Origin of the sequence: Microbacterium sp. NPDC080005 (assembly GCF_040702445.1) — a bacterium.
Taxonomy (GTDB): domain Bacteria; phylum Actinomycetota; class Actinomycetes; order Actinomycetales; family Microbacteriaceae; genus Microbacterium; species Microbacterium oleivorans_D.
In genome coordinates, this window is sequence record NZ_JBFBLD010000002.1 from 396744 (window position 1) to 512086 (window position 115343).

102 protein-coding genes and 3 tRNA genes (2 of these 105 cut by a window edge) are annotated in these 115343 nt (G+C 70.1%); 43 read left to right on the top strand and 62 right to left on the bottom strand.

The window, feature by feature from the left end:
* Window positions 1-371, top strand: partial view of a DNA repair protein RadA gene (radA, locus tag AB0259_RS08745; protein ID WP_366222250.1) — the final stretch only. Its footprint begins 988 nt before the window's first position; 371 of the gene's 1359 nt are visible here — the last part of the coding sequence; the start codon falls outside the window, past its left edge; the stop codon is at window positions 369-371.
* Window positions 372-376: 5 nt separating this feature from the next.
* Here radA and AB0259_RS08750 read toward each other — a convergent pair whose 3' ends face one another.
* The 3 genes from AB0259_RS08750 to AB0259_RS08760 all read right to left on the bottom strand — a co-directional run bounded on the left by AB0259_RS08750 (window position 377) and on the right by AB0259_RS08760 (window position 2333).
* Window positions 377-778, bottom strand: a complete 402-nt coding sequence (locus tag AB0259_RS08750) for a dehydrogenase (protein ID WP_251577941.1) — start codon at window positions 776-778, stop codon at window positions 377-379.
* Window positions 779-1070: 292 nt separating this feature from the next.
* Window positions 1071-1775, bottom strand: a complete 705-nt coding sequence (locus AB0259_RS08755; RefSeq protein ID WP_251577939.1) for a hypothetical protein — start codon at window positions 1773-1775, stop codon at window positions 1071-1073.
* A gap of 45 nt (window positions 1776-1820) precedes the next feature.
* Window positions 1821-2333, bottom strand: coding sequence for an amino-acid N-acetyltransferase (locus tag AB0259_RS08760; protein ID WP_366222247.1), 513 nt, complete (start codon window positions 2331-2333; stop codon window positions 1821-1823).
* Between the two features lie 87 nt (window positions 2334-2420).
* Here AB0259_RS08760 and AB0259_RS08765 point away from each other — a divergent pair, with 87 nt between their 5' ends.
* A complete protein-coding gene (locus AB0259_RS08765) occupies window positions 2421-4931 on the top strand; it encodes a circularly permuted type 2 ATP-grasp protein (protein WP_366222245.1) in 2511 nt (836 codons plus the stop codon).
* Entirely contained in the window at window positions 4928-5809 is an 882-nt protein-coding gene (locus tag AB0259_RS08770; protein ID WP_366222243.1) for a transglutaminase family protein, read from the top strand. The genes AB0259_RS08765 and AB0259_RS08770 overlap by 4 nt, the downstream gene beginning before the upstream one ends.
* Before the next feature lie 105 nt (window positions 5810-5914).
* On the opposite strand, the gene AB0259_RS08775 is transcribed toward AB0259_RS08770, so the two are convergent.
* The 6 genes from AB0259_RS08775 to AB0259_RS08800 form a co-directional block, all read right to left on the bottom strand.
* Complete coding sequence (locus AB0259_RS08775) at window positions 5915-7420, bottom strand: hypothetical protein (protein WP_366222241.1); 1506 nt, start codon at window positions 7418-7420, stop codon at window positions 5915-5917.
* 176 nt (window positions 7421-7596) lie between these two features.
* Entirely contained in the window at window positions 7597-8310 is a 714-nt protein-coding gene (locus AB0259_RS08780; protein ID WP_366222239.1) for a GntR family transcriptional regulator, read from the bottom strand.
* A complete protein-coding gene (locus AB0259_RS08785) occupies window positions 8307-9080 on the bottom strand; it encodes a 3-oxoacyl-ACP reductase (RefSeq protein WP_366222237.1) in 774 nt (257 codons plus the stop codon). Before AB0259_RS08785 ends, AB0259_RS08780 begins: the two co-directional genes overlap by 4 nt.
* 17 nt (window positions 9081-9097) lie before the next feature.
* A complete protein-coding gene (locus tag AB0259_RS08790) occupies window positions 9098-10453 on the bottom strand; it encodes an aldehyde dehydrogenase family protein (RefSeq protein WP_366222235.1) in 1356 nt (451 codons plus the stop codon).
* The gene (locus tag AB0259_RS08795) at window positions 10450-11220 is read right to left on the bottom strand and encodes a gamma-glutamyl-gamma-aminobutyrate hydrolase family protein (RefSeq protein ID WP_366222233.1); all 771 of its coding nucleotides are present in this window, start codon (window positions 11218-11220) and stop codon (window positions 10450-10452) included. Before AB0259_RS08795 ends, AB0259_RS08790 begins: the two co-directional genes overlap by 4 nt.
* Window positions 11201-12556 (bottom strand): glutamine synthetase family protein, encoded by a 1356-nt coding sequence (locus tag AB0259_RS08800; protein WP_366222231.1) that lies wholly within the window; start codon window positions 12554-12556, stop codon window positions 11201-11203. The genes AB0259_RS08795 and AB0259_RS08800 overlap by 20 nt, the downstream gene beginning before the upstream one ends.
* A gap of 160 nt (window positions 12557-12716) precedes the next feature.
* Between AB0259_RS08800 and AB0259_RS08805 the strand changes: the two genes are divergently transcribed.
* The 5 genes from AB0259_RS08805 to AB0259_RS08825 all read left to right on the top strand — a co-directional run bounded on the left by AB0259_RS08805 (window position 12717) and on the right by AB0259_RS08825 (window position 17698).
* The gene (locus AB0259_RS08805; RefSeq protein WP_251577919.1) at window positions 12717-14261 is read left to right on the top strand and encodes an amino acid permease; all 1545 of its coding nucleotides are present in this window, start codon (window positions 12717-12719) and stop codon (window positions 14259-14261) included.
* 212 nt (window positions 14262-14473) lie between these two features.
* The gene (locus tag AB0259_RS08810; protein ID WP_366222225.1) at window positions 14474-16063 is read left to right on the top strand and encodes a radical SAM protein; all 1590 of its coding nucleotides are present in this window, start codon (window positions 14474-14476) and stop codon (window positions 16061-16063) included.
* Window positions 16060-16377, top strand: coding sequence for a hypothetical protein (locus tag AB0259_RS08815; protein ID WP_366222223.1), 318 nt, complete (start codon window positions 16060-16062; stop codon window positions 16375-16377). The genes AB0259_RS08810 and AB0259_RS08815 overlap by 4 nt, the downstream gene beginning before the upstream one ends.
* A 3-nt stretch (window positions 16378-16380) precedes the next feature.
* The gene (locus tag AB0259_RS08820) at window positions 16381-17199 is read left to right on the top strand and encodes a prolipoprotein diacylglyceryl transferase family protein (RefSeq protein WP_366222222.1); all 819 of its coding nucleotides are present in this window, start codon (window positions 16381-16383) and stop codon (window positions 17197-17199) included.
* The gene (locus AB0259_RS08825; protein WP_251577911.1) at window positions 17183-17698 is read left to right on the top strand and encodes a hypothetical protein; all 516 of its coding nucleotides are present in this window, start codon (window positions 17183-17185) and stop codon (window positions 17696-17698) included. Before AB0259_RS08820 ends, AB0259_RS08825 begins: the two co-directional genes overlap by 17 nt.
* A gap of 102 nt (window positions 17699-17800) precedes the next feature.
* Here the strand turns inward: AB0259_RS08825 and AB0259_RS08830 are convergent, their stop codons facing one another.
* Window positions 17801-18292 carry a GNAT family N-acetyltransferase gene (locus AB0259_RS08830; RefSeq protein WP_366222221.1) on the bottom strand — a complete coding sequence of 164 codons (492 nt, stop codon included), beginning with the start codon at window positions 18290-18292 and terminating at the stop codon, window positions 17801-17803.
* Between the two features lie 48 nt (window positions 18293-18340).
* Between AB0259_RS08830 and AB0259_RS08835 the strand changes: the two genes are divergently transcribed.
* Window positions 18341-18769, top strand: a complete 429-nt coding sequence (locus AB0259_RS08835) for a GNAT family N-acetyltransferase (RefSeq protein WP_366222219.1) — start codon at window positions 18341-18343, stop codon at window positions 18767-18769.
* A 53-nt stretch (window positions 18770-18822) separates the two neighbouring features.
* Here AB0259_RS08835 and AB0259_RS08840 read toward each other — a convergent pair whose 3' ends face one another.
* Entirely contained in the window at window positions 18823-21348 is a 2526-nt protein-coding gene (locus AB0259_RS08840; RefSeq protein WP_064003636.1) for an ATP-dependent Clp protease ATP-binding subunit, read from the bottom strand.
* A gap of 174 nt (window positions 21349-21522) precedes the next feature.
* Between AB0259_RS08840 and AB0259_RS08845 the strand changes: the two genes are divergently transcribed.
* The 3 genes from AB0259_RS08845 to AB0259_RS08855 are packed head-to-tail and all read left to right on the top strand — an operon-like array spanning window position 21523 to window position 23247.
* Window positions 21523-22257 carry a hypothetical protein gene (locus AB0259_RS08845; RefSeq protein WP_251577905.1) on the top strand — a complete coding sequence of 245 codons (735 nt, stop codon included), beginning with the start codon at window positions 21523-21525 and terminating at the stop codon, window positions 22255-22257.
* 13 nt (window positions 22258-22270) lie between these two features.
* Complete coding sequence (locus AB0259_RS08850) at window positions 22271-23020, top strand: hypothetical protein (protein ID WP_366235815.1); 750 nt, start codon at window positions 22271-22273, stop codon at window positions 23018-23020.
* Complete coding sequence (locus tag AB0259_RS08855; RefSeq protein WP_366222214.1) at window positions 23017-23247, top strand: helix-turn-helix domain-containing protein; 231 nt, start codon at window positions 23017-23019, stop codon at window positions 23245-23247. The genes AB0259_RS08850 and AB0259_RS08855 overlap by 4 nt, the downstream gene beginning before the upstream one ends.
* Before the next feature lie 6 nt (window positions 23248-23253).
* Here AB0259_RS08855 and AB0259_RS08860 read toward each other — a convergent pair whose 3' ends face one another.
* The 3 genes from AB0259_RS08860 to AB0259_RS08870 are packed head-to-tail and all read right to left on the bottom strand — an operon-like array spanning window position 23254 to window position 25701.
* Window positions 23254-23946: a hypothetical protein gene (locus AB0259_RS08860; RefSeq protein ID WP_251577899.1), complete on the bottom strand. Its 693-nt coding sequence runs from the start codon at window positions 23944-23946 to the stop codon at window positions 23254-23256.
* 57 nt (window positions 23947-24003) lie between these two features.
* Window positions 24004-25473 carry a cardiolipin synthase gene (gene cls, locus AB0259_RS08865; protein WP_251577897.1) on the bottom strand — a complete coding sequence of 490 codons (1470 nt, stop codon included), beginning with the start codon at window positions 25471-25473 and terminating at the stop codon, window positions 24004-24006.
* A gap of 42 nt (window positions 25474-25515) precedes the next feature.
* Window positions 25516-25701, bottom strand: coding sequence for a hypothetical protein (locus tag AB0259_RS08870; RefSeq protein WP_064003630.1), 186 nt, complete (start codon window positions 25699-25701; stop codon window positions 25516-25518).
* Between the two features lie 118 nt (window positions 25702-25819).
* On the opposite strand from AB0259_RS08870, the gene AB0259_RS08875 reads away from it, so the two are divergent.
* Window positions 25820-26908, top strand: coding sequence for a DUF4192 family protein (locus tag AB0259_RS08875; protein WP_366222211.1), 1089 nt, complete (start codon window positions 25820-25822; stop codon window positions 26906-26908).
* Window positions 26909-26915: 7 nt separating this feature from the next.
* Here AB0259_RS08875 and AB0259_RS08880 read toward each other — a convergent pair whose 3' ends face one another.
* From AB0259_RS08880 to tilS, 19 genes are all read right to left on the bottom strand, one after another.
* On the bottom strand, window positions 26916-28916 hold the full coding sequence (locus AB0259_RS08880; protein WP_366222209.1) for a hypothetical protein: 2001 nt from the start codon (window positions 28914-28916) through the stop codon (window positions 26916-26918).
* Between the two features lie 27 nt (window positions 28917-28943).
* Complete coding sequence (locus tag AB0259_RS08885; protein WP_366222208.1) at window positions 28944-30011, bottom strand: glycosidase; 1068 nt, start codon at window positions 30009-30011, stop codon at window positions 28944-28946.
* A gap of 2 nt (window positions 30012-30013) precedes the next feature.
* Window positions 30014-30853, bottom strand: a complete 840-nt coding sequence (locus AB0259_RS08890; protein ID WP_251577889.1) for a carbohydrate ABC transporter permease — start codon at window positions 30851-30853, stop codon at window positions 30014-30016.
* Window positions 30850-31833: a sugar ABC transporter permease gene (locus AB0259_RS08895; protein WP_366222205.1), complete on the bottom strand. Its 984-nt coding sequence runs from the start codon at window positions 31831-31833 to the stop codon at window positions 30850-30852. Before AB0259_RS08895 ends, AB0259_RS08890 begins: the two co-directional genes overlap by 4 nt.
* Window position 31834: 1 nt before the next feature.
* Window positions 31835-33118, bottom strand: coding sequence for an extracellular solute-binding protein (locus AB0259_RS08900; protein WP_251577885.1), 1284 nt, complete (start codon window positions 33116-33118; stop codon window positions 31835-31837).
* Window positions 33119-33177: 59 nt separating this feature from the next.
* The gene (locus AB0259_RS08905; protein ID WP_366222203.1) at window positions 33178-34203 is read right to left on the bottom strand and encodes a LacI family DNA-binding transcriptional regulator; all 1026 of its coding nucleotides are present in this window, start codon (window positions 34201-34203) and stop codon (window positions 33178-33180) included.
* Between the two features lie 260 nt (window positions 34204-34463).
* A complete protein-coding gene (gene lysS, locus AB0259_RS08910) occupies window positions 34464-35987 on the bottom strand; it encodes a lysine--tRNA ligase (protein ID WP_366222202.1) in 1524 nt (507 codons plus the stop codon).
* A 215-nt stretch (window positions 35988-36202) separates the two neighbouring features.
* The gene (locus AB0259_RS08915) at window positions 36203-36946 is read right to left on the bottom strand and encodes a formylglycine-generating enzyme family protein (protein ID WP_251577879.1); all 744 of its coding nucleotides are present in this window, start codon (window positions 36944-36946) and stop codon (window positions 36203-36205) included.
* Window positions 36943-37650: a DUF2520 domain-containing protein gene (locus AB0259_RS08920; protein WP_366222201.1), complete on the bottom strand. Its 708-nt coding sequence runs from the start codon at window positions 37648-37650 to the stop codon at window positions 36943-36945. The genes AB0259_RS08915 and AB0259_RS08920 overlap by 4 nt, the downstream gene beginning before the upstream one ends.
* Window positions 37647-39305, bottom strand: coding sequence for a PH domain-containing protein (locus tag AB0259_RS08925; RefSeq protein WP_366222200.1), 1659 nt, complete (start codon window positions 39303-39305; stop codon window positions 37647-37649). The genes AB0259_RS08920 and AB0259_RS08925 overlap by 4 nt, the downstream gene beginning before the upstream one ends.
* Complete coding sequence (locus tag AB0259_RS08930; RefSeq protein ID WP_251577873.1) at window positions 39302-39877, bottom strand: PH domain-containing protein; 576 nt, start codon at window positions 39875-39877, stop codon at window positions 39302-39304. Before AB0259_RS08930 ends, AB0259_RS08925 begins: the two co-directional genes overlap by 4 nt.
* The gene (locus AB0259_RS08935) at window positions 39822-40313 is read right to left on the bottom strand and encodes a DUF3180 domain-containing protein (protein WP_366222199.1); all 492 of its coding nucleotides are present in this window, start codon (window positions 40311-40313) and stop codon (window positions 39822-39824) included. Before AB0259_RS08935 ends, AB0259_RS08930 begins: the two co-directional genes overlap by 56 nt.
* A complete protein-coding gene (gene folK, locus AB0259_RS08940) occupies window positions 40310-40822 on the bottom strand; it encodes a 2-amino-4-hydroxy-6-hydroxymethyldihydropteridine diphosphokinase (RefSeq protein ID WP_366222710.1) in 513 nt (170 codons plus the stop codon). Before folK ends, AB0259_RS08935 begins: the two co-directional genes overlap by 4 nt.
* A gap of 20 nt (window positions 40823-40842) precedes the next feature.
* A complete protein-coding gene (gene folB / locus AB0259_RS08945; RefSeq protein WP_366222198.1) occupies window positions 40843-41208 on the bottom strand; it encodes a dihydroneopterin aldolase in 366 nt (121 codons plus the stop codon).
* Window positions 41205-42014: a dihydropteroate synthase gene (folP, locus tag AB0259_RS08950; RefSeq protein WP_366222197.1), complete on the bottom strand. Its 810-nt coding sequence runs from the start codon at window positions 42012-42014 to the stop codon at window positions 41205-41207. The genes folB and folP overlap by 4 nt, the downstream gene beginning before the upstream one ends.
* Entirely contained in the window at window positions 42011-42601 is a 591-nt protein-coding gene (gene folE / locus AB0259_RS08955) for a GTP cyclohydrolase I (RefSeq protein WP_366222195.1), read from the bottom strand. Before folE ends, folP begins: the two co-directional genes overlap by 4 nt.
* A gap of 10 nt (window positions 42602-42611) precedes the next feature.
* On the bottom strand, window positions 42612-44615 hold the full coding sequence (ftsH, locus tag AB0259_RS08960) for an ATP-dependent zinc metalloprotease FtsH (RefSeq protein ID WP_366222193.1): 2004 nt from the start codon (window positions 44613-44615) through the stop codon (window positions 42612-42614).
* A gap of 69 nt (window positions 44616-44684) precedes the next feature.
* Window positions 44685-45236, bottom strand: a complete 552-nt coding sequence (gene hpt / locus AB0259_RS08965) for a hypoxanthine phosphoribosyltransferase (protein WP_251577861.1) — start codon at window positions 45234-45236, stop codon at window positions 44685-44687.
* 9 nt (window positions 45237-45245) lie between these two features.
* A complete protein-coding gene (tilS, locus tag AB0259_RS08970; RefSeq protein WP_366222191.1) occupies window positions 45246-46277 on the bottom strand; it encodes a tRNA lysidine(34) synthetase TilS in 1032 nt (343 codons plus the stop codon).
* 267 nt (window positions 46278-46544) lie between these two features.
* On the opposite strand from tilS, the gene AB0259_RS08975 reads away from it, so the two are divergent.
* Window positions 46545-47078: an inorganic diphosphatase gene (locus tag AB0259_RS08975; RefSeq protein WP_251577857.1), complete on the top strand. Its 534-nt coding sequence runs from the start codon at window positions 46545-46547 to the stop codon at window positions 47076-47078.
* A gap of 65 nt (window positions 47079-47143) precedes the next feature.
* Here AB0259_RS08975 and AB0259_RS08980 read toward each other — a convergent pair whose 3' ends face one another.
* Window positions 47144-48607, bottom strand: a complete 1464-nt coding sequence (locus tag AB0259_RS08980; protein WP_366222189.1) for a M23 family metallopeptidase — start codon at window positions 48605-48607, stop codon at window positions 47144-47146.
* Between the two features lie 211 nt (window positions 48608-48818).
* Here AB0259_RS08980 and AB0259_RS08985 point away from each other — a divergent pair.
* From AB0259_RS08985 to AB0259_RS09010, 6 genes are all read left to right on the top strand, one after another.
* Window positions 48819-48891 (top strand) — tRNA-Glu (locus AB0259_RS08985).
* A gap of 21 nt (window positions 48892-48912) precedes the next feature.
* Window positions 48913-48986, top strand: a tRNA-Asp gene (locus tag AB0259_RS08990).
* 68 nt (window positions 48987-49054) lie between these two features.
* Window positions 49055-49127, top strand: a tRNA-Phe gene (locus AB0259_RS08995).
* A gap of 533 nt (window positions 49128-49660) precedes the next feature.
* Window positions 49661-50887 carry a DNA cytosine methyltransferase gene (locus AB0259_RS09000; protein ID WP_366222187.1) on the top strand — a complete coding sequence of 409 codons (1227 nt, stop codon included), beginning with the start codon at window positions 49661-49663 and terminating at the stop codon, window positions 50885-50887.
* A complete protein-coding gene (locus AB0259_RS09005; protein ID WP_366222185.1) occupies window positions 50874-51986 on the top strand; it encodes a hypothetical protein in 1113 nt (370 codons plus the stop codon). Before AB0259_RS09000 ends, AB0259_RS09005 begins: the two co-directional genes overlap by 14 nt.
* Window positions 51983-52912, top strand: a complete 930-nt coding sequence (locus tag AB0259_RS09010; RefSeq protein WP_366222183.1) for a hypothetical protein — start codon at window positions 51983-51985, stop codon at window positions 52910-52912. Before AB0259_RS09005 ends, AB0259_RS09010 begins: the two co-directional genes overlap by 4 nt.
* A gap of 27 nt (window positions 52913-52939) precedes the next feature.
* Here AB0259_RS09010 and AB0259_RS09015 read toward each other — a convergent pair whose 3' ends face one another.
* The 3 genes from AB0259_RS09015 to AB0259_RS09025 are packed head-to-tail and all read right to left on the bottom strand — an operon-like array spanning window position 52940 to window position 53967.
* A complete protein-coding gene (locus AB0259_RS09015) occupies window positions 52940-53416 on the bottom strand; it encodes a hypothetical protein (RefSeq protein ID WP_366222182.1) in 477 nt (158 codons plus the stop codon).
* Entirely contained in the window at window positions 53413-53676 is a 264-nt protein-coding gene (locus AB0259_RS09020) for an MBL fold metallo-hydrolase (RefSeq protein WP_366222180.1), read from the bottom strand. The genes AB0259_RS09015 and AB0259_RS09020 overlap by 4 nt, the downstream gene beginning before the upstream one ends.
* A gap of 27 nt (window positions 53677-53703) precedes the next feature.
* Entirely contained in the window at window positions 53704-53967 is a 264-nt protein-coding gene (locus tag AB0259_RS09025; protein ID WP_366222178.1) for a hypothetical protein, read from the bottom strand.
* A gap of 47 nt (window positions 53968-54014) precedes the next feature.
* On the opposite strand from AB0259_RS09025, the gene AB0259_RS09030 reads away from it, so the two are divergent.
* Both AB0259_RS09030 and AB0259_RS09035 read left to right on the top strand, forming a co-directional pair.
* Window positions 54015-54284, top strand: a complete 270-nt coding sequence (locus AB0259_RS09030) for a methyltransferase domain-containing protein (RefSeq protein WP_366222176.1) — start codon at window positions 54015-54017, stop codon at window positions 54282-54284.
* A gap of 114 nt (window positions 54285-54398) precedes the next feature.
* Complete coding sequence (locus tag AB0259_RS09035) at window positions 54399-54596, top strand: hypothetical protein (protein ID WP_366222174.1); 198 nt, start codon at window positions 54399-54401, stop codon at window positions 54594-54596.
* Between the two features lie 986 nt (window positions 54597-55582).
* Here AB0259_RS09035 and AB0259_RS09040 read toward each other — a convergent pair.
* Window positions 55583-55717: a hypothetical protein gene (locus tag AB0259_RS09040; protein ID WP_262981985.1), complete on the bottom strand. Its 135-nt coding sequence runs from the start codon at window positions 55715-55717 to the stop codon at window positions 55583-55585.
* Window positions 55718-55772: 55 nt separating this feature from the next.
* On the opposite strand from AB0259_RS09040, the gene AB0259_RS09045 reads away from it, so the two are divergent.
* From AB0259_RS09045 to AB0259_RS09070, 6 genes are all read left to right on the top strand, one after another.
* Window positions 55773-56525 (top strand): DeoR/GlpR family DNA-binding transcription regulator, encoded by a 753-nt coding sequence (locus tag AB0259_RS09045; protein ID WP_251577832.1) that lies wholly within the window; start codon window positions 55773-55775, stop codon window positions 56523-56525.
* 61 nt (window positions 56526-56586) lie between these two features.
* Complete coding sequence (locus AB0259_RS09050) at window positions 56587-58629, top strand: bifunctional aldolase/short-chain dehydrogenase (protein WP_366222171.1); 2043 nt, start codon at window positions 56587-56589, stop codon at window positions 58627-58629.
* A 41-nt stretch (window positions 58630-58670) separates the two neighbouring features.
* The gene (locus AB0259_RS09055) at window positions 58671-59915 is read left to right on the top strand and encodes an alpha-hydroxy acid oxidase (RefSeq protein ID WP_251577828.1); all 1245 of its coding nucleotides are present in this window, start codon (window positions 58671-58673) and stop codon (window positions 59913-59915) included.
* Between the two features lie 22 nt (window positions 59916-59937).
* Window positions 59938-60345 carry an NAD(+)--rifampin ADP-ribosyltransferase gene (gene arr, locus AB0259_RS09060; protein WP_366222169.1) on the top strand — a complete coding sequence of 136 codons (408 nt, stop codon included), beginning with the start codon at window positions 59938-59940 and terminating at the stop codon, window positions 60343-60345.
* Window positions 60345-60668, top strand: coding sequence for a hypothetical protein (locus AB0259_RS09065; protein WP_366222167.1), 324 nt, complete (start codon window positions 60345-60347; stop codon window positions 60666-60668). The genes arr and AB0259_RS09065 overlap by 1 nt, the downstream gene beginning before the upstream one ends.
* A gap of 37 nt (window positions 60669-60705) precedes the next feature.
* Window positions 60706-61554 carry an NAD(P)-dependent oxidoreductase gene (locus tag AB0259_RS09070; protein WP_366222165.1) on the top strand — a complete coding sequence of 283 codons (849 nt, stop codon included), beginning with the start codon at window positions 60706-60708 and terminating at the stop codon, window positions 61552-61554.
* A 4-nt stretch (window positions 61555-61558) separates the two neighbouring features.
* On the opposite strand, the gene AB0259_RS09075 is transcribed toward AB0259_RS09070, so the two are convergent.
* Window positions 61559-62386 carry a hypothetical protein gene (locus AB0259_RS09075; RefSeq protein WP_366222163.1) on the bottom strand — a complete coding sequence of 276 codons (828 nt, stop codon included), beginning with the start codon at window positions 62384-62386 and terminating at the stop codon, window positions 61559-61561.
* A 21-nt stretch (window positions 62387-62407) separates the two neighbouring features.
* Window positions 62408-62959, bottom strand: coding sequence for a DUF308 domain-containing protein (locus AB0259_RS09080; RefSeq protein ID WP_366222161.1), 552 nt, complete (start codon window positions 62957-62959; stop codon window positions 62408-62410).
* Between the two features lie 169 nt (window positions 62960-63128).
* On the opposite strand from AB0259_RS09080, the gene AB0259_RS09085 reads away from it, so the two are divergent.
* The 7 genes from AB0259_RS09085 to AB0259_RS09115 all read left to right on the top strand — a co-directional run bounded on the left by AB0259_RS09085 (window position 63129) and on the right by AB0259_RS09115 (window position 71422).
* The gene (locus AB0259_RS09085; protein ID WP_366222159.1) at window positions 63129-64262 is read left to right on the top strand and encodes a glycosyltransferase family 2 protein; all 1134 of its coding nucleotides are present in this window, start codon (window positions 63129-63131) and stop codon (window positions 64260-64262) included.
* Window positions 64262-64522, top strand: a complete 261-nt coding sequence (locus tag AB0259_RS09090) for a glutaredoxin domain-containing protein (RefSeq protein WP_251577814.1) — start codon at window positions 64262-64264, stop codon at window positions 64520-64522. The genes AB0259_RS09085 and AB0259_RS09090 overlap by 1 nt, the downstream gene beginning before the upstream one ends.
* Window positions 64523-64541: 19 nt before the next feature.
* Window positions 64542-66236 (top strand): aldehyde dehydrogenase family protein, encoded by a 1695-nt coding sequence (locus AB0259_RS09095; RefSeq protein WP_366222157.1) that lies wholly within the window; start codon window positions 64542-64544, stop codon window positions 66234-66236.
* Window positions 66237-66492: 256 nt separating this feature from the next.
* Window positions 66493-68025: a sugar transferase gene (locus AB0259_RS09100; RefSeq protein WP_366222155.1), complete on the top strand. Its 1533-nt coding sequence runs from the start codon at window positions 66493-66495 to the stop codon at window positions 68023-68025.
* The gene (locus AB0259_RS09105) at window positions 68025-69257 is read left to right on the top strand and encodes a DUF1972 domain-containing protein (protein WP_366222153.1); all 1233 of its coding nucleotides are present in this window, start codon (window positions 68025-68027) and stop codon (window positions 69255-69257) included. The genes AB0259_RS09100 and AB0259_RS09105 overlap by 1 nt, the downstream gene beginning before the upstream one ends.
* Before the next feature lie 66 nt (window positions 69258-69323).
* Window positions 69324-70397, top strand: coding sequence for a polysaccharide pyruvyl transferase family protein (locus tag AB0259_RS09110; protein ID WP_366222151.1), 1074 nt, complete (start codon window positions 69324-69326; stop codon window positions 70395-70397).
* Complete coding sequence (locus AB0259_RS09115) at window positions 70394-71422, top strand: DUF6492 family protein (RefSeq protein WP_366222150.1); 1029 nt, start codon at window positions 70394-70396, stop codon at window positions 71420-71422. The genes AB0259_RS09110 and AB0259_RS09115 overlap by 4 nt, the downstream gene beginning before the upstream one ends.
* Here AB0259_RS09115 and AB0259_RS09120 read toward each other — a convergent pair.
* Entirely contained in the window at window positions 71359-73824 is a 2466-nt protein-coding gene (locus AB0259_RS09120; RefSeq protein WP_366222149.1) for a right-handed parallel beta-helix repeat-containing protein, read from the bottom strand. The two genes, AB0259_RS09115 and AB0259_RS09120, sit on opposite strands and share 64 nt — an antisense overlap.
* A gap of 282 nt (window positions 73825-74106) precedes the next feature.
* Between AB0259_RS09120 and AB0259_RS09125 the strand changes: the two genes are divergently transcribed.
* On the top strand, window positions 74107-75489 hold the full coding sequence (locus tag AB0259_RS09125) for a polysaccharide biosynthesis tyrosine autokinase (protein WP_366222147.1): 1383 nt from the start codon (window positions 74107-74109) through the stop codon (window positions 75487-75489).
* 15 nt (window positions 75490-75504) lie between these two features.
* Here the strand turns inward: AB0259_RS09125 and AB0259_RS09130 are convergent, their stop codons facing one another.
* From AB0259_RS09130 to AB0259_RS09155, 6 genes are all read right to left on the bottom strand, one after another.
* Window positions 75505-76161: a hypothetical protein gene (locus AB0259_RS09130; RefSeq protein WP_366222145.1), complete on the bottom strand. Its 657-nt coding sequence runs from the start codon at window positions 76159-76161 to the stop codon at window positions 75505-75507.
* Window positions 76158-77201, bottom strand: coding sequence for a hypothetical protein (locus AB0259_RS09135; RefSeq protein ID WP_366222143.1), 1044 nt, complete (start codon window positions 77199-77201; stop codon window positions 76158-76160). The genes AB0259_RS09130 and AB0259_RS09135 overlap by 4 nt, the downstream gene beginning before the upstream one ends.
* Window positions 77202-77205: 4 nt before the next feature.
* A complete protein-coding gene (locus tag AB0259_RS09140; protein ID WP_366222141.1) occupies window positions 77206-79002 on the bottom strand; it encodes an ABC transporter ATP-binding protein in 1797 nt (598 codons plus the stop codon).
* A gap of 37 nt (window positions 79003-79039) precedes the next feature.
* Window positions 79040-80350 (bottom strand): hypothetical protein, encoded by a 1311-nt coding sequence (locus AB0259_RS09145; protein WP_366222140.1) that lies wholly within the window; start codon window positions 80348-80350, stop codon window positions 79040-79042.
* Between the two features lie 67 nt (window positions 80351-80417).
* A complete protein-coding gene (locus AB0259_RS09150; RefSeq protein WP_366222139.1) occupies window positions 80418-85829 on the bottom strand; it encodes a PKD domain-containing protein in 5412 nt (1803 codons plus the stop codon).
* A 2-nt stretch (window positions 85830-85831) separates the two neighbouring features.
* Window positions 85832-86449 carry a hypothetical protein gene (locus AB0259_RS09155; protein WP_251577788.1) on the bottom strand — a complete coding sequence of 206 codons (618 nt, stop codon included), beginning with the start codon at window positions 86447-86449 and terminating at the stop codon, window positions 85832-85834.
* Between the two features lie 166 nt (window positions 86450-86615).
* Here AB0259_RS09155 and AB0259_RS09160 point away from each other — a divergent pair, with 166 nt between their 5' ends.
* On the top strand, window positions 86616-87668 hold the full coding sequence (locus AB0259_RS09160) for a glycosyltransferase (protein WP_366222137.1): 1053 nt from the start codon (window positions 86616-86618) through the stop codon (window positions 87666-87668).
* On the opposite strand, the gene AB0259_RS09165 is transcribed toward AB0259_RS09160, so the two are convergent.
* Window positions 87665-88573: a glycosyltransferase family 2 protein gene (locus AB0259_RS09165; RefSeq protein WP_251577784.1), complete on the bottom strand. Its 909-nt coding sequence runs from the start codon at window positions 88571-88573 to the stop codon at window positions 87665-87667. The genes AB0259_RS09160 and AB0259_RS09165 overlap by 4 nt on opposite strands.
* Window positions 88570-89340, bottom strand: coding sequence for a CDP-alcohol phosphatidyltransferase family protein (locus AB0259_RS09170; RefSeq protein WP_251577782.1), 771 nt, complete (start codon window positions 89338-89340; stop codon window positions 88570-88572). The genes AB0259_RS09165 and AB0259_RS09170 overlap by 4 nt, the downstream gene beginning before the upstream one ends.
* 82 nt (window positions 89341-89422) lie before the next feature.
* Between AB0259_RS09170 and AB0259_RS09175 the strand changes: the two genes are divergently transcribed.
* The 4 genes from AB0259_RS09175 to AB0259_RS09190 all read left to right on the top strand — a co-directional run bounded on the left by AB0259_RS09175 (window position 89423) and on the right by AB0259_RS09190 (window position 92323).
* Window positions 89423-90442: a glycosyl transferase gene (locus AB0259_RS09175; protein ID WP_366222136.1), complete on the top strand. Its 1020-nt coding sequence runs from the start codon at window positions 89423-89425 to the stop codon at window positions 90440-90442.
* Window positions 90439-91377, top strand: coding sequence for a glycosyltransferase family 2 protein (locus AB0259_RS09180; RefSeq protein WP_366222135.1), 939 nt, complete (start codon window positions 90439-90441; stop codon window positions 91375-91377). The genes AB0259_RS09175 and AB0259_RS09180 overlap by 4 nt, the downstream gene beginning before the upstream one ends.
* 95 nt (window positions 91378-91472) lie before the next feature.
* A complete protein-coding gene (locus AB0259_RS09185) occupies window positions 91473-91922 on the top strand; it encodes an adenylyltransferase/cytidyltransferase family protein (RefSeq protein ID WP_251577776.1) in 450 nt (149 codons plus the stop codon).
* A 194-nt stretch (window positions 91923-92116) separates the two neighbouring features.
* Complete coding sequence (locus tag AB0259_RS09190; RefSeq protein WP_366222133.1) at window positions 92117-92323, top strand: hypothetical protein; 207 nt, start codon at window positions 92117-92119, stop codon at window positions 92321-92323.
* Between the two features lie 62 nt (window positions 92324-92385).
* On the opposite strand, the gene AB0259_RS09195 is transcribed toward AB0259_RS09190, so the two are convergent.
* The 3 genes from AB0259_RS09195 to AB0259_RS09205 form a co-directional block, all read right to left on the bottom strand.
* Window positions 92386-93921, bottom strand: coding sequence for a DEAD/DEAH box helicase (locus AB0259_RS09195; RefSeq protein WP_366222132.1), 1536 nt, complete (start codon window positions 93919-93921; stop codon window positions 92386-92388).
* Between the two features lie 182 nt (window positions 93922-94103).
* Window positions 94104-95081 (bottom strand): prolyl aminopeptidase, encoded by a 978-nt coding sequence (gene pip, locus AB0259_RS09200; protein WP_366222131.1) that lies wholly within the window; start codon window positions 95079-95081, stop codon window positions 94104-94106.
* Entirely contained in the window at window positions 95078-95947 is an 870-nt protein-coding gene (locus tag AB0259_RS09205) for a neutral zinc metallopeptidase (protein WP_366222130.1), read from the bottom strand. Before AB0259_RS09205 ends, pip begins: the two co-directional genes overlap by 4 nt.
* Window positions 95948-96080: 133 nt before the next feature.
* On the opposite strand from AB0259_RS09205, the gene AB0259_RS09210 reads away from it, so the two are divergent.
* Window positions 96081-96515, top strand: a complete 435-nt coding sequence (locus tag AB0259_RS09210; RefSeq protein WP_251577766.1) for a recombinase family protein — start codon at window positions 96081-96083, stop codon at window positions 96513-96515.
* Window positions 96516-96524: 9 nt separating this feature from the next.
* Here AB0259_RS09210 and AB0259_RS09215 read toward each other — a convergent pair whose 3' ends face one another.
* From AB0259_RS09215 to AB0259_RS09260, 10 genes are all read right to left on the bottom strand, one after another.
* Window positions 96525-98198 carry a serine/threonine-protein kinase gene (locus tag AB0259_RS09215; protein WP_251577765.1) on the bottom strand — a complete coding sequence of 558 codons (1674 nt, stop codon included), beginning with the start codon at window positions 98196-98198 and terminating at the stop codon, window positions 96525-96527.
* Window positions 98195-99538: an FHA domain-containing protein gene (locus AB0259_RS09220; RefSeq protein WP_366222128.1), complete on the bottom strand. Its 1344-nt coding sequence runs from the start codon at window positions 99536-99538 to the stop codon at window positions 98195-98197. Before AB0259_RS09220 ends, AB0259_RS09215 begins: the two co-directional genes overlap by 4 nt.
* 53 nt (window positions 99539-99591) lie before the next feature.
* Window positions 99592-100410, bottom strand: a complete 819-nt coding sequence (locus tag AB0259_RS09225) for a protein phosphatase 2C domain-containing protein (RefSeq protein WP_366222127.1) — start codon at window positions 100408-100410, stop codon at window positions 99592-99594.
* Window positions 100407-101453: an RDD family protein gene (locus AB0259_RS09230; protein ID WP_366235817.1), complete on the bottom strand. Its 1047-nt coding sequence runs from the start codon at window positions 101451-101453 to the stop codon at window positions 100407-100409. Before AB0259_RS09230 ends, AB0259_RS09225 begins: the two co-directional genes overlap by 4 nt.
* 8 nt (window positions 101454-101461) lie before the next feature.
* On the bottom strand, window positions 101462-103774 hold the full coding sequence (locus AB0259_RS09235) for a transglutaminase domain-containing protein (RefSeq protein WP_251577756.1): 2313 nt from the start codon (window positions 103772-103774) through the stop codon (window positions 101462-101464).
* Window positions 103771-105111 (bottom strand): DUF58 domain-containing protein, encoded by a 1341-nt coding sequence (locus tag AB0259_RS09240; protein WP_366222124.1) that lies wholly within the window; start codon window positions 105109-105111, stop codon window positions 103771-103773. The genes AB0259_RS09235 and AB0259_RS09240 overlap by 4 nt, the downstream gene beginning before the upstream one ends.
* On the bottom strand, window positions 105111-106082 hold the full coding sequence (locus AB0259_RS09245) for a MoxR family ATPase (RefSeq protein WP_366222122.1): 972 nt from the start codon (window positions 106080-106082) through the stop codon (window positions 105111-105113). The genes AB0259_RS09240 and AB0259_RS09245 overlap by 1 nt, the downstream gene beginning before the upstream one ends.
* Window positions 106083-106109: 27 nt before the next feature.
* The gene (locus AB0259_RS09250; RefSeq protein ID WP_366222120.1) at window positions 106110-112163 is read right to left on the bottom strand and encodes an Ig-like domain-containing protein; all 6054 of its coding nucleotides are present in this window, start codon (window positions 112161-112163) and stop codon (window positions 106110-106112) included.
* 209 nt (window positions 112164-112372) lie between these two features.
* On the bottom strand, window positions 112373-114670 hold the full coding sequence (locus AB0259_RS09255; RefSeq protein ID WP_366222118.1) for an excinuclease ABC subunit UvrA: 2298 nt from the start codon (window positions 114668-114670) through the stop codon (window positions 112373-112375).
* Between the two features lie 3 nt (window positions 114671-114673).
* Window positions 114674-115141, bottom strand: a complete 468-nt coding sequence (locus tag AB0259_RS09260; protein WP_366222117.1) for a cupin domain-containing protein — start codon at window positions 115139-115141, stop codon at window positions 114674-114676.
* A 193-nt stretch (window positions 115142-115334) separates the two neighbouring features.
* On the opposite strand from AB0259_RS09260, the gene AB0259_RS09265 reads away from it, so the two are divergent.
* Window positions 115335-115343, top strand: the 5' portion of a protein-coding gene (locus AB0259_RS09265) for a DNRLRE domain-containing protein (protein WP_366222116.1). Its footprint extends 3657 nt past the window's final position; the window shows 9 of its 3666 coding nt (coding positions 1-9); its start codon is at window positions 115335-115337; the stop codon falls past the right edge of the window.

A 115343-nucleotide genomic window follows, 5' to 3' on the forward strand; every position in this document is an offset into this window, starting at 1 on the left:
ACGGCGCCCGCGTCGCGATGGTGCTCGCCGTCCTCGAGAAGCGGGCGGGCATCAAGCTGTCCGACCAGGACGTCTACGTCTCCACGGTGGGCGGCGTGCGACTGACCGAACCGGCCGCCGACCTCGCGATCGCGCTCGCCATCGCGAGCGCCGCCACCGAGCGACCGAACCCCGCGAAGCTCGCAGCGATCGGCGAGCTCAGTCTGTCGGGTGAGATCCGGCGGGTGACGCAGCACGACCAGCGACGCTCCGAAGCCGCCCGCCTGGGGTATCGCGCCGTCATCGACGCCGGTGCCGGCACGCTGCGCGACGCCCTCGCTCAGCGTGCGCGTCATCACGCACCGCGACCGGACGATCGCCCCGACTTCTGAGCCGGTCAGGCCTCGAGGGCGGCGATCAGGTCGGCCGGGGCGGCCTGCATCGGATGCGGCCCGGCGATGTCGAAGAACACGGTCGTGATCTCCTCACCGTGGGTGCTGAGGAAGGCCCGGAGCCACGCCGGGGACTGCAGGCCGACACCGGGCGGGAGGGATGCGGGCTTGTTCGCGGCATCGCTGAAGAGCAGCAGCGCGACGTCGCCCGTCGCGGGGTCGCGGTACGTCCACACCTCACCGGCATCGCGAGGGTCGTCCCGCGCACCGGGGCGCAGCAGCGGCACGACTGTGGGGCCGTGGCGGAGCGCGAAGGCGACCGCCGCCATGTCCTGCGTCTGGAGCGCGTCAGCGAGTTGCGTGTTGCGGAACTCGAGCGGCTTCTTGTCGCGCTTCTTCCCGGCCATCCCCTCAGCCTACGGCGGCTCGCGCCGCTGTCGTGAGAACGTAAGGGGGCCCCCTCGAACTCCCCATTGGGGACTGGAGAAGTCGAGAGGGCCCATCACTCACCGGCGGCGGGGGGGGGGATCCGATCGCCACACCTCTGGGGGTCGGTGTGACTCCGTTGCTGGGGACAACGGGGAATGCCGCCGGGAGCTGCCCTCAGGCTACGCGGCGACCACAGAGCGGCGACAGGGGTGCACCCGGCGAGAACATGAGAATCCTCTCAGAATGTCTCGTGAGCGGAGGCTCCGAGCGTCACCTGATGGTGAACGAGGCGGGCTCGACGGACCCGATGCCGCCGATCGAGACCGAGAGGTTGTACCAGCCGGGAAGAGCCTTCTGCCGGTCGTCGTCGCAGGTGTCGACCGACGATCGCGTGCGATCCCAGACCAGAGGCGCCGCGCTCGTGACCGTCTGGCCGGCATCCAACTGGACGACCTGATCGCTCGGCTCGGTCTGACAGTCGGTCGACCGCCACCACGTGTCGCTCCCGCTCGTGATCTCGAAGGTCTGAGCCGCCGTCCCGACGTTGATCAGGCACGGCAGCTCGGTGTCGTTGACGAGTCGGATGGACAGCTGCGGCAACTCTCCGGTGCCGTACGAGCTCTTGTCGACGACGGCGGTCACCGTGACGTCGCCGGTCGTGCAGGCCTCCGGCGTGGGCTCGTCGTCCGCGGGCGCTCCGGTGTCGCCGTCCGCGGACGAGGTGACGCGCGGGCTCGGTGTCGCCGCGGGCGTGGGGGAACCGCTCGGGGTCGGTGCCGCGCTGGTCGCGGGGGTGGAGGATGCCGGTGCGGCGCTCGTCGGCTGCCGCGCAGCATCCGCCGACGCCCGCCAGGGCTGCCAGGCGACGACCGCGACGATTCCGCCGACGATCAGCAGGGCGAGCAGCACCACGGCGAGCCGGCGGCGCCGGTACACGGCGGGCGTCGGCCGGCGTCGGGGGGTCTGGCTGCTCACGCGTCCAGGGTACGCACGCCCTTCGCGCGCGCCCGCCCGGCGCGCCTATAACTGCTTGAGCATCCGGGTGTTGCCCAGGGTGTTGGGCTTCACGTGGGCGAGGTCGAGGAACTCCGCGACACCCTCGTCCGGGCTCCGCAGCAGCTGCGAGTAGACATCGGGGGCGACCACCTGCTCACCGATCTCGGCGAACCCGCGCCGCGAGAAGAACGGCACCTCGAACGTCAGGCAGAAGAGGCGGCGCAGCCCCAGCGCACGTGCGTTCTCCTCCAGCAGATCGACGACCGCGCCGCCGACGCCGCGATGCAGCCAGTCGTCGGCGACGATGAGCGTGCGGATCTCGCCGAGGTCCTCCCACATGACGTGCAGCGCACCGCATCCGACGAGCCGGTCGCCGGCCTCGGCGACGACGAACTCCTGGACGGTCTCGTACAGCGTGACCCGCTCCTTGCCGAGCAGGATGCGGCGCTGCACCCACGGCTCGAGGAGCTCCTGGATGCCGGGGACGTCGGAGGTCCGCGCGGGTCGCACGGTGAAGGAGGCGTCCGATCCCGTCATGCATCCCACTGTATTCGGCCCGGACCGGCGGGAACGCGCGGACCGACCCTGCGCGTGCCCCTACGCTGGACACGGAAGGGGACCTGCGTGAGTGTGCTCCGTGACTATGCCGCGGCCGTGTCGCAGCCGACGCTGCCGTTCGCCGCGGCGGCGCCGCGGTTCGATGAGGTCGTCGACGCCGACGGCACGCTGCGTCCCGCGTGGCAGGGCCTCGCGACACTCGCGCTCGGGCTGACCCGCGAGGAGCTCGACCGGGTCGACGGCGAGATCTCGCGCTTCCTCGCCGACGACGGTGTCTCCTATGCCCGGGCGGGTGCGGAGCTGCAGCCGTGGCAGCTCGATCCGATGCCGTTCGTGATGGATGCCGCGGGGTGGGCGCGCCTGGACGTCGGGCTCGCGCAGCGCGCCGAGCTCCTGAACGCGCTCCTCGCCGACCTCTACGGACCGCAGGTCGTGCTGCGCGAGCGCATCGTCCCGGCCGCGGTCGTCCTCGGCCACGCCGGCTTCGTCCGCGCGATGGCGCGCTGCCCCGACGACACCCCGCCGCCCGACCTGCTGCTGTCGGCGACCGACCTCGGGCGTGACGCAGCCGGCGAGTGGCACGTGCTCGCGGACCGCGTGCAGGCACCGTCGGGCCTCGGGTACGCCGCCGAGAACCGACGTGTCATCTCCCAGGTGCTGCCGGACCTGCTGGACCAGGGTGCCCTGCACCGGATGGACCCGTACTTCGCGGCTCTCCGAGCCGCACTCCTCGCGGCGGCGCCCGAGGGTGTCACTGCGCCGCGCATCGTCGTCCTCTCCCCCGGCCCGCTCTCCGAAACAGCCTTCGATCAGGCGTTCCTTGCGAATGCGCTCGGTTTCCCGCTGGTGCAGGGCAGCGACCTCGTCGTGCGCGACGGGGCGGTGTGGATGAAGCCCGCCCAGTGGCCGGCCCGCGCGCCCCGCGAACGCGTCGACGTCATCCTGCGGCGCGTCGACGCCGAGTGGTGCGACCCCCTTGAGCTGCGCTCGGGGTCGCGGCTCGGTGTCGCGGGCCTCGCCGAGGCGGTGCGCCGCGGGCGCGTGCGCGTCGTCAACGGGCTGGGCGCCGGTGTGCTCGAGAACCCTGCCCTCCTCCCCTACCTGCCGGCGGTGTGCGAGCGCCTGCTCGGCGAGCAGCTGCGCCTTCCCTCGGTGCCCGCGTGGTGGCTCGGCGACGCCGAGGCCCGCGCCGAGGCCGTCGGCCGCCTCGAGGCCGGCGATCCCGCCCTCGAGCTCTTCCATATCGACGACCCGCGCCGCGCGCTCGACGCCGCCGACCCCGGGGTCCGCGCCCGTATCGACCGCGATCCCCACCACTTCGCGGCCGTCGAGAAGCTGCACCTGTCGCAGGTTCCGGTGTGGGATGCCGGGGGCGCGGCATCCGCTCTGCCCGTCACCCTACGGGGTTTCGCGATCCGGTTCGGCTCGACGTACCGTCCGCTCGTCGGTGGCCTGGCGACGGTGCGGAGCGCCCCCGAGGCGGCGCCCCGGACGAAGGACGTCTGGGTCCTGAAGTCGGACGAGAACGATCCCGATCAGGGGATCGCGGACGTGGCATCCCTGCCGACGACACGGAGCGACCCGACCCTCGCACCGCGTGCCCTCTCGGACCTGTTCTGGACGGGCCGTTACGCGGAGCGCGCGGAGGACCTGCTGCGGCTGGTCATCGCGACGCAGGCAGCGCTCGATCAGCCCGGTGCGCACACGGCGGAGCGGGCGGCCGAGAGTGTGCGGGTGCTCCTCGCGGCGCTCGACACCCTCGCGGGGACCCGGGCGTCCGACCCCGAGGCGGAGTTCCGCTCGCTGCTGCTCGACGCCTCCCGTCCGGGCTCGGCGGCGCACTCCATCGCCCGGCTGCGCGACGCGATGGAGGGGGTGCGCGACCAGCTGTCGGGTGACACCTGGCGGGTCTTCTCGAACATCGACCGTGCCGTGCGCGCGCTGCGGGGCGCCCCGCATCCGCACCGCACCGCCGAGTCCGCCGGTCGCATGCTCGCCTCGATGCTGTCGCTCTACGGTGTGACGGCGAACATGATCCGCGACCCCGGATGGCACATGATGGAGGCCGGTCGCTACCTCGAACGCGGTCTGCAGCTGACGACGCTGCTGTCGTCGGCGCTGTCGGCCAGTCGCGGTCCGCGCACCGATCGCGAAGTCCTCGAATCGCTGCTGCTCTCGGCCGAGAGCGTCGTGACGCACCGGCGCCGCTACCGCGGAGCGATGCGGGCGGCCGACGTCGCCGAGCTGCTGCTGCTCGACCGCGGCAACCCGCGTTCTCTCGCCTTCTCGCTGCAGACCCTGCGCGAGCACCTCGCTGCTCTGCCGGCCTCGACCGGCTCGTCACGGGCCGAACGACTGCTCGACCAGCTCGAGACGGGGCTCGCCGAGGTCGAGGTGCTCGAGATGACCGCCGTCGTCGGCGGACGTCGCGAGCGTCTCGCGGATGGCCTCGACAGCATCCGCGCGCAGCTCGAGCAGCTGTCCGACGCGATCGCCGACCTGCACTTCGAGGCCGGTCCACCCGCCGTCTCGATCACGGAGCTGTCGCTCATCGAGCTGACGGGGGCGCGCGCATGACCCGGTACCGGGTGTGGCACCGCACCGCGTACACGTACAGCGACGCCGTGCAGGACAGCATCGGCCAGTTCCACCTGCGCCCGCGCGACCTGCCGTGGCAGCGGATCGCCGAGGCGGAGGTCACCGTGGATCCGGCCCCCGGGGACGTGTCGCCGCGCACCGACTGGTTCGGCAACTCGTCGACCTACTTCCACGTGACCGACCCGCACGAGGCGCTGACGATCGAGGCGACGAGCGAGGTGGCCGTCGCGGTGCCCGAGTACGACGCCGAGGCCCTCGCGCAGCCGTGGGAGCTCGCGCGGCCGCTGCGGCATCCCGACCTCCCCGGTGCGGTCGAGGCGACCGAGTACGCGCTCGAGTCCGCCCGCGCCGCGCACGATGAGGCGGCGTACGCGTACGGCGCGGATTCGCTCACCCCGGGCCGGCCCATCGGCGAGGCGGCGACCGATCTCATGCAGCGGGTCTTCCGCGACTTCGATTACGACAAGACGGCGACCACCGTGACGAGCACGGTCGCAGATGCGATGACCAAACGCGCCGGCGTCTGCCAGGACTTCGCCCACGTCGCCCTCGCCTGCCTGCGCACCCACGGGGTGGCCGCCCGGTACGTGTCGGGATACCTCGCGACGCAGCCGCCGCCCGGCAAGGAACGCGTGTTCGGCGCGGACGCGTCGCACGCCTGGCTCGCCGTATGGCTGCCCGGGGCCGACCAGTGGCTGGCGATCGACCCGACCAACAACCAGTGGGCGAACGACCGCTACGTCACCGTCGCCTGGGGCCGCGACTACGGCGACGTCTCCCCCGTGACCGGCATCATCTTCACGGAGGCCAAGACCTCGACCCTGCGCGTGCAGGTCGACGTCGCCCCGCTCGACTGACCCTTGCCGTGCGTGCGCGGATGCAACAGATCCGCCCCGACACCCCGGCGTGACACGAGCGGATGCCGCGGGTCGCCCGGCATCCGTTGCATCCGCTGACGCGGGTCAGTTCTGGGGGTCCCCCAGCGGCAGCACATGCGAGCCGAAGTCGAGGATCGTGTAGCGCCCGCACGCGACCGGGGTCGCGGCGAGGGGCGACAGTCCGGCGGGCAGCTCGTAGGGCGCGTCGGCGGCGCCCTCGACGAGGAACGTCACCGGCCCGAGACGCTCGCCGCGGTTCACGAGCCAGTCGTACGGGCGCAGGGTGTGGTCGACCTGCACGAGCTGCGACGGGTCGGCGAGTGCGAGCTTCGGCGCGCGCACGGTCCAGAACTGCCCGGCGCCGGTCCGGCCGGACTGCTCGACCCAGCGAGTGACACAGGCGAGATCGGCGTCGCCTCGACCGGCGGCAGCCGCCGCGAGCGGCACCGCGACCACACCCGCGAGTGCGAGCGCGCCGGCCGTCGCCACCCCCACCGCGCGCGGGACCGACACCGGCGGCGGCGCCACCGCGAGCACGAGGATCGGCAGGAACACCCACGGCTGCAGGTACCGATCGGCATCCGTCCCGGCGACGACGACCAGGAGCGTCGCCGCGACCGGTGCCGCGACCGCGATCGCGCACACCGCAGCGACCGCCGCATCGCGACGGCGCCATGCGCGCATCCCGACCACGCCGCAGGTGACGAGGAGCGCGAGAACCGCGACGGACCAGAGGACCCCGTCCCAGCGCCCGATGGTCCCGCCGATCGCGCCGGCGACGTGCGCCAGCGCGGCATCCGCCTGATCCGGCCTCAGATACTGGCCGCCCGCGGCGACGATGTTCCCCGCAAAGGGCGCGCGGCCGAGGTAGCCGATCGCCGCACCGATGAGCACCGCCCCGGCGACCGACGAGGCCGTCCGCGGCGCGAGGCGACGACCGCACAGGAGGATGCCGACAATTCCGACGACCGGCAGGACGCACCACACCACGAACAGCGGATTCGTGAGCGTCGACACCGCGGCGACGACGACGATCCCCGCGAGCACCCGCCGCACCGGAGCGCCGTCGAGGAGGCGCCGCACCAGCCCGGCGACGACGAGTGTGGCGACGACCGTGGCCGAGTAGTACGTCGTCGTCGCGGTCAGCAGTGCGAGGTGGAGCCCCGGCATCCCCGCCGGCCCTTCGAGGAGGATGAGTCCGACGAACGCCGCGAACGCGAACACCGCTCCCCGCACGGCACCTGCGCGTCGCCGGCCGGCGACGAGGCGGATGCCGCCGTACACGGCGAGCAGGTTCACGACGGCGTTGAGCGTGAGGGTCGCGGCGGTCCCGAAACCGAAGAGCGACAGCCCGGCGTACACCGCGGTCTCAGGCAGGAACAGCACGGGCGACAGTGCCCAGTCCTGCGGATCGCCGCGACGCAGGGAATCCGCCATCAGTGCGACGACGACCGAGTCACCGTCGCGGTAGAGCAGCCAGGAGCTCGTCGACGCGACCACCGCGACGGCGACCAGCGCGAGCGCGAGCGCGGCGACCCACCCGGCGACCTCCGCCGCGCCGCGCCGTCGCACCGCCCTCACCTGCGTCATCCCGGCCCGCGTCATCACCGCTCAGCACACCAGATCCGCACCGGCGGCACCAGTCGGCGCGTGCACGGATGCAATGGATCTGACCCGACACGCCCAGCCGCGGCGAGCGGATGCCGGGTGTCGCCCGGCATCCATCGCATCCGCGAACGCGACGAGCGCCGCGGAACACCCTCCGCTCAGCCCAAGAACCCCCGCAGCAGCGCCTCGGATCCGGCGAGGTGGTCGAGCACGGCGGCCTCGGCGGCGTCGGGCTTGCCGGCGAGGATCGACGCCACGATCCGCTCGTGCTGCGCGTCGGAGTGCTCGATGTTGCGGGGCAGCAGGGGGAACGTGTCGAGCCACGCGTTCACCCGCGCCCGGTTCTCGACGATCAGAGGCAGCAGCGACGGGATGCCGCTGGCCTCCGCGATCGCGAGGTGCAGCAGCGAGTCGAGCCGGCGGTACTCCCCCTCGTCGGCTCCGACGGTCGCGTGATGCCGCTGCTCGAGCGCGGTGCGCGCGGCATCCGTCAACGCCAGCGAGGCCGCGGCGCGCGCCGCACCCGCCTCGAGCACGCGCCGCAGGCCGAGGACGTCGTCGAGCTCGGCAGCGTCGACGGGACCGGTCGGCACCGGCAGCAGATCGGCGACGAACGTGCCGCCGTACCGGCCGCGACGCCGCACGACGTACCCCGCATCGGCGAGCTCGCCGATCGCTTGTCGCACGGTGTCGCGGCTCACGCCGTAGCGCTCGGCGAGGTCGCGCTCGGAGGGAAGGGACTCCCCCGGCGCGACGACGCCGAGCCGCACGGTCTGAACGAGGCGGGCGACGGTGTCCTCGAGCGCGTTGCCACCGCGCACCGGCCTGTAGACGGTGCGGCCGAGGTCGGGCGGCGACGCGGCGCGGGTCACAGCGGAGTCACGTAGGCGTTCGTGATGCCGCCGTCGACGACGAAGGCGTTCGCGGTGATGAACGAGGCGTCGTCCGAGGCGAGGAAGGCGACGGCCGCGGCCATCTCCTCGGGCTCGGCGAAGCGCCCCATGGGCACGTGCACGAGGCGGCGCTGCGCGCGCTCGGGGTCCTTGGCGAACAGCTCCCGCAGCAGCGGCGTGTTCACCGGTCCCGGGCAGAGCGCGTTGACGCGGATGCCCTGCCGGGCGAACTGCACGCCGAGCTCGCGGGTCATCGCGAGGACGCCGCCCTTCGACGCGGTGTACGAGATCTGCGAGGTGGCCGAGCCGAGCAGCGCGACGAACGACGCCGTGTTGATGATCGAGCCCTTGCCCGCCGGCACCATGTGGCGCAGCGCCGCGCGGGAGCAGAGGTAGACGCTCTTGAGGTTGACGTCCTGCACCTTGTCCCACGCGGGCAGCTCGGTCGTCTCGATCGAGTCGTCGTCGGCGGGCGAGATGCCGGCGTTGTTGAAGGCGATGTCGACCGAGCCGAGGTCGGCGGCGACGCCGTCGAAGAGCGCGTCGACGGATGCCTGGTCTGCGACGTTCACCTGGCGGAAGACGCCGCCCACCTCGTCGGCGGCCTTCTGGCCGGTCACCGGGTCGAGGTCGGCGATGACGACGCGGGCGCCCTCGGCGGCGAAGCGGCGGGCGGTCGCGAGGCCGATGCCGCTGGCACCGCCGGTGATGATGGCGACGCGGTCGCGCAGGCGCTGGGTGAGGTCCATTCGGGAGGTCCTTCCGGTCAGGAGGTGGCGTAGAAGACGTTCTTGGTCTGGGTGAAGTGCTCGGCGGCATCGGGCCCGAGTTCGCGGCCGAGGCCCGAGGCCTTCATGCCGCCGAACGGGGTCGCATACCGGACCGACGAGTGCGAGTTGACCGACAGCACACCGCTGCGCACTCCACGGGAGACGCGGATACCGCGCCCCAGGTCGCGGGTCCAGATCGAGCCGGCGAGCCCGTAGACGGTGTCGTTCGCGAGGGCGATCGCGTCGGCCTCGTCGTCGAACGGCAGCACGGCGACGACGGGCCCGAAGACCTCCTCCTTCGCGATGCGGTCGTCCCGTCCGGCGAGGACGACGGTCGGCGCGAACCAGAAGCCGTCGCCGCCGGGGGCGGACCCGCGGAACGCGACGTCCGCGCCGTCGACGTAGGACGCGACGCGGTCGCGTTGCGCGGCGGAGATGAGCGGTCCCATCTCGGTGCCCTCGTCGTTCGGGTCACCGACGCGCCAGGCGGCGACGGCGGGTTCGACGAGTTCGAGGAACCGGTCGTAGACGGAGCGCTCGACGAGCAGACGGCTGCGGGCGCAGCAGTCCTGACCCGCGTTGTCGAACACCGATCCGGGGACGGCCGCGGCGGCCGCCTCGAGGTCGGCGTCGGCGAAGACGACGTTCGCACTCTTGCCGCCGAGCTCCAGGGTCACGGGCTTGAGCTCTCGCGCGCATCCCGCGGCGACCTGCGTGCCGACGCGGGTCGATCCGGTGAAGACGACCTTGTGCACGTCGGGATGCGTCACGAACCGCTCACCGACGACGGGACCGGCTCCGGGGATGACGGTGAAGACCCCGTCGGGCAGCCCCGCCTCGAGGGCGAGGTCGCCGAGGCGCATCGCCGTCAGCGGCGTGAGCTCGGCCGGCTTCAGGACGACGGCATTCCCCGCGGCGAGCGCCGGCGCGAACCCCCACGAGGCGATCGTCATCGGGAAGTTCCACGGCACGATGATCCCGACCACGCCATAGGGCTCGTGATAGGTCACGTCGAGACCCCCGGCGACGGGGATCTGACTGCCGATCAGGCGTTCCGGCGCACCCGCGTAGTAGTTGAGCACCTGCGCGACGTGCGATGCCTCCCACCGGGCCGACGAGATCGGATGCCCCGCCTCGAGCACCTCGAGCTGGGCGAGCTCCTCGACGTGGTCCTCGACGACGCGCGCGAAGTTCCGCAGCGCGTCGGCACGGGCGACGGGCGCGAGCTCGGCCCACGCGCGCTGCGCACGGACGGCGCGGGCGATCGCGGCATCCGTCTCCTCCACCGAGGCGAGTTCGACGTCGCGCACCGCGGCGCCGGTGGCGGGGTTCAGGACGGTGAAGACGCTCACGCGGCGACCCCCCGGTGCGCGGCGGCGTAGGCGTCGGCCGCGGCGACCAGCCCGAGGAACAGGCGCCGGTCGGCGGAGTTCTCCTCGGGGTGCCATTGCACCGCGACGAGGTAGTCGTCGCCGGGCGCCTCGAAGGCCTGCACGAGTCCGTCGTCCGTCCGGGCGGTGGCGACGAGTCCTTCGCCGAGACGATCGATGCCCTGGTGGTGGTAGCTGTGCACCGTGTACGGACCGGCGCCGACAAGGCCGGCGAGCGTGGTCTCGGCATCCACCTCGACGGTGTTCTCGGCGAACACGCCGCCGCCGATCTTGTACCGCTCGGTGCCGAGCGCCTCGGGCAGGTGCTGGTGAAGCGTGCCGCCGTACGCGACGTTGATGAGCTGCAGCCCGCGGCAGATGCCGAACACCGGCATGCGGCGCTCGCGGGCTCCCGCAAGGAGGGCGAGCTCCCACTCGTCGCGGTCCGCGCGGGCAGGGTCGGTGAGCGGATGCCGGGGCGCCCCGTACAGCTCGGGCTGGACGTCGAGCCCGCCGGTGAGGATGAGCCCGTCGAGGCCGTCGAGCACCGCCGCGGCGGCCGCCTGAGCCGACGGCTGGGGCGGCAGCAGGACGGCGACGCCGCCCGACGCGGTCACGGCGTCGAAGTACTGCTGCGGCAGAAAGCTGGCACGGACGTCCCAGACTCCCTGCGTCGCGCGCTCGAGATAGGTGGTCAACCCGATGACGGGACGGCGACCGCCCGTCGGGTCAGAGGCGTTCGAAGCCACGGATGCGCTCCCAGTCGGTCACGGCGGCGTCGAAGGCGAGGACCTCGACGCGAGCCTGGTGCAGGTAGTGGGCGACGACGTCCTCACCGAAGGCGGCCCGGGCGATCTCGGACTTCTCGAAGAGGTCTGCCGCCTCGCGGAGCGTCGTCGGCAGGTGCTCGACATCGGAGTCGTAGGCGTTGCCGGTGAGCGGGGCGGGCAGCTCGAGCTCGTTCTCGATGCCGTACAGGCCGCCCGCGATGATCGCCGAGATCGCGAGGTACGGGTTCACGTCGCCGCCGGGCACGCGATTCTCGACGCGCAGCGACGAGCCCTTCCCGACGACGCGCAGTGCGCACGTGCGGTTGTCGACGCCCCACGCGATGCCGGTCGGGGCGAACGAGCCCTTGGCGAAGCGCTTGTACGAGTTGATCGTCGGCGCGTAGAGCAGCGTGAACTCGCGAAGGGTGGCGAGGATGCCCGCGATCCAGTGCTGCATGAGCGGGCTGAATCCGTGCTCACCGTCGCCGGCCATGACGGCCTCGCCGTCCTCGCCGCGCACGGAGAGGTGGATGTGGCAGCTGTTGCCCTCGCGCTGGTCGAACTTCGCCATGAAGGTGAGCGATTTGCCGTGCGCGTCGGCGATCTCCTTCGCCCCGTTCTTGTAGATCGTGTGCTGGTCGGCGGTCTCGAGCACCTCCGCGAAGCGGAACGCGATCTCCTGCTGGCCGTCGTGGCACTCGCCCTTGACGCCCTCGCAATAGAGGCCGGCGCCCTCCATGCCGCGGCGGATGTCGCGCAGCAGCGGCTCGAGCCGGGTGGTGGCGAGCAGGTTGTAGTCGACGTTGTAGTCGGTGGATGCCTGGAGTCCGACGTAGCGCTTGGCCCAGGCATCCCGGAACGAGTCGTCGAAGACGATGAACTCGAGCTCCGTGCCGGAGTAGGCGACGAGGCCCCGGTCGGCGAGACGCTGCCGCTGGGCGTTCAGGATGCCGCGCGGCGACTGCGCGACGGCGCCGCCGCGCACGTATTCGAGGTCGGCCATGACGAGCGCCGTGGCCGGCTGCCACGGGATGCGGCGGAGGGTCGCCATATCGGGGCGCAGGACGAGGTCGCCGTAGCCCTTGTCCCAGCCCGACATCGCGTACCCGTCGATCGTGTTGAGGTCGACATCCACCGAGAGCAGGTAGTCGCACACCTCCGCGCCGTGGCCGGCGACCTCGTCGAGCCAGAACCTGCCTGCGACGCGCTTGCCGACCAGGCGTCCCTGCGCGTCGGGGAAGGCGACGATCACCGTGTCGATCTCATCCTTGGCAATCGCGTCGGCGAGCTCGTCCACCGTCAGATTTCCGGGCATCCGTCATCCTTCCGTCGTGCGCTGGTCGGGTCTGTAACGAGAACGCTACATGCCAAAGGTAGACACGGCATACCAATAGACGCCACACTCATCCGCAAGGCGTGAGCCAGCGCGCCGACCCGACGGCGCCCTGCCGCGCCGACCGCAGCCAGGAGGTCTCATGACGAATCCGAGCACCACTCCCCCCGCCACCGGCGGTGTCCGCTACACCCGCGCCGAGGACGGCTACTTCGAGAAACGCACGCTGAAGCGCTCCGCAGGTGTGTGGGGGCTCTGGGGCCTCGCGGTCGCCGCCGTCATCTCGGGCGACTTCTCGGGCTGGAACTTCGGCATCGGCTTCGCCGGATTCGGCGGCATGCTCATCGCCTTCGCTGTGCTCGTGCTCATGTACTACGGCCTGACCTTCTCGATCGGCGAGATGGCGGCCGCGATGCCGCACACCGGCGGCGCCTACTCGTTCTCGCGCTCGGCGATGGGCCCCTGGGGCGGCCTGGCGACCGGCCTCGCCGAGACGATCGAGTACGTCGCCACGACCGCGGTGGTCGTGTACTTCTCGGGCCAGTACGCCGACTCGGCGCTGTCGCTGCTGACCGGCGTCAGCCTGCCCCCGTGGCTGTGGTGGGTCATCCTCTACGCGCTGTTCATCGCCCTCAACGCCGCCGGTGCCGCCGTCTCGTTCGGCTTCGCGATCGTCGTCTCGATCATCTCGATCGGGATCATCGTCGTCTTCGGCGTCATGGCGCTCGTCTCGGGAGCCTTCAGCTGGGACGCCCTGTGGGACATCGCCCCCAACCCCGACGCGTTCGCCTCATCGACGTTCCTCCCCGAGGGCATCGGTGCGGTCCTGCTCGCGCTGCCGTTCGCGATGTGGTTCTTCCTCGGCATCGAGGAGCTGCCGCTCGCCGCGGAGGAGTCGCACAACCCTGCCCGTGACATCCCGCGCGCCGGCCTCTGGGCCCGCGGCACGCTCATCGTCACGGGTCTGATCGTGCTGTTCCTCAACACCGGCGTGCTCGGCGCCGAGGTGACGGGCGGCTCGGTCGAACCACTCCTCGACGGCTTCAAGGCGTTCCTGCCGGATCAGGCCGCCGCGATCCTGTCCCTTCTCGCCCTCATCGGCCTGCTGGCCTCGCTCATGGGCATCATGTTCGCCTACGGGCGCAACATGTACTCGCTGTCCCGCGCCGGGTACTACCCGCGCTGGCTGTCCCTCACGGGCAAGCGCCAGACGCCGTGGGTGGCGCTCACCTTCGGCGCCGTTCTGGGCTTCATCGCGCTCGTCATCCTGCAGGCTGCCGGCGGCGACGCCAGCCCGGCCGGTGCGATCGTCCTGAACATCGCCGTGTGGGGCGCGGTGCTCGCGTACTTCCTGCAGATGGTGTCGTTCATCATCCTGCGTCGGAAGTTCCCGAACGCCGAGCGTCCGTACAAGAGCCCGTGGGGCCTGTTCGGCGCCTACTCCGCGGCGATCATCGCGGCGATCGTGTTCGTCGGCCTGCTGTTCAACCCGGCCTACCTGCTCGCGATCGTGGCGATCATCATCGTCTACGTCGTGATCTTCATCGGGTTCGCCGTCTACGGTCGCACCCGCCTCGTCCTGTCTCCCGAGGAGGAGTACGCGCTCTCCGGCGGTCTGCACGGCGACCCGCAGCGCGAGGGCTACGACGCCATGGAGAAGGACGTCTTCGGCGATCGTCGCTCCTGATCGACCCGGACGGGCCGGGCGCTGCTGAGGGCGCGCCCGGTCCGTTCGCACGTCCGGGCGTGTTCGCGGATGCAACAGATCGCGCACGACACGCGGGTGACGGCGACGCGGATGCCGGGTGTCGCCCGGCATCCGTTGCATCGGCGGACGCGGGCCGCCGTTGAACGCGGTCCACCCCCAGGCCCGGCCGACCCCGGGACTAGGGTGTGGGCATGAGCCACGCCGGAGCGGGGATGCCCCTGCGCGACTATCGGATCCACCGCTACGTGAACGCGTTCTGCCCGACGTGCCACGAGGAGGACCCGGACCGTCCGCTGAGCGAGGTGCGCAGGCTGTCGGGGTGGCTCGCCGACCGCGACGGCACCGTCTGGCTGGAACGCGGATGCCCCGATCACGGCCTCGTGCGCACGCTCTACGACGAGTCGGCCGAGATCCTCACCTACCTCGAGCAGTGGACCGCGCCGACGAAGGTGCACGGTCCCGACACGACGGGCAACTTCAAGCCGGTGCCCTCGGCGTACGAGGACGGTCTGCCGCAGATGCAGACCCAGCACACCTGCATCCTCCTCGAGGACCTGCTCGACCACTGCAACCTCAAGTGCCCGACCTGCTTCGCGGAGTCGAGCCCCGCCGCCTCCGCCATCGCACCGCTCGCCGAGGTGCTCGCCTCCGTCGACGCGCGACTCGTGAAGGAGAACGACCGCATCGACGTGCTCATGCTGTCGGGCGGCGAACCGACCCTCTACCCGTGGCTCGAGCAGCTCCTCGAGCATCTCGTCGCCCGGCCGATCGTCCGCATCCTGCTGAATTCGAACGGCCTCCGCATCGCGCAGGACGACGCCTTCGTCGAGGTGCTGAAGAAGCACCGCGAGCGGGTCGAGGTCTACCTGCAGTACGACGGCGAATCGGCCGCGGCATCCGCCTTCCACCGCGGCGCCGACATCCGCCGGTTCAAGGAGCGCGCGATCGAACGGCTGTCGGATGCCGGGGTCTTCACCACGCTGACGATGACGGCGACCCTCGGGGTCAACGACGGCGAGATCGGCGCGGTCATCCGCCGCGCGATGGCGACACCGTTCGTCGGCGGCGTGACGGTCCAGCCGGTGTTCGGCTCGGGACGCTCGTCGGGCATCGACCCCATCGACCGCCTCACGCACACCGGCGTGCTGAACCGACTCGGGCCGCAGACCGACGGCGAGGTCACCTGGCGCGACCTGACCGCGCTGCCGTGCAGCCACCCGCACTGCTGCTCGGTCGGCTACCTGCTGAAGGACGACGCCGGCGAGTGGAAGTCGCTCGTCGGCCTCATCGGCCACGAGCGGTTGAAGGACTTCCTCGACCTGCAGCCCGACATGATCGCGAACCGCATCGCCGACAGCAACGTGAACAAGGCGATCCGCGAGGTGGTGAAGGGGTCGCTCCTCGACCTGCTGAGCGAGCAGTCGTCGCTGTCGCATCCGTCCATGAGCTCGATCTGGCGCGACATCTGCCAGAACTGCGACCTCGGGATCGGGACCCTCGCGACCCTGGCCGCATCGAAGCTCCCGGGCCAGCATGCGCGGCTGCGCAAGATGATGGGCGAGCGGGTGCTGCGGATCACGGTGAAGCCGTTCATGGACATCAACACGATGATCGAGGAACGGCTCACGCAGTGCTGCGTGCACGTCGCGACGGTCAACGAGTCGACCGACGCGCACCAGTGCGCCCCGTTCTGCGCCGTGCAGGCGTGGGCGCCCCTCGGCCGCACCCGCCTGTCGACCGCGACGGGCGGCCGGCGTCAGATCCCGGTGAGCGTGTCGTGAGCACCGCCGGGTTCGGGCACCTCAATCAGCGCGACGAGACCGTCGCCGATCCGGTCGCGCCGTTCGACCCGCTGCGGCTGTGCGTGTTCGCGACGATCGCCGCGATCGCCGCCGTCACGGGTCCCCTCGCGGTCGCCGTCTTCGCCGGTGTCGCCATCGCCGGGTACGCGCGCGCACGGCGTGCGGGACTGCTCCGATCGCGATGCAAGCTCGGCGACACCCGCCTCGTCCTGGCGTACCTGTGCGTGCTCGGGGTTCTCGCCCTGGCGGCGATCCCGCTGTGGGTCATGCTCTGGATGCGGCTGCTGGGCTGACCCGTGTTCCCGCTGCTGAGCGACCTCGCCCCCTGGCTCCCGCCCATCGACACGCACGCCGTGTTCGTGGGCCTCGGGCTGCTCGCCGCGGGGGTCGTCTTCCTCGTCGAGAAGCGCCGTCGCGGCGTCACCGACCCGCGGATCGCCTATCTCGTGCTCGGGGCGCTCGTCGGCGCGGCCGTGCTCTCGCGGCTCGGGACCTGGGCGCAGCACCTCGATCCGTCGAAGAACCTGTCACTCATCGACCAGCTCGCCTACGGCAACGCGTCGATGCTGTCGGCGCTCGTCGGCGCCTGGCTCGGGGTGCACGTCGCCAAACGCATCGCGCGCTACCCCGACCGCTCCGGCGACCTCTTCGCCCCGGCCGTCGCGCTGGCGATGGCGATCGGCCGGATCGGATGCCTCCTCACCGAGCAACCCGGAACCCCGACCGGCGGCGGATGGGGCATCGTCCTCGACCCGGCCGCAGCCGCACGCGTCGGGGCGCCCGCGGGCGTGCCGCTGCACCCGAGCTTCGTGTACGAGATCGTCTTCCATGCGGTCGCCTTCGCGCTGCTCTGGTTCTGGCTGCGCCACCGGCCCATCGCGCCGGGCGAGACCCTGACGCTGTACATCGCGGCGTACGCGGTGTTCCGCTTCGCCGTCGAGTTCGTCCGCGGCAACGAGGTCGCCTGGCTCGGTCTCACCCGGCCGCAGCTGTTCCTCGCCGTGACGATCCCCCTGCTGTTCGCCCGCCTCGCCTGGATGGCCGCGCGCGGGCGGCTCCGCCTCAGTGAGACCCCGCCGATCGGAAGGATGGCCGCCGATGTCCCCCGAACCTGATCGTCCCGAGGACGCCGACCCGACGCCTCCCCCGCAGGACGGCACACCGGCCGCGCCGCCGCCGGTGCCGCCCTCCGTTCCGGGTGGCGACGCCGCCGGGCAGCCGCCGACCGGTCCGCCGTACCCGACACCCCCGCAGGCGGGTCCGCCCTACCCGACGCCGCCGTATCCCGGCGCCCCCGGGATCTCGCCCGAACCGCCGGGCTATGCGGCGCCCGCCGGACCACGGCCTCGGAGCTTCGGCGCCGGCGTCGGGATCGGCACCGGCATCGGATGCGGGGCCTACCTCCTCGGCGGACTGCTCGCGATCGGACTGATCTCCGTCGGTCTCATCGGCTTCCTGATGCCGTTCGTGATCATCGCCGTCGTCGGCATCGCGCTGATGTTCTCGCCACGGACCCGCCCGATCGGCACCGGCATCCTCATCGTCACCGCCGCCGCGTGGATCCTCGTCCTCGGCCCATGCGTCGCACTGCTCGCCCCCGGCGGCTTCACCTGATCGCCCCCGCTCGCGGATGCAACACATCCGACGCGACACCCCGGCGACGGTGACGCGGATGCCGGGTGCCGCCCGGCATCCGTTGCATCCGCTGACAGCGGCTCACAGCGGGAGTCGCAGGCAGACGAGCTGTGCGCGCGACTCCCAGGACGGCGCCTCGACGAAGCCCTGCCGCCCGTAGAGCGCGAGGGCGTCCGTTCGCCAGTCCCAGACCGAGAGCCGCAGCCCCGTCGCACCGAGGGCGCGCGCACGTTCCGCGGCATCGGCCAGCAGAGCAGACCCTGCGCCGGATCGACGACCCGTCGGGGCGACCCACAGGCGCTTGAGCTCGACGTCGCTCCCCGCGCGGTGCGTCACTGCCATCCCGATGGCCGCCCTTTCGCGCTCCGCGACGAGGACATCGGCTCCGTCGAAGGACATGGCGGGGTCACGCACTTCGACCGCGTATCGCTCGGGCAGAGGTCCGGGCTCGGCGAGCCCCTGCTCGACCTTCTCCCGCTCGGTCTGTGCGTGATACGCCGCCAGCATCGAGGCGACCGCGGCCAGGTCGGGCCCGTCAAGATGTGCCGGGCGAACGGTGACGGATGCGCGCACCCTCCCATCCTGCCCGCTCGCGACGCGGGCGCGCGGTTGAATGGACGGATGCGCTGGACCCTCCGCCCCTCGACCCCCGACGACGCGAGCTGGATCGCCGAGCTGCGCGCGGTGGTCCTGCGCCCGGATCTCGAGCGACTCGGCCGGTACGACCCGACTCGCGTGCGGCAGCGGTTCCTCGACGCCTTCGACCCCGCGCTGACCCGCATCATCGTCGTCGACGGAGCGGATGCCGGGTCGATCGCCGTCCGCCCCGCCTCCGACGGCACCTGGCTCGAGCACTTCTACCTCGCCGCGCACCTGCAGGGCGCCGGGATCGGCACGGACGTCCTCGAGGCGACGCTCGCGGAACACCACCCGCTCCCCTGGCGCCTCAACGTGCTGCAGGGCAGCCCGGCCCGGCGGCTGTACGACCGCCGCGGCTTCGCGCTCGACAGCGAGGACGAGGTCGACGTCTTCCTCGTGCGCCGCGCCTGAACGACGAAGGGGTCGGATGCCTCTCGGCATCCGACCCCTGTCGTTCGTGTCGCTTACGACCCGGCGATGATGTCCGGGCTCGCGGTGATCTCACCCGCGGCGCCGACGCCGACCGCTTCGCGGCCTTCCTGGCGCGTGGTGGCGAAGACGAAGCGGCCGTTCTCGGTGTCGACCTTCACGTGGTCGCCGGCGTTCAGCTCGCCGCGCAGGATCCGCTCGGAGAGCTGGTCCTCGACCTCGCGCTGCATCGCGCGGCGCAGCGGCCGGGCACCCAGCGTCGGGTCGAACCCGATCTCGATGAGGCGGTCCTTCGCGTCGTCGGTCAGCTCCACCGTCATGTCACGGTCGAGCAGACGCTCGCTGAGGCGCTTCGTGAAGAGCGTCACGATCTGGCGCAGCTCGTCCTTGTTGAGCTGCGGGAAGACGATGACGTCGTCGACACGGTTGAGGAATTCGGGCTTGAAGTGGCGCTTCAGCTCCTCGTCGACCTTGCCCTTCATCCGCTCGTAGGTCGTCTGCGAGTTGCCCTCGACCTGGAAGCCGACGGGACCACCGGCGATCGCCGACGAACCGAGGTTCGTCGTCATGATGATCACGGTGTTCTTGAAGTCGACCACGCGGCCCTGACCATCGGTCAGGCGACCCTCTTCGAGGATCTGCAGCAGCGAGTTGAAGATGTCCGGGTGAGCCTTCTCGATCTCGTCGAACAGGACGACGGAGAACGGCTTGCGGCGCACCTTCTCGGTGAGCTGGCCGCCCTCTTCGAAGCCGACGAATCCGGGAGGGGCGCCGAACAGGCGCGAGACCGTGTGCTTCTCACCGAACTCCGACATGTCGAGGGAGATCAGCGCACCCTCGTCGTCGAAGAGGAACTCGGCGAGCGCCTTGGCGAGCTCGGTCTTACCGACACCCGTGGGTCCGGCGAAGATGAACGAGCCCGACGGACGGTTCGGGTCCTTGAGGCCGGCACGCTGACGGCGGATCGTGCGCGAGAGGGCCGCGATGGCCTCCTCCTGACCGATGACGCGCTGGTGCAGGGCCTTCTCCATGAAGACGAGACGGCTGGTCTCCTCCTCGGTGAGCTTGAAGACCGGGATGCCGGTGGCCTGAGCCAGAACCTCGGCGATCAGACCCTCGTCGACGACCGCGTGCGACGCGACGTCACCCGAGCGCCACTGCTTCTCGAGGCGCAGACGCTCGGCCAGGAGCGACTTCTCCTCGTCGCGCAGGGCGGCGGCCTTCTCGAAGTCCTGCTCCTCGCTGGCGGCTTCCTTGTCCTCGCGGACCTTGGCGATCTTCTCGTCGAACTCGCGCAGCTCCGGCGGGCTCGACAGGATCGACAGGCGCAGGCGAGCGCCGGCCTCGTCGATCAGGTCGATGGCCTTGTCGGGCAGGAAGCGGTCGGAGACGTACCGGTCGGAGAGGTTCGCCGCGGCGACGATGGCGCCGTCGGTGATCTGCACCTTGTGGTGCGCCTCGTAGCGGTCGCGCAGGCCCTTCAGGATGTTGATCGCATGGGGCAGGCTCGGCTCGGCCACCTGGATCGGCTGGAAGCGGCGCTCCAGCGCGGCATCCTTCTCGAAGTGCTTGCGGTACTCGTCGAGCGTCGTCGCACCGATCGTCTGCAGCTCACCACGGGCGAGCAGCGGCTTCAGGATGCTGGCGGCGTCGATCGCGCCCTCGGCGGCACCCGCACCCACGAGGGTGTGGATCTCGTCGATGAAGACGATGATGTCGCCGCGCGTGCGGATCTCCTTGGTGACCTTCTTGAGGCGCTCTTCGAAGTCGCCGCGGTAGCGGGAACCGGCGATGAGCGAGCCGAGGTCGAGCGAGTAGACCTGCTTGTCCTTGAGCGTCTCGGGCACCTCGCCCTTGACGATGGCCTGAGCGAGGCCCTCGACGACGGCGGTCTTGCCGACGCCGGGCTCACCGATGAGGACCGGGTTGTTCTTCGAGCGGCGCGACAGGATCTGCATCACGCGCTCGATCTCCTTCTCGCGCCCGATGACGGGGTCGAGCTTGTTGTCGCGCGCGGCCTGCGTCAGGTTGCGGCCGAACTGATCGAGCACGGCCGATCCGCCCTGGGCGGTGGCCTGGGCCTGCTCGCCGGCGCCGGTCGCGACGCCTGCGGGCTCCTTGCCCTGGTAGCCGCTGAGCAGCTGGATGACCTGCTGGCGCACCTTGTTCAGGTCGGCGCCGAGCTTGACGAGAACCTGTGCGGCGACGCCCTCACCCTCGCGGATGAGCCCGAGCAGGATGTGCTCGGTGCCGATGTAGTTGTGGCCCAGCTGCAGCGCTTCGCGCAGCGACAGCTCGAGCACCTTCTTGGCACGCGGCGTGAACGGGATGTGACCCGTCGGCTGCTGCTGCCCCTGTCCGATGATGTCCTGGACCTGCTCGCGCACCGCGTCGAGCGAGATGCCGAGGCTCTCGAGGGCCTTGGCGGCGACGCCTTCACCCTCGTGGATCAGGCCGAGGAGGATGTGCTCCGTGCCGATGTAGTTGTGGTTCAGCATCTTCGCCTCTTCTTGGGCGAGCACCACCACACGACGTGCACGGTCTGTGAATCTCTCGAACATCGTCTCCACCTCCACTCGACGCACTGGCGGCGTCTTACGTAGAGGCTAACGACGCTCGGATGCCGGTATGCCCGTGTTCGCCGTGGGCATACCGAAGCCCGGGGTTGCGGCTGCTGCATCCGCGGGCATAACGTTTCTCGATAACAACGAATCTCGTTATGGGGGGATACCGAAGTGAACATTGCCGGAGTGGACCTGGGCAGCGCGATACTGTTCGCGCTCCTCGGCGCGGGTATCGCCGCGGCGGTGACCGGTCTCCTCATCTGGGACGCGCGCAGACGGAAATCCCCCTCCGTGCTCCTCGACGTCATCGCTGCCCTCGCACGGATCTGGGTCGCCTGGGTCATCCTGGCGATCCTCACGACCGTTCTGCGCTGGTCGACGACGGACACGTTCTCGTTCTCCGACCTGCCGCTCTGGGCGAACTGGCCCACCGCACTCCCGTGCGACATGACGTCTGAGACGGGCGGCGGCATGGTCATCGACTGCGCTCACTTCACCAGCGGATCGGTGACGGTCGTCGGGATTGAGGCGGGATACCGGCTGCTGCTGGCCGTCGGAGAGATCCTGACGCTGCTGGTCTCCGCCGTGCCGGGACTCGTGATCGCGGTGATCAGTGAGCGGGCCGTACGTGGTCACGCCTTCGCCCGTCGCGCCTCGGTCTGGATGATGGCCGGAGCCGTCACGGTCCTCGTCGCCGGCACACTTGGGCCGGTGTTGAGCAGCCTCGCGCAGCAGTACATCGCTCGCGCCGTCCTACCCGCAGACTCCGCGACCCTCGGCGCGAGCCCATTCATCTCGATCGACGCGCCCCTGTGGCCACTCGGCATCGCTCTCGCTCTGCTAGCGCTGAGCGTGATCTTCCGACAGGGCGCTCGGCTGCAGCGCGAGACCGAAGGGCTGGTGTGACATGGCAAGGATCATGATCATCATCGGGGCGGCGCTGGTCGTCCTGCTCATCATCGGGACCATCGTGGCGTTCGCCATCGCGGCGGCTCGCCGCTCACGATCGGAAGACGACGCAGGGTCCCTCGTGCGGGTCACCCGAGTGATCGGAGTCCTGTGGGTGATGTTCGCCGCCGTCGGTGCGGTCGCGAATCTTCTGCTCCCGCTGCTGACCCCTGCCGTCACGATCACGATGCCGATCCAGGAGTTCTGGCCGCAGCTCCCCAGCACTGTCGATCTGCAGACCGACGCCACCCGGGTCTCGGGCGGGTTCACCAGCGCGACGCTCGTCGTGGAGGGGCTGACCCCCCTCGCGCGCGCCCTGTGGGGTATCAGCCAGATGATCGTGTGGACGATCCCCGTTGTCATCGCCCTCTTCGTGGTCATGGCATGCTCGCGCCTGTTGGAGGGCGCCGCATTCGCGCCGGTCGTGGCGAAGATGGCGACCACGACGGGAGCGGTCGTGGCCTTCGGCGGCGTCGCCGCTCAGATCATGGGCGACATCGCGGGGAGCATCGCCTCGACGCAGCTGTTCGGTGCCAAGGGCGGATCGTGGGAGGGCGACTACGCCGGCATCGGGAATGTCTTCGACGCGTGGGTTCCGGCATCCACGGTCCAAATCTCCTTCCCGTTCTGGCCGGTCGCGGTCGGCCTCGCCTTCGCGGTCCTCGGGGCGATCCTGCGCTCCGGCGCCCGCCTGCAGAATGACGTGAAGGGACTCGTGTGAGCCCTGCCGAGGAGGACGGGCTCTCCGGCATCCACTGTCGACTCGACGAATTGCTCGCGGAACGCAACATGACGCTCACACGGCTGTCGGAGATCGTGGGCGTCTCGGTGGTGAACCTGTCGATCCTCAAGAACGACCGTGCCCGCGCGATCCGATACTCGACGCTGTCCGCGATCTGCCGCGCCCTCGATTGCGAGGTCGGCGAACTGCTCGTCCGCGCGGACTGAGCCGAGTCAGCGGATCGGCACCGTCTCCGCCGCGTCGAGCACACCGAAGCTCAGCGTCGCGTCGCGGTCGACCTCCGCATCGGGATCGAGCTGCACGAGCGTGAGCTGCGGCGCCATGTCCATCGTGCAGACCTGGTCGGCGGGCGGGGTGGCGAAGCGGACGACGACGGATGCCGGTGACTCCACCCGCGTGTCCTCGACGACCGGCAGGCACGAGGACGATCCCCAGGTGCGGAGCGCGATCACGCGATCCCCGATCCATGAGGCGGACGGCGCGAACTCCTCGACGGCTCCACCGCCGTAGGCGGGCAGATCGATGTCGGTGCGGACATCCTCGAGTTCGACGCGGATCCGCTGATCGGCGGTCGCGTCGACGCCCGAGGGGACGGGTACCTCGAGGGCCCGTGCCACGAGGTCGTCCGTGCACGCAGGCGCGGCCGGCTCGCTCAGGGCGATGAGGATCACCCCGTTGTCGTCTGCCACCGTCGAGACCTCGGGACGGCAGGACGAACTGCCGTACGTCACCACCCCGATCGTCGCTCCCCCGTCGAGCCACCCGGCGTCGATGCGCGCGGCCGGGGCGACCGCATCCGCTCCTCCTCCCGGCGCGACGCCTCGAGAGGCGGGCGTCGCACATGCGACGAGCGCGGTGGCGACGACGAACGAGCCGGCGAGCGCGGCGAACAGACGGATGCGCATGGGGGTCTCCTCCTCAGCGGCGGACAATCGGGGAGTGTCCACAGCTGCGGGATCGTCTCACTGCAGGGCGGAGGTCAGCCGGGCGAGGTTGTCGAGGATCACGGAGCGGATGGGGCGCTTCTCCCACTCCTCGATGGTCAACTCGCGGGACATGCCGCGGTACAGGTCCTCGACCGTGCGGAGCTGCTGGACGAACTCGGCGCCGCGCACGAGCATCGTCACCTCGAGGTTGAGACCGAACGAGCGCATGTCCATGTTGCTCGAGCCGACGACGGCGACCTCGTCGTCGATCGACATCGACTTGGAGTGCAGGATGTAGGGCTTCTTGTACATCCAGATCTTCACGCCGGTCGCCAGCAGCTGCTCGTAGTAGCTCCGCTGCGCGTGATAGACCATCGCCTGGTCACCCTCCTCCGAGACGAACAGCTCGACCTCGACGCCGCGGTGGCACGCGGTCTGGATCGCGAGCAGCAGCCCCTCGTCCGGCACGAAGTACGGGCTGACCATGACGATCTTGCGGGTCGCACCGAAGATCAGGCTCAGGAAGAGCTTCAGGTTGTTCTCGTACTCGAAGCCCGGCCCGCTCGGGACGATCTGGCAGTCGAGGTCACCGGTCCCGGCATCCGTCGAGAAGTCGGACTCGACCGCGAACACCTCGCCGGTCTCGCCGTACCAGTCCGACACGAAGACCGCCGAGAGGGATGCCACGACCGGACCGTCGACGCGGACCATCATGTCCACCCACTGCAGACCGCGGCGCAGATTGGTCTTCAGGTTGTAACTGCGATCGGTCACGTTCTGCGACCCGATGAAGCCGACGACGCCGTCGATCACGACGAGCTTGCGGTGGTTGCGCAGGTCTGGGCGCTGGTATTTGCCTTTGAGCGGCTGCACCGGCAGCATGAGCCGCCACTGCGCTCCCATGCGCTCGAGGCGCGAGATCGTCGCCTTGTAATTGGGCTTCCAGCGGTTCGCCCAGTGGTCGAGCAGCACGCGCACCGTCACACCGCGAGCGGTCGCGCGTTCGAGCGCGCAGAAGAACTCATCGGTCGCGCCGTCGGACTGCAGGATGTAGAACTCGACGTGCACGTACCGGGTCGCCCGGTCGATCTCGGCGGCCATCGTGTCGAGGCTGCCCTGGTAGTCCGAGATGATCTGCGCACCGTTGTCGCCCGCCATCGGCAGTGCACCGAGCTTGCGGTTGAGCCCCACGAGCTGCTCGAACCACACCGGTGCGTCAGGGCGCAGCGTGCCGAAGTCGAGACCCTCGCTGGCCTCGCGGAAGGCGCGGTTGATCGCCTCCTGCTCCTTGCGGCGCTTGCGGGGCAACCGGGGGTTGCCGATCAGCAGGAAGAGCAGGATGCCGATGACCGGGATGAAGTAGATGGCCAGCAGCCAGGCCATCGCCGCTGTAGGGCGCCGATTCCGCGGAATGATGAAGACCGCGAGGATGCGCACGGAGATGTCGAAGGCGAGGACGAGGACGATCCACCACGTCCACGTCCAGTCGACGCTGATGCTGATCACGCGGCCCCCCGGAGCTGTGCGCTCAGCCTATCGTTCCGGCTGTCAGCCTGCGTTTTCGTCGGGTCGGGGCAGGCCGCGGCGGCGGCGCTCCTCGGCCTCGACCTTGGCGTACACCTTGCGCTCGGTGCGGTCCATGCGAAGGATACTGCGCAGCACGAAGACGAGCAGGCCGGCGACGACGATCGTGGGGATCAGACCCCAGACCACGGCACCCCAGTACTCGTCCACCCCTCCATCGTAACGGCGCAGGAGGACGCGGAGTCCTCCCCAGGGGCGGCTCCGCCCGGTTCCTCCCGAGCCCGCGGGCGGCGGCCACCGGCATCCGCTCGACGGCGACGCTGAGCGCATGTCCACGATCGTCGCCGCGGCGGATGCCGCACACCTCCTCCGCCTCGTTCCGCTCCTCCTCGGGTACACGCCGAGCCAGAGCCTCGTCATGATCCCGCTGCATGAGAGCCGCAGCCTCGGCGCGATGCGCGTGGACCTCCCCCCGGACGGCGCCGATCTCGACGCCGTCGCCTCGACAATCATCGGGCTCGTCTGTCGCGTCGACCACGTCGAGGGCGTCGTCGCCGTCGTCTACACCGCCGAGTCATCCGTGTCTGGGCTTCCCGGGGGCGACCTGATCGCCGCCCTGCATCGGTCCGCCGCTGCGTGCGGGCTGGACGTCGTCGACGCGCTCACCGTCGCCGCCGACAGCTGGGGATCGCATCTCGACCCGACGCTGCCGCGCGGCGGGCATCCGCTCGCTGTGATCGAGCGACATGCGCCCTCAATCGATCAGTCGTCGGGGGCCGACCTCCCCCTCCTCGACGCCGCCGAGGTCGCCGGCGTGGCGGCCGCACTGACCTCGCTCGAGTCCGCGCTGACCGTGCTGTGCGGCATCCCGTCGACGATCGGCACCGAGGCCCGTATCGACCCGGCAGCCCTGCAGGCGGCCTGCGCACTCGACGATCTGCCCGCCCTCTACGAGCAGATGCTCGAGTGGGATGCCGCGACCCTTGACCCGATGCGTGTCGCCGTCCTGGGGTGGTGCCTGTCGCGTCCGTCGCTGCGCGACGTCGCCATCGTGCAGTGGTCGGGGGATCACGGACGCGGCGACGTGGCCCTCGATGCGCAGCGGCGTTGGGAGGACGGCGAGGAATACCCCGTGGACCTCGCCGAGGTCCTGTGGGGCGAGGGTCCCCGCCCGGATCCGGGGCGCCTGCTGACCGCACTCGAGCTCGTGCGTCAAACCGCGGCTCGCCTCCCCGCCGACGAGCGCGCGGGCGCGTGCGCGACGGCGGGCTGGCTGGCGTGGGCGGTCGGTCGCTCGACGCACGCGGGCAGGCACGCGGCCGCCGCTCTCGAGATCGATCCTCGGCTGGGTCTTGCCGAGATCGTCATGAGCTTCGTGCAGTCCTCGCACCTGCCCGACTGGGCGTTCCGGCGCTGAGCAGGCGTCAACGTTCGACGATCGCGAAACCTCCCGCCGGGAGCGTGACCGTGCCGCTGCCCGGACGCACCCGGACCTCGTGCCCGCGTGCGTCGTAGACCGACACGTCCCCCGACCCCACCGCGACCCGCTGCGGTGTGCGCGCGGCGGAGTGGACGAGCAGCATGCCCGCACCGTCCCCGCCGAGTTCGAGGCGAGAGACGACCGGGCGGACGAGCAGACCGTCGAGCTGCAGGTCGCCACGCTTCACGTCCACACGAACCCGGTCCTGCCCCGCGGCGAGTGCCCGGGTGAGGGTGTGGGGGTGCATCGCGCCCGGCGTCGGCGAGATGCCCTGCGCCGGTCCGGTCAGCTGGAGCGAACCCAGCGGGGTGCGGTCCGCTCGCCACGTCGACGCGGTGCGCTCACGCACCTCCGACCACACCACGGGTTCAATCCACCGGGCCGCGTCCGCAGCGCCGAAGTCGAAGACCGCCGAGTCGCCGCGCGACAGCGTCAGCCGGTCGCCCGACCAGCTCGACTCGCCGGTCCACGATTCCGGCGTGTCGACCACACCCGTCGTCGAGACCGCATCCTCCGCCTCGACCCACGCGAGGCCCTCGCGATCGGCGACCGTCGTGAGCGCGACCGCGTGGTCGCGCACGTCGGGGTGGGCATCGAGAGCGATCGCCGTCAGCAGACCGTGGATCGTCGACTCCGCACCGCTGTTGCGGTTCACGGTCCCGTCCGGCTGCAGGCCGTCGTACGTGACCCCCGTGGCGGGGTCGTACATCCGCTGCCCGGCGTGGTTCGCTCCGAAGAACCATGCCGCCTGCATCGCAGCCAGCTGCTCGAAGCCGTCCGACCCGGTCGCGTCGGCGACGGCGAGGAGGGACTGCACGCGCGAGTCCGCGCCGTACGCGATCTGCACCCGGTCGACGGGGCTCGGGTTCCAGCCGTTGTCCGGGCCGCCCGCCGTCAACAGGGTCGGCGTGAAGGTCGCCGCGTCGGCGATCGCGGGACGCGCAAGCGATCGGTCACGGAGCGCGACGGATGCCTCGGCCAGCGCTGCAGGCATCTGCGAGCCCCACGCGTGCCAGATCGCCGGGGACTCCGCCCACGGCAGCACGGCGCTGTACGGCCACTCCCGCAGGCCGCCGTCCGCCATCGCCGCGATCCCCTTCGCGAGCTGACGCAGCGCCGTCGCGGACTTGCCGTCGGGGCCGGCTTCGACGCGTGCCGCGAGTCCGAGGGCGGCCTCGGCCGAGGCATCCGCCCCGTTCGCGATGAGCCACGCCGGCACCCGCTTGCCGTCGGAGGTCTTCCACTCGCCGTACTTCGACAGCACCTGACTGTTGAGGGCGTCGAGCGAGAGGTCGAGGCGGTCGTCCAGGAAGTCGGCGAACTCCGGGTCCTCGTCCTCGAACGCCGCGTACCCCTCGCCGAGCGCCCACAGGGTGCGCGCGAGCCAGTAGCTGGGACCGCTGTCGGACGGGTCGGGCAGCTCCACCGGTTCGGCCGACGGGTTCAGGGTGCCGTCGGGCTGCATCCAGAGGACGACGTTGCCGGCATCGGGCCCATCGGTCGTCTGGAAGTAGGCGACCGAACGGAGCAGCTCATAGGCCGTGTCGCGGCTGTCGTCGTCGCCGGTGAGCTCCCAGTGCCGCGTGTACACGACGGCGGCGCGGGTCACGTCGTCGGCGTTGTAGGCACCCTGGCCCCAGTAGCCGGTCGCGGGGTCGAGCGGGCCGCCGCCGACCCGCTCGAAGGTGCCGCCGTCGCGGGCGTCGGCGTAGGTCCACGGCAGGACGAGGGTCGGCTCCTCGTCCTGCCGGTAGGTGCTGTGTCCCTCGACGTCCGCGGGAGGGGTGGCCTCATCGAGCAGGAAGTCGAGGTGGTCGAGGTTCGTCACGACGGCGGATGCCGGGGCCGCGACGGCGGACGTGGCGCCGAGCGGGACGATCAGCGCCGCCGCGGCGAGCGCGGTGAGACCGAGGGTGTGCGCACGACGCTGTGCGGAGGTGTTCACGGGAGGGTTCCTTTCGGGTGCGGTCGGTCAATCGGTGCGTTCGAGCAGGGCGACGCCGATCTTCGAGTCGGCCATGCCGTAGAACACGAACAGGCGGCCGTCGACCTCTTCGATCGCGGTCGGGAAGACGACGTTCGGCACGATGCCGCTGCGCTCGTCGTCGGTCTCCGGCGCCAGCAAGGGCTCCGGAGTGCGGGCGACGACCGTGGAGGGATCGTCGGCGTCGAGGATGATGGCCCCGGCGGCGTAATTCACCTTCTGCTGCTGCGAGAAGGCGCTGTCGATGGTGCCGGTCACCCCGTGGTGCAGCACGAGCCACCCCTCCGGCACGCGGCGGGGCGGCGGGCCGCCGCCGATCTTGAGCGCCTCGAACGGGAACTCCGGCCCCGCGACGAAGCGGTGCTGCTCCCACAGGGCGAGGGTGGAGAGGTCCTCGCGGACGGCGTCGAGCGGGATGTAACTGATCCAGATCGATTGCCGCTCGTCCTCGACACCGGCCGGGACGCGCACACCCTGACCGGGCTTGGTCTCGCCGAGGTCCCACATCGGCCGGTGCAGGACGGCGAGCGCCTCGCGTCCGTCGGGAGCGGTCACCGGCTCGGGGAAGAACACGGTGTCCTTGTTGTGGAACAGGTTGAGGTCCATGTCGAGGTCGTCCTGATACCGGAACAGCGCCGGCCCCAGCCGCCGCCAGTCCCGCAGGTCGCTCGACACGGCGACCGCCGTGCGGGGGCCGAGCGGTCCGTAGGCGACGTAGGTCATGACGTGCAGCCCGAGTGTCTCGACCCAGGTGACCCGGGGGTCCTCGACACCGGCGTTGCCGACCCCGCGCTCCCAGCCGCGATCAGGTTCGAGCACGACCCCCTGCCGTTCGACAGCGACGGGCACGCCGTCCTCGATCACGACGCGGGCGAGGCCCACCCGCGACACGTTGCCGTCGGCGACGAGCCGCGGCAGCAGGTAGAGCTCGCCGTCGGGGCCACGGCCCGACGCGGGGTTCAGCACCCCCTCGGCCTCGTTGGGATCGCCGTCCGCAGGGGTCATGACGACCCCCATTCGGGTGAGGCGGTAGGGGACGTGGGTCTGGGCGGGCATGGTCATCCTTTCACTCCGGATCCGAGGTCGTTGGAGGTGAAGTAGCGCTGGAACACGAGGAACAGCGCCACGGCGGGGGCGGCGAGCACGACGGCGCCGGCCATCATCGCTCCGAACGGATTGGCGGTGGATGCCGCGATGTTCGAGATGAAGTTCGCGAGCGAGACAGCGAGCGGCTGCATCTCGGCATCCTTCGTGATGAGGAACGGCCACAGGAACTCGTTCCACGGTCCGATGAACGTCAGCAGCACGACCGTCAGCAACGCGGGACGCACGAGCGGCAGCGCCACGCTCCACAGCAGGCGGAACTCGTTCGCGCCGTCGATTCGTGCCGCGTCGAAGAGCTCCTTCGGCAGCTGCAGGAAGTACTGCCGGAAGATGATCACCGCCGTCGAGTTGATGAAGAACGGCAGGATCATCCCGAGGTAGCTGTCGGCGAGGCCGTAGTCCCGCGCGATCATGACGTACAGCGGGATCATCAGCAGCTGGAACGGCACGACCTGGACGAGCAGCGCGAGCGCGAAGGTCGCGCCGCGCCCACGCCACCGGAGCACCGCGAGCGCGTAGCCCGCCAGCACGCCGAAAACGATCGTCCCGAGGATCACGCCACCGGTGAAGATGCCGGAGTTGGCGAGCCCCTGCAGCAGGTCGATGCGCCCGTTGATGGCGGCGTAGTTGTCGAGCGTGAGGTTGGACGGGTTGGGGAAGGCGCCCGCCGGTGTCGGGTCGACGTTCGTCTGCAACGATCCGACGATCATGTAGAAGAACGGAAACAGGAACGCGAGTGCGCCGATCGACAGCGCGACGTACATCGTGATCTTCGAGCCGAGCGCACGCTTCATCGCTCCTCACCGCCCACGAGCTTGCGCTGCAGCGCGGCGATGGCGAGCACGAACACGATGAGGACGACACCGATGGCGGCGGCGACATCGGGGTTCTGCTGTTCGATGCCGCGCTGGTACATGAGCAGCACCGGCGAGGTCGAGGCGCCGTTGGGCCCGCCGCCGCCGGTCAGCAGATAGGGCTCGGTGAAGAGGTTCGCGCCGGTGATCGTGGCGAGCAGCACGACGAGCAGGGTCGCCGGTCGCACGCTCGGCACTGTCACCGAGAAGAACTGCCGCAGACGTCCTCCGCCGTCCACGGACACCGACTCGTAGAGCTCCCGGGGGACGTTCTGCAGTGCCGCGAGGTACAGCAGGATGTAGAACCCCAGTCCTTTCCACGTCACGAAGAAGGCGATGGTCGGCATCGCCAGCGCGGAGTTCACGAGCCACGACGGGTCGGGCGCGAGCGGCCCGAGCACGTTGTTGACGAGCCCGCCGCGGGCGAAGAGGAAGAGCCAGACCGCAACGACGGCGACGGATGCCGTGACGTACGGCACGTAGTAGCTCACCCGGAAGAAGGTCCGCGCCTTCGTCACCCGGTCGAGAGCCGTCGCGAGCAGGATCGACAGGATCACGGTGAGCGGCACGTTGATGATCAGGAAGATCCCCACATTGCCGAATGCGCGCCAGACCTCGGGGTCGCTGAGGGCCGTGACGTAGTTGTCGAAGCCCACGAACGGACGGTCGACCTCCGCGCCGGGGGCGGCGAAGAAGTAGTCCTGGAACGACATCCAGACCGCGAACACGACCGGGTAGGCGAAGACGACCAGGACGAACGCGATGTACGGCGCCGAGAAGAGCAGTCCGTGCGGCTGCGCACCGAGGATCCGGTGCAGGATGCCGCGGCGACCCGCGGCATCCTGCCCGTCCTTCTGCGGCGGAGCACCGCGGGTCGCGCCGGGATCGGACCCGGCGCGACCCGGGACGACGGCGGTCATGTCAGCCCGCCGCCAGCTCGTCGACCTCTGCCGCGGTGTCGGAGAGGAACTGGTCGACCGGGGTCTCGCCGAAGATGACCGACTTCGAGTACCCGTCGCGGAACGCCTGCCAGATCTCCACGGAGCCGACGACGTTCGGCACCTCCACGGTGCGGGCCGCCTGATCGCCGAACTGCTCGTAGGCGGGGTTGTCCGCGAAGTAGTCCGGGAAGGTGCCGGTCAGGTCCTGTCGCAACGGCATCTGTCCAGTGGCCTCGAGCCAGGCGCCGTCCTGCTCCTCGCTCGTGGCGAACTTCAGGACGTCCCACGCGGTCGCTTTGTTGTCGCACGCCGTGAACATGCCGACGTTCTTGGCGTCGCTGAAGGTCCAGGTGTCCTCGGGAGCGGTGCCGTCCTGCGTGGGGACGGGGACGGAGCCCCAGTTGATCGCGTCGCCGTAGACGCTGATCGCCCACGGCCCGACGATCGCCATCGCGGCGTAGCCGTCGGCGAATGCGTCACCCTGGTACTGCTCGTTGCCGGCCAGCTGCTCCTCATAGAGCGTGCGCCAGAAGTCGGCGACGGCTTTGCCGTTCTCGTCGTCGAACGTGGCCTTGCCGTCTTCGAGGAGCTGGGTGCCGCCGGTCTGCGCCGCGTACAGGGGGTAGAAGTCGAACCAGGACTGGAAGAACTCGCTCGTGGGAGCCGGGTTGATCGCGTAGTCCGAGACGCCGGCCTCCTTGAGCGCCCGGGCGGTGTCGAGGAACTCGTCGTACGTCGAAAGTTTCGGGTTCTCCGGGTCGAGGCCCGCCTGCTCGAAGAGGTCCTTGTTGTAGAAGATCATGACCGGATTCGACTTCCACGGCATCTGGTAGAAGTCGCCGTCGTCGGAGCGGTACTGATCGGCGAGGTCGCCGCTGCGCGCCGTGATGTAGTCGTCGCCGTCCTCGAACTCGGAGAGGTTGACGAGCCCGCCCTGACGCTGGAATCCGGGGACCGCCGCGGGAGAGGTGTTGAACACGAGACAGGGGGCGTTGCCCGCCGTGATCGCGGCGCCGATGACCTCTTCGCTCGACGCTCCCGCAGGGATCTCCTGCGCCTTGATCTGCTCGTCGGGGTGGTCGGCATTCCAGGCCTCGACCATCGCCTTGCCCCAGCCGATCTCGGCCTCGTTGTTGGAGTACCAGATGGTGATGTCGCCTCGAGCCTCGAGGTCGTCACCACCACCCCCGCCTCCGCCGCCGCAGGCGGTGAGGGCGAGCACGCCGGAAGCGGCAGCTGCTGTGATGAGGATGCGTCGTCGCATGTCTCTCTCCTTCGTTTCGTGAGTGTCTGTCGTGCTCTCTTGCTGTCGTGCGGCGCCGGTCAGGCGCGCGCGGGAGGTGCCGTCGAACCCCGGACGGCGAGGGAGGGATCGGGAAGGTCGATGTGCGCCGGCGCATCCCCCGCGATGGCGGCGAGGAGTGTCCGAGCGGCGGTCACGCCCCAGCCGCGGGCGTCGGTCGACACGCTCGTGAGAGCCGGGTGCACCCAGCGCCCGATCTCGGTGTCGTCGAAGCCCGTGATCGAGAGGTCGCCGGGCACGCGCAGCCCCCGCTGGTGGGCGACTCCCATCCCGGCGACCGCCATGCTGTCGTTCGAGTAGACGATCGCCGTGGGCGGAGTCGCGTCGTCGAGGAGGGATGCCGTCGTCCGAGCGCCGTCGGCGGCGCTGAAGTCCGTCTCGACCACCGTGACGTCGAGGCCGGCGGCATCCGCGGCATCCAGGAACGCCTGCGTGCGTCGCTGTGCGTGGAGCATCCCCGAGGGACCGGCGACGTGCGCGACCCGGCGGTGCCCGAGTTTCGCGAGGTGCTCGACGGCGAGACGGATGCCGGCACCGTCGTCGGTCGACACGGAGGCGAACGGCGACGCGACGTCGGGACGGCCGAGCGTGACTGCGGGGATCTTCAGGTCGGTGAGCAGCGCGATGCGCGGATCGGCGACGCGGATGTCGGTGAGGATCACCCCGTCGACGCGGCGATCCGAGACCAGACTGCGGTAGGTGTCGGCCTCCTGGCGCCCGGGATTCGCGACGGCGAGGACCAGCGCCTGGCCGGTGACGGAGAACTCGTCCTCGAGACCCGCGATGAACGAAGGGAAGAAGGGGTCGGCCGCGATCACGTCGGGACTGCGCCCGATGACCAGTCCGCACGCGAATGCGCGCCCGACGCTGAGCGACCGCGCGCTGAGGCTCGGGGTCCAGCCCAGCTCGGCGGCGACGTCCATGATGCGCTGCCGCGTGTCGGCGGAAACACCCGGCCGGCCGTTGAGGGCGAAGGAGACGAGGCCCTTGCTCACGCCCGCGACGCGCGCGACATCCGCGATCGTGGGACGCGTCTCCGGCGGCATCGGTCACTCCTTCGTGTCGAACCTGATCCACTAAACCGGTTCAGACCGCGGAAACGCAAGACCTTGACATGCCCGGGATGCAGGCGTACACGCGCCAGCGGCGCGCCTCCCGGCATCCACATCATGTGTTCCGGACGAGACCACACGACGTGAACCGTGCACGACGTGTGCGGTCGTTGTGAGCACATGATGTGGGCCGGGAGCCGGAGCGGGCAGGGATGCCGTCGGCCGGGTTCGCGGCGCGGCCGCGGTCCGGGGGGCTACTTGACGAGCGGGAAGAGGATCGTCTCGCGGATGCCGAGGCCCGTGATCGCCATCAGCAGGCGGTCGATGCCCATGCCCATGCCACCGGTGGGCGGCATGCCGTGCTCGAGCGCCCGCAGGAACTCCTCGTCGACCCGCATCGCCTCGTCATCGCCGCGCGCAGCGAGCTTCGCCTGCTCGACGAAACGCTCGCGCTGGATGACGGGATCGACGAGCTCGGAGTACCCGGTCGCGAGCTCGAAGCCGCGGACGTAGAGATCCCACTTCTCGACGACGCCCGGGATGCTGCGGTGCTCGCGCACGAGCGGCGACGTGTCCAGCGGGAAGTCCATGACGAATGTCGGACGCTCGAGTCCGCTCTTGACGAAGTGCTCCCACAGCTCCTCGACGAGCTTGCCGTGGGTCGCGATCTTCTCGGGCACCTCGACGCCCGCCTCGGTGGCGAGGGCCTGCAACTCCTCGAACGACGTCTCGGGCGTGACGGTGCGACCGGCGGCATCCGACAGCGACTCGTACATCGAGATGCGGTCCCACTGGCCGCCGAGGTCGTACTCGGTGCCGTCGGCCCACGTCACTGTCGTCGATCCGGCGACCGCGACCGCGGCGTTCTGGATGAGCTCCTGGGTCAGGTCGGCGATGCCGTTGTAGTCGCTGTACGACTGATAGGCCTCGAGCATCGCGAACTCGGGGCTGTGCGTCGAGTCGGCGCCCTCGTTGCGGAAGTTGCGGTTGATCTCGAAGACGCGGTCGATGCCGCCGACGACGGCGCGCTTGAGGAAGAGCTCCGGCGCGATGCGCAGGTACAGCTCGGTGTCGAACGCGTTGGAGTGCGTGATGAACGGCCGGGCCGCAGCACCCCCGTGCTGCACCTGCAGCATAGGAGTCTCGACCTCGAGGAAGCCGTGGGCGTCGAAGGTGCGGCGCAGCGAGGCGTTGACCTTCGCGCGGGCGACCACCGTCTCGCGCGCCGTGTCGCGCACGATGAGGTCGAGGAAGCGCGAGCGCACCCGGCTCTCCTCGCTCAGCTCGGAGTGGAGGTTCGGCAGGGGCAGCAGCGCCTTCGCGGCGATCGCCCAGTCGGTGACCATGATGGACAGCTCGCCGCGACGGCTCGAGATGACCTGTCCGGTGACCGAGACGTGGTCGCCGAGGTCGACGAGCTCCTTCCACGCCTGCAGTGACTCCTCCCCCACCTCGGCGAGGGAGACCATGGCCTGGATGCGGCTGCCGTCACCCGACTGCAGTGCGGCGAAGCAGAGCTTGCCGGTGTTCCGGCTGAAGACGATGCGACCGGCGACCGACGCCGTCTCCCCCGTCTCGTCGCCCGCCTCGAGCGAGGCGAAACGCTCCCGCAGTGCGGGGATCGTGTCGGTCACCGGGACCGCGACGGGGTAGGCGCCACCGGCGGCATCCGTGCGCTCGGCCAGCAGGCGCTCCCGCTTGGCGAGACGGACCGCCTTCTGCTCGAAGACGTCCTCATCGGTCGTCTCGGCGGGCGTGGGCGCGGACGCGTCGGTCATGACAGAAGGCTCCTCGGGGATTCGACCCTTCAGTCTATCGGCGGGCCCGGGTGCGGTTTCCGAGCGGATGCCGGTGGCCGCCCGGCGTCCCGACGTGCGCGGATGCAGCGGATCCGCGCCGACACTCCGCCCCCCGGCACCCGTCCCCCGCGCGTCCTGCCGGATCTGTTGCATCCGCGAACCCACGCTAGAGCGCGTCGGCGACGCGCGCGGGCTCAGCGGCGCGGGGTCCAGCCGAGTGGACGCGGGTCGCCGCCGGCGGCGCGCTCGGCGTCGAACGCGGCCGACCACCCCTGCGCGGCGTCGACGGAGTCGAAGCCGCCACGCGCGACGCGGAAGCCCACGTCGTCGTGCGTCGTGCGTGGGCCTCCCCCACGGCGGGTGCCGGCGCGCACGCTCCAGGCGTCGTCGGCGAAACCACCACCGCGGAACACGCGATAGTCGTCGTACCGCTCGGTGTCGAGGAAGTCCCAGCACCACTCCCAGACGTTGCCAAGGGTGTCGAACAGCCCGTTCAGGTTGGGGAGCTTGCCGCCGACCGGCTGAGGCGCGCTCACCCCGTCGGCCGATGTCCACGCGATCTCGGCGAGCGGGCCGTACTGCGGACCCGTCGAGCCGGCGCGGCACGCGTACTCCCACTCGGCTTCGGTCGGCAGACGGAAGCCGTCGCTGTCGACGTGCCACCGCACCTCCTCGCCGTCGACGGAGTAGGCGGGATCCAGGCCCTCCCACTCCGACAGCGCGTTGCAGAACCGGACGGCGCGCAGCCAGCTGACCTCGACCGCGGGGCGCCGCGGGTGGGATGCCGCGACCCCCAACACCTCGGCGAGCTGCTCCTCGGTCACGGCGTACACGCCGATCTCGAACGGCTCGAGGTCGACGCTCCAGCGGGTGCGGCGACGTGCATCGTGGAGCTCGACCCGACCGGCCGGGATGCGGGCGAGCTCGACGTCGTTCATGGGGCGGCCGGCGGAGCGTCACCAACCGACGGCGCAGAATCGGTGAGCGCCCGGTCGATCGTCGTGTGCACGAGGGCGGAGAGGTAGCGCGACGGGTCGTCGACCCCGGCGGTCCGAAGAAGATCCGCCGACTGACGCACGATCGAGGACGAGAACTCGGTGGCGGTGGCGATCGCCTCGCCGTACGCCGCACGATCGGCGTCCGCGACGACGACGGGTTCGCACCCCATCTCGACGGCGAGCGCCTGCGCGATCGGGAGCACGGCGGCCGGCGCGGTCACCGCGGCGTACGCGTCCCGGAGGGCGCGAAGATCGGTCGACGTCCCGGTGAAGGCGATCGCCGGGTGGATGGCGACCGGGATGGCACCCTTCGCCGCTGCCGGTGCGAGGACCTGTATGCCGTGCGCGGCATCCGTGTGCATCACGATCTGCCCGACCTGCCAGACGCCGATCTCGGCGAGCCCGGACACCAGGCCCGGCAGCTCATCGCGCGGCACAGCCAGGATCACGAGCTCGCTGCGCCGGACGACCTCTTCGGCGACCAGTCGCGGAACGTCGGGCAGGATCGCCTCGACCCGATCGTCATCGGAGCCCGTCGTGATCCCGGTGAGTGCATGCCCGGCACCGGCGAGAGCGGCCGCCACGACGGGACCGACCCGACCTGCGCCGATGACCCCGACGCCCAGGCGCCCGTCGCGCGTCATCGCTCCTCCGCCGGGCGAGCGGGCGAGGTCGGCGACGGCGCAACGGTCGCGACCTCGGGGGGCTCGACCTCGGCGATCCGCTCCTCCCCCTCCATCACCGGCTCCGTCTCCTCGGCCGCCTCGGCCACAGCGGCCGCGGTGATCTCGTTCCACAGGGCATACGCCTGTTCGTGGTCGAGCGACTCGATCGCGACCGCGACGGGTCCCGTCACCGTGTGGCCCGTGAGAGCGGCCAGCCCCAGACGACGAGCGAGGGGTCCCTGAGAGATCCGCACCGACTGCAGCCGTGCGAGCGGCAGGATCGTGAGCTTCGGCCACAGGCGCCCTGTACGCAGGAGCACGGCCTGCGGCAGGAGGAGGATGCCGTTGCGCCGCCAGGTGAGCGGATCGATCACTCGAGCGCGAGCCGGGGACGTGAGGTACCCGTCACCGTCCCGCGGTCCGTGCAAGCCCGCGTCGAGGAGCTCGGCGCCGATGGGGATCGACGGCAGGAGCAGGCGCAGGACGCGCTCGACGTCGGCCTGCGTGCCGATGGGCAGCACATCGCCCATCTGCGCAGCCGACGCGTCGCTCGCGGACCGGCCCGAGAGCTTGTTGACGCGTATGCGATACCAGCCGCCCCACCGCCACAGCAGCGGCTGTCGGACGTCGACGGCGTGGACGCGCCCGGCGGGCAGCGTCTCGGTGACCGTGGTCAGGAGGCCGAAGGTGACGCGCACACCCGCCGACGACGGAGCGATCGAGTACCGGACGGTCTTGATGAACTGGCGGACCGCGTACGTCCCGAAACCGATGGCCGCAGGAACCGAGGCGCCGAGCGCCGGGATGATCCACGCCGGCTGCACCGTGAGACCGACGATCACCGCGACGACGATCAGGATGAACCAGATGGTCGACCCGGACAGCAGGCCGGCGAGGACGAGGCGCGACATCGGCACCCGGACGATCGACTCCGGCTCGGTGCCGTCCTCCTCGACGCCGTCGATGATCTCGGAGATCCCGGCGGTGACGCGCGAGGCCACGGCGCCTCCGGTCGCCTTTCGGCCCGCGGCATCCTTCGTCCGGTGTCCGGACGCGAGGCGGAGGATGTCGCCGCGCACCGTCTCGGCGTTGGCGGTCGACAGGTACTCGAGCTTCACGTTCGCGTCGAGACCCGCACCGACGACCTCGAGCTTGGCGAGCCCGACGAGCCGGGCGAGCGCGGGGCGCGTGAGGTTGACGCCCTGGACGCGGTCGAGCGGGGCGCGCCGGTGCGTGCGGAACAGCACGCCGCTGCGCACCTCGACCTCGTCGCCCGTGATGCGGAACGTGTGGAACCGCCACGCGGTCCAGAACAGCGCGAGGAGCACGACCAGGCCGACCACCACGGCGACGATCGCCTGCACGGCGATGCCGTTCTGCAGGACGAAGTCGACCGGGTCCTCCTCGTCCCATCGGAACCCCTCGGGCAGGAAGAACGCGATGAGGCGGTCGCGCAGGTTCGCGACCAGGATGCCGATGATCACGAGCAGCGTCAGTCCGCCGCGCAGCAGGGGTGACAGCGGATGCAGCCGGTGCCAGTCGCCGTCGCTCATCTCGGACCGCACGGCGACAGGCGGAGGCGTGGGAACGCCGCCGTCCGCCGGGGTGGCCGCCTGCGGGTCGAGGCCGCTCACAGACCCGTCCGTCGCGTCTCGGCGACCTCGATGAGCGTGTCGCGCAACGCCTCGGCGTCCTTCTGCGGCAGACCGGGGATCGTCACACCGGTGGATGCCGCGGCGGTGACGAGCTTCAGCTGCGCGATGCCCAGCATCCGATCGAGGGGGCCGTGCGTGATGTCGACGAGCTGCAGGCGCCCGTAGGGCACCGAGACGAGGCGCTGCCACAGGATGCCGCGACGGAAGACGAGGTCGTCCTGCCGCAGCTGGTACCCGATCGACCGCGCCTGCCGCGGCGTGACGATCAGCGTCACGAGGACGATGGCGAAGAGGATCCCGCCCGGGATGAACGGCCACGTCGCCTGGAACATGAGCCAGAGCGTCAGGACCGCCGCGACGAGCAGCACGAGCAGCACGAGGTTGCCGATGACCTGACCCAGCACGTACTTGCGCGACAGCTGCCGCCACTGACCGTCGCCGAGCGGCAGCCGGTGGGCGCCGCGGGGCTCGAGGATCGTCGAGAAGGTCGCGTCGTCAGTCGGAGTGGGAGAGTCCGTAATCGGGTTCGTCGGGTCCGGGCTGGTCGTCATCATCGTCCTTCCGGATGGTGCACAGGTGTTCGGCGACGAGAGCGCCGACCACGAGGAGCAGTCCGCCCCCCAGTGCGGCGATCACCGCACCCGTCGAGCCTAACGAGGGTGACACCGGCCGTGTGAGGACGAAGACGAGGAGCCCGCCCGCGAAACCCGCGACGAGGGAGCCGACGATGCTCGACGCCTTCGCCATCATCGCGATCCGCAGCGCGCGGAACGGGTCGACGGGAGCCGCCGTTCCCACGGTCGCCCGGCGCACCGGGATCGCCGCGGCGACGACCGCGACGGCGAGCGCCACGAGGAGGATCGGGAGGAGGGGGGAGGGAGTGAAGCTCGGATGCCCCATTCCGGTCAGCACCTGATCGGCGAAGAACCCGGCGACCCCCGACACGACGGCGATGGCTGCCAGCAGGAGCGGATTCGTGCGCTTCACGCCGCACCTCCCGGGAGCTCCGCGCGCAGGTCGGCGACGCGTCCGACACCGGGCAGCACCGCGTCGCGGTCGATGCTCAGCCAGGGGTCAAGGACGAAGTCGCGCTCCGCCGCCCGGGGGTGCGGGAGGACGAGGGCGGGATCCTCGGAGCGCACGTCGCCGTAGGCGATGAGGTCGAGGTCGAGGGTGCGGCTGCCCCAGCGCTCCCGCCGTTCACGCCCGTGCCGACCCTCGATCGCATGCAGATACGCCAGCAGGACGGTGGGAGCGAGCCGCGTGTCGACGATCGCGACCGTGTTGAGGTAGCGCGGCGCATCGGCATCCGGTCCGCCCAGTGTGATCGCGACCGACTCGATCGGCTCGGCGGCAGCGATCAGTTCGGTGAGCGGCAGCCGGCCGAGGTCGGCGATCGCCTCGGAGATCGTCGCGGCGCGTTCGCCGAGGTTGGCACCGAGCGCGATCACCGCGCGATGCGCGGGTCCGGCGGCGCGCGGCTCGCGCTCCGGCATCCCCTCGGCCAACCGGCGGCTCACGAGCGCGACCGCCTGACGGTCACGGCGACGTCTGCGAACGGCACCGGGATGGGTGCGGCCGGCTTGTGCACGGTGACGGCGACCGCGTTGACGAGGGGCCACCCCGTGAGCACGGCCGTCGCGATGCGGTCGGCGAGTGTCTCGATGAGGTCGACGGGATCGCCCGCGAGCAGTGCGGCGACCCGCTCGGCGACCTCGCCGTAGTGCACGGTGTCGGCGACATCGTCGCTCGCGGCCGCGGGGGCGAGCGACAGCGAGAGCACGAGGTCGGCGACGAATTCCTGCCCGTCCCGGCGTTCGTGGTCGTAGACGCCGTGGTAGCCCGTGGCACGGATGCCGGTGATCGCGATCTCGTCGCTCATCGCTCCCCCTCCCACGCGGCACGCATCGCGAGCGCGAGGCGCGTGGCGGCGACGTCGTGCACGCGCACCGCCCACACACCTGCCTGCGCGGCGAGGACGCTCGTGACGGCGGTCGCGAGGTCGAGATCGTCCTGACCCGCGAGCTCGACGCCCGAGCCGGCGGCGGCGACCGCCAGCATCCGCTTGCGACTCGTGCCGATGAGGACCCGGTGACCGTCGGCCACGAGCCGATCGAGACCGCGCACGACCTGCCAGTTCTGCTCGGGCGTCTTGCCGAATCCGAAGCCCGGGTCGACGACGATCCGGTGATCCGGGATGCCGGCGGCCCGGGCTGCGGCGACACGCTCACCGAGTTCGCCGACCACCTCGCCGACGATGTCGTCGTAGACGGCGGTGCCGTACATGTCGGCCGAGTGCCCGCGCCAATGCTGGAGGACGAGGTCGGCGTCGGTCCCCGCGACCGTGGCGAGCATGTCCGGGTCGGCAAGACCGCCCGAGACGTCGTTCACGACCCGCGCACCGGCAGCCACGGCGGCCGCAGCCGTGCTCGCGTTCATCGTGTCGACGCTGATCGTCGCCCCGTCCGCGGCGAGCGTCTCGACGACGGGGAGGATGCGGCTCTGCTCCTCCTCGGGCGCGACGCGCTCGGCGCCCGGCCTCGTCGATTCTCCGCCGATGTCGAGCAGGTCAGCCCCATCGCGGCGGAGAGTCCGCCCGTGCGCGATCGCCGACTCGTGCGAGGCGTACCGCCCGCCGTCACTGAACGAGTCGGGCGTGACGTTCACGACACCCATCACCAGGGTCATGTCCGGCCGCCCGTGAGCAGCGCGATCGCCTCGGCACGCGCGGCCGCCTCGGTGTACACGCCGCGGGCCGCCACCGTGACGGTGGATGCCGCGGTCTGACGGCCGCCCCGCATCGTCACGCACTCGTGCACCGCGTCGAGCACGACCAGCACACCTCGGGTATCGAGCGAGCCGGCGATCGCGTCCGCGATCTGCTCCCCGAGTCGCTCCTGCACCTGCGGCCGTGCAGCGAGGATGTCGATCACCCGGGGCAGCGCCCCGAGCCCCACGACCTGCTCGCCCGGCAGGTACGCGACGTGCGCATGCCCGGCGAAGGGCAGCAGGTGGTGCTCGCACATCGACTGGAAGCGGATGTCGCGCAGCATGACCGCGCCCGACGGGAGGGTGTCGGGGGCCGGCCCCCGCGTGACCGAGATGGTGCGGGCGAGGGGCACTGAGGCATCCTCCCCCACTCCGGAGAAGAACTCGGCGTACGCCTCCGCGACGCGCTGGGGGGTGAGCTTCAGCCCCGGACGCTCCGGGTCCTCACCGATGGCCACGAGCAGCTCGCGGACCAGCTCGGCGACACGCTCGCGGTCGACCGCCATGAGCGGAGCCTCAGGCCGTCGCGGGTCGAGCCTGCCCCGTCGCGTGCCGCGCGGGGGAGGACTCGGCGGCCGCCTGGGAGGCCTCGGTGTTCGCCGCGACCGGAGCCTCGGCGCGACGCGGCACCTCGACGGGAGGCAGCGTCGAGACGGGACGCTCGCTGCTCGAGAGCCACTGCGGACGCGGCGGCAGCTTCTTCACGTCCTTGAAGATCTCGGCGAGCTCGATGTGGTCGAGGGTCTCCTTCTCGAGGAGCGCGAGGGCGAGGCGGTCGAGGATCTCGCGGTTCTCGTTGATCACCTGGTAGGCCTCGTTGTGGGCCTGCTCGATCAGCCCGCGCACCTGCGCGTCGACGCGCTCGGCGATCCGCTCGCTGAAGTCGCGGCCGTGACCCATGTCGCGTCCCATGAAGACCTCGCCCGAGGACGAGCCGAGCTTGACCGGTCCGACGTCGGTGGTCATGCCGTATTCGGTGACCATCTTGCGGGCGATACCGGTGGCCTTCTCGATGTCGTTCGAGGCACCGGTGGTCGGGTCGTGGAAGACGATCTCCTCGGCGACGCGGCCGCCCATGGCGTACGTGAGCTGGTCCTGCAGTTCATTGCGCGTCACGGAGTACTTGTCGTCGAGCGGCAGCACCATCGTGTAGCCCAGGGCCTTGCCGCGCGGCAGGATCGTCACCTTCGTGACCGGGTCGGTGTTGTTCATCGCGGCAGCGGCGAGGGCGTGGCCGCCCTCGTGGTAGGCCGTGATGAGCTTCTCCTTGTCCTTCATGACGCGCGTGCGGCGCTGCGGACCGGCGATGACGCGGTCGATCGCCTCGTCGAGCGCGCGCATGTCGATCAGCTGCGCGTTCGAGCGGGCGGTCAGCAGGGCCGCCTCATTGAGGACGTTGGCCAGGTCGGCGCCGGTGAAGCCGGGCGTCTTGCGGGCGATGACGGCGAGGTCGACCGAGGGCGACAGCGGCTTGCCGCGTCCGTGCACCTCGAGGATCCGCTGACGGCCCTTCAGGTCGGGCGCGTCGACGCCGATCTGACGGTCGAAGCGACCGGGGCGGAGGAGTGCCGGGTCGAGGATGTCGGGACGGTTCGTCGCGGCGATGACGAGCACGGACACCTTGGGGTCGAAGCCGTCCATCTCGACGAGCATCTGGTTGAGCGTCTGCTCGCGCTCGTCGTGACCGCCGCCCATGCCGGCGCCGCGGTGGCGGCCGACGGCGTCGATCTCATCGATGAAGATGATGGCGGGAGCGTTCTCCTTGGCCTCCTTGAAGAGGTCGCGAACACGACTGGCGCCGACACCCACGAACATCTCGACGAAGTCGGAACCCGAGATGGAGTAGAACGGGACGCCCGCCTCACCGGCGACGGCGCGTGCGAGGAGGGTCTTGCCGGTTCCGGGAGGGCCGTAGAGCAGCACGCCCTTCGGGATGCGGGCACCGACCGCCTGGAACTTGGCAGGGTCCTTCAGGAAGTCCTTGATCTCCTGCATCTCCTCGATCGCCTCATCCGAACCGGCGACGTCGGCGAAGGTGACCGTCGGGGTCTCCTTGGTCACGAGCTTCGCCCGGGACTTGCCGAACTGCATGACCTTGCTACCGCCGCCCTGGGCGCTGGAGAGCAGCCACCAGAAGAGCAGACCGAGGATGAGGATGGGGAGGAGGATCGAGATGAGGCTGCCGAACCAGCTCGTCTGCGGCACGACGTCGTTGTAGCCGTCCTTCGGCGCGGCGTTGTCGACGGCCTGCACGACCGCGTCGGCGCGCTCGGTGACGTAGTAGAACTGCACGTTCGTCGCACCCTCGAACGGCTCGCTGAGGGTGAGGTCGACGCGCTGGTCGCCGTCGGTGAGGGTCGCCTGCGTCACGGTGTCGCCGCCGAGGAGCTTCAGCCCCTCCTGCGTCGTGATGCTGCGGGCACCCGTCAGGTTGGTGATGAGGGTCATACCGACGATCAAGAGCACGCCGATGAGCACCACGTAGACGAACGGGTTGCGGGAGAGCTTCTTGACGTTCATGGTGCGTTCAGGCTACCCCTGCCGCGCTATGCGAGGTCTGTGCGTTCGTTTTGGGCGTACCGCGCGGAATCACGCGTAGACGTGGGGCGCGAGGACCGCCACATCGCGCAGGTTCCGGTACTTCTCCGCGAAGTCCAGACCGTAGCCGACGACGAACTCGACCGGGATGTCGAAACCGACGTAGCGGCAGTCGATCTCGACCTTCGCCGCCTCGGGCTTGCGAAGCAGTGCGAGCACCTCGATGGACGCCGCGCCGCGCGACGCGAAGTTCTCCAGCAGCCAGCTGAGCGTCAGCCCCGAGTCGATGATGTCCTCGACGATGAGCACGTGCTTGCCCGAGATGTCGGTGTCGAGGTCCTTCCGGATCTGCACGACACCGCTCGACTTCGTCCCGGCGCCGTACGAGGAGACCGCCATCCAGTCCATCTCGATCGGGCGCTTGAGCGACCGCGCGAAGTCCGCCATCACCATGACGGCGCCCTTCAGGACGCCGACGAGCAGCAGGTCCTTGCCCTCGTAGTCGGCCTCGACGCGGCGCGCGAGCTCTTCGAGCTTGGCCTGGATCTCCTCCTCGGTGACGAGGACATCGGTGAGCTGGTCGGCGATCTCGGCTGCGCGCATTGCAGAAGTCTAAAGTTCGGGGTCGGATGCCGGGAATCGGGCGGCGCCGGCCCCGGCGTCCGCTCCCGTGAACTCGATCACCCGACCGGTGCGCCGGGCGCGGCATCCGGGCAGGTCGATGGGTCCCTGCCCCGACCACTCCGTGACCAGCCGCGCCACCTCGAGGGTCTGCGTGCGCGTGAGCGAGGTGTGGAACTCGCTCGCGACGACGTGCCGGATGATGCGGTGACGCAGCGCCGGGGGGTTCGCCGCGAGCGCGGCGACCGACACCGCGATGCCGGCCTCGGCATGCTCGACGATGTCCTCGATTGTCTCGTCGATCATCTCGTCGAAGGCGTCCGCGTCCTCCCGCAGCTGCGCGGCCGTGCGGGCGAGGGCTTCGGCGATGCCGGGACCGAGCTCGGCCTCGAGCACCGGCAGCACGCGCTCGCGCACGCGCACGCGGGTGTAGAGCGGGTCGATGTTGTGCGGGTCGTCCCACGGTTCGAGACCCTGCGCGGCGCACGCGGCGCGCGTCGTGCTGCGGCCGACGTCCAGCAGCGGGCGGAGCAGCGGGACGCCGTCGAGATCGGATGCCGCGGCCATCCCCTGCAGGCTGCTCGCACCCGATCCTCGCGCGAGGCCGAGGAGCACCGTCTCGGCCTGGTCGTCGAGCGTGTGCGCCACGAGGACGGCGGCGGCGCGGACGTCGCGCGCGGCATCCCGCAGCACCCGGTAGCGCGCGTCGCGCGCGGCGGCCTCGGGCCCGCCGTCGGTGCCGACCTCGACCCGCACGATCAGGGGGTCGAGTCCGAGGCCCGCGGCGGCGCGGGCGGCGGATGCGGCGACCTCGGCGGAGTCCGCCTGCAGCCCGTGGTCGACCGTGACGGATGCCGCACGTAGTCCGGCCTTCGGCGCCTCGAAGCCGACCGCGGCGGCCAGGGCGAGCGAATCCGCTCCGCCCGACAGCCCGACGATGACGATGTCACCCTCGGGAAGCCCGGCCAGGGCGGCGCGGACGGCGCGACGGACCTCGGCGACGGCGGGGTTCAGGGACGGCACGAGGCCACGCTATCCCGCCCGGCGATCCGTATTCAGTCTCGGCGGACGGCGCAAGACGGCCCTTTCGCGAGTTCTCGCGCCCAGCGGTCGCCCGTCACCCCCGTCGGGACTGAGTACGGAACGCGGCGGCCGAACCGGACACCGGAGAACCCGCAGCGAGGACCGGTCGACACCCGTCGCCGAGGCGCTCGGTCCGGAGTTCGGCACACGCAGCCGCGCCAGTAGGCTGGTCGGCGCATCCCACCGGACTTTCAAAGGAGCACAGGCATGGGCGCGTACGACGCCGTCATCGAGATCCCGCGCGGCAGCCGCGTGAAGTACGAGGTCGACCACGGCACGGGCCGCGTCTTCCTCGACCGCGTTCTCTTCACCCCCATGGGGTACCCGTCGAACTACGGGTTCTTCGAGAACACGCTCGGCGAGGACGGCGACCCGCTCGATGTCCTGGTCCTCCTCGACCGCGAGATCTTCCCGGGTGTGCTGGCCAAGGTCCGCCCCGTCGCGGTCCTGAAGATGAGCGACGAGGCCGGCGGCGACGACAAGGTCGTCGCGGTCCTCGCGAAGGACCCGCGGTGGGCGCACATCCAGGACGTCGACGACATCGACGAGTGGACCAAGGGCGAGATCGGCCACTTCTTCGAGCGCTACAAGGACCTCGAGCCCGGCAAGTGGGTCAAGGTCGACGAGTGGGCGAACGCCGCCGAGGCCGAGCGCCTCGTCGCCGAGGCGTTCGAGCGCTTCGAGCAGCACGAGGGCGAGACCCGCACGCAGGGTGAGGGCGAGTCCCCCAACACGCTCTGACGTGAACAGAAGAGGGTCGGATGCCGCGCGGCATCCGACCCTCTGTCGTTTCCGGGCGAGCGGCGTCAGACGCTGATGCCGCGGGCGCGCAGGAAGGGCGCGGGGTCGACGCGGACGCCGCCGCGGTAGACCTCGAAATGCAGGTGGCAGCCGGTGGAGGCCCCGGTGCTGCCGATGTAGGCGATCGTCTGGCCGGCGCGGACGCGATCACCGTAGCCGACGTTGTATCCACCGTTGATGATGTGCGCGTAGCCGGTGACGGTACCGTCGCTGTGGCGGACCTGGATGTAGTTGCCCCAAGCGCCGCTGTAACCGGCGAAGACGACGGTGCCGGATGCCGCGGCGTAGATCGGCGAACCGCAGGAGCTGGCGAAATCGATGCCGCGGTGACCACTGGCCGTGCATCCACCCGAGGAGCAGATGCTGCCGCGGGTGCCGAACCAGGAGCTGATCCAGCCGTGCGCGGGGCGCACCCACCCGGAGGACTGGACGACTCCGCCACTGCCACCGCTGCTGCTTCCGCCGCCGGACGAGCCGCCGCCGGAGGATCCACCCGTGCTGGGCTTGGGCTTGTTGGCCGCGGCGGCCGCTGCTTCTTCCCGGCGACGCTTCTCCTCGGCGAGGCGCCGCGCTTCTTCTTCGCGGGCCTTCCGGGCAGCCTCTTCCCGAGCCTTGCGGGCGGCTTCCTCGCGACGCTTGCGCTCAGCCTCCACGCCGGCCTTGTAACCGGCGACGGTCTTCGCGGTGGTGTCGCGGAGTGCGTCGAGCTGCGCCTCGAGCACCTCGCGGTGCTCGTTCTGGGCGGCGAGGGCAGCCTGCGCGGCCTGCGCGGCATCCTGCGCGGCCTGCATCTTATGCTCGGCTTCGACCTTGCGCTTGTCGCGCTCGTCGCGGGCGACCTGGGCCTGCGCCGCAAGGCTCTTCGCACTGTCGCGGGCACCGACGGCCTCGGCGTACACGTCGCGGTTGGCGTCGACGAGGCGGTCCATCGTGCCGAGGCGTCCGAGCAGATCGTCGGCACTGGCCGAGGAGTCCGAGAAGAAGAGCTCGAGGGTGCGGTCACCATTGCCCGACCGGTACTGCTGGGCGGCGAGGACCCCGAGCTTCGCCGCGGACTCCTTCGCGCGGGCCTCTTCGGCGTCGGCCTTGGCCTGCAGCGCGTCTGCGCGGGCCGCGGCGTCCTCGAAGGCGATGAGGGCGTCCTGGTACTCGACGCCGAGCCGCTCAGCCTCGGCCTGCTTGGCCGCGACGTCGTTCTCGAGAGACGAGATGAGGTTCTGGATGCGGGTGATCTCGGAGCCCTTGGCGGCCTCGTTGCTGCGCGCCTTCTCGACGTCGTCCCAGCTGGGGTACGAGACGGCGGCGAAGGCGGGGAGGGCGAAGCCGAGACCGGTGGATGCCGCGGCGACACCGAGCGCACCGAGTCCGAGGACGTTGCGCCGGCTGATGCGCGACGAGAACGTGCGCGCCTCTTCTGCCGTGGGCGCGCAGCCGCAATCGACGTCCGACGCCTCGGAAAGATCGGTCACTGCACACACCCTTCCCTCGGCCAGATGGCGTGCTGATCCGCCCATCACAGTAGCAACACTGTTCACATTCGTCACAGAAAAATGTGCGGACGGCCGCCGCCATCCTGCCCCTGTTCTCGCGGCGGAGGATGTCGGCGCGCCCTCGATTCGCACATTCGTCGGGGATCGCATATGCTTGACCCTCGGTAAGCGTGAGCCCCCGGGTTCGCTCGGCCCCATCGTTTAGCGGCCTAGGACGCCGCCCTTTCACGGCGGTAGCACGGGTTCGAATCCCGTTGGGGTCACTCCCACAATTTAATAAGCATGGCCCTGTAGCGCAGTTGGTTAGCGTGCCGCCCTGTCACGGCGGAGGTCGCGGGTTCAAGTCCCGTCAGGGTCGCTCCGAGCGACGAGCCCTTTGTTTTCAGAGGGCTCTTCGTCTAGGACATGGCTCTCCTGCAGCCATGCGGCTCTGTAGCTCAGTTGGTAGAGCGCACGACTGAAAATCGTGAGGTCACGGGATCGACGCCCGTCGGAGCCACACGGACCGTCGTTACAACGGTCCCAGAAACCCTCGCCTAGCTTCTACATGGCGGGGGTTTTGCTTTGCCCTGGATGCACCGCCCACCAAATAACCGGAAGAGGTGGACGCGTTCTTGCAACGCCATCCGACTTGCCTAACCGAGAATCGGCACTCGCGAGCGCGTTTGGTCTGAGCGGATCGGTGGCTCCGAAGTCGATGGCAGCGATGTCTCCAATCGCGAAGCGACGACCAATTGTCATCACCTCGGCGTCAGTCAGATACTTCACGGAGTGATGGTTGGGAATCACACTCGATTTAAAGGTGACCTGACGGCCGGCCGGCCGGCTGGCCGGCTGGCCGGCGACATCGTGCAGCCCTGCACATGCGGACGTCGCTTCGCTGAGCGCTCGCCTACCGCGGTGCGCACGCTTCTCCCCACGGCGTTCTCATCGCCGTAGATAATGCCGTTGATCCATTCCGTCCTCGACCGCGCGCCAACTTGACAGAATGGGTCCGACCCGCTGAGCTCGACAGTAACGAACGGAGGCCTCGTGCCGCTCACCACCTTGTCATGCTTCAGCGGCATTGGCGGGCTCGATCTGGGGTTGGAAGCAGCAGGCTTCGACCACGCAGGAGCGCTCGAGATCGATGCCGACGCCCTCTCGTCCATGCGCAAGAATCGCCCTGCGTGGGCACAGCTCGAGCCTGGCGATGTCGTCGCCGCCGGCACTTCCCTCCTCCCATCAGCGCTTGGACTCGAACCTGGCGAGCTATCGCTCATTGCTGGGGGGCCGCCTTGCCAACCGTTCAGCAAGGCCGCTCAGTGGGCCGCGCCGAAGCGTGGCGTGACTGATGCGCGCGGGCGAACCGTCGACGGAATGATGGACCTCGTGGAGCGGTTTCTCCCTCGCGCCGTTCTGATGGAGAACGTGTCCGGCTTCCTCGCGGGCCGCAATAATGCCGCCCCCATCATTCAGCAGCGATTTGACGAGATAAATGCAATGCACGGCACGGCGTACTCGCTCCGGTCGTGGATCGTCGATGCGGCCGACTACGGCGTTCCCCAACATCGTCAGCGTGCGATCGTTCTCGCGCTCCGGGATCCAGCCGTCTTACCGGGAGTGCTGCCGACGTCCCACTCCGCCGATCACCGCACTGCTTGGGACGCCCTCGGGGACAGCAAGCCCACCGATCTTCCCCCGCTTACCGGGAAGTACGCAGAGCTGCTGCCGAGTATCCCGGAGGGCAGCAACTACCAGTACCTCACATCTCGAGGCGGCGGCAGGGATGTCGAGCTTTTCGGCTACCGAACCCGCTACTGGTCGTTCCTATTGAAGCTAGCGAAGGATCGGCCAGCGTGGACACTCCCCGCGAGCCCAGGGCCCTCGACAGGCCCATTTCACTGGGACAATCGGCATCTCGCCCCTTCTGAGCGCCTGCTTCTCCAAGGGTTCCCTGCGGGTTGGGAACTTACGCCGAACATTCGGGCGAACGTCCGACTTGCCGGAAACGCGACCCCGCCCCCCCTGGCCGAAGCCATGGGTAAGGTCGTCCGCTCACTGCTTGAGAGCCCGGAGAGGCCCCTATCTGAGGTCGATGTGACGCCGAGTCTTGCAACTGCAAGGCGAGGATCTGCACCGCCCCCAGCGCCGCCCGTCGCTCGTCTGCCAAAACACTGGCAGGACAAGGTTCAGTCGAAAGATGCACACCCTGGAGCGGGAGCGGGCCCCCGAGGTCACGCAGTAACCGAAGGAGCAATTGCAAGTGCACCGGCTTGACCATGAAGTACCCGTCGAAATCCTCGACCTCGATCCCCAGAATCCCCGCCTTCCCGAGGATTTGCAGGGCGGTACGCAGGCTGAGATTCTGCAATATCTGTGGGACAACGATGTACTCGATGAACTTATCGACTCATACTTGTCGAACGGATACTTCGAAAGCGAACCACTCATCACACTTCCCCCAGAGGGGTCCAGAAGAGTTGTCGTCGAGGGCAATCGTCGCCTGGCGGCTCTCATAATTCTTCACCAGTTGCCTCCCGCGATAAGCGCCGGCATCGAACTCTCCGACGACACTGCTGTGTCAGCCGAGGAGCTGAAGAGTTTGGGACTCGCAGAACTACCCGTGGTGGAAGCGGATGACATGGAGGACGTTGCGTCATTCCTCGGTTTCCGCCACATCAGCGGGATGAAGAAATGGAACGCTGAGGCGAAGGCCCGCTGGCTGTTCCAGCAAGTCGAGAACCGTTCTGCCAATCAATCAACCCGTGGCGTCTTCTACGATGTCGGACGGCAGGTTGGCAGTAATGCACGGGGGGTACGATCCTCCTATATTGCGTACGGACTGCTGCGTTTCGCGCGAGATGAACTCGGGCTCGACCGGAACATCGTTCAATACGTCTCCCAGGAGCGGTTCGGCGTATGGCTGCGACTGCTCGGCACCGCGAACGTCACAACCTACATCGGCTTGAGCGGTCGTCCGACCCTTAGTTACGAGGAAGTTCGGGAGCAGGTCAACTCAGCTGACGCGACGAAGCTACTTGAAGTGTTGACCGATCTCACGCCTACCAGGGAGACTGGTCGACCAATACTCGCCGACTCACGCGATGTCACCGATTACTCCGATGTGCTTGCTCATGAGCCTGCTAGATCGGCTATGCGCGAATTCGGCTCGTTGTCGCTGGCAGTGGAGATCGCTCGTCAGGGGGAGCTAGGCCCACGGCTGCAGCAGATGACGCGCACCATCGAGCTTCTCACTCTCGACGTCAAGCGATACTCAGTGCGCCAAGAAGAAGTTCGCGCCGCCGAAGAACTCTCTGCTTCCACACGCGCCCTTGTTGGAGCGATAAAGGCCGCCTTACCAGAGGAAGACGAGTGACGGGCGGGTCGCCGATTCTCATAGAACCGGACATCGACCGTTACGGACAAGACGCCAGAGTAAGTGCACTGGCCGACTACCTAGAGTTGGCCGCTCTCGCGGGCCACAGAGTCACCACCGCTGCCTTACAGGACCTCATTGTCGACAACGAATGGGTTCGGCGTCCTATCCGGCGATATCTCCTTCCAGAGGACGTGGAAGACGATCCAGACTCTTGGGCGGATGCAGTGTTCGCCATGATTGCTGAGCGAGGTGCTCAGCTGAGGGAACTCTACCCGTTCGAAATCAGTGGTCGAAGCGTCAGGATGAAGGATTCCTCATTTGCGAGGGGGGAGTCACGCTACCTGGCACTGCTGGCGATCACGGTGGTGCATGCTTTCGGAATCCCCGGACCAGTCTCCCCAGAGGCAATTCTGGAGGACGTAGTTGCAAATACGCTCGCACACCTCGGATTATCCTCGGTCAACATCGGCGCAACCGATCGCGGGACGGGCTTCGTCGAGGCGCTCCAGAACGGCGCAAAGGCCCTCGATCTTTGGCCGATGCAGGACCCACGCCCCCGAAGTTCTCGCGCCAAGGATGTCGGCGTTGACACTCTTGGCGGGTTTGTCTGGAGGGATCACAGGCAGGCGGGGCACTGGCTGATCATCGGACAAGTCACGGCCGCGCAAAGCCAGCATTGGGCAGCAAAGCTCGCCCAACCCGAGCCTGCTCGTTGGGCCACCTACCTGCAGGAACTGCTCCATCCCCAAGTCTTCCTGGCCGTGCCGCATCACGTGCAGGATGACCACCTGCGCAACCTGATGGAAAGTCGACGGGGTGTGGTAATTGACCGCCTTCGGATTGTCGCCAACAAGGCAGACAACACGCTTGCGGAGCAGTCCTTGATCGAGGCGATGCTCAATGCGGAAGTTGAAAAGCCGTGACGTCGTGAGCCTCTCGCGCGGCCGCCGTCACAGGGTCAGCGCCTCGCCGTCCTCGGGAACACTGACGGCTCCACCGAGCCCGTGAGCCGCCGCGACGGCCCAGACGTCGTCGCGCGTGACGGTGCAGTGGTCCAGCGCCTCCATGTGGACGGCGACGATGCGGGCGCACGGCGCGTGCTCGTGCACACGAACGACGTCCTCCTCCCCCATCAAGATCGGATCGAAGCCGGGCAGCACCGCCTCGCCTGCGTTCAGGACGACCACGTCGGGGGTGTGCTCGGCGAGCGCCGTGACGACCGCCGGGTGGTAGATTTTGTCGCCCGCGACGTAGAGGGTGGGCTCGTCGGCATGAGCGATGACGACTCCCATCACCTCGCCGAGATCGGCGGCGGCCACGGTCTCCGCCGATCCGTGACGACCACCGATCCGGGTGAAGGTCACACCCCGTAGCGTCGTCGGCGCATCGAGCACCGTCACCTGCGTGAAGCCGGCATCAGCGATCATCGCGGCGTCTTCGCATGCTGGACGTGAGCGGGAACCTCTCGCGGGGGGAGAGCTGCGGCCGCGGCATCCCAGTGGTCAGAGTGCGTGTGCGTCACGACGACGACATCGGGGTCGATCAGGTCCGCGAGTGGAACGACAAGATCGACCAGCGGATTGCGACGCGAACTCGCGGAGCCCGGCTGCGAGCCCTCCGCCCCGAGCAGGGGATCGACGAGGATGCGGATGCCGCCGACCGCGAGCAGGAGGGTGGCATTACGCACCTGGGTGATCTTCGCCCTGGGACCGTCTCACGCGTCGGCGCCGGCGATCCGCGTCACGAACGCCGGTCGGAGCCGGCTGTGGTCGGCGATCTGCTCGGCGGTGAGTCCTGATCGGACGAGTTCGCGGACGATCGGCGTCACGCGCGCCTCGAGCTCCGACACGTCGTTCGTCCCTCCACGAGACGCGGGCAGTTCCGCCTCCACCCGGTCCAGGAGTGTCCGCTGGTGCGCGGTGAGCTGGTGGGCCTCGGAGCCGGCGATGCGGATCGTCCAGTCGGGGCCGGTGCTCATACCGCCGCATCCTGACACAGATCCGACGCGGTCGATAACCTCGCAGGGTGACCCGCAGGACCGCCGCCTACGCCCGCCAGGCCGCGGAGTACGTGGACGCGCTGGGATCGATGAGCGCGATGCACCACGCGGATCGCCACCTCATCGAAACGTGGGGAGCCGCGGCATCCGGTCGGCTCATCGACGCGGGCTGCGGGCCGGGTCACTGGACGCAGCACCTGGCGGAGCGGGGCGCCGAGATCCGCGAGATCGATCTGCTAGCGGAGTTCATCGACAACGCCCGCGGGACCCACCCGGGCATCCGGTTCGACGTCTAGAGCATCGAGGCGATCGATGAAGCGGATGCCGCGATCGGCGGCATCCTGGCCTGGTTCTCGACGATCCTCCACGCGCCAGGGCAGATCGCCGCGCCGCTCGCCGAGTTCGCGCGCGTGCTGCGGCCCGGTGGTTCGCTGTTCCTCGGCTACTTCGACGCCGACGCGACGGAGGCGTTCGACCACGCCGTCGTGCAGGCGTACCGCTGGAATACCCGCGACCTGCAGAGGATCCTCGAATCCGCGGGCTTCGACGTCGTCGCCGTGGACCACCGTGCCGATCCCGGACAGCGCGGTCGGCGCGATCTTCTGTGAGTGGCGGGGGTCTTAGGCACCCACCGTCGAATCAAAACTCGTGGGTGCATCACTTCGACCATCCGCGGCAAACGCACCCCTCGAGTACGCCGAGGCTAGAGCGATTGAGGGCTTGAATTGAGGGCGCTCTGACCACATCCAGACGGCCTGGTTGGCCCGGTCAGGCGAAGTTTTCCTGTCTGCGGCGTCTTGCCGCGCGCTGCCTAGCCCGAATCCTCCTTCGCGCCCTTCTGACTACGTTCGCGCGGCCATCGATAACTCGCCTGCGAAGAGTGCGAAGGGAGCGTCGACGAGATTCTCTCAACAGAGCCAGAGTCAAGCCGACACCAAGCATCGTGACTGCAAATATGAGGGGACCCACTATCTGGAACTCCGACAGCGCCTCCATCGGACTCTTTACCGGAGGAGCAACCCCGCCCACGGCAAAGCTGATCGCGGACACAGCCAATAGCTTCCCCGCGTGGTCCGTTCGCTGCAAAGACGCTCGGTCCCGGTCAGGATGCGCATTTGGATTGTGCGCATACGCCCGGAGAGCCGTGCCCATCGCCGCGATGAAAAAGCCCCAAAAGGCGACCGCCTGAAGAGAAGCGGGCGGTCGCGTCACATCCATTGGTCCTGGGTCAAGCGCTTCGCCAGTCTCCTTGTACGCCGAGGACCAAGCTGCAAGCGTCGAGCCCAATTCCATTCGAGACTGCGCTTCTGTAACGAAAGCTATGGCAAGACCGATGATCAGTCCCCAGGCCATGGCGCCAATGACGTAAAGCATGTGACCACGCTGGAAGGAGTACGACGCCCAGCGTTCTGCGTCCCTTTGCAGCTTGAGTCGCCTAAGTCGGTCGGTGGCTGCTTTCGGGTTTCGAACTCGCGCGCGGGTCACGTAACAGGAACATATCCGAACAGACGATCCGGGGATGTCGGCCGTCGGAGGTCTGGATGGCGACGTGGCCTGCACCCAAACCCCGAATCGCCGCGCGCCGGGGCTGACCTCACCGCGGCTCCGTCACCCGCACCAGCCCGCAGTTCAGGCACGACCAGGCGACCGTGAACCGCTCGTCATCGAGGATCTCGAAGCGCAGCGGATCGCCGCAGGTGGGGCACATGACCGCCGGGCGCTCGCTCACGCATCGAGCCTAAGCTCGCCACGGCGACCCGGGGCGGCCCGGCTACCCTGATCGCATGCCGCCCCTCCTCAGCGCCCAACGCCGGTCGCGCCTCGTCGAGATGCTGGCCGAGTCCGGCAGCATCCGCCTCGAATCCGCCGCCGACGCGCTCGGCGTCTCGGTCATGACGGTGCGCCGCGACCTCGACGACCTCGTCCGCGACGGCCTGGCCCGGCGCGTCCGGGGCGGCGCCGTCGCGGCGATCGTGCCGCAGGGCTTCAGCGAGCGGATCGCCGCCCGCGGCGGCGCGAAGGCCGAGATCGCCCGCAAGGCGCACGACCTGCTCCCCCACGGCGGCGCCGCAGCCATGGACGCCTCCTCCACCGTCGGCGCCCTCCTCTCCACCCTCGACGAGAGCCACGAGCTGCTCGTGGTCACCAACTCCTACGACAACCTCCGCACCGCACAGGCCCGACCGGCCGTCGACGCGATCCTGCTCGGCGGGCGACTCGAGCCGCGGACTGGCAGTTTCGTCGGCGCGCAGGCGTGCGAGAGCGCCGCACGCTTCCACTACGACCGCTTCTTCACGAGCGCCGCCGCCCTCGACCCGTCGTTCGGCACGAGCGAGACGACGCTCGAGGAAGCCGAGGTCAAGCGCGTCCTCGCCGCCAACGCCGACGAGACCGTCGTGCTCGCGGACTCGTCGAAGCTCGAGCGCCTGGCCGTCGCGCGCGCCCTGCGCTGGACCGATGTCGATGTCCTCGTCACCGACCTCGACCCCTCCGATGAGAGGCTCGCCCCGTTCCGGGATCTGGTCGACATCCGCTAACCGTGTTAGATTGTGAAAGGTTTCACAAGATCTTTCACGTCTGAGCCTCGCAGGAGAGTCGATGTCTTCCACACCCACGGCCGCCGCCGACCTGATCGCGCGCAGCAACCGCCTCGGTTCCGACCCGAAGGTGACCAACTACGCCGGCGGCAACACCTCCGCAAAGGGCACCGACACCGACCCGGTCACCGGTGAGCCCGTCGAGCTCCTCTGGGTCAAGGGCTCGGGCGGCGACCTCGGCACGCTGAAGCCCGAAGGACTGGCGGTGCTCCGCCTCGACCGCATGCGCGCCCTCGTCGACGTCTACCCCGGCGTCGAGCGCGAGGACGAGATGGTCGCGGCCTTCGACTACTGCCTCCACGGCAAGGGCGGCGCGGCTCCCTCCATCGACACCGCCATGCACGGACTGGTGGATGCCGCGCACGTCGACCACCTGCATCCGGATGCCGGCATCGCCATCGCGACCGCCGCCGACGGCGAGAAGCTCACCGGCGAGATCTTCGGCGACAAGGTCGCCTGGGTGCCGTGGCGCCGCCCCGGCTTCCAGCTCGGCCTCGACATCGCCGCGATCAAGGCGGAGAACCCCGACGCGATCGGCTGCATCCTCGGCGGACACGGCATCACCGCCTGGGGCGACACCTCCGAGGAGACCGAGCGCAACAGCCTCTGGATCATCGAGACCGCGCAGGCCCACATCGACGAGCACGGTGCGGCGCAGCCCTTCGGCGGCGTCCGCGCCGGCTTCGAAGCGCTCCCCGACGCCGAGCGCCACACGAAGGCCGCCGCCCTCGCGCCCACGGTCCGCGGGCTCGCCTCGACCGACAGGCCCATGGTCGGCCACTTCACCGACAGCGCCGTCGTGCTCGACTTCCTCGCCTCCGAGAAGGCCCCGGCTCTCGCGGAGCTCGGCACGAGCTGCCCCGACCACTTCCTGCGCACCAAGGTCAAGCCGCTCATCCTCGACCTGCCCGCCTCCGCGTCCGTCGAGGACGCGATCGCGCGCCTCCGCGAGCTGCACGAGGCCTACCGCGCCGACTACCAGGCGTACTACGACGCGCACGCGACGACGGACTCCCCCGCGATCCGGGGCGCCGACCCGCTCATCGTCCTCGTCCCGGGCGTCGGCATGTTCAGCTACGGCGCGAACAAGCAGACCGCCCGCGTCGCCGGTGAGTTCTACGTCAACGCCATCAACGTCATGCGCGGCGCCGAGGCCCTCTCGACCTACTCCCCCATCTCGGACGCGGAGAAGTTCCGCATCGAGTACTGGGCCCTCGAAGAGGCGAAGCTGCAGCGGATGCCGAAGCCCAAGACGCATCAGGGGCGCATCGCGTTCGTCACCGGCGCGGCATCCGGCATCGGCAAGGCGATCGCCACGCGGCTCGCCGCCGAGGGCGCGTGCGTCGTCGTCGCCGACCTCGACCTCGAGAAGGCGCAGGCCGCCGCAGCAGAGCTCGGCGGCACCGACGTCGCGATCGGCGTCGCCGCGAACGTGGCCGATGCCGAGGGGGTGCAGGCCGCGATCGACGCGACCGTCCTCGCCTTCGGCGGCATCGACCTCGTCGTCAACAACGCCGGCCTCTCGCTCTCGAAACCGCTGCTCGAGACCACCGAGAAGGACTGGGATCTGCAGCACGACGTCATGGCGAAGGGCTCGTTCCTCGTCGCCAAGGCCGCCGCGAAGGCACTCATCGAGCAGCGGATGGGCGGCGACGTCATCTACATCTCGTCGAAGAATTCCGTCTTCGCCGGGCCCAACAACATCGCCTACTCGGCGACCAAGGCCGACCAGGCCCATCAGGTGCGTCTGCTGGCCGTCGAGCTCGGCGAGCACGGCGTACGCGTGAACGGCATCAACCCGGACGGCGTCGTGCGGGGCTCGGGCATCTTCGCCGCCGGCTGGGGCGCCAACCGCGCCGCGACGTACGGCGTGAAGGAAGAGGACCTCGGTCAGTTCTACGCGAACCGCACCATCCTCAAGCGCGAGGTCGTCCCCGAGAACGTCGCCGACGCGGTGTACGTCCTCACCGGCCCCGAGCTCTCGCGCACGACCGGTCTGCACATCCCGGTGGACTCCGGCGTCGCCGCCGCGTTCCTCCGTTAATCACGGTCCGCGTCGAATCACCCCAGAGGAAGATGGTCCCCATGGTGCAGCGTCAATTCCCGAAGCCGGTCGAGCTGCTCGAGCTCATGCAGTTCAAGAAGCCCGAGCTCAACGGCACGAAGCGCCGACTGGATGCCGCGTACACGATCGCCGACCTGCGGAAGATCGCGAAGCGCCGCACCCCCAAGGCCGCGTTCGACTACACTGACGGCGCCGCCGAGGGCGAGACCTCGCTCGCCCGCGCCCGTCAGGCGTTCGAGGACGTCGAGTTCCACCCCGACGTGCTGCGCCCCGCCGCCGAGGTCGACACCTCCGTCGAGATCCTCGGGGGCCCGTCCGCGCTCCCGTTCGGCATCGCACCGACCGGCTTCACCCGGCTCATGCAGACCGAGGGCGAGGTCGCCGGGGCCGGAGCGGCGGGGGCCGCCGGCATCCCGTTCACCCTCTCGACCCTCGGCACCACCTCGATCGAGGGCGTGAAGGCCGCCAACCCGCACGGCCGCAACTGGTTCCAGCTGTACGTCATGCGCGACCGGGAGATCTCGTACGGTCTCGCCAAGCGCGCCGCCGAGGCCGGCTTCGACACCCTGCAGTTCACCGTCGACACCCCGGTGGCCGGTGCGCGCCTGCGCGACAAGCGCAACGGCTTCTCGATCCCGCCGCAGCTGACCCTCGGCACGATCGTCAACGCGATCCCGCGGCCCTGGTGGTGGATCGACTTCCTCACGACGCCGAAGCTCGAATTCGCGTCGCTGTCCGCGACCGGCGGCACCGTCGGCGACCTGCTCAACGCGGCGATGGACCCGACGATCAGCTACGAGGACCTGAAGGTCATCCGCGAGATCTGGCCCGGGAAGATCGTCATCAAGGGCGTGCAGAACGTCGAGGACTCGAAGCGCCTCATCGACCACGGCGTCGACGGCATCATCCTGTCGAACCACGGTGGACGCCAGCTCGACCGGGCACCCATCCCCTTCCACCTGCTGCCCACCGTCGTCCGCGAGGTCGGCAAGGATGCGACCGTCATGGTCGACACCGGCATCATGAACGGCGCCGACATCGTCGCCGCGATGGCGCTCGGCGCGAAGTTCACGCTCATCGGCCGCGCCTACCTCTACGGCCTCATGGCCGGCGGCCGGGCGGGCGTCGACAAGACGATCGAGATCCTCCGCAGCGAGATCGAGCGCACCATGAAGCTCCTCGGCGTCGCCTCGATCGCCGAGCTCGAGCCCCGCCACGTGACGCAGCTCACGCGCCTCGCGCCGATGCCCCGTTCCGACGTCTGACCCTGCGCGCTAGCCTGACGCGGTGAGCGCAGCGGACGAGACCGGGCCCTTCTTCCACGGCACGAAGGCCGACCTGCAGATCGGCGATCTGCTCACGGCGGGACGCCGTTCGAACTACCGGCCGACGCTCGTGATGAATCACATCTACTTCACGGCGACACGGGACGGTGCCGGGCTCGCGGCCGAGCTCGCCGCGGGCGACGCCGAACCGCGGGTGTACATCGTCGAGCCCACCGGGCCGTTCGAGGACGACCCGAACGTCACGGACAAGAAGTTCCCCGGCAACCCCACGCGCTCGTACCGCAGCACCGAGCCGCTGCGCATCGTCGGCGAGATCACCGACTTCCCGCGTCTGGCACCCGAGGCCCTCGCGGACTGGAAGCGCCGGATCGCCGCCATCGAGGAATCCGGCGGCGAGATCATCAACTGATGACCGTCCGCTTCTGCCGCAGCCGAAACGCCGGCCGCCGCTGCACCCGCCCGCTCGACCACCCGGGCCTGCACCGCCACCGCACGATCATGTGGACGGATGCGGCAGCCGACCCTGCCGATTGCCCCGGCTCCGGCGAACCCGGCGAGCCCGCCGCAGCGCTCGCGGACGGCTGGCCCTCCGGGCGCGCCCTGTGCCCCGTCTGCCATCGCTTCGTCCCCCTGCGAGACGGCAGGCTCACCGCGCACGAGACGTCGGATCCGCAGGAGACGGATGCCGAGACCGCCCACCGTCGGGAGTGGCTCAACACCCACGGCTGGTGACGGCCCTCGTGTCCCCGCTGCGTGACATGCTGGCGGGATGCGCATCGCCGTCACAGGGTCCTCCGGCAAGCTCGGCACGGTCGTCGTCCGCGAACTCGCGGCGGCGGGTCACGAGGTCATCGGCTTCGACGTTCACGGGCGGCGCGGTCCCGGTTTCGTCCAGGTCGACCTGACGGACTACGGCCAGGTCGTCGACGCCCTCACCGCCGTCGGCGACCAGCACGACGGCGTCGACGCGCTCGTGCACCTCGCCGCGATCCCGGCCCCCGGCATCCGCTCCGACGTGGCGACCTTCCACAACAACATGGCGAGCACCTTCAACGTGTTCTGGGCGGCTCTGCGCATCGGCATCACGAAGATCGTCTACGCCTCGAGCGAGACGGTGCAGGGGCTCCCGTTCGACGTGCCGCCGCCCTACATCCCGGTGGACGAGGACTACCCGGCCCGTCCCGAGTCGGTCTACTCGCTCGTCAAGCACCTCGAGGAGCAGATGGCGATCGAGCTGACGCGCTGGCACCCGGAGGCATCCATCACGGCGTTGCGGTTCTCGAACGTCATGGTGCCCGAGGACTACGCGGAGTTCCCGTCCTTCGACGCCGACGCGCGCCTGCGCAAGTGGAACCTGTGGAGCTACATCGACGCGCGCGACGGCGCGCAGGCGATCGCGCGGGCGCTCGAGGTCGCACCCGCCGGGTTCGATCACTTCCTCATCGCGGCCGCCGACACCGTCATGAGCCGACCGAACGACGAGCTGGTCGCCGAGGTGTTCCCGGATGTCGAGACGCGCGGCGACCTCGGCGTGCACGACTCGCTCTTCTCCACCGCGAAGGCGCAGCGCCTGCTCGGATACCGGCCGCAGCATTCCTGGCGCCACCACGTGAGCTGAGGAGTCAGCCTCCGAACTCGGCGGTGACGACGATCTCGCTGTGGTTCCAGGCGCAGGCCTCGGCGATCGGCCGCTGCGTCTCCCAGTACTCCTGCACCTCGGTCATCCCGCCGGGGATCGGCGAGCGCTCCGCGAGCACGGTGCGCACGGCGGCGAACTCGTCCGCCAGGACGGTCAGCGACGAGGCGGCGAGCACCTCCGCCGCTCGGGCTGCGGCATCCATGCGTGCATTCCACTCGTCCGCGCCGAAGGCGGCGTAGAAGCCGTACCCGTCGTCCGCGTTCGTCACCTGGCTGTGGATCTGCGAGTACGCCGCGCACTCCTCGACGAGCACCTCGTCCTGGGCGAATGCGTCGGGCGAGTAGGTCACGACGGCGGCCCACTCGACCTCCGGCTCGACCCACAGCGACAGCTCCGGTGCGGACTGCGCGATCCACGGCCACGCAAGGGTCCGCGACCCGTCGCACGCGCCCGACAGCGGCGCCTGCCCCAGCATCATCGAGTCACCCAGCTCCGCGGTGAAACGGGACTCGGCGGCACAGGTCAGATCCACGTGGACCGTGCGTGTGCCATCCGGCACGGTGAGCGCGATCTTCTCCTCGGACCGCGGACCGACACCGGTCACGGTCTGCTCGCCGAGCACCGCATCGGCAGCCGGCGCCACCACCGGCGTCGCCTCGGGGGTCACCGAAGGGCTCACCTCGGGCGTCTGAGCGATGCTCGCGACTCCCGCCGTCGAGGCGCATCCCGCCAGGATCATCGCCACCGCCGTCAGCACGACACCGGTCCACACCCTGCGCGGGCGCATCGCACCGGCATCCCCCCAGATCATCAGACCTGTCTAGCAGAGGGCTCAGCGCGTGCGCAGCCGAGCAGCGCGGACGATCTGGATCACGCCGAGCAGGATGAGCGAGACGCCCATCCACAGCCAGAGCACGAGCGCCCCCCAGATGGGGGCGAAGAGGATCACGACACCGGCGACCAGGCTCAGGACGGCGAACGCGATCGTCCAGCCCCGGGACCGCGTCCCCCGCAACGTGGTGAGCGCGACGACGCCCTCGACGATCCACAGGATGCCGACCAGCGCCCCCAGGAACGTCGCGAGCGTCTCGGCGGCGAGCCCCAGGTTCGTGAAGGCGACCACGCCCCCGATGACGAAGATCGATCCGAGCGCGATATGACCCACGCGGGCCCACGATCCCGCCGTGCGCGAGAGCAGGCCGATCGCGATGTTGACGACCCCCGCGGCGACCGCCCACGCGGCGATGATCCCCGCGACGACCATCGCCGTCTTCCCCGGCCAGACGAGGATCAGGATGCCGACCACGACCGCCAGCACACCGCCGATCAGCAGTGCCCCGCGGATGCCGCCGACCACCGCCCGCACCGATCCCTGCGCACTCATGCCGAACCCCTCTCGTCGGGTGCGGCCAGGCTATCGGCCGGGCGATGACGCCGGAAGACGCCGTCCCTCAGCGCTCCCACGAGGTTCGCCGGGGACATCCTCAGTCCCGGCCCGACGCGCGCGGTTAGGCTGAGACGTCCCGTGCCCGCCGAGCATCGCGAGCCCCGCCATGGATCTGTCGATCATCGTTCCGACCTTCAACGAGGGTCCGAACGTCGTCGAACTGCTGCGGCGCATCGGCGACACGCTCGAGGATCGCGTCTTCGAGGTCATCTTCGTCGACGACTCGACCGATGACACGGCCGACATCATCTCAGCCGCCGCGCGGACGTCGCCCTTCCCGGTCCGTCTCATCCACCGCGACCAGCCGACCGCGGGTCTCGGCGGCGCGGTCGTGGCCGGGTTCCGGGCCGCGAACTCGCGCTGGTGCCTCGTCATGGACGGCGACCTGCAGCATCCGCCCGAGGACATCCCCCGCCTCATCGAGCGCGCCGAGCAGGGCGATGTGGACGTCGTCGTCGCTTCGCGCTACGCCTCCGGCGGCACCTCGAAAGGGCTCGCCGACGCGACCCGGACCGCCGTGTCACGCGCCTCCACCGCCCTCACGAAGGCGATGTTCCCACGCAAGCTCGCGAACTGCTCCGACCCGATGACCGGCTTCTTCCTGCTCGACACGCAGGCCGTCGACGTCGAATCCCTGCGTCCTCGCGGTTTCAAGATCCTGCTCGAGGTGCTCGCGCGGCGTCAGCTGCGCGTCGACGAGGTGCCCTTCGACTTCGCACAGCGTCACGCCGGCACCTCGAAGGCGACCTTCACGCAAGGGGTCCGCTTCCTGACGCAGCTCGCGATGCTGCGCTTCGGGCGGATGTCGGCGTTCGCCCTCGTCGGAGGGTTCGGCGCGATCGCGAACCTCGTCATCATGTGGGGACTCATCCGCGTCGGGATGGATTACGTCCCCGCGGCCGTCGTCGCGAGCATCGTGACGATCATCACGAACTTCCTGCTGCTCGAGTACCTCGTCTTCTCCGACATGCGCTCGGAGTCGGGGCGCATGCTCACGCGGTTCCTGAAATCCTTCAGCTTCAACGGCCTGGAGGCGATCGTCCGCATCCCCGTCCTGTCGATCCTGGTCGAGGGCGCCCACATCCCGGCGGTCCTCGCCGCCGCCCTCACGCTTGTCGCCGCCTTCGTCCTGCGCTTCGTCTTCCACGCGCTCGTCGTCTACGCGCCCCGCCGATCCGGGCGCACCGCGGCACAGCCCGACGCCGCGCCCACGGCGGTGGGCGGGCGTACGCTGGAGTGATGACCGACACGTCCGCTCAGATCACGATGTTCGGCGCCGAATGGTGCCGCGACTGCCGCCGCACGAAGGCGCAGCTCGACAGCCTCGGAGTCGACTACCGCTACATCGACCTCGAGGCGGAGCCCGAGGCCGCCGAGGTCGCGCGCGAGATCTCGGGTCGCACCAACATCCCGGTCGTGGTCTACCCCGATGCGAGCCACCACGTCGAGCCGAGCAACGACGACGTCGCCGCGAAGCTCCGCGAACTCTCGCTGATCTGAGCCCACCCGCGCCGCGACGATGACGACGACGTCACCGGCCACGCCGCGGGACCTCTCCCCCGACGCCGACACCCGTGCCGCGCTCGACGGCGCGCTCGGGCGATTGCGCACCGGATCCGCCGGCTGGAGCGCGCTGACGGCCGCCGCACGTCGCGACCTGCTCCGGGAGATCCGCTCGGCCGTGGAAGCAGCGGCCGAAGACTGGGCGCGCATCGCCGCCGAGAGCAAAGGCCTCGAGCCGCGGCATCCGCTGGCCGGCGAGGAGTGGCTCGCGGGGCCCTATGCCGCGCTCGTCGCACTCGACGCATACGCCGGCAGCCTCGACGCCCTCGCCCGCGGTCGGAGCCCGCTCGCCGGCGTCCGCATCGGCACCGGGCCCGGGGGACGCACCGTCGTGCACTCCTCGCCGCTGCGTGCATCGGACCGCCTGCTGCTGTCGGGGTACACCACCGAGGTGTGGGTGCAGCCCGGTGTCACGCCGCACGAGGCGAGGGATGCCGCGGGCCTCGCGTCGCGGCATCCGCACCGCACCGGCGGCGTCGGGCTCGTCCTCGGCGCGGGGAACGTGACCTCGATCCCGTTCCTCGACGTCCTGTACGAACTGCTCGCCGAAGGACGGGTCGCGCTCCTGAAGGTGAACCCCACGCAGGACGCACTCCTGCCGGTGTTCGAGCGCGTGTTCGCACCGCTGATCCGCGCAGGGTTCGTCTCCGTCGTCAGTGGGGGCGGCGATGTGGGGGCGTACCTCACGCGGCATCCCGGGATCGACCACGTCCACGTCACGGGGTCGGAAGCCACCTTCCGCGCCATCGTCGGTTCGGATGAGGGCCGGTTGCGCGCGCCGATCACGGCGGAGCTCGGCGGAGTCTCGCCGATCATCGTCGTGCCGGGGCGGTGGTCCGCGGCGGATCTGCGCTTCCAGGCGGAGCACGTCGCGACGATGCGCCTGCACAACAGCGGACACAACTGCATCGCCGGGCAGGTCGTGCTGATGAGCCGCGACTGGGCGCAGCGCGACGACTTCCTGCGCGAGCTGCACCGCGCTCTCACGCGGGCGCCGCGGCGACCCGTCTGGTATCCGAACGCGGTGGAGCGGCTCGGACGCGTACGGGACGTGTACCCGGACGCGGTCTGGTTCGCGGACGACACACGCGCTCTGGTCACCGGCGGCGGCGAGGTCGAGACGACGGAGTACTTCGCCCCCGTCCTGGGCATCGTCGACCTGCCGGGAACCGGTGCGGCCTTCCTCGACACCGCGATCGCGCATGCGAACGACCGACTGACCGGGACCCTCGGCGCGAACGTCCTCATCGACCCGGCGACTCTGGCGGGTCTCGGCACGGGATTCGACGACGCCGTCGCGCGCCTGAGGTACGGCACCGTCGCAGTGAACGCCTGGACCGCGTTCGGGTTCCTGACCCCGACGGCCACGTGGGGTGCATATCCCGGCGGGACGATCGATGACGCGCCCAGCGGCATCGGCGTGGTGCACAACGCGCTCCTGCTCGACCGGGTGGAGCGGACCGTCGTGCGCGGGCCGTTCCGGCCGTTCCCTCGCTCCCTCGGCCGAGGGCGGTTCTCCGTGCTGCCGAAGCCGCCGTGGTTCGTCACCTCCCGCACCGGGCGGGCTGTGTCGGAAGGCTTCGCACGCTTCCGCATCGACGGACGCTTCGGCCCGCTGCTGGTCACACTCGTTCGGGCATTCGGCGCCTGACGCGCCCCCGGCCGCCGGCGCGGATGACGAGATGAACATCCGCTGACGCCGAGTTTACGAATCGGACTCGCACGCTCGGGCGGCGCGCGCTACAGTTGCCTCCGAGTGGATCGCGCGGCCGGGGGGTCGCGCGGAGGTCTTTGGGGGACCGCGAAGCTCACTTGGGGAACATGCAGACGCCGTGGGGGCGGATGCAGTGACGCACATTGCTTGGGGGCATGATGCGGCGACAGACCGATGTCTGGGGGGACGATCGGTGACCGCGGTCGACGGTCTCGCGCCGGGTCTCACACTGCCCGGACTCAGTCCTCGGGCGGGAGTCCGCGGTGCGATCGGTGAAGCTCCCCGCGCCTCGGCGGCCCTGGTCGGCCGGCAGCAGTGGGAACGACGCTTCCGCACGCGCCTCCGGGTGAACGACGTCGTCGTGGTAGCGGTGTCCTGCGCCTTCGCGGCCGTCGTCTCGCTGAACGCGGCCGCGCCCGCCGTCATCTCGAGCGCCCCGCGAAGCACGGTGATCATCGCGATCGCCACCGCGGTGATCTGGTTGGTCGCGCTCGGGCTCTTCAACACCCGCTCGACGACCGTCGTGGGGACCGGGCCGACCGAGTACGCCCGCGTCGCCCACGCGACCGGGCTGGCCTTCGGCCTGCTCGCCATCGTCTTCGTCGTCTTCGAGTGGCACGGCATCCGCGCGCAGCTTTTCACAGCGCTCCCCCTCGGAACCCTCGCCCTGCTGGTCTCCCGCTGGGCGTGGCGGCGCTGGCTCCTCGCCGAGCGCTCCGAGGGTCGCTACGCCTCTCGCACCGTCGTCGTCGGCTCCCGCGACGATGTGGAATACGCGATCCGGAGCCTCGGGCCGACGGGACAGCTCGGCTACCTCGTCGTGGGCGTCGCCCTGCTCGACGACACGGAGTCCCCGCTCACCGTCGACGGCGTGGACTACCCGGTCACGCGCGGCGATGACGCCGTGCTGCGCGCCGCAGCGATCCACGAGAGCGACACGATCGTCGTCGCGAGCCAGCCCGTGGGCGACCCGTCCTACGTGAAGCGGCTCGCGTGGGCATTGGAGGGGACCGCTGCGGAGCTCGTGATCTCGAGTCGCCTCACCGATGTCGCGGGACCCCGCATGTCCCTCCGGCCCGTCGAAGGCATGCCCCTCATCCACGTCAAGATCCCGAGTTTCGAGGGCGCCGCCTTCTACGTCAAGCGCGCACTGGACGTCGCCGCCTCCCTGGCCGCCCTCACCCTCTTCGCGCCGTTCGCTCTCGCGATCGCGATCGCGATCAAGGCCGACGACGGCGGACCCGTCTTCTTCCGGCAGGCGCGCGTCGGTCGCGACGGTCGCGAGTTCGCCATCGTCAAGTTCCGCACCATGCGGGTGGATGCCGAGGACGAACTCGCCGCGCTGCTCGCCCGCAACGAGGGGTCGGGTCCCCTGTTCAAGCTCCGGCACGATCCGCGCGTGACGCGGGTCGGCCGATTCCTGCGGTCGTTCTCGCTCGACGAGGTGCCGCAGTTCTGGAACGTGCTGCGCGGCGACATGAGCGTCGTCGGCCCACGCCCCCCGCTGCCGTCCGAGGTCACCGCCTACGACGGCGCGGTCCACCGCCGCCTCTACATCAAGCCGGGCATCACCGGCCCGTGGCAGGTCGGCGGCCGCAGCGACCTCTCCTGGGAGGAGAGCGTCCGGCTCGATCTCCGCTACGTCGAGAACTGGACCGTGATGACGGACCTCGTTCTCATGTGGCGGACAGCCAAGGTCATGGTCACCACCGAGGGAGCGTACTGATGGTCATCGAAATCCCGCGGCGTCTCGATACCGAGCCGGTCCGCCTCACGCAGGACGAGCGGCCCCGCGCCACCCGCACCCTCGAGATCGCCATGATCGGCACCCGCGGCGTCCCGGCCTCCTACGGCGGTTTCGAGACCGCGGTCGAGGAGATCGGTCGGCGGCTGGTCGAGCGAGGGCACGCCGTCACCGTCTACACGCGAGGCTCCGAGAGCCGCGCCCGCGAGTACCTCGGCATGAAGGTCGTCCACCTGCCGGCGCTGCGCGTCAAGCAGCTCGAGACGCTCAGCCACACCGGCCTCTCGGCCATCCACGCCGTGTTCGGCCGACGACCGGACGCCGCCTTCGTCTTCAACGCGGCGAACTCGCCGTTCCTCCCCGCGCTGCGGGCCCGCGGCATCCCGACCGCGCTGCACATGGACGGCCTGGAGTGGAAGCGATCGAAGTGGGGCCGCCGCGGGAAGGCCTACTACCGCTGGGCCGAGGAGTTCGGCGTCCGCACGGCCGACGCGCTCATCGCGGATGCGCCCGGGATCAGCGACTACTACGACCGCGAGTTCGGGGTACCGACCGAGCTCATCCGCTACGGCGCCCCGATCCTGGAGGATGCCCCGGCCGACGGCGTTCGCGCCCTCGGTTTCGCACCGGGCGGATACCACCTCGTCGTCGCCCGCTTCGAGCCGGAGAACCACGTGCTCGAGATCGTCGAGGGCTACCGCAGGAGCTCGGCGACCCGCCCCCTCGTGGTCGTCGGCTCGGCGCCGTACGCCGCTGAGTACACGCAGCAGATCCGCGCCGCCGCAGGCGGGGACCCCCGCATCCACTTCCTGGGCGGTGTCTTCGACCAGGACCTCCTGGACGCCCTCTACTTCCACGCCCTCACCTATGTGCACGGGCACTCGGTCGGTGGCACCAACCCCTCACTCCTGCGGGCGATGGGTGCCGGCACCGCGGTGCTCGCGTACGACGTCGGCTTCAACCACGAGACGCTGGCCGAGCAGGGACTCTTCTTCGCGGATGCCGCGGAAGCCGCCCGGCATTTCGCCACGCTCGAGGGCGACCCCTCGGGCGCCGCGGTGATGGGGCGCATCGTTCGCGAGCGTGCCCGGGTGGCGTTCCGCTGGGACGACATCGCCGGTGACTACGAGGACCTCGCCGTCCGGCTCGCCCGGCGGGAGTCGATGCACCTGCTCGGGCGTCGAGCGCGGCGCCGGCCGGACTCCACCCACTGACCCGAGACCCCCGACGTCGGGCCGCCGTGCGCGGCACCGTGACCCGACGGCCGGAAAGGACACCGCATGCGCATCCTCCTCGCCTGGACGGATGAGACCTCTCCGAACCTCGGTGTACGCGCCCTCGGACGCGGGTCGCAGGACCTGCTCCGACGCATCTGGCCGAACGCCGAGTTCACGTACATGAACTACGGCTCGAAGCCGGAGCCCGTCACGTGGTCGCCGCGCGGTCTCGTGCGCGAGTGGGTGACCGGTCGCCGCGGCATGCGCGACTGGATCGACGGGTTCGACCTCTACTGGGACACGCGCTCGGGCGACAGCTTCTCGGACATCTACGGTCTCCCGCGTCACATGACGATGTCGATGATCCATGAGTTCGCAGCGCGTCGACACGTGCCGACGATCCTCGCCCCGCAGACCATCGGACCGTTCGGATCCCGCCGATCCCGGATACTGGCGCGACGCGACGTGACCCGGTCTCGACTCGTTCTCGCCCGCGATCCGCTCAGCGCCGCCGCCTCGGCGAGACTCGGTCGCCCCGTCGACCTCACCACGACGGATCTCGTGTTCGGCATCGATCAGCCCGTCCCCGAGCCGGGTCACGACGTGCTGCTGAATGTGTCGGGGCTGCTCTGGCGCTCCGCGCGGCACGGCGACCCCGAGGTCTACCGACGTCAGATCGAGTCGGTGATCGACGGGTTGCTCGACCGCGGTCGGTCCATCACGCTGTTCCCCCACGTCCTCGACTCCCCCGACCCGGACAACGACGTCCCCGTCGCCCGGGAGCTGCACGAGCGATACGAGGGCCGCGTGGGCCTCGTCGTGCCCCGAGACTTGGAGCACGCCAGAGCCGTCATCGCCGGGGCATCCGTCGTCATCGGTGCGCGCATGCACGCCTGCCTCAACGCGCTGTCGACAGGCACGCCGGCGATCGCGATGGCGTACTCGCGCAAGTTCGCTCCCCTCATGAACGAGCTGGGGTGGCCCCATGTGGTCGATGCGGGCGCGGGCGACGACGCTGCCGAGCGCATCGTCGCCGCAGTGGACGATCCGCAGCTCGCCGAGCATGCCCGGAAGGCGCAGCGTCGGGGGCAGCAGCTCCTCGCCGACGTCCAGCACCTCGTCGAGGCCGTCCGATGATGTCTCCGCTCACCTTCGTGACCGTCGTCTTCGAGGCCGAGGTCCCGCTTCTCGAACTTCAGGCTCGTTCGATGTCCCGCTACCTGGACCCCGCGAGCGTCAAGGACATCGTCATCCTGGACAACTGCGTCCTCGGCCTGAGCGGAAGGTCGCGTCGACGTCTGCTGCGGGAGTACGGCGCGCTGCAGAGCCGCGTACGCTTCGTGCGGACCAGCGAGCTCATCGACCCCGGCGCGACCGGGGGATGGCGCAGCCAGCAGGCCGCGAAGCTCGCGATCGCCCGCCGGGTGCAGACGACGCACTACGTCGTCCTCGACGCGAAGAACCACTTCACGCGAGCCGCGAGCGCATCCGAGTTCGTCGACACGGCTGGACGCGCGTTCGGCCGCTCCCACCCGTACACCTCCCATCCCCTGCGCGGTTCGCTCGTCTGGACCCTCACCTATCTCGGCGCCGGCGCGTCCCTGGCCGAACAGGCACTGGGCGCCTTCCCTCCGACGGCGACGCCGTTCGTCTTCGACACCGACACCGTCCGCGCTCTGATGGACGACATCGAGCGTCGGTCGGGGCTGGCGTTCGCGGACGAGTTCGAGCGCCGGAAGCTGCTCGAGTTCTTCCTCTACGCGGGGTGGGTGGAGACGCGGGGTCCCGGCCTCGCCGCCCTGCGCAACAACCGGTCGGTCCCGTCGCCCACGGTGTGGCCGAAGGCGGCGTCCGTCGACGGGGTGCGCGCGGCGATCGCGGAGCATCGCCGCGAGGACGCCGCTGTGTTCGCCGTCCACCGCCAGGTGCTCGCAGCCGCGGACCCCGCCGCCCGCGATCGCATCGCCGAGGCGTGGACGACCTTCGGTCTGTTCCCGGATGCCGCGTCAGCCGACCGATTCATCCGTCGCTTCCGGCGGCGGTACCTTCCCGCGATCGTCTGGACCCGCGGAGTGGAAAAGCTGCGTCGCGCCCTCGGTCACGGGAAGCGTGCGCCGAGGCTCACCTCTCCGGAGCCCAGGTCCGAGACCGCAGCGATCTGAGCAGGCACCGGCACGGCGATCGCCGTCTGCCGGGAGGCTTGGGCGGATCGCAGAGAGAAGTCCTCGCGAACGGGCGATGCGGCCTGCTCGAGAAGCACCGATCGCTTCTCCCGCCCCGCGGCAGCCCTGAAGTCAGCGAGGGTCGTGAAGCCCTCGGACGATCCGGCAGCGCCACGCGAGTAGATCGCGAACCACCTCGGCGCCGTGGGCGATGCGCGGTGGTAGAGGTTGCCCTCGGCACGGGTCACCATCTGGCCGCCCACCAGGGCTCGCGAGAAGTCGTCAACGCACACGAGACATTCGCCCCGAGGCTCTGCCACGACGTTGTTCGCGATGACGACACCGTCACTCATCCAGGGGATCAGAGCGTTCGTGGAGCGCCGTTTGTTCTGCGTGACCGCGATATTGCGCTCGTTGCCCACGAGGGTGTTGTTCCAGATCGCCGCATCCCCTGCATTCGCGATCAGGATCCCGTGCAGCGCGTTGTCCGCAACGAGGTTATCGGCGAAGACCGCTCGCTCCGACAGCTCGAACACGACGCCATTGCCCGTGTTGCGCAGACTGTCGTTCCCGCTGAAGACGACGCCGTAGTTCGACTCGTCGAACCACGGGCCCTGACCGAAGTTGTCGGCGAACACGCTGTCCTCGACGACGACGTCGGAGGAGCTGTGGATCTTGAGTGCGCCCGACACCGGTGCGCGGTTGAAGCGCTCCCGGTTGTTTCCCGTCGAGAGCATCCGACGTACCTCGAGGCCGTCCGCCTGCGACGCACCTGCCCCGAGGAGACCGTTGCCGATGACCGACACGTCCGAGAGGGTCGTGTTCTTCGACCAGGTGTAGAGACCGGTCGTCGAGTTGTCGCGGACAGTGACGTTCGACAGCGTCACGTTGTCCGCGGCGATGGTGACCGTCCCCATCGACGGAACGCTCGTCGCATAGCGTCGGACGCCGATGCCCTGAACGAGCGATCCCGCCGAGCGCACCGACAGAGCACTGATGAGGGTGCTCACCTTCGCCTTCTTGCCCGTGAGATCCGAGCCGACGACGAGCTCATCAGCCTTCTCGTCGACGAAGAAGCGGCCGTTCGAGACCTGCGATCGCGATGCGACCTGCGTCAGCTGCCGTCCATCGACCCAGATCTGGTCCGGGTGAGCAGCCATCGGGTAGGCGGGGTCGACGAAACGCCAGCCGTCCTCCGTCCCGTCCGGCTCACCGCGCTTGAACGTCGGGCTCGCGTCGAGGGACTGCGTCCACCCGGGGCGGATCCAGACGTTTCCCGACTTCCGCCATCCCGTGATCGTCTCCGCGCCGTCCATCCATACGGCCTCGGCTCGATAGGGCTGAAGAGTGACCCGCTTCTGCGGCGGGATGATCACGCTCTCGTGGTAGGTCCCGCCGCGGAGGGCGATGGTCCCGCCGTTCGAGACCTTCTTGAGTGCCGCGGTGATCGTGCGCAGGGGCGACGCCGCAGTGCCGGCGGCGGAATCGCTGCCGCTCGGCGAGACGATGACCGCGTTCGACGGCACGGGGAAGTCTCGCGTTCCCGGCTCCGCAGCTCCCGAGGCGGCGCGGGCGCCCGCGACCTGCCCCGCTGCGGGAGGCGGCGACGTGGGCTCACTGGGCTTCGGCATCGGCTTCGGTGTCGGCTTCGGCGCAGGCGCCGCCACGGCTGCCGACACCGTCAGGTCGTCGATACCGACACGCAGCGCCTTCGTGAGCGCCGAGGTGTAGAGGGAGAATTCGGCCGCACCCGATCCGGCGATGCGCGCGGGCGAGGAGTCCGTATGCGTGATCGTACGGGCGGTGGACTCGGCCGCTCCCGCCGCCCAGACCTTGCCGGTGAGCGCGACCTTGCTGGATCCCGTCGCCTGCAGCCGCACCTTCAGTGTGGCACCGGCACGGACGCGGTCCTTCAGCCTCACGCGCTCGAGCGTGGTCACTGCGGCGCCGGAGCGCTTCTCGAGTGTCAGGTCGATCTCACCGCCGGTCATGACGCGCACGCCGACGAGGTAAGCGCCCTTCGAGGTGGCCCGGACGCCGTGTGAGAGGTACAGCCCGCTCCCGCTCGTGGGGAGGGTCGGCACGGTCACCGTGAACCGCGAGTCGACGTCGCGGGCGGCGATCGGGAGCGTGAGTCGTGACGTGCGTCCCGGCCGGGGGCTGGCCACCCACGCCTTCCCTCCGCTGACGGAGGCCTTGGTGCCGGAGAGATTGCTCCACCCGCCTCCGCGCTCGGCCTTGCCCCACCCCGACGTCACCGAGCGCGACATCGCGTCGCGCGCGTACACCGCGGGAGCAGCGGATGCGGGGGCTCCGGCCCCCACCAGCATCCCGACGATCAGGATGAACACGAGAGCGAGCGGGACGGCGACAGCGCGTCTGGACAGGGGGAGCGAAAGCATGCGGGGTCTCGATTCGCCGTGGGGGGGACCGACGGAATGAGCGACGACGGAAAAAGTGTCGCGAACGGGGGGAAAGTGTCGTCGACGGTATCAGAGCCATTTTCACCGCTTGTTTCGGATGAGAAATCCCTCATGCGGTCGGAGGGGAGGACCGAGTACTCTCCGCAGCCCGCTGAGAATCTGTGAGACCTGTCGGTGAGCTCCGTCACCCCCGTAGAATGTAGGGACTCTTGGGGAGGGGGACCCATGGCGGAAACAGCGCCTTGGTCGGGGCATTGGCTGTTGAGTGCGCTGCGGAAGTTCTGGTGGGGGGTCGCGCTCTGCGCCGTGCTCGGGGGGGCCGTCGCATACGGATTGTCCGCGCTCGAGACACCGCGGTTCCAGTCGACGGCATCGCTCTACTTCGCGCTCAATCAGGGGGCGAGCGCATCGGATCTGAACCAGGGGTCGGCGTACACCCAGAACCAGATGCTCTCGATCGCACAGCTGGCCACGACTTCGCGGGTCCTCGAGCCGGTCATCGACGAACTCGGCATCGCCACGACGCCCCGTGAGCTCGCCCGCTCGATCGATGTCGCGATCCCGCAGGACACCGTCATCCTCCGCATCACCTCCACCTCGACGAACGCCGATCGGGCGGCGGCGCTCGCCAATGCCGTCGCCACCGAGCTCGCCGACGTGGTGCTCGAGATCTCACCGAAGGGCGCGGAAGGCGCTCCGACCATCACGGCGGAGACGATCGACAACGCCGTGGTACCGGCATCCCAGTCGTCCCCCAACAAGCCCCGGGACGCTCTCCTCGGGTTGTTGCTGGGGGGCATCCTCGGAATCGCCGCCGCCCTGATCTTCAGCGCCGCCGACACCCGCGTGCGGAACGAGGAGATCCTGGCGCGGGTCAGCGGCACTCCCGTGCTCGGGGTCATCACCCGCGCACCGCTGCTGGCGCACCGGGCCGCCGGCGTCGCGCAGGAACCCATGGGCCGATCGGCGGAGGAGTTCCGGCGACTCCGCTCGGCCCTCACCTACGCGAACGTGGGCTCGCGGACATCCACCCTGCTCGTCACGTCCGGCTCCCCGGGTGAAGGCAAGTCGACCGTCGCCGTCAACCTCGCGCTGACGCTGGCAGACCTCAACCACCGCGTCCTGCTGATCGACGCAGACCTGCGGCGCCCGCAGGTGCACGTGTTCTTCGGGATCGACGACGCGGTGGGCCTCACGTCCGTCCTGCTGAAGATGCACGACTTCGACACGGCGCGATATCCGTTCCGGTCGTCGACGCTCGATGTGCTCCCCTCGGGGGGTACCCCGCCCAACCCGGCGGAGATCCTCGCCTCACGGGCGATGGCCGAACTCCTCGAGCAGTCGGCGGAGAGGTACGATTTCGTGGTGGTCGACGCCCCGCCCATCCTCAACGTCGCCGACGCGAGCCTGCTGGCCTCGTCGGTCGACGGCGTCCTCTTCGTCGTCGACGCGACGAAGACCCGCCGACCCAATGCGGCGAAGTCGATCAAGCTCCTCGAAGGGGCGGGGGCCCGGGTCCTCGGCAGCATCCTCAACCGTGCTCGCCACGACAAGCGGGCCGGCGACTACTACGGTCCGGTCACCCGCGTGCGAGCATCCGCCGACGAGGTCTCCGCGCTCGGAACCACGCCGACACAGGCCTGACCGCCGAGCCGGGTGTCACAGGCCGCGCGCTGCGCGTCGCCCGGAGCGATCCGCGAAGGCACGCAAGAGCGTGTGGAGCGCGATCGTCTGCTCCTGCACGGTCTGCAGGACCCGATGGTGGTCCTTGAGCCGGCGGTGATGTGCATCCGGGATGTCGACGTCGTGGGAGCGATCACGCCGGCGCACCCACCCGCTCCGGGTTCGGTTGTCCGCACGGACACTGCCGCGATGCTGATCCAGGAATCCCGCGAAGGCGGCAAGCAGGCCCGAGGCATCCTCGCTCCGCCCCGCGGCCGTCGCCGGCTCGATCTGAGCGAGCGTGACGGCCTCCCGCAGCGTGAACGTGCGCGACCGCATCGCAGGGATGAGCAGGGCCACATCCGCGCGCTCGGCGCGCGTCGCGGTGAGCACGAGGCCCGCATCCTGCAGCAGGTCGCGGTCGAGCAGCACGGCCCCGTGGTCGGAGAGCGACACGAGCTCGTCCTCGCCGGTCGCCGTCACGAGACCCTGAACCTCGTCGCACACCGGCTGACCTGCGACCGCTGCGACCCCCGCACTCGACGCGCGCCACCGTTCCGCACCGGAGGCACGCTCAGCAGTCCGGAACTCGTGCTCCATCAGCCGCGAGCGGCAGACGTTCGCGTGGCAGATGAAGAGAACGCCGTCGGTCATACGAATCCTCCCGTTCGTGTGATGCTCAGCCAGGGTTCGATCGATGCGAGCCGGCCGGTGAGGAGGGCGCGGACGCCGCCGGGAACGCCTGCGCCATGATCGCGCGCCGCCCCGAAAGCCGCGCGTGCGACGAGCACAGCATCCCTCTGCCGGGCACCCCCCGACCACTCCTGTCCGGCGGCCGCCCACAGCGCCGTCAGCGCCGGGTCGAACTCACCGTCCCGATAGGCCTCGAGGACGTCCGCACCTGCAGAGATCAAAAGGCCGATCGGGTAGGCGAAGAACGGTTGCAGCTGCAGATCTCCCAAATCGATCGGCACCGGCCGCCCCCCGCGCGCGATCATCAAGTTCTTCGTCGTCGCCTCGTACGCGCTCGGCACCCAGATCATCGGGTCACCGAGGCCGCCTGCATCGCACACGTGGCCGACATCCCATCCCTCCCGGAACGGCGAGGTCTCGGCGAGGTCGTGTGCGACAGGTGCCAGTACCTGCCGCAGACCGGCTCCCCCGGCGCCGGCCTCCGCTGTCAGGTGTGCGTACTCGCCGATCAGCTGTTGCACAGCGGCGATGCGAACGCGGGGGTGGACGTCGAGGAGATGTTCACCCGTGACCAACTCCTCGACCACGAACTCACCGTCCCCGCCGACGGCGAAGGCGGGAGCGCCGACGTGCGACGTGAACGCGGCGCGCATCCGGACGTAGTCCTCGGTCACGGGCCCCGTGCCGTACCGGCGGATGACGTGGTGCGATGACGTGTCGAACAGGACCGTCCCTCCGTCATGGGCCGCAATCGCGGCATCCGCCGTTCCCCCACGACCGAGGACGACGAACGCGTGGCGCAGGTCGCCGAGTCGCGTGAGAGGCGAGCCCGGGTCCCGGGTCGAGGCGACCCCCTTCGTAGACGAGGCGTGACCCGGCACCGGGCCGGACCCGACGCGGCGCCACATCAGCGGACCTGCCTTGACCCACAGCCCGGGCGCCAGGTTGCGACGGACGGCGCGCACGCGATTCCTGCCGGTCGAGACGGAGAGGACATCCACGGCGTCAGCCCAGGGCCGATCGACGAGGGCCGCCGCGGGAGGCCGTTCGCCCGGAGATCTCGCTGACCTCCTGGAAGTAGTGGTTGTCGTGACGCAGGTTCTCCGCCGTGTCGAAGCCGGCGATCGTGCCGTCGGCGACCACCATCACGCGGTCGCAGATCGCGAGCGTCGACAGCCGGTGCGCGACGAGGAAGACGATGGCGTCCCCGGCGAGCTCGTGGAGCGTTGCTTGGACCGACTCCTCCGACTTGACGTCGAGGGCGCTGGTCGGCTCGTCGAGGATCATGACGGCAGGACGCGCGGCGAGCGCGCGAGCGAGGCAGATGCGCTGCCGCTGCCCGCCGGACACCAGTGAGGCGCGGGCGCCGACGATCGTGTCGTACCCATCGGGCAGCCGCAGGATGTCCTCGTGGATGTGCGCGCGGCGCGCGGCCTCCTCGACGGCGGCGTCGTCCATGCCGTCGCGGAAGAAGCGGATGTTCTCGCGCACCGTTCCGTAGAACAGCTGCGGGGACTGCGGGACGTAGGTCACCATCCGGCGCCAGTCGTCCCGGTCGATGGCCGCGGCGGGCATTCCGTTCACGGAATAGACACCCGCGGTGGGCTCCCGCAGCCTCAGCAAAAGTTGCACGAGTGTGGACTTGCCTGCTCCCGACGGGCCGACGATGCCGACGATCTCGCCCATCTTCACCGAGAAGGAGATGTCGCGGAGCACGTCCACACCTCGGTCGTAACCGAAGCCGACGCCGCTCATGGTGAGATCGCCGATGTGGTCAGCAGCCTCGTGGCCGGGACGCTGGGGCTGCGACTCGTACCGTTCGATCGCGTCGGCGAGGTGATGGACGAACGGCAGCTTCTCGTCGACGGAGGTGATCGCGCCCTGCACGCGCTGGCCGTACGTGACGGCTCGGATCAGGATGAGGACGACCGCGCCGAGCGTAGCGATGTTGCCGGCCCCGAGGAGCGCTACGACGCCGAGCGCGATGACGAGGACGAGCAGCGCGACGCTCTGATAGAGGGCGGGCACGGCACCAGAGAGGTACCGCACCTTCTGGAAGGGATGCTGCACAGCACGCAGCTGCGCATAGAACCGCTCCCGGTAGGCGGGCGTCGCACCGAAGACCTCGGTCTCCTCGGCGAGGGCCGCGACTTCCTGGGTGGTCTTGGCGTACTCGATGTTCTCGGAGCTCAGGACGGTGGAGGCCCGCCGCAGCGAGCGCGAGAGCGGGCGGAGCACCGCGAACAGCGCCAGCGACACCACCGTGATGACGGCTGCGGCGGGCGGGCTCATCGCGACCGCGGACGCGAGCAGGCTGAGGAACATGAGGCCTGCCGAGATGACTCCCGCGATGAGGATGATGGTCTCGGACGTCGCGCGGACCTGGTTCAGCATCACCGACTGGAACCCACCGTCGCGTTCAGCCGCCTTGGACGGCCAGGCGGCACCGACGAAGGCGTCGAAGAGACGGGTGCGCAGATCCACCATCGCCTGCCCGCTCATCACGGCGGGCAGATACGCGACCCAGAGTTGCAGGGCCCCGCGGAGAAGGGCCAGCAGGATGCCGAGCGTCAGGGCGAGCGGCAGGTTCAGGGTGATCTCGAGCCCGATGAGATCTACCCGGACGTCGCGGCTCTCGGCGAGCGCCAGGGCGAGCGCAGCGATGAGCGTGAGGAGCGCTGCCTCGAAGAGGCCGGCCGCGACCGAGGCCACCGCGATGAGGACGATCTTGCTGCGGGACCGCGTGAAGAACGGGCCGACGCGGCGCCACGCCGCCACCGACTCCTTCAGCGTCGACAGCACGGACCGTCTTGATGTTCCCTCTCGACGTCCTGACAACTCATCTCCCCCTTGATGACGTGCCGACTCCGGCCCCGTCGACGATCACGACTTCCGGGCGCGGATGCTCCGCGAACCGGGACGATGCGGTGCTTTCCCGCTCCGGTCTCAGCGCGCTCGAGACCGCGACGCCGACGATGAACCAGAGCAGGATGCCGTACTGCGTGATGAACGCGACGGCGAACAGTCCGGGCAACTGGGCGAGGATCGCCACCGACGCCGGAGACATGCGCTTGGACGTGACGGCGACGATCACGGCGCCCACGTACACGGCGAACAGCGCCGCGGTCGGGATGTATCCGTACCGCAGCAGCAGTGAGATGAACGCGTTGTCGGTCGAGGCCGTGAAGTTGCCGAGGTAGTCGTCGCCGACGACCAGGTCCCCCCAGCCCGTGGCGCCGCCGATCGGCTGGACCTGGCTGAGCAGGACCGTCAGGCTGCCGCGGTAGTCCGCGCTGCCGCCTGCTTCGCTGCCCGCGTCGAGGAACACCGTGTCGAGGAACGGCACCAGGATGAAGAGCCCGACGCCCAGCAGCCCGGCGGTGAGCCAGCGGATCGACGCTCCGACACCGCGCAGCACGAGGATGGAGAGCACGACCGTCAGGACGAAGGTGATGATGCCGATCCGGCTGAAAGTGAAGACCACGGCCACGCCGACGACGGTCAGGCCGACGGCCTTCATCCATGTCGTCGCGCGGGCGGCGAGCACGAAGGCGGCCGACATCGCGAGCGCGCCGCCCAGCGCGATGGAGTGGCCGAACGCCCCCTCGGCCCGGAGGAATCCGGCGCGCGGCTGCAGCGTGCCCCAGGTCGCCTGGAGCGGTCCATACCCCGGGATGCCGATGAAGAGGTTCGAGCCGGTGAGGAACTCGATGACGGCCAGGACCCCGACCGCGACGGCCGCCCCCGCGATCCAGCCCGTGATCGGCCGCGACCCGACGCGTTCGTAGATGATCCGTCCCCAGAAGTACGGGAGGACCAGTTCGAGAACGCCGGATACGAGGTGCGACAGCTCGACCTGCCTCGCCGCGAAGAGCAGCACGACCAGGCCGACGAACAGCAGCATGAACGCGTCCGGTGCTGCGAGGCGGAAGCGGCCGCCGTGGAGGACCACCAAACCGAGGGTCAGGAGCGTGATGCCGGACATGTAGAAGCCGACGTTCAGGCCGACCCAGATCGGCAGGAAGAAGGCTGCGAGCACCCAGACGGCGAGGCTGGCGTGCGGCGCCCGCACGAGGAACATCGCCGCGATCCCCGCTGCGACGAGCGCGGTCACCACAGCCATCATCATGAGACCGTTCGGCATCCGCATTCACCTCCCCTCAGCGCGGATCGGCCCGCCGGATGCTCCGTTGCATGCCGGCGGGCCGACATCGTGGTCATCCGATCGGCACGACCCGGAAGTCGTCGAAGGACACCGTCATGGCACTCGTCGACGACGATGCGCGGTTGGCGCGAAGCCCGACCGACGCAGCCGCCTGGAGGTCGCTTGTCGTGTCCGTGGCCACGAGCTGCCATGCCGACGGCTCGGTGGCACCCTTCTTCCACAGCTTCGCCCGCAGCTCGGTCGTGCCGTTCGCCCCGGCGGACTCGACCTTCAGCGAGAAGCTGTCGCCGGCGGCGTACGTGAGACCCGTCGCGCTGAACGTCTGCAGAACGGTCGAGCCGCGCTGCGCCACGAGGTACACCTTGCCGTCCGTCCGCAGCCAGGCGTTCACGACGTAGTAGCTGCTCCCTGCATTGCGCGGAACGATGCCGACATAACCCGACCCGGTCGACGAGGCGACGTCGATCGTGAAGTCGGTGGATGCGGTGAAGTTGCGCAGCGGCGTCTGCGAGAGCAGTGCGGTACGCGTGCCCCCCGCGCTCAGCGCGAACTTGCCCGTCCCGCCGCTCACGCTCGCCGCGGACGCCGCGCCACCGCTGATCGTCCAGGCGCCCCCGACGTCGGCCGTGCCCCAGCCTCCCGTCGCGGTGCGCTCGAAGGCATCGCGGGCGAGGACATCGGCCGGTGCCGGTGCGGTGACCGTGACGGTCTTCTTCACCGAGTGCGTCGCACCCTTGTCGTCGGTGACCGTGAGGGTCACCTCGTAGTCGCCCGCCGCCGCATAGGTGTGCGAAGCCGTCGCGCCTGTCGAGTCCTGCGACGAGTCGCCCCACTTCCACGAATACGACGCGATGGATCCGTCCGCATCCGTCGATCCCGTACCGTTCACCGACGCGGTGAGGTTCGACGTCGAGGACGTGAAGCTCGCCACCGGCGCCTGATTGGGTGCAGGAGCCGTGACGGTCACGGTCTTCGTGACGGAGTGCGTGGCTCCGTCGTCATCCGTCACCGTCAAGGTGACCTGCTTGTCGCCGGCCGACGCGTAGGTGTGGGATGCCGTCGCTCCCGACGATGCGGGCGAACCGTCCCCCCAGTTCCAGGAGTACGACGCGATCGACCCGTCTGCATCCGTCGACCCTGAGCCGTTCACCGACGCGGTGAGACCGGATGCTGACGAGGTGAAGCTCGCGACCGGCGCCTGGTTGGGGGCGGGGGCCGCCTGGCTGTCGCGCACCGTGAGGTTGTCGAAGCGGACCGTGCCCGGCGAGGTGGCGGAGCCGGCCATCGCATAGTGCAGGATCGGCCCACCGGAGGTCTGCAGCTCGGCCGTGGAATCCGTCGTCTCGAGCTGCCACGAGGACGGCTCGGCGGCCCCTTGCTTCCACACCTTGGCCTTGATGGCCGTCGGGTTCGTGCCCGTCACGTCGACCCGGAGCGAGAACGCGTCGCCAGCTCCCCAGGTGAGTCCGCTCACGGCCTTCGAGGTGATGACCGTGGTGCCGCGCTGGGCGACGAGCCAGACCGCTCCCGTGTCACGGTGCCAGACGCGCACGTTGTAGAAGTTCGACCCGTTGCGCCGTGCCCCCAGTCCGACGTAGCCGGCGCCTGCGGAGGGACCGTTCGTCAGTGTGTAGTCCACGCGGTTCTCCGAATCGCGCACGGAGGAGCCGAGGGCGAGGGTCCGCGTCTGCCCGGCGGCGACCGTCAGCTGGCCCTTGCCGTCCTGCACGGAGGCACCCGAGGTCGAGCTGCTCGCGAAGGTCCATCCACCGCCGACGTCGGCGGTGCCCCATCCGGACGCGACCGTCCGCCCGAAGGCATCCGATGCGGCATAGGCGGGAGCGGGGGTCGCGGCGACCGTGACCGTGCGCTGCACGGAGTCCGTCGCGCCGAGGCTGTCGGTCACCGTCAGGGTGACCGTGTAGTCGCCGTCCTCGTCGTACTCGTGCGTCGCCGCCGCACCGGTCGTGTGCGCGGAGCCGTCGCCCCAGTTCCAGTCGTAGGCCAGGGTCGCGCCGTCCGAGGCCGAGGAGCCCGAGGCATCCGTCGTCACAGTCAGCTCGTCCGCCTCGGACGTGAACGCCGCCACGGGTGCCGCGTGGGTCACCGTCACGTTCTCCGTGTGCTGCGTCGAGCCGCCGCGACCGTCGGTCACCGTCAGCGTGACGGCGTACGTGCCGGCTGCCGCGAAGCGGTGCGAGACCGTCGCCCCCGCTGCTGTGGCGTCGTCGCCGAAGCTCCACGCGTAGGTCAGCGGGTCGCCGTCGGGGTCGGTGGCCGCGCCGGTGAATGCGGCGGTCAGGCCGTTCGCGTCGGCGGTGAAGGCGAGGTCCCGCGGAGCCGCGTTCGGCGGCTGCTGGCCGGAGCCGATGATGAAGTGGTCCGATACCTGAGCCTGCGTCAACGCCGTCGGGTACACGGCGGCCTCGTCGAGCGAGCCGGTCCAGTAGGTCGCGCCTTCCCAGCCGGAGTCGCCGCCGATGCGCCAGTAGCCGCTGTAGTTCTGCGCCGTCGTGATGTCGTTCTGGTCGACGAGCTGGCCATCGAGGTACAGACGCATGCCGGCCGACGACTGCGTGGCGACGACATGGTGCCACTTCCCGTCGTTGAATCCCGGACCGCTCTGGATGATGCCGGCCCAGCCGTTCCAGACCCCGAAGCGCAGCGCGCCGTCACCACTCATGTAGACGTGCCGGTCGTAGTTTCCGCTCTCCCCCACGCGGTTGCTGCCGAAGCCGATCAGCTTGCCACCGTTGGTGCTGGTCGTCTTGAACCACGTCTCCATCGAGTAGGTCGTCGGGTTGAACACCTGCTTGTCACCCGTCACACCGGTCTGGCCATTCGGGCTCAGGGCGATCGAGGTGCCCGCACCGGTGGCCAGAGCGCTCGGAGCCCCCTTGGTCACCCCACCGAAGTAGGTTCCCGGGTAGATGTAGCCCGCACCGCTCGAGTCCGCGGCAGCGGCGCCGGTCGTCTCATCGAGACGCCAGTACACCGAGGGGTTCAGCGCGTAGACGGACTTGCCGTACGTGTCGGACGGTGCGGCGGCGGGCGCCGTCCCGCGGCCGCTCGCAGCGTAGTGCCGGGCGACGGCGTCGAGGCTCAGGGCCGACGGGTACACCGCGACGTCTGCGATCGTCCCGGAGAGGTAGCTGCTGCTGCCGCTGTTGGGCCAGCCGCCGGTGTTGTCGCCGCCGACCTTCCAATAGCCGTTGTAGCCCTCACCCGACGTGATGTCCGATCGGCCGCCCACGAGGGCGCCGTCGACGTAGAACCGCATGCCGGCGGGAGAGAGGCTCGCGACCACCTGGTGCCAGGCGCCATCGTTGTAGCCCGGCCCGCTCTCGAGCGTCTGGACGCTGCCGGGATAGACGCCGAACGTCAGTCGACCGTCGTTGCTCAGATAGATGTGCCGGTCGTAGCTGCCGGACGTGCCGCCGGCGTTGTTGCCGAAACCGACGATCTTTCCCCCGGAGGTGCTGGTCGTCTTGAACCAGGCCTCCACCGAGAACGTGTTCGGGCCGACCTCAGGCGTCGCGGTCGAGGCGAAGGAGCCGTCGACACCGGCGAACTGCGTCGCCTTCGTCGTCGTCGCCTGGTTCTGCCCCGCTACGCCGCGCGTCGCACCGTTCACCGTGAGGTCTTCGCTGCCCGCCCAGTCGAACGCGGCGGTGCCGGAGTCCTCCCCCAGCGGCCAGTAATGGGTCGCGCTGTCATCGATGACCGCACTCGCGTACGCCGAGGCGGACGTGGAGCTGATCGTGACCGTCGCGGCGGAGCTCTGGACCGCGTTCCCGTTTCCATCGCGGGCGATGACCGTATAGGTGTACGTCTGCCCTGCGACGACGTCGGTGTCCTTCATCACGATGCCCGGGCGCTGCCACCAGGTCGAGGCGACGGTCGTCGTCGCGACGGGCGTGGACCGGCCGCTGCGACGGAGCTCGTACGTGAGGTTCATGTCGTCGCGATCCCAGTTCGCCTGGATCTGCACGCGGGCCTCACCCGCGGTGATCGAGCGGGCGCTCGGCGCCCAGCTGGCCGTGGCGATGCGCGGACCCTGCTTCGCACCCGTCGACGGCTTGGTCGAGAAGCGGACGATGCCCTGATACCGCTGATTGTTCACGCTGCCGAACTCGCCGGCAACCGAGATGTAGTCCCCGGTTCCGGTGATCGACAGACCGGCCTGTCCGAGCCCGGAGGTGTTGCCGACCGTGAAGTCGGGGTACCAGGCGTAGGCCGACGGCGACGGCGTCCCCGCCCAGTTCTTGTAGATGGAGCTCTCGCTGGGGGTCCGGGGCAGCGTCCCGCGCGCATCGGCCGTGTAGGCCTCGATGTACCGGTACTGACGCTTGGGCTGCTCCGGCCAGAGGTTGACGGTGTCGCACTGGTGGGTGTGGCTCGTCGAGTAGACGATCTTGCCGGTCGACCAGACACCGTAGTGGTCGCCGTGGCAGTCCGCGAGCCAGCGGAGGTCTCCCGCTCCCGCATTGACGGCGAACGTGCCCTCGATGTTGCCGGTCGCGACGTCGGCGTAGGTCCAGCCCGTGCCGTAGACGCCACCGGCATCCGTCGCGAGTGCGAAGATGCCGCTGCGACCGGCGTTGCCTCCCTCGGCCCAGCCGTTCTTGATGACGGAGGTCACCGCCCAGGGTACGGTCGCGCCCGTCGCGGGGTCGAGTGCGCCGATGCCGCGCTGTTCACCGCCGACGCCGTTGACCGTGTAGAAGCGACCGCCGATGATCACCTTCTGGTTGCCCGGCTCCATCACCATCGCGTCGACCTGCAGGTCGGTGGTGGGGGCCCAGGACAGCAGGGCTCCGTTGCTCGTGCTGAAAGCGGCGAGGTTGCCGCGCGCGACGCCGTTGCCCTGCGTGAAGCGGCCGCCGACGTAGACGGCGCTCCCGGTCGTCGCGATGGCGTACACACCGGTGCCGCCCACCGACGGGGAGAAGCCCGGTACGAGGGCTCCCGTCGTCGCGTCGAGCGCGGCGAAGTTGAACCGCGTCGTGCCGTTGACCGAGTTGAAGGATCCGCCGATGTAGATCCGGCTGCCGTCGGGCGATGCGGCGATGGCCTTGATGACGCCGTTGACCTGCGGGGCGAAGGACTTCAGGTTCCCCGTAGAGATGTCGTAGGCGAGGATGTTCGACCGCGGCGTGAGGCTCGTGCCCGGCGCGGCGAGGGGGGCGCGGGCATTGGTGAACGAGCCGGCAGCGTAGACGGTGTTGCCGATCATGGTCTGCGCCCAGACGTACCCGTCGTCGATCTGCACCGTCGGGAGCGCGTCGGCGGTCGCGACGTCGGCGTCGCGCTGGAGCAGCGGAGCGGGATCGGGCGAGAGCGGCTCTGCGGCGTGAGCGGCCGGCGACACTGCCAGCACACCGGCGCCGATGAGCGCCGTCGCCGCCAGGACGCTGACGGCGCGGGCGAGCAGCGACGGCTTGCGAGTCGTTGCAGTGGTCATGTTCAGTCCGTCTTTCCCGAGAATTCGGCGATGGGCTCGCCCGCCGAATAGTTGACGCTCACGGTGACGGCGCGATCGGCCGCGGGGTCGAGCATGAAGACATAGGAACCGGATGCGGAGTCGCCCGGTTCGAGGTCACCGGCCAGGGGCGTGTTGGGCCCCGCGGTCGTGCCGATGCCGTACTCGCCGTCCGCTGCCGTGAGCGTGACGACGGCGGAGTCGAGGTCGGCGGCCTCCCGCGAGTCGTTGCGGGCGGTCAGCCGCACGACGACGGCGGGCCCGGACACCTCGCCGGGTGTCTTCGCCTCGACGGAGGTCGCCGACACCGAGTCGAGCTCGATGACCAGACCCGTGGACAGCGCGATCGGTTCGTCGATCGCGCCCTTCTCGACGTCGACCGTCGGCGCCTTCGTGGGCGCGTCCGCTTCCTCGGACGGCACGGGCGCGGGAGCGTCCGGGTCGATCGGCGTGGGCGACACCGTCGCCTGCGTCGGTGCGGCGGCGGGCCGTTCGGCCGCCGCTACTGCGCTGCAGCCGGCGAGCAGAGTGACGCCTGCGAGGGCGACCACCGCCCCCCGCTGCAGCCGGCGCGCGAAACGCGCAGCGTCATGTGTCCCCACGGAAATCCCCGACCCCCAAAGTCGTTTCTCGTTCCCCAACGAGAGATCCCGCCCCCAGCAGGATCGTGCACAACATACGTCTCCGAACGCCACAGCGCAAGCACGGACTTCTCTGCGACGCGACGGCGTGCTCGTATGATGACCGTCGGGGGGGACTATGCGAGTGATGTTCGACGCCTTCTGGTGGGGCCGGGGACCCGGGGCGAACCGGACGGTGCAGAAGGAGTTCATCCGCTTCTGGGCGGACACGTTCCCCGACGACGAGCTCATCCTCGCGCTCCGGAACGACGCCGATGCGTCCGACGTACCCGCGGGCGCGGAGGTCGTCCGCACGAGGCTCTGGCCGCACGCCCTCGCCAACCGCTGGGAGTTGCCGCGCCTGTCCCGCGCTTCCGGCGCCGAGGTCGGCATCGTGCACAATTACGCGCCACGGTCGGGGCGCTCCGTCGTCTTCGTGCACGACGCGATGTTCCACGACAACCCGGAGTGGTTCTCCCGCCGGGAGCGGCTGTACTTCGCCCCCATGCTCCCCTGGTCCCGTCGGGCCTCGGTCGTGACGACCTCGACGGAGACCGAGGCGCGGCGCATCGCCCGCCTCGCCCCGCAGCTCACGCCGATCGCCGTCGGGCTGGGTGTTCCCAGCGCGTTGACGGATGCCGTGCCGCGCCGCCCGGCGGCCGTGCCCGAGGGGTCGGGGTTCGCCGTCACGGTCGGGCGCTTGAACGTCCGAAAGAACCTCGCAGCGGTCATCGACGGCGCCCGGCTTGCGGCCGCCGTCACCCCGCAGACCCCCGTGTACGTCGTCGGCGGATCCGCCCACTCGGGGGTGAGCACGGAACTGCCCGACACGCTCCGTTCCGCCGTCGCCGAGGGCCGAGTCGTGTTCCTGGGGTCTCTGGATGACGACGAGGTCGCCTGGCTCTACACCCATGCCGCGCTCGCGATCAGCCTGAGCCTCGATGAGGGGTTCGGACTGCCCGCTGTGGAGGCTGCGTGGTTCGGGACGCCTCTGCTGGCCAGCGACATCGCCGTCTTTCGCGAGACCGTGGGTTCGTACGCCGAGTTCCTGTCGCCGACGGCATCCGCACAGGCTGTCGCCGCAGCGATCGACGGTGCGTGGGGCAGGCGACCGGACGCCGTGACCCGCGAGGCCGTCGTGGCGCGATACACGTGGCGCGCCGCGGTGGAGCGGCTGCGCGACGCAGCCGTCGGTCGTTAGGCGCGACCCCTCGGCGATGCGCTGGCGATCGCTCGTCGTCCGTCACGGATGCCTCGCGCCAGTGCGCGCCAGGGTGCGAGGGAGCGCAGCTGAGCGCGGCCGCCCTGCATCAGGATGAGCCACGACACGCGAGGTGTCGCCCGCCACCAGCGGCGCACCATCTCGGCATCGCCGTGCTTCGCGGCGTAGAGAAGCCGGTTGCGGATGTTGTAGTAGTAGTACGTCTCGGACTTGGCTCGCCCCTGCACGGCGTCGACGTGCGTCTGCCCCTCGTCGTGGACGGCGGTGACCGGAAGGGTGCGCAACGATCCGCCCGCGTCGAGCACCCGTCGCGACAGGTCGACGTCCTCCCAGTAGAGGAAGTACTCCTCATCGAAACCCCCGACGCGCGACCACAGCCCTGCGGACATGGCGAAGCAGGCACCCGTCGCCCACTCGTGGCGGGGCCTGCCGGCGCGCTCGACTCGGCGGCGGGCACCGGCGATCGATCCGTCGTCGAGGTAGAGGTCGCTGCCGCCGAACCAGACCCCGCCCGTTCCGTCGACGATGACGGGTGACACCAGGGCCTCGGGGTCGTCGGCGGCCGCCTGGACCAGCTGCGTGAGGCTGTGAGAATCGATGGTGGCGTCAGGGTTCAGCGCGACGATCACCTCTGCGCCACGCCGGAGCGCGACCTCGACCCCTGCGTTCGTCCCCCCGCCGAAACCCGCGTTGTGCTCGAGGAGGACCGGCACCCACCCGTGACGGTGACACGCCGCTTCGATGCGCTGCCGCTCGTCCGCGGAGCTGAAGCAGTCGACCACCACGACGAACCCGTCCGCGGGCGGAGTCACCGTCGCGGCATTGGGCTCGAGGATCGCGCTGGCACCGTAGTTCACGATCACCACCGCGGCGCGTGGACTCACGGCCCCGGGACCCCCGTGATGGCGACTCCCGCCGGCGCCGTCACCGGGAGATCGAGGGCACGGATCTCGCGGTGCCATTTGACCGCGGCGGCGGCCAGGAAGACGGCGTTCGCGATCAGCAGCAGCGTGTACGCCGCGAGGAACAGCGGCGGAGCGCCCCACAGGACGAACACGAGGCACAGCAGCCCGAAGTCCGTCGGCACCAGGATGAGCGAGCGCAACGCGGTGCCGCCGCCCCGGGCGTGCGTCGATGGCACGCCCTTCTTGCCTTTGAGGAGGTCGTTGAGCAGCATCCCGAAGAAGGTCACGACGCCGACCACGCAGTACGCGAGCGGGACGAGGAGCCACAGGGTGTCGCGCGCGTCGGTGTGCCACCAGAGGGCGACCAGGACGCACAGATGGAGGGATGCCGTCTTGAACGCGTCCACGAAGTGATCGAGCCACTCCCCCGCGAGGCTCCCCCCGCCGCGCAGGCGGGCGAGCTGACCGTCGGCCGAATCCCACGCGTAGCCGAGGACCAGGAGCGCCGCGACGAGGCATCCGGTCCACCACTGTGCGGGCGCGACGACGAGCACGACGAGAGCGCCGAAGGTGTGCAGCGCGCTGATCCCGGTCGCACCGTCGGGGGTGATCCCCCACTGGTGGGCGGCGGCGGCCAGCGCCCTGCCGATACGTCGATTGACGTACACGGAATAGGCGGGCGCACCGCGGGCGTGCCCCTTCTGCGCCGCCGCCAGCCGACCCCACGAGTCCCCGAATGCGCTCATCGCTGTATGCTCCGTCCCCCGACTAGATGCATCGTCCCCGGTCTGAGCATAGGGGATGCGTCAACCTGCCAGACTGTCGGCTATGTCGACCGGTGACCGCCTGCGCGTGATGCAGTCCTTCGGTGCGCCGCGGCCCACCTCGAACCCGTACGTCCACATGCTGGACGCGGCCCTGGCCGCCGAGCCCGGCCTCGAGCACTTGCGCTTCGCCCGGCGAACGGCGTTGTTCGGCCGCTATGACGCTCTGCACTTCCACTGGCCCGAGACGCTGTTCGGCGGCGCGACGCCCCTCAAACGGTTCATCCGACGGTTGTTCGGCACCGTGCTGATCGCCCGTCTTCGGGTCACGCGTGTGGCGATCGTCCGGACGCTGCACAACGTGGAACTCCCCGACGTCGACTCCCGGTGGGAGCGCCGGCTCCTGCAGTGGGTCGATCGCCGGGCGGACTTCCACATCCGACTCAACGAGTCGACTCCCGTCCGCGCCGGTGTCCCCTCCGCCGTCATCCCGCATGGGCACTACCGGGACTGGTTCGCCGCCGTCGAACGCGTGCCCGCGGTGCCGCGTTCTCTCGGATTCGTCGGTCTGGTCCGGCGCTACAAGGGCGTCGAGCCGCTGATCGCAGGCTTCCGCGCGACGCGACTGGCCGAGTGGACGCTCCGCATCTCCGGCAACCCGTCGACCCGTGAGCTCGCCGACGAGATCCGCGGGCTCGCGGAGCAGGACGAGCGGATCTCGGTCGACCTTCGCTACCTGTCCGAGGAGGACTTCGCCCGCGCGGTCATGTCGTCGGTCGGGGTCGTGCTGCCCTACCGGTTCATGCACAACTCCGGAACGGCGCTGGCGGCTCTCTCACTGGGTCGACCGGTGCTGGTCCCGCGCAACGAGGTGAACGCCGCGCTCGCCGACGAGGTCGGACCGGGGTGGGTCTCGATGTTCGACGGGGAGCTGACGGCGGCCGATCTCGAGCGCTTCGCGGAGGCCGCGGCGACGCCTCCCGAGACGGGACCGGATCTCGAGGATCGCGGCTGGTCGCTCGTCGGCATCCGTCATCGCGATGCGTACGCGCGCGCGGTCCGCGCCCGGCGGGGCGGCGCGTGAACGCGTCCGGCACGAGTGTTCTCGTCGCGGTGCCCTCGTACCGTCGTCCCGATCGGCTCCGCCGGCTGCTGGCCGCCCTCGCCGAGCATCGCGAGGACGTCCGGCCGGTCGTCGCCGAGGTCCTCGTCATCGACAACGACCCGGAGGGCAGTGCGGCGGGTGCCGCGACGGAGGCGGGGGCGTCCTACGTGTCCGAACCCCGACCCGGGCTCGCCGCAGTCCGCAACCGCGCGATCGATGAGGCCCTCACCCGCGCAGCGGACGCGCTCGTCTTCATCGACGACGACGAAGTCCCCGAACCGGGGTGGCTGCGGACACTGCTCGACCCGTGGGCATCCGGGGAAGCCGATCTCGTCTCCGGCCGCGTGGAATCCGCGTTCGACTCCGCGCCTTCCGAGTGGATCACCGCGGGCGGATTCTTCCGGCGCGTACGATTCGCGAACGGTGAGCGGATGCCGGTGGCCCCGACGAACAACCTGCTCATCGGCTGTGCGATCCTCCGGACGACGGGCATCCGTTTCGACGAGGACTTCGGTCGGACGGGCGGCGAGGACATCCACTTCACATCAGCCCTGCATCGACGCGGTGCTCGGATCGTCGCCGCGGCCGACGCGGTCGTCATCGATCACGTGCCGGACGACCGCGCGACGCCCTCGTGGGTCCTCCGCCGCGCATTCCGCGTCGGGACGACGACGGCTCGCGGAGACATCGACCTCACCGCAGGCGCCCCGCGCCGATGGGCGCGCCGCGTCCGATGGGTCGCCGTCGGCGCCGCCCGCGCGCTCGCCGGCGGCGGCCGCTGGCTCATCGGTGCGGTCTCCCGCTCGACGGTGCACCGCGCCCGCGGTGCGCGGCTCGTGGCCCGCGGACTGGGCATGGCGGCCGGCGGAGCCGGATTCCGGTACCTGGAGTACCGGCCCCGAAGGCGGTCGTGACGCTCCGTCTCGCCGTGGTGTAGTCTCCCCCCATCGGGCTTTGGGGGCCTGATTCGAGTTGGGGCTCGATCTGTCTGCTTGCTGGGGAGCTTGCGATGACTGTGCGTATCGGTTACGCCGCGGGGGCGTTCGACCTGTTCCACGTGGGACACCTGAACATCCTTCGACATGCGAGGGACAACTGCGATCTGCTCATCGCCGGGGTGGTGAGCGACGAGATGCTGCATCAGGTGAAGGGCGTGGATCCGTTCATCCCCACCTCGGAGCGCGCGGACATCCTGCGCGGCATCCGCTTCGTCGACCACGTCCACATCGAGACGGTGCCCGACAAGCTCGACGTCTGGCGCGAAGTGGGGTTCACCCACTTCTTCAAGGGCGACGACTGGCGCGGCACCGAGAAGGGCGACCGCCTCGAGCGCGAGTTCGCCGAAGTCGGGGTCGAGGTCGTCTACTTCCCGTACACCGTGCACACCTCGAGCAGTCAGCTCCGCCGTGCGCTCGAGGCCGCCTCGGTCGACCGTGAGCTCCGTTCCGAGTCGGCGTGACCGCGGCAGCGTCTGACGACGCTGCGCCCTCAGCGGGTTCCGACGATGTGATCGAACTCTTCGTCGGACAGGTGGTCGCGCTGTTCCCGCTCCGGATGAAAAGCGGAGCGATCCCGGGTCGACCGGTGCCGACCGTGCGACGGATCTTCCCGCGCTCGCCCGATCCGGGCACACCGCCGGAGAGCATCGCAGCGATGCGCGCTCGGACCTACTCGCTCTTCGTCGATGCGCCCGGCCACGGCATCCTGACAGTCGGCGATCATCGGATCGAGGTCGTCATCCTCGAACTCGACGTGTCCACGCCGCGGCAGGCGACGGTCTTCCGCATCTCTGCGATCGCAGGTCGCACGATCGAGATCACCGGAGTCGTGGTCGAACCGCCCCTGGATGCCGCCGGCTGACGGGCGCGCGGACGACGAGAGCCGCACCCCGGTGGACGGGGTGCGGCTCTCGATGTCGAAGGTCAGCGACCGCCGCGGCGGTTGCCACCGTTCTGGCGGACGACCGAGCCGACGGTGAGCGACCCGCCACCGGTCGCGCGGCGACCGGTACGGCGCGCGCCACCGGTCGGGGCGGCCTTGGGCGCGCCGTGCGCCGCCGCCTGGCCGTGACCCGCGGCACGCGCGGGCTGTGCGTCGCGACGGGGCGCGTCGGAGGTGCGGCCCTGGCCGCGTCCGCGGCCGCCGACCTCGCCGCGTCCACCCTGGCCCGAACGACCGCGGTCGCCCTGGGCCTCGCGGGCGGCACGCTTGCGCTGCGCATTCGCGCCCTGGCTCTGCCCGCCGCCGCGGACCTGCGGCTGCTCGGGCGCCGGGGTGACGTGCGGGGCGATCTCGCCGACGAGCTCGACGACCGACGCGGATGCCGCGGTCACGGCCTCGGGCGTGACCGAGATGGACGCCTTGCGCAGAAGCTGATCGACGTCGCGACGCTGCTCGGGGAGGACGATCGTGACCACGGCCCCTTCGGCGCCGGCTCGGGCCGTGCGGCCCGAACGGTGCAGGTACGCCTTGTGCTCCATGGGCGGGTCGACGTGGACGACGAGCTCGACTTTGTCGACGTGCACACCGCGGGCGGCGACGTCGGTCGCGACGAGCACGCGAGCGGTTCCCGCGGCGAACGCCGCGAGGTTGCGGTCGCGCTGCGGCTGCGAGAGGTTGCCGTGCAGGTCGACCGAGGGGATGCCCTGCGACGTCAGCTGCTTGGCGAGCTTCTTGGCGGCGTGCTTGGTGCGCAGGAACAGGATGCGGCGACCGGTGCCCGAGGCCAGGAAGCGCACGAGCTCCTTCTTCTCGTCGGAGCCCGGCACGTGGAAGACGTGGTGGGTCATCGCGGCGACGGGCGAGTGCGCCTCGTCGACCGAGTGCAGCACCTCGTTCTGCAGGAAGCGGTTCACGAGCTTGTCGACGCCGTTGTCCAGCGTCGCGCTGAACAGCATGCGCTGCGCGCCCTGCGGGGTGGCGTTCAGGATGCGGGTGACACCCGGCAGGAAGCCGAGGTCGGCCATGTGGTCGGCCTCGTCGATGACGGTGATCTCGACCGCATCCAGGCTCACGAGCTTCTGCTGCATGAGGTCCTCGAGACGGCCCGGGCAGGCCACGACGATGTCGGCGCCGGCACGGATCGCCTCGACCTGGCGGTTCTGGTTGACCCCGCCGAACACCGTGGCGGTCTTCATGCCGTAGGCCGCGGCGAGCGGCGCGAGGGTGCGGTCGATCTGGGTCGCGAGCTCGCGCGTCGGAGCGAGGACGAGACCGAGGATGCGTCCGCGGCGGCGAACGCCGCCGGCGAGACCCTGGCCGAGGCGGGCGACCATCGGGATCGAGAAGGCGAGCGTCTTACCCGAGCCGGTGCGGCCGCGACCGAGGACGTCGCGCCCGGCGAGGGTGTCGGGCAGGGTGTCGACCTGGATCGGGAAGGGGCTGGTCTTGCCCTCCGCGGCGAGCGCGGAGATGAGGGGGGCGGGCACGCCGAGCGTGCCGAACGTGGGTTCAGTCATGAGTGAACTAACTCGGGCGTGTTCGCCCGGATCGGTGGCCCGAGTGCGAGTGCGCAGACGGGTTCGCCGTGAGAAGGAGTCGCCGGCGACGATCGATGGATCGGCAGCGGAAGATGCGTTCTACGACGCGAGGGGCACCAGGGAAGGATGCCGCAACCCGTCCAGCCTACCAGCCGGCCCGGTCAGGCGGCGAAGCGGTCGGTCGCCGCCCGCAGTGCGGCCGCGATACCCGGCTCGCTCGCCGAATGGCCCGCGTCGTCGACGACGACGAACTCGGCCTCGGGTAAGGCCCGATGCAGGTCCCACGCCGACATCATCGGGGTGCACATGTCGTACCGTCCCTGCACGATGACGGTCGGGATGTGCCGAATGGCGTCGACGCCCCGGATGAGCTGATCCTCCTCGAACCACCCCCTGTTGACGAAGAAGTGGTTCTCGATGCGCGCGAAGGCGGTGGCCCTGGCGTCTTCCGCCATGGATTCGACGAGCGTCGGATCGGGTCGGAGCGTGAGGGTGGATGCCTCCCACGTCGTCCACGCGACCGCTGCCGGCACGTGCACCGCGGGATCGGGGTCGAAGAGCAGCCGATGGTAGGCGTCGATCAGGTGCGACCGCTCCGCGACGGGAACCGGGGCGAGGAAACCCTCCCAGAGGTCGGGGAAGACGGCGGCCGCGCCGCCCTCGTAGAACCACTCGAGCTCGTGCCGGCGCAGGGTGAAGACACCGCGCAGGACGAGTTCCGAGACCGCCTCCGGGTGCGTCTCGGCGTACGCGAGAGCGAGCGCGCTCCCCCACGACCCGCCGAAGACCTGCCACGTGTCGATCCCGAGTTCGCGCCGCAGTCGCTCGATGTCTGCGACGAGGTGCCAGGTCGTGTTGTGCTGCAGATCCGCCTCCGGCGCGCTCACGTGCGGCGTGCTGCGCCCGCATCCGCGCTGATCCATCAGGACGATCCGGTACCGCTCGGGGTTGAAGAAGCGCCGATGCCAAGGGGAGGTTCCTGCGCCGGGACCGCCGTGCAGGAAGATGACCGGCTTGCCGTCGGGATTGCCGGATTCCTCCCAGTACACGCGCTGGCCGTCACCGACGTCCAGCTCGCCCTCCCGGTGCGGTGAGATCTCCGCGTAGAGGATCCCGTCGAGGTCGGTCTGGGTCTTCATAGGTCCTCTCCGGAGACGGCGAACGTGTCGCATGAGCGCCAGCCCTCACGGTAGCCCGTCATGAACCACCGCTGCCGCTGCTCGCTCGACCCGTGCGTCCAGCTCTCGGGGTTCACCCGCCCGGACTGCTCCTGGATGTGGTCGTCGCCGACCGCTGCGGCCGCGCCAAGCGCGTCGTCGATCTGCGCCTGCGTGGGTTCGAGGAGGAAGGGCCGACCCCCGGAATCCTTCTGCTCCGGAGCGGCGGCCGTCCAGGCGCCCGCGAAGCAGTCGGCTTGGAGTTCGGTGCGGACCGCGTTGCTGTCCTCGCCGGTGCCGTCGCGCGGGTACTCCTCGAAGACCCCCAGTAGGTTCTGCACATGGTGTCCGTACTCGTGGGCCAGGACGTAGAGCTGCGCCAGGTCGCCGCCCTCGGCACCCAACTGCTCGCGCAGGATGCTCCAGAACGTCGGGTCGATGTAGACGGTCCGATCGGTCGGGCAGTAGAACGGACCCGCCTGATTGGATGCCGTGCCGCACGGCGTCTGCGCCTGGCTCTCCACGAGCACGAGCTTCGGCTTCTGATAGCCGTCGAGTGCACCCTGCCAGTAGGCGTTGATGACCTCTTCGCCGGCGTCGAGACGGCAGTCGTCGTTCGCGTTCGCGTCCGCACCGCTCTCGCAGTTCTCGACGACTCCCCGATCGGGCGACGTGCCGCCGCCGGCACCTCCGCCGAGGAATCCGCTGAAATCCTGTCCTGTGAACAGCATCAGGAGAAGTACGACGACCGCTCCCGCGCCGCCCGCGCCGCCCGCGATCACCGCTCCTCGGCCGCCGCGTCGAGTGGCCCGCGTACCCCGCACATCCGCATCCGGGTTGAAAGTCATGCCGGAACGGTACGCCCACGCCGGCCGGCGAACGAGACGGTTGCGGGAGGGCGACTCTTCGTGCTCGTCGCAGGATCAGCCAGAATGGACGAGGAAGCGCGGTCACATCGCGACCGAGGGCGAGGAGAGCACAGTGGAGGCACGATCAGGCGACGCCGCTCCGGGCGACTACGCCGAGTCGCGGACCATCGCGATCCCCGACGATCCGGTCGCGGACGCCCCCGGGTTCGCCGCCGTGCACCCGCGCCCCGAGTGGTGGCTGGCGCTGCCGCAGGGCTCGCGCCTCGTGGGACTCGTCGTGTCACGGCCGGACATGCCGAGCATCGCCGCCCAGCGCGAGGCGCTCGCACGGTTCGGCGTGCCGATCGAGGGGTTCCGGCATCCGGCTCCCGAGACCGGCGAGACGTGGGAGGAGCGCCTGACCCGCCTGTTCGGTCGCCTCGGCGCCGGAGACGTCCTGGTCGTGACGGACGTCAAGGCGCTCGGCCGCGACGCCCACGAGGAGACACGGACGGTCGCCGAGCTGCGTCGACGGTCGGTCATCGTGAAGGTGCTCGACCGCGCCTGACCACGGCGGTCAGGACGACGCGCAGAGCCGGGTCGCGTCGCTGGTGGCGCCGTTCTCGCGCCGCACGCTGACGTCGATGCAGACCTGCGTGTCCCCGTCGAGCTCCACGACCGCCCGCGCCTCGCTCACGTTCTTCGCCTCGGCCTCGCCACCGTCCAGCCGCACCGTCTGCCAGACGTAGGTGTCACCGTCCTGCGGGTCGGGGTTCACCCACCGGAAGACGACCTTGCCGTTGCGGACCGTGTGATCGCTCTTCTCCGGCGGTGCGATGAAATCGGCCACGGGATCCTGCGGCTCCGGGGCCGTCGTCGTCGTCTCCTGCGGTGAGGCGACCTCGGCCGGAGGTGCCAATGCCGAGGCGACCAGCACCGCACCGACCACGACGGCCGCGACGACGGCCGCCGCGATCAGCCCGATCCACAGCCCCGTGCGCGAGCGCGCCGGCGGATTCGCCGCGGCGGGCGCGGAACCGGTGGGCGCGGCGCCCGCTTCCGGAACGGGCTGGGGTGCGCGGAGGATCGTGCCCTCGTCGACCTCGCTGACGACCGGAGCAGTCGGCGGGATCGCCGTGGGCGGCCGCAGGACCGTCGCATCCGATCCCGTATCGACGGAGGCCGAGCCGGTCGGTCCACCGGGCGCCCAGGCGGACGTGTCCCGTCGAGCGGTCGCGTCGGCTGCGGCGCCGAGCCCCGCGGCGAACGCCGAGCGCTCCCAGGTCGGGCCCGCAGCCGGAGCGGTGTGCGGATCGATGCTGACGATGCCCCGCACGCGGGTGAGCTCGCCGTCCTCCTCCTGCTCCTCGACCGGCGGGGAGTCATCGAGGATGTCGATCGGCGTGACCGAATGGGCGAGCTCGATCTGGACCTTCTGCAGGGCGCGGGCGAAAGCGACGGCTGACTCGAACCGGTCGGCGGGACGCTTGGACATCGCGCGTTCGAGCACCTGGAACAGCGACGCGGGTGCATCGGCGCGCTCGAGGCGGGCCAGCGGCTCGGACTCGATCCGACGGATGAGGTCGGCACCGCCGTTGCGGCCCCCGGGCACTTCGAACGGCGACCTGCCCGCGAGCAGGTTGTAGACCGTCGCTCCGAGCGCCCACACGTCGGACTGCACAGTGAAGTCGGGGGTGTCGGCGAAGGACTCCGGCGGTGACCACGGGATCGACATCCCGGCGGACGGGTCGCTGCCGTCGGCCGTCGTCGCGATGCCGAAGTCGGTCAGGGCGGGCCGGTTGTACTCGGTGACGAGGATGTTCGCCGGCTTGATGTCGCGATGCAGGATGCCGGCGCGGTGCGCCGTCTCGACGGCAGCGGCGACCTGGATGCCGACGCGCAGCGCTTCGGCGACGGAGATGGGAGCCGACCGGGCCCGCACCTGCAGGTTCGGTTTGGAGCAGTACTCCATGACGAGGTAGGACCGACCGTCGTCCGAGACCCCGGCCTGGTAGATCGTGACGATGGCGGGATGCGTCGAGAGCATCGCCATGACGTTCGCCTCGGCCTGGAACTGCTCCGCCGCCCCGCCGGTCATCTTCTCGGCGAGGAGCACCTTGACCGCGACACGGCGGCGCGGCAGCGCCTGTTCATACAGATAGACGTCGGCGAAGCCGCCGGACCCGAGGACCTGGAGGTAGGAGAAGCCCGGCAGCTGCGGAGGCGCCGCGGGGGCGCGCTTGGAACTCACGGCAGATCCTCGAAGGTCAGCGTGACCCCGTCGCCCAGGTCCAGCACGTCGGCGTCGATGACCATGGTGGGCTCGTTCGGATGGAGCCGCACGGGGTCGTGCCCGCCTCTGAGCAGCACGGTGCCGTTCGTGCTGGCGAGGTCGACGGCGAGGACGTGCTCGCCCTCGGCGCGGATCTCGACATGATTGCGCGAGATGTCGTGCTGCGGTCCGTCGACGGCGACGAGTGTGGGGAGCTCGTTCTCCGCGGGGCGCGTCGAGCGCGGACGTCGGCCGACGATGACGGTGCGCTCGAGCTCGATGACGCGGCCGTCGGCGAGTCGGATGCGGCCGCGGGAGGGGCTGCGCGGCGGGACGTCGTCGATCGAGTCGAAGGCGGATGCCGCGCGCATCGCCCGCGCTTCGGCGACCGACACCGTGGCGCCGTCGTGATCGCCGAGGTCGGGGGTCGCGGGCAGGGGCGGCGCAGAGGGGTGAGGCGGGACGAACGGCGGGAGCGCGGGCACCGGCGAGGTGCCCTTCGCCGCCGTGCGGGGGCTCGCGATGGTGGCGCCGAGGGCGGGGTCCTCGTCGACGCCGGTGATGGTCTCGCCGCCCTCGGGTGCGCGCGTGGCCTCGGGGACGCCCGGTGTCGACACCGGCGATCCACCCAGCGTGTGCGCGGGCGGCACCCCGGTCACCAGGCCCGACATGTTCGCGGGTTCGGACTCCGTCGGCGGTGTGCGGACCGAGGCGACGGTCTCGCCGACGTCGTCCCCCGCATCCGGCTCCGGCGCGGCCGGGGTTCCGGGCTCGACCGGGGTCTCCGGTTCCGCGACGGGCTCGGCGGCGTCCTCCGGGGACACGTCTCCCGGCGCATCTCCCGACTGGGACGCGTCGTCCGCAGTCTGCTCCTCCGGCGCGGCCGGCGCCGCGACACGCGGCACCGGTGTCGCCCCGTCTTGTGCGGCGAGGTCGAAGACGACCGCGGCCGCGAGGACGACGCCCGACTCGATCGGCAGCAGATCGGCATCCGACCCCGTCCCGAGGTCCACGCTCACCCGGACGGCACCCGGCAGGAATCGCTCGGTCCACGTCGCGACGCCCGCGCCCGACACCTCCTCCGCACCGTCCGCCGTCTCGACGACGAGCGCGACCGGACCGCGCACGGCGACCCGGACGCCGTCGCCCTCGGCCACGGCCAGACCGAAGGGCGGGATCGCGGCGAGCGAGGTCCCGAACGCGCCCGTCAGAGAATCGAGGACGGCGCCGATGCCGCCGACGTCGAGGCGACGCCAGACGCCCTCCACGGCGTGCGGGGTGACGGCGGGAGGCAGGACGGCGAGCGCCGACCCGGTCACGGCCGCACGCCAGGCCCCAGCATCACCATCGGGCCGATACCGCACTGCGCGCATCAGGCGTCTCCTCCTGCCGCTGCACGCGGCCGTGTGTCCTCATCGGCGTCCGACGTCATGGCGGCGGGCGACGTGTCGTCCCCATCATCCTGCCCCGCGACGCGCACGGCATCGACCACGACGGCCGTGATGTTGTCCCGCCCGCCGTGCAGCATCGCTTCGTGCACGAGGCGGGTCGCGGCATCCTGCGGATCGATGACGTCGCGGAGGATGCCGGCGATGCGCTCCTCGGGCACCTCGCCCGACAGTCCGTCGGAACACACCAGGATGCGGTCGCCCGCCTCCGCTGCGAGCAGCCAGAAGTCCGCATCGCCGCCGCTGCCGGCGCCGATCGCCCGGGTGATCTCGTTGCGGCGCGTGTCGCGACCGGCGGCCTCACCGGTCAGCTCGCCCGCGTCGATCAGCTCCTGCACGACCGAATGGTCGACGCTGATCTGCTCGAGCTCGCCGTCCGCGAAGCGATAGGTGCGGGAATCGCCCACGTTCACCGCCAACCAGTGGCCGTTGCCGTCGACCTGAGTGATCGCGACACCGCTGAGCGTCGTCCCCGCCGCGCGTCCGGCGTGCCCGATGCGCTCGACGGCGAGGCGGGCACGCGAGAGGGCGGCGCGCATCCCGTCGATGCCGACGGAGTCGCGGCCGACGAGGCCGCGGAACTCCGTGACGACCGCGGCGCTCGCGGCGGCGCCCGCGTCGTGTCCGCCCATGCCGTCGGCGACGAGGAACAGGGGGTACTCCGCGAGGTGGGAATCCTCGTTGACGCGGCGGCGCAGTCCCGGATGCGTCGCCGACCCGACACGGACGTCGATCACCCTCATCGGGCGCTCTCCACGCGGAGACGGCGGTCGCCGAGTTCCAGGACGTCTCCCGACCAGATGCGCGCCCGCTGACCCGGCACGAGGCGCTGTGGCTGACCGCCGCGGACGATGACGACGCCGTTGAGCGAATGCCGGTCGACGACCCACGTGCCCTCGTCGTCGGTGCCGATCTCGAAGTGCGTCTTGGACAGCGACAGCGTCTCGTCGCGCACCGCCGTGCTGCGCCGCCCGGGCTGCTGACCCGGTCCGCGCCCGAACAGCGTCGGCTCGTAGACGATGTGACGGGTCCCGTCGTCCCACCCGAGGATCGCGATGACCGGAGGCGCCGCGCTCTCCGCCGAGGCGGGACGCCCGTCGCGGTGCGGCACACCCGGCACGGTGGAGATCACATCGACGGGGAGCGTCCGAGCGATCCGCCGGTGTGCGGGAACGGATGCCGGTGCCCAGGACGGCGGCGACAGCCGGGCCGCTGCGGGAGCCGGCGCGGAGGCGATCCGAGCTGCGCTCCCGGCAGGAGTCGGGGCGGCGACGGAGAGGGCGGCCGGCGCCGGAGTCGATGTCGGGATCGGGTCCAGTCGCAGGTCGGCCGGCGGGACGGAGCCGACAGGAGCCGCAGGTCCCGTCGCAGGGACGACGTCGACGACGACGGCGCCGGAGGCGATGTCGTGCCATCCGCGCCGCCAGCGGGACGGGTCGAACAGGGGTGAGAACAGTCCGACGAGCACGCTGCCGGTGAGCACCCAGATCAGATTCCTTCCGAGGGCGCGTCCGAATCCCAGTCCGGCGTCATCGGCGGCATGCTCCAACCGCACGCCCATGAACCGCATGCCGACGGAACCGCGGCCGCCCTGCATCGCCGAGTACACGAGGAACCAGACGACCCCGACGCCCGCGACGATCGGAAGGAGCCACACCACGGAGACAGCCTCCGCGGTGGCCACCGAGAGGCCGATCACCACACCGGTGGCCACGGCGATGACGCCGCCGGCGACCGCGGAATCGATGAGGAGGGCGAGGACGCGGTGGCGCATCGTCGCGGGCACGCGGCTCGTCATCGCCGTCGCGCCATTCCGAGCAGTCCGCCCCGCCGCCGCAGCGACCTCAGGCTGAGGCGGGCGCGCAGGCGCTGCCAGAACGTGGCGCCGCCGGCCATGCCCGCGACGATCTCATCGACTTCGCGCCAGAAGGCGTCGACGTCCTCGGGGGTGGGGTCGCCGGGGCCGTACACGTCGGCGTCCGCCCGCTGCGCGAGTGTCGCGACCCGGGCGCCGTCAAAGGCCTCGCCGACCACCTGCGCGCTCTCGAAACGGGTCGATCCCGGGGGTACCGCGACACGGTAGTCGACGGCGCGGTCGACGAGTTCGTCCCATCCGCCGGAGACACGGTCGGCGGTGCGCTCGGCGCGCAGCCGTCGCGTGCGGCGGGCTGCCTTGATCCCGCCGATCACGAGGAACGGCGACAGCAGCAGGAGGAGGGTGCCGAGCCCCACGCCGGTCCACAGGAGCACCGGTCCGAGCCAGTCGGGTCCGGGCGGCTCCTCCTCGTCCTGGTCCCGCTCCTCGGCGAGAGCCGGCGGCAGCTCCGCCGGCTCCTGCGCCGGCGGCGGCGGCTGCAGCACCTGGGGCTTCGGGTTGGCGCGCGGCTTCGTGTTCTGCTGGCTCGGCTCGTTGTCCTCGTCCGGGGTCGGGTCGAAGGTCACCCATCCGGCATCCGCGAACGCGATCTCGACCCAGGCGTGCATGTTGTCGCCGGTCGCCGTGAAGACCCCACCGGCATCCTGCCCGTCGTCGGGGTACCAGCCCATGACCACACGCGCCGGCATACCGAGCTGCAGCGCCATGAGGGCCATGGTGACGGCGTACTGCTCGTCATCACCGACCATCTGCTCGTTGGAGACGAGCATCGTGATCCGGGCGGCGCCATGGCCGGACGGCGAGTAGACGTCGTCGGCCAGACCGTGGCTGAAGTACCCGTCGGTCTGCAGATAGCTCTCGAGTGCCCGCGCCCGCTCGATCGGCGTCTCGGCCTCCTCTGTGGCGTCCGACGCGAGCTCGCTCAGGGCCTGCGGGATGCCGGTCTGCTTGGGCATCTTCAGCGGCGCGAACTGCTGGTCCGCCAGCTGCTCGTCGGTCGGCTGCTCGGGCACCGTCGTGTCGATCGTGTACTGGTCGCCGGAGCCGAGACCCGCGGTGACGACGGCCGTACCCGTGCCGTCGTTGAAGTGGGCGCCGCGGCGGAGGTCGGTCGCGCGGTCGCCCGCGAAGCGGATGTCGTGGGCGGAACCCACGGATGGCAGCCACACACCGTCGAGATTCTCGATGTCGAAGCGCACCGTCGCGTCGTCGCCCTCGGCCTGGGGCGACATGTTCGTGCGGACCGGGGTGAAGGCGCTCGAGGAGCCGGCGCCGTCCTCGGCGACGTTGTAGACGATGCCGTCGTAGGCGTCCATCGTCGCGAGGCGCACGCGCCCGTCCTCCGGGAGTCCGCTCACCGTGAAGAGAGGCTCGGTCTCGTAGTCGCGGACGTATCCGCGCCACGACTGCAGAGGGCTCGCGTAGTCGTGGATGTCGAACGGCGGCACGACGAAGTCGCGCAGGATGTACCGCTGGGTCGGCGGCGCAGCGGTCGCGGCGACGGCCGCACCCGCCCCCGTCGCGAGAGCGACGACGACCCCGCCGGAGACCAGACGTCGCAGGCGCGCGGCACGTGAGGCATCCGCTCCCGGGGTCGCGGCCTCGACCGCGGTGCGCTCGGGACTCCACAGGGTCCGCAGCGCCAACCAGACGGCGGCGACGACGATGAACAGGGCGCCCTGCACGATGGGCGCGACGGTCTGCGCCGTGCCGAGGAGGATCTCGCCGGCGATGTAGAGGGAGGCCGGGATCAGCGCCCACGCCGGGTGGCGCAGCCGCAGGGCGAGCGAGGCCGTCAGCACGGACGCGACGAGCGTCATGAGGAACGGGACGATCAGGTGGCCGTCGTCGGAGGCCACGGGAGGCACCGTCGTCAGCAGGTCCTTCCACGCCGTGACCACGCCGAACGCGAGCTGACGCCACGTCTCGAGGGTCGGCACCACACCGAGGAAGGACGTGTGCGGCAGGGCCAACGCGCCGCCGAGCAGGAAGTAGAGAGCGACCGTCGCGCCGGCGAGGGTCAGGACGCCCCAGCGCCAGCGGGCCCCCACCCAGGAGAGGGCGATGCCGACGACGAGGGCGCCGAGGGCCGCGACGAGGTAGGAGGCGCCGTCGAACGTTGCCGCGAACCCGACGATGCCGACCGCCAGGAGCAGGATGACCGCGCCGACGTCGGCGACGAGTCGCCGCCACGTCGAGCCCGGCAGCAGCAGGAAGCGCAGCCGATTCACGACAGCACCTTGCGGATCGCGTTCGGGAGCTGATCCAGCTCGCCGAGGGCGACGACGTCCGCGTCGCCCACCCGTCGCAGGACGGGCGCCTCGAGCCGGCCGTCCGCGATGATCGCGAGCGTCCGCACCCCGAACGGCACGCGGGAGCACGCGAGACGCAGCTGACCCGCGTCGACGGTGGACCCGCAGATGAGGACGGCGACCGCGGCGTCCGGCGAATGCGCCGCGAGGATGCCGGCGAGCGCGACGATGCCGCCCTCGCGCGGCTTGCTGGGCTCCAGGGCGGAGAGGGAGTCGAGGTAGCGACGCCCGGTCTCGGCGCGGATCTTGCCCGCCGACGTGCGGACGTCGAGGGTGCGGGAGTCACGCAGCGCGCGCAGGCCGATGGAGCCGGCGACCGAGATCGCCGTCTCGAACTCCTCGGGGTCGCGGTACTCGCCGGGGTGGGTCGAGAGGGCGACGACGAAGTGGGAGCGACGCGTCTGCTCGTACTCGCGCACCATGAGCGTTCCGGTGCGCGCCGTGGACTTCCAATGCACGTGGCGCAGGTCGTCGCCCGGCTGATAGTCGCGGAGCGCGTGGAACGACACGTCGTCGCGCGCGAGGTGCTGGTCCGGCAAACCCTCGAGGTCGCGCATCTGGCCGAGTGAGAGCCCTTCGAGCGGCAGGGTGCGCGGGTGAACGAAGAGGTCCACGGCCTGCCGGCGGTCGTGTGTGCGCTCGAAGAGGCCGAGCGGGTCGCCGCGGAGCACGCTCACCGGGCCGACCGCGAGCACGCCGCGGGCGGTCGTCGGGATCGCGAAGAGCTCCTCGTGCTCTGCGCCCGGAGCCAGGCGCGGCACCTGGAAGAGTCCACGGCCCGATCCGACGGGGAGGACCACCTCGGAGGGAAGGAGCGAGCGCGACGTGCGGTTGGCGAGCGAGAGCGCACCGACCGCACGCTCCCCCACCACGACGCGGGTGCGGGTGAGATCGAGGTCCACCTCGTACGCGGTGCGACCGAACAGGAAGACGACGCACAGCAGCACGAGGACGGTCGCCACGACGGCGGCGACGAAGGCCTCCTGCCAGCCGAGCGTGAATGCGGTGATCCACAGGATGACGGCGCCGGCCATGACCACCCAGCCGGTGACCTGGACCACCTCCGCGACGACCGCGGCCCGGTGCGCGGCGCGGCGCGCCCACACCCCGGCATCCTCTCGGAGCTTCTCCCCCCTCGTGGCCTCGCGGGGGGCGAGCTGAGGCGCGTCGGCCGTGTCCTCCGGAGCGTTCTCGGGCACGCCGGAGGCGCCGGGGGCGTCGGGCGCCTCGGCCACCGTCTCCGGCGTCATCGTCATCAGGCCGACGCCCTCGCGAGGGGCGCCTCGACCTGGCCGAGCGCGCGCTCGATGACCGACTCGGATGTCGTGCCGGCGAACTCCGCCTCAGGATCGAGCACGAGACGGTGCGTCCACACCGGAGCGGCGAGGGACTTCACGTCGTCGGGGATCACGTAGTGGCGCCCCTGGGATGCCGCGACCACACGCGCGACGCGCATAATCGAGATGGCACCACGGACCGAGACGCCGAGCTTGGTGGCATCCGATTCGCGGGTCGCCTCGACGAGCTGAGCGGCGTACCGGGCGACGGCGGGGTCGACGTGGACGGATGCCGCCAGGTCGGCCATGTCGGCGACGGCCTTCGTCGTGATGACGGGGCTGAGCTTGCCGGACGGGTTGCGGTCGACCTCGCCGGCGAGGATCCGCTCGGCGACGGCCAGCGAGGGGTAGCCGATCGACGTCTTGACCATGAAGCGGTCGAGCTGCGCCTCGGGCAGTTTGTAGGTACCGGCCTGCTCGATCGGGTTCTGCGTCGCGATGACCAGGAACGGGCGGCCGACCTCATGCGGAACACCGTCGACCGTGACCCGCGACTCCTCCATGACCTCGAGGAGGGCGGACTGCGTCTTGGGCGACGCGCGGTTGATCTCGTCCGCCAGGACGATCGATGCGAACACCGGCCCCTTGTGGAACTCGAACTTGTGGTTCTGCTGGTCGTAGATCGTGACTCCGGTCACGTCGGAGGGCAGCAGGTCCGGCGTGAACTGGATGCGGGTGGAGGTGCCCTGCACGCTGGCGGCGAGCGCCTTCGCGAGGCTCGTCTTGCCGGTGCCGGGTGCGTCCTCGAGGAGGACGTGGCCCTCGGCGAGCATGGCGGCCAGCACGAGGCCGACGACCTCGCGCTTGCCCATCAGAGCCTGGTCGACGTTGTCGACGAGACGCGTGAACGTGTCGCGGAACCAGGCCGCCTGTTCGGGGGTCATGCTCATTTGTTCAGTCCTTGCTCTCGAAGGGGGTCACCAGGTGCTCGACTCGTATCTCTTGCCATTGAGGGTCACGTAGACCTCGGCTCCCGGGAAGCCCCAGTAGCAGCCCAGCTGGACCTCGCCGTTGGCAGGGAAGTACCGGCTCTCGTTGGCCGTGTCGAAGCGCGATCCATTGCCGTAGCAGTCGTAGGCGTATGTGCCCGGGGTGAAGTCGGAGACGGTCACCTTGAAGTAGGCGCACGCCGAGCCGCTGCAGCCGGGCTGACCGCTGGCGCTCGAGCCACGGCTCACGCGGGCCCGAGGGTCCGGCGGGGGCGGGGGTGCGGCAGTCGTCGCGCTGTCCTGCGCCGTCGTGGTCTGGCTGCCCTCAGCGCTCGTGCGCACCTCGATCGTGCGGGTCTCGCTGTAGTTGAGGCCGCTGTAGGTCTCCGAGCCCGACGCGGCGACCTGTCGCCACCCGCGGCCGTCACCGGTGCGGATCTCGGTCGTCACCGGACGTCCGTTGGCAGCCGGCGAGCTCCACTCCATGGTGATCTGACGATCGTTCGTCCGCGTCGCCTTCGCCGATGGGTTGCCGATCTGGCCGTACGGCCGGACCTGGTTGGATGCCGAAGATGCGGGCCCCTCGTACGTGCTGCCGTCTGCGGTGGCGACCGCCCTGATCTGGATCGTGTACGAGCCGTTGTTGTTCACCGCACCGTTGCCGATCGTGCCCGAGGTGCCCGAGCCGCCGCCGGCGACCCAGTCCGCGCGCCAGCCGGCGCCGTTGACGCTGTACTGGTACTGGATCTCGTTCGCATTCGCGCCGTTGGATGCGCCGGGCTCCCACTGCACCACGACCTGGTTGTCGCCCTCGCGCGCGGCGACGCTCGACGGCGCCCCCGGCGGGGTGAAGGCACGGCGCGGCGCGGACTGCGGGCTGCGATCGCCCCAGCCGGCCTTGTTGCGCGCTCGGACGTCGTACGTGTAGTCCGACTGCGACGTGTCGACGACGACGGCCTGGCTGGTCTGGCCCGCGGGTACGGCGATCGTGTCCACCACGTTGCCACCGCGGATGACCCGCAGCTCGTATCCGGCGATGGCGTCGCCGTTCTCCGCAGGCTGGTTCCACGAGACGCGCATCTGCGCCCGGTTGCCGACCGGCTCGAGCCGAGCCACGGTGGGCGCGCCCGATGCCGACGGCGGGGCCGCGGGGATCTCGCCCGCCGACCACTGCGAGAAGTCCGACGGCTCCGGCGCCCGGTTGTGCGCGCGGACGCGCACCTGGTACTCGGTCCCGTTCTGCAGCCCCTCCCAGCGGTGGGAGTTGCCCGTCAGGCCCGTCTTCTGCGCGACCCCGGACGGCGGCGCGGGCGAGATCTCGAGCGTGTAGCTCTCGACGGGCGAACCCTCGGTGCGCGGTGTCTTCCACGCGATGTCGAGGCTGCGGTCGCCGAACTTCAGGGTCGGTGGGGCCGGCTGATCCGGGCGCACATCGGGGCGTGCGGTCTCGGACGGCACCGACGGATCGGACTCGCCCACGCTGTTCGTCGCGGTCACCACGAAGTTGTACTCGACGTTGTTCGTGAGACCGTCCAGGGTGCAGGTCGTGGACGGGCACTCCCGCGTGTAGCCTCCGGCCGTCGAGGTGACCGTGTACCCCTCGATGCGACGCCCGTTGTCGACGGGCGGCGTCCAGCTGAGCACGACCGTTCGGCTCTCGACCGCGGTGACTGTCGGCTTGCCGGGAGCATCCGGACGGCCCTGCACGGTGATGCGGATGCGTCCCTCGACCGCGCGGTCGGCGTCCTCCGTGGCATCCAGCACCCGGTAGCGCACGACGACGTTGCCGACGAAGTCCGCCGGTGTCGTGACGTCGACACGGTCCCCGTTGACGACGGCGCGGCCCTGACCGGTTTCGATGTTGGCGGACACGAGTCGCAGTGGCGTCTCGGGGAACGGATTGACGTCGTTGGCGAGGACGTCGACGGGGATCGTCTCTCCCTGATCGGCCTGTGGGATGACGTCGTCGTTGAGCGACGCGAGCTCGCGGGTCGACGCCGTGACCGTGACCTGGATGGTCGCCTCGACGGGATCCGTCTGGTTGTCGGTCACGCGGACGGTGAGCGGGAACGCCGTGCCCTTCGCCGTGTCGGCGGCGGCGCCGACCGAGAGGGTGCTTCCTTCGATGCGCGCGGTCGTGCCGGCCGGCGCATCGGATGCCAGCGAGAAGGTGAGGTTGTCGAGATCGCCGGGATCCGGATCCGTGACCAGCTCGCGCAGGCCGAGGCTGGCGGGATCCTCGCCGGGTGCGACGTTGAGCGACGCTCCGACCATCGTGGGCTGCTCGTTGTCGGGCGGCGTCACCGTGATGGGGATCGTCAACGTCGCCTTGCGCCCGTTCTCATCGTCGGGTCCGTTCCCGTCCGTGACCTCGAACGTGAGGGCGTCGGAGCCGAAGTAGCGCTCGGCGGAGGTGTAGATGAGCGTGCGCTCGTCCTTGACGAGGTTCGCGCCGTTGCTGTGCGACGCCGCCACCTTCTCCTGCTCGGTGATGACGATGTCGCCCCCTCCGGACGCGCGGACGTACTCCGAGAGCGGCAGCTCGATCGTCTCACCGCTCTTGACGGTGACGCCCTCGGTCGAGATGAGCGTGGGCGGCAGGTCCGCGAGCGCCGGCACGTGGACGAATGCGGCGGCCACCTGGTCGTCCTCGTCTGTGACGAGGTAGGTGATGAGCTGACGCTCGTCGCCCACCGTCATGCTGACGCGGCCGTCCGACAGGACGCGCGCGTTCTCGCCGCCCTCGCCGAGCGAGACCTGCAGCGCGGAACGGGTGCCGTCGGGGTCGTCGTCGTTCTCCAGCACGTCGACCACGACTGAACCGTCCTCCTCCACGTCCTCCGCGAGGACGCGGTCGTCGCGGGCGATCGGCCGCGCCAGCGGCACGTCGGGGTCGACCGTGATCTGGACGGATGTCGTCGCCTCGAGGCCTCGTTCGTCGGCGATCGTGTACAGCACGCTCGTCTGCATCGGCTCGTCAGGAGCCGTGATGAGCAGCTGCTGACCCGAGACCTCGGCATCCAGACCGGGCACATCGGGGATCTCGACGGCATTCTCGGCGAACCCGAAGTCGTCGCCGTCCGGGTCGGAATCGTTCTGCAGCACGTCGACGGCGACGGTGCGGCCGGGCCGCACCGTGATGGTGTCGCGCACCGCGTACGGGGCCTGGTTCGTGGACTCGGCCGGCGCGATGCCGACCTCGACCAGTCCGGTCGCCTCCTTGCCGAGGTTGTCGCGGACGCGGTACCGGAAGCGGTCGACACCGACCGAATCCTCGAAGGCGGTGTAGATGAACGAGTCGGCCTCGATGGCCGTGACCTTGCCCTTCGCGGGCGAGGATGCGAGCCCCACGAGCTGGACGGAGTCGCCGTCGGCGTCGATCCCATTGAGGTCGATCGGCACCTGCACGCCCGAGCCGCTCAACGCCCGGACGGTCACATCCCGCGGACGCGGTGCGGCGTTCGCCTCATCGTCTCGCGGCAGGATGCGGATCGTCACATACCCGGCATCCCGCTGCCCCGTCGAGTCCTCGACCTCGTACGTGGCGTTGACCGTCTTCGGCTCGGTGCCCGCGCGGAAGCGCAGCGTGTCCTCCGACACGAAGAGGTCGCCGTCGGCCTCGTCGACGAGCGGCGGAACGAGCTCGGGCGAGATGTGGATCTCGTCGCCGTTCGGGTGGTAGTCGTTGTCCATCACGGGGATCGTGACCACGTCGCCGACCCTCACGACGGCTTCGTCGTCCAACGCCGTGGGGGGCTTGAGCTTCTCGGGAGCCGGCACGGGGATGACGATGATCTCACCGTCCGCGGACTGAGACCCGTTCGAGATCCGGTACTGGATGCGGACCTGCTGGTCGAGGGCGGACTGATCGCTGACGCGGATCGTCTCGTGACCGAGGACCGCCGCAGTGAGGCCGCTGTCCGCGCCGACCGAGACCGACTGGACGACCAGGATGCCGCCTGCGGGGTCGGTGTCGTTGCCCAGCACGTTCACCAGCACGTCCCCGCCTGTGGGGAGGAGGGCGACATCCCGGACCGCGATCGGCGCGACGTCGGCATCCTCCTCGGGCAGGACGTCGATCCGCACGATGCCGGGGGCGGAGTTCGCACCCGCTGACGCGAGGTAGGTCGCGTAATAGGTGCCGGTCGTGCCTGACTGGAAGGTGAACGACTTGTCGGGGTAGTCGCGCGTGACGGTCCCGCCGTCGACGTCGTCGACGCGTGTGAGACGCAGCTGTTCGCTGCCGGTGCTCGTGTCGTTGCTGAGCGGCCGCACGGTGACCGGACGGTCGGGACGGGTCACCACATGGTCCGCGTTCGTGACCGGGAGCGTGGTCCCGAGCGGACGGATGTCGTATCGTGCGACGCCGGCGCCGTCGTCGTTGCCGTCCGAGACCGTGATGGGTACGTCCTTGCGGCCCTGCAGCCCGCCGATCGCGCGATACGTGATCTGACCGTCAGAGGTGAACTCGGCTTCATCCCCACCGTCCGGGGTGACCGACGACAAGAAGATGTCGTCGCCGTCCGGGTCGATCCAGTCGGTCAGGACGTTGTACGAGACGACACCGCCGGTCTCGACCGTGATCGCCGTCTTGCGTTTCTGCACCGGCGGCGAGTTCTCGCTGAGGGGGCGGACGGTGAGGGTCACTCGCGCGGTGTCCTTGCCCTTGCGGCCGTCGTCGACCTCGTAGGTGAACGTCGTCGTGCCGCTCGCGTCCTCGGGGAGTTCGATCTGCAGTGCCGTGCCGTTGTAGATCGGTGTGACCTCGCCGATGGACGGCTTGCCCGTGACCTTCGCCACGAGGACGTCACCGTCCGCGTCGAGGTCGTTCTCAAGGACGGGGAGCACCGTCGTGCGACCGGGACGCACACCGTAGCGGTCGTTCTCTGCGACCGGCGGGGTGTTCTTCTCGGTCCGCTCGGGAAGCGTCGACTGGACCGTCTCCTCGGTCGTCTCCTCCTCTTCCTCGCCCTCGCCCTCGGGCGGCGTGAGGTCCTCCCAGTTGTCGACTTGCTGGAGGGCATCGCTGGCCATCCACGCCGACCCGCCGAAGATGTCGTTGAGGACGACGACATCGCGGTTCACACGGAAGCGGAGTTCGCTCGTGCGGTCGATTCCCTCGACGGTCCTGGTCACGTCGTTCTCGTCGCCGACGCAGTCACGCACGAACGCGCCGGAGCCCGACCAGGCGCCGTACGCGCACCCCGCGACGTAGACCGGCTGCGCGGGAGCGCCGCCGTCACCGGCATCCGTCGTGACCGGGTCGCCGCCCTCGAGCGGTACGCGCACCAGCTCGGAGGGCGTGGCGAGCGTCACGGTGTCGGTCACGTTCGAGGGCTGCTGCAGGATCGCCTCGTCGGGCACCTGGGTGACGAGGCCGTCGCTCGTGTAGAGCGTCGCGGACGTGCGGTCGAGGACCACGCTGACGCCACCGACGGACGTGATCGCCAGCTCATCATTCTTCTCGACACCCTCGAGCTCGCGCTCGGCGGTCTGGACGAAGACACCCTGCGCATCGGGGGCGTACGCATAGAGCGCGCCCTTCTCGGCTGAGACCGCGTAGACGAGACCCGCGGTGCTGACCGTGACCGCGGCCCCGCGTCCGAGTTCGGCGATGGGGTCGCCGGCCTCCTTGCCGACGGCACCGAGCGAGGTGAACGGCGCGGCTCGCAGCGCGCCGCCCTCATCCATCGCCGCGACGGTCGGACCCCCGAGCACCACCTGAGAGTTCGAGGGCAGGTCGGCCTTGTCGGAGAGGACGACGCGCGCGGGGTCGATGGCGGTCGCGGTGTTCTCGGTCTGGTCCGTGACCAGCACGCGGTTGCCTGCCTGCTGGATGTCGTAATCCTGCGAGAGGGTGCGGAGCCCCCCGTCCAGGAGACGCGATTCGTTGTTGAAGTGCCCGACCAGCAGGCTCGTCTGCTTCGTGAGCCACACCCCGCCGTCGTTGAGCTCGACCTCGGTCGTCGGCTCACCCTCGTACGTCAGCGCGAGGACACCGACCGCCACCACGGCGGCGGTGACGGCCCCGATCGACGCCATCGTTTTCGGCCGTGATCGGAGCCAGGCAAAGGACTTCATGAGTGCTCTGACTCCCCCCGGGCAGACGAGTTCGCAGGACCGTGCCCGCCCGGTGGATGAACCGGACGACTCGGCGTGTGGACGCGATAAAGCCTAAGCGAGGGACCAATTTCGGGCGAGCGCGTGACGTGGGGAGTTCTCCCCACTTATGATTTTCGACCGCCGCGGTCTCACCCCGCGCCGACGTAGCGGGCGAGATGCTCGCCCGTCAGCGTGCTCCGCGCAGCGACCAGCGCAGCCGGCGTGCCCTCGAAGACGATCCGCCCGCCGTCGCGACCAGCGCCCGGACCGAGGTCGATGATGTGGTCGGCGTGCGCCATGACGGCCTGGTGGTGCTCGATGACGATGACCGAGTTGCCGGCATCCACCAATCTGTCGAGCAGAGCCAGAAGGTTGTCGACGTCCGCGAGGTGCAGGCCCGTCGTGGGCTCGTCGAGGACGTAGACCGCCCCCTTCTTGGCCATCGCGATCGCCAGCTTCAGTCGCTGACGTTCACCGCCCGAAAGCGTGTTGAGCGCTTGACCGAGGGTGATGTACCCCAGCCCCACGTCGATCATGCGGGCGAGCGTCGTCTTCGCCGGGCCGGAGGCGAAACCGTGTGCCTCTTCTGCCGACATCGCCAGCACCTCGGCGATGTTCCGGCCGTCGAGCGTGTACTCCAGCACCGCCTCGCTGAAACCCGATCCCTCGCAGACCTCGCACCGCGTCTCGACGCTCTGCGTGTACCCGAGGTTCGTGATGATGACTCCCAGACCCTTGCAGGCGGGGCAGGCGCCCTCGGAGTTGGCGCTGAACAGCGAGGCCTTCACCCCGTTCGCCTTGGCGAACGCGGTCCGGATCGCATCCAGGACGCCCGTGTAGGTGGCGGGGCTCGACCGACGCGAGCCCTTGATGGGCGATTGGTCGACGACGACCACGTCGTCGAAGGCGGGCACGTTGCCGTGGATGAGGGACGACTTGCCCGAGCCGGCGACCCCTGTCACCACCGTCAGCACGCCGAGCGGGATGTCGACGTCGACGCCCACGAGGTTGTGCTGGCTCGCGCCGCGGATCTGCAGTGCTCCCGTCGACGTGCGGGTGTCGGCCGTGAGCGCGGCCCGGTGATCGAGGTGCCGGCCCGTGAGGGTGTCGGATGCCCGGAGCCCTGCGACGTCGCCCTCGTACATGATCTCGCCGCCCCGGGCTCCGGCGTGCGGACCGAGGTCCACGACGTGGTCGGCGATCGCGATCACCTCGGGCTTGTGCTCCACGACGAGGACCGTGTTCCCCTTGTCGCGCAGGAGCAGCAGCAGGTCGTTCATCCGCTGGATGTCGTGCGGGTGGAGGCCCGCGGTCGGCTCGTCGAACACGTAGGTCACATCGGTCAGTGCGGAGCCGAGATGGCGGATCATCTTCGTCCGCTGCGCCTCACCGCCGGACAGCGTCCCCGACGAGCGGTCGAGGGAGAGGTACCCGAGGCCGATGTCGATGAAGGAGGCGATGACCTTGCGCAGACCGGAAAGCAGCGGTCCCACCGTGGTGCCGTCGATCGTCTCGAGCCACGTCGCGAGGTCGGTGATCTGCATAGCGGATGCCTCGGCGATGTTCACGCTGCCGATGCGGGACGACCGCGCGCCCTCGTTCAAACGGCTGCCGCCGCACTCGGGGCAGGGAAGGAACTTCACCGCGCGGTCGACGAACGCGCGGATGTGCGGCTGCAGCGACTCTCGGTCCTTCTGCAGGAATGACTTCGTGATCTTGGGAACGAGACCCTCGTAGGTCATGTTCATGTTCTGGAGCTTGACCTTCGTCGGCTCCTTGTAGAGGAAGTCCGCGCGCTCCTGGTCGCTGTACGCCGCGATCGGCTTCGACGCGTCGAGGAAGCCCGACTCGGTGAAGATCCGGACCATCCAGCCGTCGACGCTGTACCCGGGGACGGTGATCGCCCCCTCGGCGAGCGACTTCGAGCTGTCGAAGAGTTCGTCGAGGTCGACGTCGCTGACCTCGCCGAGCCCCTCGCACCGAGGGCACATGCCGCCCGTGACCACTTCGGCCCCGGGCACCGAGGGGATGTTGAACGAGAACGCCTGCGGCGACCCCACGCTCGGCTGCCCGAGCCGGCTGAACAGCAGCCGGAGCATGGCGTACGCATCGGTCACGGTGCCGACCGTCGAGCGCGCGTTGGCGCCCATCCGCTCCTGGTCGACGATGATCGCGGGGCTGATGTTCTCGAGCCCGTCGACCTCCGGGCGGGACAGCTGCGCCATGAACTGCTGAACGAACGTCGGGTACGTCTCGTTGATGAGACGCTGCGATTCCGTCGCGATGGTGCCGAACACGAGGGAGGACTTGCCCGATCCGCTCACGCCGGTGAACACGGTCAGCCGTCGCTTGGGGATCTCGACGTCGATGCCTTTGAGGTTGTTCTCGCGCGCCCCGATGACGCGGATGACGTCGTGCGCATCGGCGACGGGCAGATCGGATGCCACGGCTCAGCCCTTCGCCCACGGCATCGCGCGCGGTGCTTGCTCGTCACGGGTCGCGTCGTCCGGCAGGCGCGGCAGTTCGTGGCCGCCCGCTCGGATGCAGAGCCACCGCAGCTGACCGGGACTCTCGGGGTGCGCCCGCCACGTGCGCCACACTCCCTGACCGACCCGTACGACCGACCCGGGACCGACGTCGACCAGGTCGTCGCCGAGACCCATCTGGCCGCGCCCCTCGAGGAAGACGTACAGCTCCTCCACTTCGGAATGGGTGTGCCAGTACCCGGCCTCTTCACCGGGTTCGAGCGCGTTCGCCGTGAGCCCGATGTACTGCATCGCGAGTTCGTGGTCGACGACGCGACGGCCGTCCCGCGACCGCGCGGGAGCGAATCCCCCGAAGTGATCGCGCCACTCGTCGAGGCCGCCGATCTCCGTGATCTCGTAGTCCGCCATGTCCACCTCTCCACCCGCCGTCACCACATGATCCTCGCGGATCGCTTCGGGGGGCAAGCAGGGCGGGACGAGACTGGAGTGTCGGGAGGCGGCCTCATGCGCTAAACATGAAACAGCTTCGTCCGAAGGCGGAGTATCCTACGCCGTTCCGGCGTGACGAAGATCAGGAAAGTCGTTGAGCCCACTATCGACAGCCCCCACGGCCGTGCTACGCGTAATGACCTCT

Coding starts and splice junctions, on each gene's coding strand:
- AB0259_RS09250 (WP_366222120.1), bottom strand. CDS start 112,163: ATGGCGTCGATCGGGGCCGTCACCGCCGCCGTGGTGGCGGTCGGTGTC.
- AB0259_RS09025 (WP_366222178.1), bottom strand. CDS start 53,967: ATGAGCACCGGCCCCGACTGGACGATCCGCATCGCCGGCTCCGAGGCC.
- AB0259_RS08810 (WP_366222225.1), top strand. CDS start 14,474: ATGAGCCACGCCGGAGCGGGGATGCCCCTGCGCGACTATCGGATCCAC.
- AB0259_RS09115 (WP_366222150.1), top strand. CDS start 70,394: ATGATGTCTCCGCTCACCTTCGTGACCGTCGTCTTCGAGGCCGAGGTC.
- AB0259_RS09145 (WP_366222140.1), bottom strand. CDS start 80,350: ATGCGGATGCCGAACGGTCTCATGATGATGGCTGTGGTGACCGCGCTC.
- AB0259_RS08835 (WP_366222219.1), top strand. CDS start 18,341: ATGCGCTGGACCCTCCGCCCCTCGACCCCCGACGACGCGAGCTGGATC.
- AB0259_RS09245 (WP_366222122.1), bottom strand. CDS start 106,082: ATGAGCATGACCCCCGAACAGGCGGCCTGGTTCCGCGACACGTTCACG.
- AB0259_RS08930 (WP_251577873.1), bottom strand. CDS start 39,877: ATGACGACCAGCCCGGACCCGACGAACCCGATTACGGACTCTCCCACT.
- AB0259_RS08760 (WP_366222247.1), bottom strand. CDS start 2,333: ATGACGGGATCGGACGCCTCCTTCACCGTGCGACCCGCGCGGACCTCC.
- AB0259_RS09050 (WP_366222171.1), top strand. CDS start 56,587: ATGTCTTCCACACCCACGGCCGCCGCCGACCTGATCGCGCGCAGCAAC.
- AB0259_RS09105 (WP_366222153.1), top strand. CDS start 68,025: ATGGTCATCGAAATCCCGCGGCGTCTCGATACCGAGCCGGTCCGCCTC.
- AB0259_RS09225 (WP_366222127.1), bottom strand. CDS start 100,410: ATGAGGGTGATCGACGTCCGTGTCGGGTCGGCGACGCATCCGGGACTG.
- AB0259_RS09160 (WP_366222137.1), top strand. CDS start 86,616: ATGTTCGACGCCTTCTGGTGGGGCCGGGGACCCGGGGCGAACCGGACG.
- AB0259_RS08850 (WP_366235815.1), top strand. CDS start 22,271: ATGATCATCATCGGGGCGGCGCTGGTCGTCCTGCTCATCATCGGGACC.
- AB0259_RS09240 (WP_366222124.1), bottom strand. CDS start 105,111: ATGACGATGACGCCGGAGACGGTGGCCGAGGCGCCCGACGCCCCCGGC.
- AB0259_RS08750 (WP_251577941.1), bottom strand. CDS start 778: ATGGCCGGGAAGAAGCGCGACAAGAAGCCGCTCGAGTTCCGCAACACG.
- ftsH (WP_366222193.1), bottom strand. CDS start 44,615: ATGAACGTCAAGAAGCTCTCCCGCAACCCGTTCGTCTACGTGGTGCTC.
- AB0259_RS09120 (WP_366222149.1), bottom strand. CDS start 73,824: ATGCTTTCGCTCCCCCTGTCCAGACGCGCTGTCGCCGTCCCGCTCGCT.
- AB0259_RS08975 (WP_251577857.1), top strand. CDS start 46,545: ATGGGCGCGTACGACGCCGTCATCGAGATCCCGCGCGGCAGCCGCGTG.
- AB0259_RS09110 (WP_366222151.1), top strand. CDS start 69,324: ATGCGCATCCTCCTCGCCTGGACGGATGAGACCTCTCCGAACCTCGGT.
- hpt (WP_251577861.1), bottom strand. CDS start 45,236: ATGCGCGCAGCCGAGATCGCCGACCAGCTCACCGATGTCCTCGTCACC.
- folP (WP_366222197.1), bottom strand. CDS start 42,014: ATGACCCTGGTGATGGGTGTCGTGAACGTCACGCCCGACTCGTTCAGT.
- AB0259_RS09195 (WP_366222132.1), bottom strand. CDS start 93,921: ATGACTGAACCCACGTTCGGCACGCTCGGCGTGCCCGCCCCCCTCATC.
- AB0259_RS09065 (WP_366222167.1), top strand. CDS start 60,345: ATGACCGTCCGCTTCTGCCGCAGCCGAAACGCCGGCCGCCGCTGCACC.
- AB0259_RS08915 (WP_251577879.1), bottom strand. CDS start 36,946: ATGAACGACGTCGAGCTCGCCCGCATCCCGGCCGGTCGGGTCGAGCTC.
- AB0259_RS08875 (WP_366222211.1), top strand. CDS start 25,820: ATGTCCACGATCGTCGCCGCGGCGGATGCCGCACACCTCCTCCGCCTC.
- AB0259_RS09045 (WP_251577832.1), top strand. CDS start 55,773: ATGCCGCCCCTCCTCAGCGCCCAACGCCGGTCGCGCCTCGTCGAGATG.
- AB0259_RS08920 (WP_366222201.1), bottom strand. CDS start 37,650: ATGACGCGCGACGGGCGCCTGGGCGTCGGGGTCATCGGCGCAGGTCGG.
- AB0259_RS09085 (WP_366222159.1), top strand. CDS start 63,129: ATGGATCTGTCGATCATCGTTCCGACCTTCAACGAGGGTCCGAACGTC.
- AB0259_RS09090 (WP_251577814.1), top strand. CDS start 64,262: ATGACCGACACGTCCGCTCAGATCACGATGTTCGGCGCCGAATGGTGC.
- AB0259_RS09185 (WP_251577776.1), top strand. CDS start 91,473: ATGACTGTGCGTATCGGTTACGCCGCGGGGGCGTTCGACCTGTTCCAC.
- AB0259_RS09075 (WP_366222163.1), bottom strand. CDS start 62,386: ATGATCTGGGGGGATGCCGGTGCGATGCGCCCGCGCAGGGTGTGGACC.
- folK (WP_366222710.1), bottom strand. CDS start 40,822: ATGCCGGAGCGCGAGCCGCGCGCCGCCGGACCCGCGCATCGCGCGGTG.
- AB0259_RS09175 (WP_366222136.1), top strand. CDS start 89,423: ATGTCGACCGGTGACCGCCTGCGCGTGATGCAGTCCTTCGGTGCGCCG.
- folB (WP_366222198.1), bottom strand. CDS start 41,208: ATGAGCGACGAGATCGCGATCACCGGCATCCGTGCCACGGGCTACCAC.
- AB0259_RS09170 (WP_251577782.1), bottom strand. CDS start 89,340: ATGAGCGCATTCGGGGACTCGTGGGGTCGGCTGGCGGCGGCGCAGAAG.
- AB0259_RS08905 (WP_366222203.1), bottom strand. CDS start 34,203: ATGCCGCCGGAGACGCGTCCCACGATCGCGGATGTCGCGCGCGTCGCG.
- AB0259_RS08775 (WP_366222241.1), bottom strand. CDS start 7,420: ATGACGCAGGTGAGGGCGGTGCGACGGCGCGGCGCGGCGGAGGTCGCC.
- AB0259_RS08770 (WP_366222243.1), top strand. CDS start 4,928: ATGACCCGGTACCGGGTGTGGCACCGCACCGCGTACACGTACAGCGAC.
- pip (WP_366222131.1), bottom strand. CDS start 95,081: ATGAAGACCCAGACCGACCTCGACGGGATCCTCTACGCGGAGATCTCA.
- AB0259_RS09205 (WP_366222130.1), bottom strand. CDS start 95,947: ATGACTTTCAACCCGGATGCGGATGTGCGGGGTACGCGGGCCACTCGA.
- AB0259_RS08805 (WP_251577919.1), top strand. CDS start 12,717: ATGACGAATCCGAGCACCACTCCCCCCGCCACCGGCGGTGTCCGCTAC.
- AB0259_RS08800 (WP_366222231.1), bottom strand. CDS start 12,556: ATGCCCGGAAATCTGACGGTGGACGAGCTCGCCGACGCGATTGCCAAG.
- AB0259_RS09150 (WP_366222139.1), bottom strand. CDS start 85,829: ATGACCACTGCAACGACTCGCAAGCCGTCGCTGCTCGCCCGCGCCGTC.
- AB0259_RS08885 (WP_366222208.1), bottom strand. CDS start 30,011: ATGCCCGCCCAGACCCACGTCCCCTACCGCCTCACCCGAATGGGGGTC.
- AB0259_RS09070 (WP_366222165.1), top strand. CDS start 60,706: ATGCGCATCGCCGTCACAGGGTCCTCCGGCAAGCTCGGCACGGTCGTC.
- folE (WP_366222195.1), bottom strand. CDS start 42,601: ATGGCGGTCGACCGCGAGCGTGTCGCCGAGCTGGTCCGCGAGCTGCTC.
- AB0259_RS08895 (WP_366222205.1), bottom strand. CDS start 31,833: ATGACCGCCGTCGTCCCGGGTCGCGCCGGGTCCGATCCCGGCGCGACC.
- AB0259_RS09015 (WP_366222182.1), bottom strand. CDS start 53,416: ATGATCGCTGATGCCGGCTTCACGCAGGTGACGGTGCTCGATGCGCCG.
- AB0259_RS08890 (WP_251577889.1), bottom strand. CDS start 30,853: ATGAAGCGTGCGCTCGGCTCGAAGATCACGATGTACGTCGCGCTGTCG.
- AB0259_RS08860 (WP_251577899.1), bottom strand. CDS start 23,946: ATGCGCATCCGTCTGTTCGCCGCGCTCGCCGGCTCGTTCGTCGTCGCC.
- lysS (WP_366222202.1), bottom strand. CDS start 35,987: ATGACCGACGCGTCCGCGCCCACGCCCGCCGAGACGACCGATGAGGAC.
- AB0259_RS08825 (WP_251577911.1), top strand. CDS start 17,183: ATGTCCCCCGAACCTGATCGTCCCGAGGACGCCGACCCGACGCCTCCC.
- AB0259_RS09095 (WP_366222157.1), top strand. CDS start 64,542: ATGACGACGACGTCACCGGCCACGCCGCGGGACCTCTCCCCCGACGCC.
- AB0259_RS09190 (WP_366222133.1), top strand. CDS start 92,117: ATGCGCGCTCGGACCTACTCGCTCTTCGTCGATGCGCCCGGCCACGGC.
- AB0259_RS08785 (WP_366222237.1), bottom strand. CDS start 9,080: ATGGACCTCACCCAGCGCCTGCGCGACCGCGTCGCCATCATCACCGGC.
- AB0259_RS08840 (WP_064003636.1), bottom strand. CDS start 21,348: ATGTTCGAGAGATTCACAGACCGTGCACGTCGTGTGGTGGTGCTCGCC.
- AB0259_RS09080 (WP_366222161.1), bottom strand. CDS start 62,959: ATGAGTGCGCAGGGATCGGTGCGGGCGGTGGTCGGCGGCATCCGCGGG.
- AB0259_RS09130 (WP_366222145.1), bottom strand. CDS start 76,161: ATGACCGACGGCGTTCTCTTCATCTGCCACGCGAACGTCTGCCGCTCG.
- AB0259_RS08900 (WP_251577885.1), bottom strand. CDS start 33,118: ATGCGACGACGCATCCTCATCACAGCAGCTGCCGCTTCCGGCGTGCTC.
- AB0259_RS09055 (WP_251577828.1), top strand. CDS start 58,671: ATGGTGCAGCGTCAATTCCCGAAGCCGGTCGAGCTGCTCGAGCTCATG.